The sequence below is a fragment of the Amycolatopsis sp. NPDC024027 genome (assembly GCF_040638975.1).
Classification (GTDB): Bacteria; Actinomycetota; Actinomycetes; order Mycobacteriales; family Pseudonocardiaceae; genus Amycolatopsis.
Map to the genome: position 1 here is coordinate 1 of NZ_JBEZYY010000020.1, position 112961 is coordinate 112961.

Below are 112961 nucleotides of genomic sequence, written 5' to 3' on the forward strand. Positions count from 1 at the left end.
CCGCCCCCGGGGGGGGGGGGGGGCGGGTTTGGGTGGGGTGGCCCGGCCCCCCCCCACCCCCCGGGTGTGTGGGTTCCGGCGCCCCCCACCCCCAATACCCCCCCACGACCGCTTACTGGGTGCGGGAAGCCAGCCCCGCCGGTGCGGACTTGACGGCCGCGTGAATGGCATCCGCCAGAGCCAGCGCGTCCTCTTCCGTCAGTTCCAAGGCGACCCGGGCGGAAGCACCCAGGCCCGGGTTCCGGAAGTCGATGTTCACCGTGTGCGCGTAGGGCGCGTGCACCGGGTGGTCGACGTACACGGTGCCCTCGTTCAGCCGGAACCAGCCGCGAGCCCCTTTGCCGCTGCCTTCGAGCGCGAACTTCTCGGTCAGGTAAGTGCACATCAGCGAGTCCTCTCTCAGGCGGTGAGCGTGCGGGCGTAGAAGCCGAGGATGCGTTCCCAGCCGTCCTTCGCGGCTTCGGGGCGGTAGCTGGGGCGGTCGACGGCGAAGAACGCGTGGCCGGCGTCGGCGTAGGTGTGGAACTCGTGCTCCTTGCCGTGCTTTTCCAGCTCCGCCGCCAGCACGGCCACCTCGTCCGGGCCCGGGAACTGGTCGTCGGCGCCGAAGATGCCCAGCAGCGGGCAGGACAGCTGGGGCGCCAGGCCGAGCAGCGGCTTCATCCGCCTCATGGCCTCCGGCGGGTCGTTGACGACGAACGCGCCGTAGCAGTCCACCGCCGCGTCGAGCTCCAGGGAACACGCCGCGAGGAACGCGTGGCGGCCGCCGGAACAGTGCCCGATGACGCCGACCCGGCCGTTCGCGTTCTCCAGCGCGCGCAGGTAGTCCGCGGCGCCCGAGACGTCGCCGACCAGACGGTCGTCCGGGATGCCGCCCGCCGCGCGGACCGTCGCGGCCGCGTCGTCGGGGTCCGCGCCCGGCGCTTCCCGCGTGTACAGGTTCGGGCAGAGCGCGTTGTAGCCCTCGACGGCGAAGCGGCGGACCATCTCCTTCGTCGCCGCGTCGTAGCCGGGCAGGTGGTGGATCACCACGACGCCGCCGCGCGGGGTCTCGTCGGTCGGTTTGGCCAGGTAGGCCTCGAGTTCGTCCCCGCCGTGGCCGGTGATGGTGACGGTTCCGGCGATGATCTCGTCGGTCATCGGTTCTCCTTCGCTTCCTCGAGAGGGTGGACGTACCGTGCGCCGCGCGAAGCGGACGCGATCGCGGCGACGACGGCCATCGCCGCGGCCGCGGTGAACACGACCACCAGGCCGTGGTGGAACGGGCCGGAGACCAGCCGCGGGAAGAACTCGCCGCCGGTCAGCGTCGCCCGGTCGGCCGGCGCCAGTCCGGAAAGGACGTCCGGACCGAGCAGGTGCCCGACCGGGTTGCTGCCGAGGAACGCGGCGAACAGCGTGCTGACCGGCGGGAGCTGCGCGACGCCGTCGGCGATCGGTGCCGGGACGCCGTGGGCCTGCAGGCCGCCCGTCAGCGTCTGCGGCAGCGACGTGGCCAGCCCGGCGATCATCAGCGAGAAGAACACGCCGATCGACAGCGACGTCCCCGAGTTCTGGAACGTCGCCCGCATGCCGGAGGCGACGCCTCGCTGCTCGGTGGGGACGCTGCTCATGATCGCCGAGGTGTTGGGCGCGGCGAACATGCCCTGGCCGACGCCGCTCAGCACGAGCAGGGCGGCGAACGCCGGGTAGGAGAAGTCCACCGGCAGGGCCAGGAGGCCGAGGAACGCCGCGGCGACCAGGAGCAGCCCGCCGGTGGCCAGCGGCCGGGCGCCGAACCGGTCGGACAGGTACCCCGACACCGGCCCGGCGATGAGGAACCCGACGGTCAGCGGCAGCAGGTGGATGCCCGCCCACAGGGGCGTCCGCTCGTAGTCGTAGCCGTGCAGGGGCAGCCAGATCCCCTGCAGCCAGATGATGAGCATGAACTGCATGCCACCACGCGCGACCGAAGTCAGCAACGCGGCGACGTTGCCGGCGGCGAACGCGCGGATCCTGAACAGGCTCAGCTGGAACATCGGCGCGGCGATGCGCGTCTCGATCACACCGAACAGCAGGAGCAGCAGCACCCCGGCGCCGATCCCGCCGAGGACCCGGGGATTGCCCCAGCCGGTGGCCGCACCGCCGTAGGGCTGGATGCCGTAGGTGATCGCGGCCAGGACCAGCGCCGTCCCGGCCGCGAAGGTGACGTTGCCACCCCAGTCGATCTTCGCGCGCTGCGGCGTGCCGACCTCGCGGAGGCTGCGGATCGACCAGATCGTGCCGAGCAGGCCGAACGGCACGCTCACCCAGAACACCGCGCGCCAGTCGATCTCGGCCAGCAGCCCGCCGACGACCAGGCCGAGGAACTGCCCGGCCAGCGCGGTGATCTGGTTGACGCCCAGCGCCATCCCGCGCTGCCGCGCCGGGAAGGCGTCGGTGAGGATGGCCGCCGAGTTCGCCGTCAGCATCGACCCGCCGACGGCCTGCACGATCCGCCAGCCGATCAGCCACAGCGCGCCGGCGCCGGCGTGGAACGGGTCGAACGACAGGGCGACCGACGCGGCGCTGAACACGACGAACCCGAGGTTGTACATCTTGACGCGGCCGAACATGTCGCCGAGCCGCCCGAGCGTCACCACCAGCACGGCCTGCACCAGCAGGTAGCCGAGGATCATCCAGAGCAGGTAGCCGATGTTGCCCGGGGCGAGCGGGTCGAGCCCGATGCCGCGGAAGATCGCCGGCAGCGAGATGATCACGATCGAGCCGTCGAGTGCGGACATCAGCACGCCGAGCGTGGTGTTCGACAGCGCGACCCACTTGTAGCTCACAGCTCGTCCGCCAGCCGCTCGATCAGCGGGATCGCCGCGATCAGGGCGCGCTGCTCGGCCGCGGTGAACTTCCCGGCCAGCGCGGCCGCCATCTGCCGGGTCGTCTGCGAGCGCCGGTCGGTGAGCAGCTTGACGCCGGTTTCGGTGACCGACATCAGCACCTTGCGCCCGTCGGAGTCGTCCTTGCGCCGCTCGACCAGCCCGCGTTCGACCAGCCCGGCGAGGGTGACGCCCATGGCCTGCGGCTTGACGCGTTCGAGGCCGGCGAGGCAGCCCGGGGTGGCCGGGCCCTCGCGGTCGAGCCGGGACAGGACCGAGCGTTCGGGCAGGGTCGGTTCGCCGGCGACGTAGCCCTGGCGCAGCCGCCGGACCAGCCGGCCGAGCGCGACGCGCAGGTCGGCGCTCGCCTGGAGGAGCTCCTCGTCCGTCACAATCGTCAACCTAGACTGATAAACCTGGGTTGATCAACTCGGACACGGGCGGCGCTATCGGGTGAGCCGGGAGCTTTCGCCCGGCCGTTCGCGGGCGCGCGGGTTAGCGTCCGAAGTGGACAAAACCCGGGAGGGGAAGCCGATGACCATCCTGCACGTCGAGCACGCCGGCCACGACCACGTCCACCGGGAAGGCTGCGGCCACGCGGCGGTCCCGCACGGCGACCACATCGACTACGTGCACGAGGGGCACCTGCACCGGGCCCACGACGGTCACTTCGACGAGTGCGAAATCGCCGGGCACGTGCCGCACGCCGGCCACGACCACGCCCACGGCGAAGGGTGCGGCCACGTGGCGGTGCCCCACGGCGACCACGTCGACTACCTGCACGACGGGCATCGTCACGCGACCCACGAGGACCACTACGACGACCACTGACGCTCTCAGCCGAGCGGGATTTCCACGGTGGCCCGCCCGCCGGGGGTCTCGACGGCCACGGTGAGCACCCGGGCCTCCGCCGGCGGCCCGGGTTCGAAGATGTGCCGCTCCAGGAACATCCCGTGCGACCCCGAACCGCCCGCGCGCCCACCGCGGTACTGGGTTCCCGCGTCGTCCCACCCACGCCAGCGGATGTCCGCCCCGAAGCGTTCCCGCAACCTGCGCGGGTCGAAATCACCGTGCGCGAAGTTCCCGTGCGCCAGGTTGAGGACGAGGAGGGTGGACCACACCTCCAGGCTCACCAGGTCCGCCGTCAGTTCGCCGGCCTCGAGGGTGCGGCCCGCCAGCGAAACCACGTGCCGCAACACGGGCGCCGGCGGGTTCTCGATCGCCTGCCGCCACTCGGGCCGCTCGGCGCCGACGGCCCTGGCCACCGCCTGACCGCTGATCGAGGTCGAAGCGGAGGCCTCCACCTTCACGACTTTGAGCCAGCCGGACCGTTGCAGGGTCTCGTCCAGGTCGGCGAGGATCCGGTCGGCGTCCTCCTGCGCGAGCGCCCCCGCGGCCACCAGGCCGATCGCCACCCCGCGGAGCTCGCGCCGGTCGAAGCTCAGCTGCCGCCCGTGAGGCGGCTGCCCGCGACCCGCGCCCAATTGATCGGAAATCAGTTTCTCCAGATACCCCCGCCCGTCCATGCTGCCATTCTTCCGCCGCGGTCAATGCGTTTTGACCGGCTCCCACTCCGGGAACGGGTCCGGTCCGGTGGCGACGTCGCCGAGGCAGTCCCGCAGTGCGGCCAGGAGTGCTTCGCCCGCCAGGTCGGCACCGATGAACACCAGCTCCTGCCGCGGTTCGGCCGCCACGCCCTGGGGTTCGAACCGGGCCACCGTGCCGGCCTGCGACCACAGCCCGGTCACCCCGGGCCGCGACGCCAGCGCGAAGAACCCCTTGGAACGCAGCACCGTCCCGAATTCGCCGGAATCCAGCCGCCGGGTGACGAAATCCCCCAGCCGGGCCGGGTCGAATGGCCGGGAAGCGCGGAACACCACGCTGGAGATGCCGTATTCCTCGGTCTCCGGGACGTGGTCGCCGTTCAGCTCGGCCACCCAGCCCGGCGCCTCCTGAGCCCGGACGGCGTCGTACTTCCCGGTCCCGAAGACCCGCTCGAGGGGCACCTTTCCGAAGCTGCCCGTAACGACGTCGGCGGCCGGGTTGAGCCGTCGCAGCGTCGCCACCAGCCGGTCGACGTCGGTGGCCAGGTCCGCCTTGTTCAGCAGCAGGACGTCGGCGAACTCGACCTGGTCCACCAGCAGGTCGCTGACGGTCCGCTCGTCGGCTTCGTACTGGTCCAGCCGGCGCTCCACCAGGGAGTCGCCGGCCGCCAGCTCCCGGGCGAAGTTCGCCGCGTCCACCACCGTCACCATCGTGTCGAGGTGGGCGACCGCGTCGAGGAAGGTGAACGTCGCGGCCACCGGCATCGGCTCGGAGATCCCGCTCGACTCGATGAGCACGTGGTCGAAGCGGTCGCCGGTGCACAGCGCCGCGACCTCCTCCAGGAGGTCCTCCCGCAGGGTGCAGCAGATGCACCCGTTGGTCAGCTCGACCAGGCGCTCCTGCGACCGGACCAGTGCGGCATCGATGTTCACTTCGCTCATGTCGTTGACGATCACCGCGACCCGCAGTCCCGCCCGGCTGACGAGGATGTGGTTGAGCAGCGTCGTCTTCCCCGCGCCGAGGAAGCCGGACAAGACGGTGACCGGGACGCTCACTGCGCGTGGAAGTGCTTGATCAGCCGGCGCGGGACCAGCTGAACCTTGCCGTCCACCTTGATCGGCACCAGGTCGGGCACCGCGGCCTTCCACCGCGCCCGCCGGGACCGCGTGTTGCTGCGGGACATCTTGCGCTTGGGGACGGCCATCAGCGGGTGCCCCGCTTCCCGTAGCGGCGGTGGAACTTCTCGACCTGGCCGGCGCTGTCCATGATCCGCTGGGTGCCGGTCCAGAACGGGTGCGACCACGAGCTGATGTCGACCACGACGAGCGGGTAGGTGCGGCCGTCGGCCCACTCGATCGTCTTCTCGGAGGTGATGGTGGAGCGGGTCAGGAAGGCGTCGCCGGTCGACGAGTCCTTGAACACCACGGGGTGGTAGTCGGGGTGGATGCCGGATTTCATCGGTCTTCCTTTCGGTTCGCCGCGGTCGCGTCGTGCCGCGCCGGGTCGGTTTCGGTGTCCTCGCACGGTTCTTCGTGCCAGTCGCCGAACGGATCGGGGTAGTGCGCCCACGCTTCGGGACCGGCCGCCAGTTCTTCGTCGGTGAGCAGTGCCCCGCGCAGGGCGGCGTCGACCTCGTCGGGCGTCGCCTGGTCGGTGACGACGACGAGCTCCTGGGCCCGGTCGCCGTGCACCGGGTCCCAGCGCAGGGACGCCAGCGTGCGGCGCTCGGGGGAGACGTCCGTCCACTCCGGACCATCGGGCGACGCGAGCCACGGCCCGGCGTGCCCGAGGCCCAGCCCGCCGCCCGCCGACTCGATCCAGAACGCGACGTCGGGCTGACTGGCCACCCACGCGCGCCCGCGGGTGCGGACGACGCCGTCGAGCAGCACGTCGAGGGCGTCGTGCAGCCGCTCCGGGTGGAACGGCCGCCGCGCGGTGAAGGTGAGGAGACCGATGCCGCAGTCGGTGTGCAGGGGTGGTTCGCCGCGCAGCAACGCGCCGTGCATGTCGGTGACTTCGCCGCGCCGGGCGTCCGCCGGGACCGCGTCGAGCACGCTGCGGCCGTCGATGCGGGCCAGCTCGACCCGCGGGACGGACGGCGCCACCCGGTCGAGCACGGCGGACGCCTTCGCGGCGGTCCACGCGTCGGTGGCCGCGCCGGCCAGCACGAGGACGTCGGCGAACTCGACCTGCGACAGCGCGACCTGGGCGACCGTCCGCTCGTCCTCGGGGCTGCCCTGCAGGTTCCGGTCGGCCAGCTCGTCGTCGCCGGTCGCGTCGGCGAGCCAGGTCGCGCGGTCGACGACGGTGAGGACGGCCCGCAGGTCGACGTCGTCGCGCACCGGGTGGTCGCCGACCAGGACGTTCCGGATCGCCCAGCTCACCGGCTCCGGCTCCATGGCCTCGTCGAGCCGGACGACGATCCGGGTCACCTCCGGGCGCCGGGCCAGCCGCCGCAGCAGCGGGAGGAGGTCCTCCCGCAGGGTGCACGACACGCAGCCGTGGGCCAGTTCGAGCACGGTCAGCTCGTCGCGCTCGCCGAGCTCCAAGCGGCGGCGGACGACGCCGGAGTGGATCTCGCGCAGGTCGTGGTGGACGACGGCGGTACCGGGGTCCGCCGCACGCAGCAGCTCGGCCAGCGCGGCGTTCGGGCCGGCGGCGAGCCCGCTGACGAGGACGAGCGGGACGCGGGGGTGAGGGGTCACTGCGGCTCCAGGAATACGGGCGGGGTACGGTGCGTAGAGTAGATGACAATGAAAATCACTATCAACTCGGGAGGGTCTCTTGTCCGCCGTGTGCCAGGTCACCGGCCGCAAGCCGGGCTACGGCAAGCAGGTCTCGCACTCCCACCGCCGCACGTCCCGGCGGTGGGAGCCGAACCTGCAGAACCGCCGGTACTTCGTGCCCGGTGAAGGCCGCTGGGTGCGGCTGCGCGTGTCCGCCAAGGGCATGAAGACGATCGACAAGCGCGGCATCGAAGCCGTCGTCGCCGAGCTGAAAGCGAAGGGGGTGAAGCTGTAATGGCGAGGAGCACCGACATCCGGCCGATCATCAAGCTGCGGTCCACCGCGGGCACCGGCTACACGTACGTGACGAAGAAGAACCGCCGGAACGACCCGGACCGGATGGTCCTGCGCAAGTACGACCCCGTGGCGCGCAAGCACGTCGAGTTCAAGGAAGAGCGCTGATGGCCAAGAAGTCGAAGATCGCGAAGAACGAGCGGCGGAAGGTGGTCGCCGCCCGGTTCGGCGAACGCCGCCGCGCGCTCAAGGCCGTCGTCGCCTCGCCCGGCTCGTCGGCGGGGGAGAAGGCGAACGCGGTCGTCGCGCTGCAGAAGCTGCCGCGCGACGCGAGCCCGACGCGGATCCGCAACCGGGACGTCGCGGACGGCCGTCCGCGCGGCTACCTGCGGAAGTTCGGCCTGTCGCGGGTGAAGATGCGGCAGGCCGCGCACCGCGGCGAGCTGCCCGGCATCGCGAAGTCGAGCTGGTGAGCCGGATGCCGAAGCCGCACCGCGACCGCCCGGCCAAGCGCAAGGTGAACCTGTTGCGCGCCAACAAGATCGCGCGCGTCGACTGGAAGGACGTCGACCTGCTGCGGAAGTTCGTCTCCGACCGCGGCAAGATCCGCGCCCGCCGGGTCACCGGATTGACGCCGCAGCAACAGAAACAGGTCGCCACGGCGATCAAGAACGCGCGCGAGATGGCGCTGCTGCCGTACCCGTCCGCGGGCCGGGCGAGCTAATTCGGGTGCGCACTCCCGGGCGGTGCGCGACCATGGGCGTCCGAAAGGGGGCGTCGCAAGAAGATGTCCTGAACGCCAGGAGGTCCACGCTTGCACGCCCAGCTCACGGTCACGCCCGCCCGGCTGCCCGAGCTCCTGCTCACCACCGCCGTCGTGCGGCCGGTGTTCCTCTGGGGCGCGCCCGGGATCGGGAAGTCCTCGCTGGTGCGCGAGTTCGCGGCGTCGCTGGGGCTCGACTGCGTTTCGCTGCTGGGCACCCAGCTCGCGCCCGAAGACCTGATCGGCGTCCCGCAGATCGTCGACGGCCGCAGCCGGTTCTGCCCGCCGGAGCAGATCGCCCGTGACGAGCCGTACTGCCTGTTCCTCGACGAGCTGAACGCCGCGGCGCCGGACGTCCAGAAGGCGTTCTACTCGCTCATCCTCGACCGCCGCATCGGCTCGTACGAGCTGCCGCCGGGCTCGGTCGTGATCGGTGCCGGCAACCGCGCCACCGACCAGGCCCTGGCCCGGCCGATGGCCTCGGCCCTGGTCAACCGCCTGGTGCACGTCCACCTGCGCGCCGCGCCGGGCGACTGGCTCGCCTGGGCCGCCGGGAACGGCATCCACCCGTGGGTGATCGAATACCTCACCCAGCGGCCGGACCACCTCTGGAGCCCGCCGCCGAAGACCGAGGAGCCGTTTTCGACGCCGCGGTCCTGGCACATGCTCTCGGACCTGCTGCGCTCGGCCGGCGACCCGGCCGACGACGAGACGATCGCGCTGCTGGCGTACGCGACCCTCACCCCGGCGCACGCCGGCGCCTTCCGCGCGTACCTCAAGGTGGCCCGGCACGCCTTCGACCTGGAGGCGATCCTCAAGGGCGACGCGCGCTGGCCCGCCGAGCCGGGCGACCGCGACCTGCTCTACTTCCTCGCCGAGACCTTCCGCGCGCGGCTGGTCAAGGACCTGCCCGCGGACAAGCGGCACGCGTCGGCGGCCGTGCGCCAGTTCGCCTTCCGCGCGAAGAGCCTGCTCGTGGAGCTGGCCGAACTCTCCCTGGAGATGGCGCAGCTGGTCATCGCCGACGACGAGACGGGCAACCCCCGCCTGCCGGCGTGGTTCCTGGTCGAGGCGGCCCGCGACCTCCCGCGGCTGGTCGCGGCGCGCACATGAGCAACGCCCGCGTCGAAGCGAAGCGCCGGCAGCGGCGGCAGAAGGCGATCGCCGACGGCTGGGGCCGGGCGCGCTCGCACACCGTCCTCGACCACCTCGCCCGCGGCGCGAGCCTGAGCACGGAGAGCCTGACCGGCGTGGACGGCTGGGCCGTCGTCGACGACCGCGGGCTGATCACCCCGAACCGCGCGCGCGACGCCGAGCCGGGCGAATGGGCGTGGGTGTTCGCGCACCTGCTGCTGCACCTCGGCCTCGGACACCTCGACGAAGCGCAGCTGGCCGACGTGGAGTTCGATGCCCCCTACTGGGCCGCGAGCTGCGTGGCCGTCCACCGGTTCGCGGAGGCGGTCCACGTCGGCACGTCCCTGGTGGAGCTGCCGGACCTGCCGGGCACCGACGAGCTCGCCTTGAGCCGGAGCTGGCGCGAAACCGGTGTGCCGGAGCCGTTCCGGGCCCTCGGCACCGGCGGTGCGCGGCCGTGCCTCCGGCTCGCGCCCCCGATGAGCCGCTGGCAGCTGCACTACCACGGGAAGCCACAGCCGTGGACGGAACGCTTCGCCCGCGGGCTGATCGCCTCGGCCACCGAGGCGATGGAACGCGCCGCCGACGCCCGCGGCCACACCCGGCACCGGCGGGCGATGGGGGAGTGGGACCGCGCGCTGGCGTGGTTCGTCTCGTCGTTCCCGCTGCTCGGCGCGGCGGCCGCCGGGTTCACCCTGGTCGTCGACGCCGACGTGGTCCGCGCCTGGAACATCGCCTTCGCGGCGGTCGACGCCGAGCACGGCGAGATCTACCTCAACCCGGCCGCCGACCTGAGCGCGGAGGAGTGGCGGTTCGTGCTGGCCCACGAGATGCTGCACGCCGCGCTGCGGCACGACCGCCGCGCCCTGGGCCGCGACCCCTACCTGTGGAACGTCGCCTGCGACTACGTGATCAACGGCTGGCTGGTCTCGATGGGCGTCGGCGAGCTGCCCCACGGCTGCCTGCACGACCAGCAGCTCACCGGGATGTCCGCCGAGTCGGTCTACGACACGCTGATCACCGACCTCCGGCGGGCGCGCAAGCTGGTGACCCTGGGCTCGCGCGAGGCCGGGGACGTGCTGGGCGACTGGCTGTCCGAACCCGACGCGGTGCAGCGCCGGTCGTCGCGGCGGGCCGCCAAGCCCCTGCCGTGGCGCGACGGCGACCGGGCCGGCGGCGTCGACCTCGACGAGTTCTACCGCCGGGCGCTCACCCAGGGGCTCGAGTACCACCACGCCCAGGGCCGCGGACTGCTGCCGGCCGGGCTGGAACAGGAGATCCGGGCCCTCGACCACCCGCCGCTGCCGTGGGACGCGCAGCTCGCACGCTGGTTCGACGAGCACGTCCGGGTGGAGCTGCCGGTGCGCAGCTACGCGCGGGCGTCCCGCCGCCAGTCGGCGACGCCGGACATCCCGCGCCCGGGCCGCGTCCGCCCGGACCGCCTCGACCGGCGCGTCACCTTCGGCGTGGTGCTGGACACCTCGGGGTCGATGAACGCCGAGCTGCTGGGCAAGGCCCTGGGCGCGATCGCGTCGTACGCGCTGGCCCGGGACGTCCCGGCGGCGCGCGTGGTGTTCTGCGACGCCGTCGCCTACGACGCCGGGTACCTCGCGGTGGAGGACATCGCGGGCCGCGTCAAGGTCCGCGGCCGCGGCGGCACGATCCTGCAGCCCGGCGTCGACCTGCTCCAGCGGGCGGCCGACTTCCCGGCCGACGGCCCGATCCTGATCATCACCGACGCGCAGTGCGACCACGTCCGGCCGCGCCGCGAGCACGCGTACCTGGTGCCGCGGGGCGCACGGCTGCCGTTCGTGGCCCGCGGGCCGGTGTTCCGGGTGGCGTGACCCACGCTGGGCTGGCGTCCGGGTGAACCCCCAATAAACTCCCGGCCATGGACGACCCGCACTACCTCTCCGGCCTCCAGCTCTCCGGCCGCCGCGTCGTGATGATCGGCGGCGGCACGGTCGCGCAACGCCGGCTGCCCCGCCTCATCGGCGCGGGAGCCCGCGTCGAACTGGTGTCGCCGCACACGACGCCGTCCGTGCAGGGGATGGTGGACGCGGGCGAGCTCGTCTGGCACGAACGCCCGTACGCTCCCGGTGACCTCCGCGACGCCTGGTACGCCCTGGCCTGCACGAACGACCCTTCGGTGAACGCCGCCGTCTGCGAGGAGGCCGAGCGGGAGCGGGTGTTCTGCGTCCGCGCCGACGAAGGCGAGTCGGGTTCCGCGGTGACCCCGGCGTCCGGGCGGCACGGCGGCCTGCTGTTCGGCGTGCTCTCCGGCGGCGAGCCGCTGCGTTCGGCGGCGGTGCGCGACTCGATGCTCGACGGCCTGCACAACGGCACGATCGAAGACGGCCGCCGGCCGCACCCCGAGGGCACGCTGCCCGGGGTGGCGCTGGTCGGTGGCGGCCCGGGCGACCCGGAGCTGATCACGGTCCGTGGCCGGCGCCTGCTGTCGCGCGCGGACGTCGTCGTGGTGGACCGGCTGGCCCCCCGCGAGCTGCTCGACGAACTCGCGCCGGAGGTGGAGGTCGTCGACGCGGCGAAGATCCCGTACGGCCGCGCGGCCAGCCAGGACGTCATCAACAGCACGCTGATCGAGCGCGCCAAGGAGGGCAAGTTCGTCGTCCGCCTCAAGGGCGGCGACCCGTACCTGTTCGGCCGCGGCTTCGAGGAGGTGCTGGCCTGCGCCGAGGCGGGCGTCCCGGTGACGATGGTCCCGGGCATCACGAGCGCGTTCGCGGTCCCGGCGGTCGCGGACGTTCCGGTGACCCACCGCGGCGTGGCCCACGAGGTGGTGGTGGTCTCCGGCCACGTCGCCCCGGGCGACGACCGGTCCCTGGTCGACTGGGCGCTGCTGGCCCGGATGACGGGCACGATCGTGCTGATGATGGGCGTGGAAAGGCTCCCGCAGTTCGCGAAGGCCCTCCTGGACGGCGGCCGCCCGGCGCACACCCCGGTGGCGATCATCGAGGACGGCACGATGCGCACCCAGCGCACCCTCCGGTCCACTTTGGACACGGTGGTGACGGACGCGGCGGCGTCCGGAGTCCGCCCGCCCGCGGTGATCGTGATCGGCCCGGTGGCCGGCCTCGCCCCGGTGTCCTGAGGGGAATCTCGCGTGCTCCGGCGGGCATCGCGCGTGATCAGCGGGGCATCACCCGTGATCGGAGGGGCATCGCGATGATGCCCCTCCCATCACGCATGATGCCCCCTTGATCACGCGTGATGCCCGCTCGATCACGCGTGATGCCGGTTCGGACACGGCCGGCGGCGGTGAGGATGGGGTCGGCGACTTCGGCCGGCGGCATGGGCGAAGCCTTTCAGTCCTCGTAGCAGCTCGCGGCGAAATCCCGGATCGCGTCCGAGAGCCGGGTCGGGTCGAGGCGGAGCTCGACCGGGCTGCGGGCCTGGACGAACTCCGCGTCCGGCATGTCGACCGCCAGGGTGTCCGCGTCGCCGAACGGGTGGATCGGGTCGCCCTGGTGGCCGATCACCAGCGCGCGCGTCGTGATCTTGCGGCGGATCGCCTTCGGCGGTGCGATCCGGCCGAAGAGCACCCCGTGCAGCAGGGCCGCCATCGGGGCCGGGCGCTGGGACAGCGTGTCGGTGACGACGTCGACCCACTGGTTGCCGTGCGGGACCACCGACGCCGCCAGTGCCACCGCCTGCACCGTGAACGGCAGGAACCGGGCCGCCATCAGCAGCGGGGCGAACGTGAACAGCCCGGCGACGATCGCGTTGTCCAGCACCGGCATCTCGACGATCAGCCCCCGCGCCCGCGCGGGTGCCCGCACCGCCACTTCCAGCGAGACGTTCGCGCCCAGCGACGTCCCGCCGATCACCGCGGACGACACCTCGAGGTGGTCCAGCAGGGCGAGCGTCTGCTCGGCGAACGAAGGCATCGAGTACAGCCACGACTCGGTCGGCCGGTCGGAGTCGCCGTGGCCGAGCAGGTCGAGGGTGATCACCCGGAAGCCCGCGCGGGCCAGCCGGCGGGCCAGGGGTGCGTGCATCCGGCGGGTCAGCATGATGCCGTGGGTGAGGACGACGACCTTGTCGCCGCTGCCGAACTCGGTGTACCAGAGCCGGTGTCCCTCGTGGTCGAACGAGCCGGTCAGCTCGATCGGGCGGGAGGCCCGCCGGAGGGGTGCGGCAGGGGGTTCGGGGTCGATCGCGGTCGCGCTGGCCGGGCTCATGTCCCACCGTCCTCCCCGGTCGTGTGCGAGTCTCTTTCAGGAAAGCATCCCCCGACCCGGTTGGCACGGTGACCGGCCGGGTCAATTGGCAAGGTGCCAATGGCGGGGCGTCGCGGGCATGGGTCAAGATGACCCCATGACCGCTACTGCTGACAGTCTGCCCGACCTCGTCTCCCTGAAGGTCGACGTCGACGGCCACGTGGCCGAAGTGACGCTTCTCGGCCCGTCGAAGGGCAACGCGATGGGCCCGGACTTCTGGCGCGAGCTGCCGCTGGTCTTCCGCGCGCTGGACGCCGACCCGCAGGTCAGGGCCGTGGTGCTGACCGGCAGCGGGGCGAACTTCTCCTACGGCCTCGACCTGCCGGCGATGATGGGCGACTGGGCGCCGATGCTGGGCGGGGACAACCTGGCCGGCCCGCGGACGGCGTTCCACGACCAGGTCCGGTCGCTGCAGGCGGCGGTCAGCTCGATCGCGGAATGCCGCAAACCGGTCGTCGCGGCCGTGTCCGGCTGGTGCATCGGCGGCGGGGTCGACGTCGTCGCGGCCGCCGACGTCCGGCTGGCCAGCGCCGACGCCAAGTTCAGCGTCCGCGAGGTGCGTGTCGCCATCGTCGCCGACCTGGGCAGCCTGCAGCGGCTCGCCTCGATCATCGGTGAGGGGCACCTGCGGGAGCTCGCGCTCACCGGCAAGGACGTCGACGCCGCCCGCGCCGAGAAGATCGGCCTGGTCAACGACGTCTACGAGAACCAGGACGCGGTGGTGAAGGCCGCCCGCGAACTCGCCGGCGAGATCGCGGCGAACCCGCCGCTGGTGGTGCAGGGTACGAAGCAGGTGCTGGCCGCGAACACCGAGCGCCAGGTCGCCGACGGCCTCCGGTACGTCGCGGCGTGGAACTCGGCGTTCCTGCCCAGCAAGGACCTCGGCGAGGCGGTCCAGGCGTTCATGGAACGCCGCGCGCCGGAGTTCAAGGGCGAATGACGGAGGAGGCAGCGTGAGCGCTTCGGAGGTCCACCACGCGTTCCGCGTCGCGCGGGACTACCTGTTGACCCACCGCGAGGACTACGACACGGCGTACCGCGACTTCGCCTGGCCGGAGTTCGACGAGTTCAACTGGGCGATCGACTGGTTCGACGTCGTCGCGCACGACCCGGACAACGCCGGGCGGTCCGCGCTGTGGATCGTCGAGGAGGACGGCACCGAGAACCGCTGGACCTACCCGGAGCTGTCCGGCCGGTCCAACCAGGTGGCCAACTGGCTGCGGAACCTCGGCGTCCGCCGCGGCGACCGGCTGATCCTCATGCTGGGCAACCAGGGCGAGCTGTGGGAGACGATCCTCGCCGCGATCAAGCTCGGCGCCGTGATCATCCCGGCGTCGACGCTGCTCGGGCCGGCCGACCTGACCGACCGCGTGGAGCGCGGCGCCGCCAGGCACGTCGTCGTCCGCTCGGTGGACGCGCCGAAGTTCGACGGCGTGGACGGCGGCTACACCCGGATCGCGGTGGGGGAGCCGGTCGAGGGCTGGCACTCGTACTCGGCCGCGTTCGCCGAATCGCCCGAATACGCCCCCGACGGCCCGACACGGGCCGGCGACCCGCTGCTGCTGTACTTCACCTCCGGCACGACCGCGAAGCCGAAGCTGGTGCAGCACACGCACGTCTCGTACCCCGTGGGTCACCTGTCCACGATGTACTGGATCGGGCTGGAACCCGGCGACGTCCACTTGAACATCTCCTCGCCGGGCTGGGCGAAGCACGCGTGGAGCAACTTCTTCGCGCCGTTCAACGCCGAGGCGACGGTGTTCCTCTACAACTACAGCCGGTTCGACGCGGGCGCCTTGCTGGCGCAGCTGGACCGCTGCGGCGTGACGAGCTTCTGCGCGCCGCCGACGGTGTGGCGGATGCTCATCCAGGCCGACCTGTCGGCGCTCGAAACGCCACCGCGCAAGGTCGTCGGGGCGGGGGAGCCGCTCAACCCCGAGGTGATCGAGCAGGTCCGGAAGTCGTGGGGCGTCACCATCCGCGACGGCTTCGGCCAGACCGAAAGCAGCGTCCAGATCGCGAACACGCCCGGCCAGGACGTCGTGCCCGGCTCGATGGGCCGTCCGCTGCCCGGCTTCGTGGTGGCGCTGGTGGACCCGGTCAGCGGCGAGCGCGCGGCGGAGGGCGAAATCTGCCTCGACCTCGCGCACCGGCCGGTGGGCCTGATGACCGGCTACGCGGACGACGACGAGCGCACGTCGGCCGCCTTCGGAGGCGGGTTCTACCACACCGGTGACGTCGCTTCGATCGACGAACGCGGCTACCTCACCTACGTCGGGCGCACCGACGACGTGTTCAAGGCGTCGGACTACCGCATCTCCCCGTTCGAGCTGGAGAGCGTCCTCATCGAGCACGAGGCGGTCGCCGAGGCGGCGGTCGTCCCGGCCCCCGACCCGATCCGGCTCGCGGTGCCCAAGGCCTACGTCGTGCTGGCCGCGGGGTTCTCCGCGGACGCCGCGACCGCGCGGTCGATCCTGGCGTACTGCCGCGAGCACTTGGCGCCGTACAAGCGGATCCGGAGGCTGGAGTTCGCGGAGCTGCCGAAGACGATCTCGGGCAAGATCCGGCGCGTCGAGCTGCGGGGCCGCGAGAGCGACCCGAAGCGCGGCCAGGGGACCGAGTACCGCGAGGAGGACTTCCCCGACCTCAAGTCCTGACCCCCGCGTTTTCGAACGCAGTGAATGACTCATTCCTGACGTCAGACGCCAGGAATGAGTCATTCACTGCGTTGGGCGAGCGCCGCTCAGCTGCGGGTGCCCTCGACCTGGCGGCCGTCCTCGGTCGAGCACGCCGTCACCGGGTCGTTCGGGCCGCTGCCGCACGTCCAGTCGTCGAGGACGATCGGGCCCGGGCCGTCGGCGTCGTTCGCCTCGGCCGGGGTCAGCTTCGCGAAGTAGTCCTTCAGCAGCTTCGTCGCCGCGGCGCAGTCGATGCTGCCGTGCGCGACGACCGCCGTCTTCGCGCCGCCCGTACCGGTGACGTCGCCGCACGGCACGCCGGGGGCCGTCGACGCGGCCGCCGCGGCCGCGGCGGGCACCGGAGCGGGCGCGGCGGACGACGGCGCGGCGGGCGCCGGGTCGCCGCCGCAGCCGGCCAGTGCGGCGGCCGCGGCGACGAACAGCAAGGGGTAGGCGAGTGTCTTCATGGGCCCTTCAGGAGCGCGAGAGAACGGAACGGACTCACTCGGACGGCACGACGGCGGCGAAGACCGTCTGCTCGCCCTTGGTGCAGGTGGTGCCGCCCTGGGCGGCGGGCGGCCCGGAGGTGCACAGCCAGCCGTCGACGGTCTCGTTCACCGCGTCGTTCGAGCCGGCGCCCTGGCGCCCGGCGATCTTGCGGTGGAAGTCGCCGACCAGCTTCGTCGCCGAGACGCAGCTGACCCCGGCGGACCCGCTGTCGAAGACGTAGAGGGTGAGCCCGCTGGCGGCGGTGACGGTGCCGCACGACCCGGGCACCGACGGCGGCGGCCCGGACGGCTTGGTCACCGGGGCGGGCGCGGACTCGCTGCCGCCGGGGGACGGGGGTGGCGGCGGGGTCCCGGCCGAGGTCGGCACGGACGGCGGAGCGGTCGAGGACGGCGGGGCCGGGGGAGCCTGCGCGGCCGGATCGCCGGAACAGGCGGCGAGCACGGGCAGGGCGAGGCAGGCCACGAGCCACGTCCTCGTGGTGGTCGGGTGGGGCACCGCGATCCTTCCTCCCCGGTCAGCTCGGTCCCCGTCGAGCCACGCGCCCACGGGTGTGCCGGAGATTACAACAGCGGGCCGGCGGCCGGTCCGGTGGCTGCCGGAAAGATGTCCACAATGGACGATTAACATTCCGTTCACGCTCCGAAACCTCCCGCTGTCATCAAGAATCGATCGGTCTAATTCGCGCCGCCCCGGTTAACAATCCGGCCCCGCGCGCCGAAGATCTTGGTGGAGGCCGAAGGGCTTCCCCGTCCCGAATCCCCGTCCCGAACCCGTGAGAGCGATGAACGCCGACGCTGTGACCAGCACCGAAGACCCGTCCAGTCCGCCGACCGTCCCGAGCACCGTGGTCTGGTGCGGTGGCCGCCCGTACGTCCTCGAAGGCCGAGCCGGCCGCGCCCGCTGGATGGGCACCGACTATCGAGGCCGCCCGGAGTCGCTGACCAGCGCCGAGCTGCAGCGACGCGGGTGGAGCCACCGCCGCCGCGCGAGCTGACCCCGAGCCGGGCCGCGCGAGCTGACCCGAGCCGGGCCACGGGGGGTGGCCCGGCTCCGCGGTCGACCAGCCCCGGACCCGCGCCGGAACGCCTCGGGTCCGGAGCCGGTCAGGCCGCCGTCGCGGCGATCGGGTGGCCCCGGCCGGTCGCCGCTCGTATTTCCGCGAGCCCGGTGGGCGCCCGCGCCCCACGGGCCGGGCCTCGAGTGGTTCGCACCCCGCCGTTGGCTCGGCATCTGCGGGTCGGGCGTCGAGTGGTTCGCGCCTCGCCGTTGGCTCGGTATCCGCGGGTCGGGCCTCGGGTGGTTCGCACCCCGCCGCCGCTCGGCATCCGCGGCCCGCGCTGCGGGTGGTTCGCACCCCGCCGTTGGCTCGGTATCCGCGGGTCGGGCGTCGAGTGGTTCGCACCCCGCCGCCGCTCGGCATCCGCGGCCGGGCGCCTCGCCGCCCGGCCCGACCCCGGGCCCGCCTCGCCAAGCCGCGTGCGGCAGGCCGGGATGCGCCCCGCCAAGCGGCCGGCCGCGAGCCGGGAAGCCCCGTGGGCTGTCACGCTGCGTGCCGCACCACCGGGCGGCCCGGGCCCGTGCCGCTGTTTAATGGCCCGGTGAGCACAGCCGCCCCCGAACCCGCCGCTCCGGCCGGTGCCGAGCCGTCGTTGCTGCGGCAGGCCCTGAACGTCCCCAACATGCTGTCCCTGCTGCGGCTGGCCGGGGTGCCCGTTTTCCTCTGGCTGCTGCTCGGCCCGGAAGAAGACGGCTGGGCGCTCGCCCTGCTCGTCTTCAGCGCCCTCACCGACTGGCTCGACGGCAAGCTCGCCCGCTGGCTCAACCAGATGTCCCGGCTCGGGCAGCTGCTCGACCCGGCCGCCGACCGGCTGTACATCCTCGCCACCCTCGTCGCCTTCCTCGTGCGCGGCATCATCCCGTGGTGGGTCGTCGTCCCGCTGGTCCTGCGGGAGGCCGTGCTCGGCGTCTGCGTCGTCACCCTGCGCCGCCGCGGTTTCGCGCCGCCCGAGGTCACCTACATCGGGAAGGGCGCCACCTTCGTCCTGATGTACGCCTTCCCGTTCCTGCTGCTCGCGCAGGGCGGCTCGGACGTCGCCGCGGTCGCGCGGCCGATCGGCTACGCCTTCACCATCTGGGGCGGCGTCCTCTACGTCTGGTCCGGCGTGCTCTACGTCGTGCAGGCGCGCAACGCCCTGCGCGGCACCGGAGCGGAATGAGCTTTCCCCGGGTCGTGGCGGGCGGCTGCGCCGTGTGGGTGTAAGACTTCGCCCAACACTTTTCGCCAGTGAGGGCATGAAAGGGGACCGGCGTTGTCCGCTCCTGAAGAGCTTCGCTACACCGAGGAACACGAGTGGGTCGCCACCCGCGGCGAGGACACCCTCGTGCGCGTCGGCATCACCGAGTACGCGCAGGACCAGCTCGGCGACGTCGTGTTCGTCGACCTGCCCGACGTCGGCCGGCAGGTGAGCGCGGGCGACGTCTTCGGCGAGGTCGAGTCGACCAAGAGCGTCTCCGAGCTGTTCGCGCCGGTCGACGGGGAGGTCGTCGCGGTCAACGACGCCGTCGCCGACTCGCCCGAGCTGATCAACAGCGACCCCTACGGCGAGGGCTGGCTGATCGAGATCCGGCTCGACGACCCGGCGGGCCTGGAAGCCCTGCTCGAAGCCGAGGCCTACGACGCCCTGACCAAGGGCTGAACCCCACGTCCACCCGGTCGGACCAGCACTGCGCCGGTTCGGGGAGCCGGGGCTCGGAGAATCGATCAGGCACGGTACGTTGGCAGCTACACGTTCTTGAGTACTGGCAACACAGCATGTGTGGAGGAGAGCTCAGGTGAGCACGAACGACGGGCCCGGCGGCGTTCCCCCGGAGCAGTCTCCGGAGCGGACCTCTGTCTTCCGGGCCGATTTCCTGGCCGAAGCCGAAGGCCGCGAGCCCGCCCCGGAAGCCCCGGTCCAGGGTGTCGACGCCCTGCCCCCGGGTTCTGCCCTGCTGGTCGTGAAGCGCGGGCCGAACGCGGGTTCGCGGTTCCTGCTCGACCGCGACACCACCAGCGCCGGGCGGCACCCGGACAGCGACATCTTCCTCGACGACGTCACCGTCTCCCGCCGGCACGCCGAATTCCGGCGTGAAGGCGGCGAGTTCGTCGTCATCGACGTCGGCAGCCTCAACGGCACCTACGTCAACCGCGAGCCGGTCGACCAGGCGGTGCTCGCCGGCGGCGACGAGGTGCAGATCGGGAAGTTCCGCCTGGTCTTCCTGACCGGCCCGGGGCACGGGGGCCAGGGGGCGCAGTGACGGCGGCCGGGCGGCCACAGAACCACGGGTTGAGCATCGGGGCGGTCCTCGCGCAGCTGCGCGGCGACTTCCCCGATGTCACCATCTCCAAGATCCGGTTCCTCGAAGCGGAAGGCCTGGTCCAGCCGGGCCGGACGCCGTCGGGCTACCGGCAGTTCGCCGCGGCGGACGTGGAGCGACTGAGGTTCGTCCTGGCCGCCCAGCGGGATCACTACCTCCCGTTGAAGGTCATCAAGGAACAGCTGGACGCGGCGGACTCGGGGGCCGGGCCCACCACGGCCCTGCCCCGCCCGCCGCGCCGGCTGGTGCCGATCGACGCGCCGGCGGAGAACGTCGGCCTGCCCGTGGCGGACGACTTCACCGCGGGCAAGGAGCTGCGCCTGACCCAGGAGGAGCTCCTGGAGCAGGCCGGCATCGACGCGCCGGCACTGGCCGAGCTGCAGCAGTACGGCCTGGTCCGGCCCGGTCCCGCCGGGTTCTTCGACCCCGACGCGGTGCTGGTCGCGCGGACGGTCAAGGCGATGACCGAATTCGGGATCGAGCCGAGACACCTGCGTGCCTTCCGCGCCGCGGCCGACCGCGAGGTCGGCCTGCTGGAGCAGATCGTGACGCCGGTGTACCGGCACCGCGACCCGGAGGCCAAAGCGCGGGCCGACGAGGTGGTGCGGGAGCTGGCGGCGCTGTCCGTGACCCTGCACACGCTGCTCGTCAAGGCCGGAATCCGCGGCGTCTCCGGGTGTTGATCGATAACGGGGCAGTGAGATCCTCTTTGCGGTCCCATGTCAATGACTGAATGTTCGGCACCGCATGCCGTACCGTGAAGGCACGGGTTTGCGGCAGGCAAACTGAGAGAGTCCGGACAGCGAGCACAGCGCACGGATGACGGGTAGCGTCGGGAGTATGGGCGTGAAGCCGGTTCAGCGCTGCGGCCCGTGTGCACGAGAGGGAGGCGAAGCCCGATGAGCGAAATGCGCGTCGTCGGTGTGCGGGTCGAGCTGCCCGCGAATCAGCCGATCTTGTTGCTGCGGGAAACCGAGGGTGAACGGTACCTGCCGATCTGGATCGGCTCGGTCGAAGCCACCGCCATCGCCTTGGAGCAGCAGGGGGTCCGCCCCGCCCGCCCGCTCACGCATGACCTGCTGAAAGAGGTCATCGGAGCGCTCGGCCGGGAGCTGGAGCAGGTCGTCATCACCGACCTGAAGGAGGGCACGTTCTTCGCGGAGCTCGTGTTCGACGGCGACATCCGGGTGTCCGCCCGGCCGAGCGACTCGGTCGCCCTGGCCCTGCGGATCGGCGTCCCCATCCACGCCGTGGATTCGGTGCTGGAGGAAGCCGGCCTCATCATCCCGGACGAGCAGGAGGACGAGGTCGAGAAGTTCCGCGAGTTCCTCGACTCCGTCTCGCCGGAAGACTTCCGCGGAGCCGATACCTGAGGGGCGCTTCGGAGCTTGGGTGAGGTGTGCTCGCGGAAAGCGCTCGGAGCTTAGGCGAGGTGTGCTCGCGGAGAGCGCTCGCCCGGAGCTCCTCGCCGTGTCTTCTGGGTGTGCAACCCCCAGACCCCGCCCGGGGGCACGCCCCCGGACCCCCGTCTCCTCCCGCGGTAAGGCGTTTCACTCGCCTTGGTGCTCAGGAACTTGCCTTGACGTGGACGTCAACGTCTAGCGTCGAGGGCATGCGGATCGGAGAACTTGCGCAGCGCACGGGTACCACTACTCGTGCGCTGCGGTTTTACGAGGACCAAGGCCTCCTGGCGGCCCGGCGCTCGGCGAACGGCTACCGCGAGTACGACGAGGACGACCTCCAGCTCGTCAAGGAGATCCAGACCCTCCAGACGGTCGGCCTGACCCTCGACGAAACCCGCCCCTTCGTCGAGTGCCTGCGCAGCGGGCACGAAACCGGCGATGCGTGCGCCAGCTCCATCGAGGTCTACCGGCGCAAGCTCGAAGAAGCCGACGCGCTTCTCGCGCGGCTCGGCGGCATCCGCGGCGAACTGGCCGGGAAGCTCGCCGCCGCCCTGGCGCGGCAGGCGCCCGATCCGTGTGTCGTGCCCGATTCCCCGCGCCCGTGAAGGAGCCCCGTCTTGTCCGAAGTTGCTGACGTCACCGACGCGACCTTTGCCGAAGTCCTCGGCAGCGACGTTCCCGTGCTCGTCGAGTTCTGGGCCACCTGGTGCGGCCCGTGCCGGATGGTCGGCCCGGTACTCGCGCAGCTGGCCGCCGAGCGCGCCGGCGAACTCGCCGTCCGCAAGGTCAACGCCGACGAGAACCCGGAGACCACCCGCGCCTACCAGGTCATGTCGCTGCCGACGATGATCCTCTTCCGCGGCGGCGAGCCGGTCGAGACGATCGTCGGCGCGTTCCCGAAGGCCCGCATCGAAGACCGGCTCGACCGGGCCCTCAAGGCGCCGTCGCTTTGACGAACGCGTCCGCCACTTCGCGCCCGTACGTTTCGAGGTCCAGCGAAGGGTCGGCCGCGTAGGCGGCGGCGACACCGTCGATGGCCTGCGCGATCGACATCGCCATCACCTCGGGCGTGAAGGCGCCGAACGTGCCGTCGGCCTGGCCCTGCTTGAGCTGCCGGGCCAGGCCGTGCACCCGCAGGTCGTCGACCAGCACCTTCGTCATCACCCAGCCGTCGGCGTCGGCGGAGTTGGCGGCCAGCTCCGACAGCGCCCGGACGCACTCCGGGTACGCCCGCAGGAACGCGATCGACGTCTCGATGTGCGCCCGCAGGTAGCCGCGCCGGTCAGCCGGGTCGAGGCCGCCGCCGGTGCGTTCGGTGAGGTACGCGCCCTTGGTCTCGACGACCGTGCTGAGCACGGCCTGCATCAGGCCGGCCTTGTTCGTGAAGTGGTACGAGATCAGCCGGGTGCTGCTGAGCCCGGCGCGCTCCTTGATCTTGGCGAAGGTGGTCCGGCGGTAGCCGAGGTCGGCCAGGACGCCGATGGTCGCGCCGATGATCTGCGCCCGGCGCGCGGCCTCGGTGGCGCCGAGGCCCAGTTCGGCCATGAGGTCGGTGTTTACTTGCATGAGTAAAAAGTTACTCGGCTGAGTAAAAGATGTCCACCGGGTTTGACGAGCCACGAGTGGGGGTACGGCGAACGGCTCAAAGGCTCAGCCGACCGTTGAGCGTTGCCGCGCGTCGCGTTGACCGGTGTTCTCCTGGCGCTTACCGTCGAAGGAGGTAAATCGCCACGGTGTGATTCACGGTCTGGGGCCGGACCGTGGCGGTTGATCTCCGGCGGGTCCCACTCCTGGGACCGTCCGGCTGTCATTCGCCGGCCACCAGGTCGGGCGAGGGGAGGCTTGCGTGGTCGAGGCTGGTTCCGAGAAGCAGCCTGTCGGGGTCGCGGCTGGTGAGCAGGGGGAGCTGTTCCCCGACGACTCGCTGCCCGACGAGCTGGTGGGCTACCGGGGTCCGGCGGCGTGCCAGATCGCCGGGATCACCTACCGCCAGCTCGACTACTGGGCCCGGACCAAACTGGTCGCGCCCAGCATCCGCACCGCGCACGGCTCCGGCTCGCAGCGGCTGTACTCCTTCAAGGACATCCTGGTCCTCAAGGTCGTCAAGCGGCTCCTGGACACCGGCGTCTCGCTCCAGAACATCCGGGTCGCCGTCGACCACCTGCGCGTCCGCGGCGTCCGCGACCTGGCCCGGGTGACACTGTTCTCCGACGGCACCACGGTGTACGAGTGCACGTCCCCGGAGGAGATCGTCGACCTGCTCCAGGGCGGCCAGGGCGTTTTCGGGATCGCCGTCAGCGGCGCGATGCAGGAGATCAGCGGCACCATCCACGAGTTCCCGGCCGAACGCGCCGACGGCGGCATCGTCGAGACGCACCAACCGGACGAACTCACCCAGCGCCGCAACGCCCGCAAGACCGGTTGATCACCACTGCGGCAGACAGAGTAAGGTTCCCCGTGCGGTCGACGAATCCGCGCGGGAGAGTCCGAGCCACACCTTGAGCTCGGCGCCGAAGGAGCAAGTCCTCCCCGGAACCTCTCAGGCACCCTGGACCGCGCGGACGAGACGCCTCTGGAAAGCGGGTCGTCAGGACACAGCCTGATGGCCCCGCCGACGGTGCAAGCCCGGTTCAACCACGCGGGCGAAACTCTCAGGCGCCTCCTCCGGGAGGTACGGACAGAGTGGGGAGGACCAGGACATCGCCGTCCCGGTCCACCCCCGCTGTCCCCAGGAGGTCTCGTGGATCCGTCACTCGCCTCCCTGGAGCAGGGCCTTCCCTTCGCCGAGCGGCACATCGGGCCCGGACCGGACGAACTCCGCCACATCCTCGACGTCATCGGCGTTGCCTCCCTCGACGAACTCGCGGAACGGGCCGTGCCGTCGTCGCTGCGGGAGTCCGCGCAACCCCTCGAGCTGCCTCCGCCCGCCTCCGAAGCCCAGGCTCTGGCCGAACTCCGGGAGCTGGCCGGGCGCAACCGGCTGACCGCCTCGATGATCGGGCTCGGCTACCACGACACCGTCACCCCGCCCGTCATCCGGCGCAACGTGCTCGAGAACCCGGCCTGGTACACCGCCTACACGCCCTACCAGCCCGAGATTTCCCAGGGCCGGCTCGAAGCGCTGCTCAACTTCCAGACCATGGTCGCGGACCTGACCGGGCTCCCCGTCGCCAACGCGTCCTTGCTCGACGAGGCCACCGCGGCCGCCGAGGCCATGACGCTGGTGCGCCGAGCCGGGCGCGCGACGTCCCAGCGGTTTCTCGTCGACGAAGACACCCTGCCGCAGACCCTCGCCGTGCTCCGGACCCGGGCCGAGCCGCTCGGCATCGAACTGGTCGTCGAGGACCTCTCCCAGGGGCTGACCGGGCTCGGGCTCGGCGGTGACTTCTTCGGCGTGCTCCTGTCCTGCCCCGGCGCGTCCGGGGCGGTCCGGGAGCTCGACCTGACCATCGGCGAGGCCAAGAAGCACGGCGCGGCCGTGATCGTCGCCGCCGACCCCCTCGCCCTCACCCTGCTGCGGCCGCCCGGCGAGCTCGGTGCCGACGTCGCCGTCGGCTCGACGCAGCGGTTCGGCGTCCCGCTCGGCTTCGGCGGCCCGCACGCCGCCTACCTCGCCGTGCGGAAAGGCCTGGAGCGGCAGCTGCCCGGCCGGCTGGTCGGCGTCTCGAAGGACGCCGACGGCGCACCCGCGTACCGGCTCGCCCTGCAGACGCGCGAGCAGCACATCCGCCGCGAGAAGGCGACCTCGAACATCTGCACCGCGCAGGTCCTCCTCGCCGTGATGGCGTCGATGTACGCGGTGTACCACGGGCCCGAAGGACTGCGTTCGATCGCGCTGCGGGCGCACCGGATGGCCACCGTGCTCGCCGCCGGCCTCGCCGAGGGCGGTGTCGAGGTCGTGCACGGCGAGTTCTTCGACACGGTCGTCGCGGCGGTGCCCGGCCGGGCGGACACAGTCGTCGCCGCGGCCCGCGACCTCGGCGTCTCGCTGCGCCGGATCGACGACGACCACGTCGGCATCGCCTGCGACGAAACCACGACCCGCGAGCGGCTTTCCCGCGTCTGGAAGGCGTTCGGCGTCTCCGTGTCCGATGTGGACGGCCTGGACGCGGACACCGCGGACGCGCTCCCGGCGCCGCTGCGGCGCACGAGCGAGTTCCTCACGCACCCGGTGTTCCACGCGCACCGCTCGGAAACCGCGATGCTGCGCTACCTCCGGCGGCTGGCGGATTCCGACGTCGCACTCGACCGCAGCATGATCCCGCTGGGCTCGTGCACCATGAAACTCAACGCCACGGCGGAGATGGAGCCGGTCAGCTGGCCGGAGTTCGCCGGCCTGCACCCGTTCGCGCCCGCCGAAGACGCCGCCGGGCTCCTGACCGTGGCCGCCGACCTGAGCGCCTGGCTCGCCCGGATCACCGGCTACGACACGGTTTCCCTGCAACCCAACGCCGGCAGCCAGGGCGAGTTCGCCGGCCTGCTCGCCATCCGCGCCTACCACCGCGCCCGCGGCGAGCACGCGCGGGACGTCTGCCTGATCCCGGCCAGCGCGCACGGCACGAACGCGGCCAGCGCGGTGATGGCGGGCATGCGGGTGGCCGTCGTCCGCTGCGACGAAGCGGGCAATATCGACCTCGCCCACCTGCGGTCCACAGTGGACGAGCACCGGGCCGATCTCGCCGCGATCATGCTCACCTACCCGTCGACGCACGGCGTCTACGAAGACACCGTGGGCGAGGTGTGCGCGGCGGTGCACGACGCGGGCGGGCAGGTGTACGTCGACGGCGCCAACCTGAACGCACTGATCGGCGTCGCCCAGTACGGCCGCTTCGGCGCCGACGTCTCGCACCTCAACCTGCACAAGACGTTCTGCATCCCGCACGGCGGTGGCGGGCCGGGCGTCGGCCCGATCGGGGTCCGGGCGCACTTGGCGCCGTTCCTGCCGAACCACCCGCTGCAGCCGGCGGCGGGGCCGGCCACCGGCGTCGGCCCGGTCAGCGCGGCGCCGTGGGGCAGCGCGTCGATCCTGCCGATCTCCTGGGCGTACATCCGGATGATGGGCGCCGAAGGCCTCCGCCGGGCGACGCTCGTCGCGGTGGCCTCCGCCAACTACGTCGCCCGCCGCCTCGCCGATCACTACCCGGTGCTGTACGCCGGCCGCGAAGGCCTGGTGGCGCACGAATGCGTCCTCGACCTCCGGCCGCTGACGAAGGCCACCGGCGTCACGGTCGACGACGTCGCGAAACGGCTGGCGGACTACGGGCTGCACGCGCCGACGATGTCCTTCCCGGTCGCGGGCACGCTGATGGTGGAGCCGACGGAGAGCGAAGACCTCGCCGAACTCGACCGCTTCTGCACCGCGATGATCGCGATCCGCGCCGAAATCGACCGCGTCGCGGCGGGGGAGTGGCCCCTCGAGGCCTCACCGCTGCGGCAGGCACCGCACACCGCCCGCTGCGTCGCGGGCGACTGGGACCGGCCGTACAGCCGCGAAACCGCGGTGTTCCCGGCGGGGACGGCCGCACCGAAGATCTGGCCCCCGGTCCGCCGCATCGACGGCGCGGCGGGCGACCGCAACCTGGTCTGCTCGTGCCCGCCGCCGGAGGCCTTCGCCTGAAGCCCGGTTCCGCCGGTGCGGGCACACTGCGGGCGCACAGGAACGCCGGGTAGGTTGACGCCCATGGTGAGTGGGACCGGTCCTGATCGGACGTCCGTGGTCGTGACCGGCGGCAGCGGCTTCATCGGCCGGGCCGTCGTGCGCGCCCTCCGCGACCGGGGTTTCCCGGTCACCGTCGTGGACCGGGTGCCGTTCCCCGAAGACCGCGACGGCGTGCGCGTGGTGGCCGGCGACCTCCGCGACGCCGCCGTCCGCGAGCAGGCCGTGACCGGCGAGACCGCGGCGATCGTGCACCTCGCCGCGCTGACGTCGGTGCTGAAGTCGGTCGAGCTGCCCGAGGACACCTTCGCCGACAACGTCCTGGTCACCCAGGAGCTGCTGGAGCTCGCGCGCCGCCGCGAGGTGCCGAAGTTCCTGCTCGCCTCGACCAACGCGGTGATCGGCGACGTCGGCACCGCGACCATCACCCCGGACCTGCCGCTGCGCCCGCTCACGCCGTACGGCGCCACCAAGGCGGCGTGCGAAATGCTGCTGTCGGGCTACGCCGGGGCGTACGGCATGACGACATGTGCGTTGCGGTTCACCAACGTCTACGGCCCGGGAATGTCCCACAAGGACAGTTTCGTGCCGCGGATGATGCGGGCCGCGCTGACCGGCACCGGGGTCCGGGTCTACGGCGACGGCCGCCAGCGCCGCGACCTCGTGCACGTCGACGACGTCGTCCGCGCGGTCCTGCTGGCCCTCGGCAGCGGCTACTCGGGCCGCGCGATCGTCGGCGCCGGGCGCTCGGTGTCCGTGCTGGAGATGGTCGAAGCCGTGCGCGAGGTGACCGGCGCCGAGCTGCCGGTCGAGCACGTCGAGGCGCCGGCCGGGGAGATGCCCGCGGTCGTCGTCGACGTCTCGGCGAGCGCGGAGACCATCGGCTACTCCCCGGAGGTCTCGCTCACCGACGGTCTCACGACAGCGTGGAAGTACTTCTCCGGCCTCGCGAACCAGTGAGGGTCTTTCTCAAGCGGCACTGGCTGCTCCTGCTGTTGCTCGTCCCGGCGATCACGCTCCGGGTGCTGACCTGGCTGGCCTACCGGCCCGCGCTGCTGTTCATCGATTCGTTCCGCTACATCGACAACCTGCACGCGCTGCGGGCCGACCAGCTCGACCCGATCGGCTACGACCTGGTGCTGCGGCCGCTCCTGGCCGTCGGCGGGCTCGCCTGGGTCACCGCGGTGCAGCACGTCGGCGGGGTGCTGATCGCGATCGGCGTCTACGGGCTGGTCCGGCGTCTCGGCGGCCGCCCGTGGGTCGCCGCGCTCGCCGCGGCTCCGGTGCTGCTCGACGCCTACCAGCTGCAGATCGAGCAGAACATCATGTCCGAGGTGACGTTCGAGGCCGTCCTCCTCGGGCTCCTCTGGCTGCTGCTCGGCTGGGGCACACCGGGCTGGAAGCGCGCCGGCGCGGCGGGCCTGCTGCTCGGCTTCGGCGTGCTGACGCGGCTGATCGGGATCTCCCTGGCCCTCCCGCTGCTGGTCTTCCTGGTGGCCGCCGGGGGAGCGTGGCGGCAGTGGGCGGGCTGGCGCCGGGCCGGCGTGGGTCTTTTGGGCCTGCTCGCCGTGCTCGTGCCGTACTCGGCGCGAGTGCACGCGGAGACCGGCAAGTGGGGGCTGAGCGGGCCGTCCGGGAACATGCTCTACGGCCGGACCGCCGCCGTCGCCGACTGCGCGAACCTCCACCTCGACCCGGTGCTGCGGGTGTTCTGCCCGGCCGAACCCCGCGAAAAGCGGCTCGTCGACAACTACACCCACGCCGACCTCGACCCGAACTGGCCGGGCCCGCTGCCGCCCGGCGCGGACAAGGCCGCGCTGGCCCACGAGTTCGCCGTCGACGTCCTGAAGGAGCAGCCCGGCGACGTCGCCGAAGCGATCCTGGACGACTTCGCCAAGAGCTTCGCCTGGACGCGCGAGCAGGGCTTGACCGACGTCCCCCTGGACCGGTGGCAGTTCCAGCTCAGCTACCCGCAGTGGGCCGACCAGTCCCTGATCGACCTGGTCACGCTGCAGAACGACGGCGTCGTCGCGAGCGTCGATCAGCCACTGGCCAAGGTCCTCCGCGACTACCAGCTCGACGGCGGGTACGTGTCGGGCGGGGTGCTCGGCCTCGGTGCGCTGCTGGGCCTGCTGACGGTGGTCCGGCGCAAGAAGCCCCTGGACCGGGCCCAGGCGGGGGCGCTGTTCGCGGCGTCGAGCGGGCTCCTCCTGCTGTTCGCCTCGGCGGTGTTCCAGTTCTCCTGGCGCTACCAGCTCCCGGCGCTCGTGCTGCTGCCCGTCGCCGGGGCGCTCGGCTTCACCACGCTGACCTCGGCGAGCCGGAAGCGGCTCGCCGCCTTCCCCGACGACGTCGACTCCGGCGCCCTCGACGACTTCCGCGGCCGGCACCCCGAGCTGAAGCTGGCGCCGCTGACCGTCGTGATCGCCGCCTACAACGAGGCCGGCGGCATCGGCGAAGTCCTGGAGAAGATGCCCGACGAGTGCCTCGGCAGGCCGGTGGACGTCCTCGTCGTGGTCGACGGCGGGACCGACGACACGGCCGCGATCGCCGAGGCGCACGGCGCGTACGTGTGCGTCGCGCCCCGCAACCGTGGCCAGGGCGCCGCGCTGCGGCTGGGCTACCACCTCGCGGCCGAAGCCGGCGCCGAGTACATCGTGACGACCGACGCCGACGGCCAGTACGACAACAGCGAGCTGGAAACGCTGGTGCGTCCGGTCGTCGAGGGCACCGCGGACTTCGTCACCGGGTCCCGGCGGCTCGGGCACGAGGAAGCCGACAGCCGCGTCCGGTGGCTCGGCGTACGCGTCTTCGCGATCCTGGCGTCGGTGCTCACGGCCCGGCGGATCACCGACACGTCGTTCGGGTTCCGCGCGATGCGGGCGGACCTGGCCTGCTCGGTCCCGCTGCGCGAGCCGCAGTACCAGTCGTCGGAGCTGCTGCTCGGCGTCACCGCCCGCGGCGCCCGTGTCGTCGAGCTGCCGATGAGCATGCGGCTGCGCAAGGCGGGCAAGAGCAAGAAGGGCGGCAGCCTGGTCTACGGCGCCAACTACGCCCGGGTCATGACGGGGACGTGGTGGCGGGGGTACGTGCTGCGCCGCGGCCGAACACGAACCGGTCGAGCAGCGTGAACTTGACGACGAACACCAGCGCGTAGCTCGCGACGTACGCGCCGTCGACGAGCACGACCCACCAGAAGTGCGGCAGGCCCAGCGGGGACAGCAGCGAGCCGGCGAGGGTGGTCAGGCCGATCGACGCCAGCCCGCCGAGCCCGATCACCGCGAGGTAGGGCAGCAGCTCGCGCCGGACGCGCGGCCGCCCGGTGCGGCCCCACACCCAGCGCCGCGTGACCAGGAAGTTCAGCACCGCCCCGGCCGCCCAGGCCAACGTGCTCGCCAGGGCCGCGGCGCCACCGGTGGCGAGGACGGCGAGCAGCACGACCTGGCTGAGGACCGTGGCGGCGACCGACGTCGTCGCGGCGCGCGCCAGCCGGGCCCAGCCGCGACGGCGGGTCTTCTCCGCCGTGCGGGCCCGCACGCCGTTGGTTACGGTCGTCATGCTCCCATCCTCCCCGCGGGCCGGTCGCGCCGCCGTCCGACCCCCTTACGCATAGGAGATTCACAGCTCATTGCCAGGTCTTCATCAGCACGTGATCTATAGCGTTCGGGTGGCGTAAACGAGCAGGAAGGGCGGCACAATGCGTGTGCTGGTTCTCGGCGGTGACGGATATCTGGGCTGGCCGACCGCGTTGCACTTATCGGACAAAGGCCACGAGGTGGCCGTTCTCGACAATTTCGCGCGGCGCGGGTACGACGCCGAACTCGGTGTCGAAAGCCTGGTCCCGATCGAATCCCTCGCCGACCGGATCGCGACTTGGCGCGAGGTGTCGGGCCGGACGATCACCAGCTACGAAGGCGACCTCCTCGACGCGGAGTTCCTGTTCGGGGCGGTGCGTGACTTCGCGCCGGACGCCGTCGTCCACTACGCCGAGCAGCGGTCGGCGCCGTATTCCATGATCGACCGCGAACACGCGGTGTACACGCAGCACAACAATGTGGTCGGGACGCTGAACCTGCTCTATGCGATCGCGGAGATCGACCCCGCGATCCACCTGGTCAAACTCGGCACGATGGGCGAATACGGTACGCCGAACATCGACATCGAAGAAGGCTGGCTGGAGCTGGAGCACAACGGCCGCTCCGACCGCGTGCTGTTCCCGAAACGGCCGGGTTCGTTCTACCACCTGACCAAGGTCCACGATTCCCACAACATCGAATTCACCTGCCGCGCGTGGGGCCTGCGCGCCACGGACCTCAACCAGGGCATCGTGTACGGCCAGCAGACGCCGCAGACGGCGCTGGACCCGCGCCTGGCGACCCGCTTCGACTACGACGCGGTGTTCGGCACGGTGCTCAACCGGTTCGTCATCCAGGCCGTGCTCGGCCAGCCGCTGACGGTCTACGGCAAGGGCACGCAGACCCGCGGCCTGATCGACATCCGCGACACCGTGGAGTGCATCCGCCTGGCCGTCGAGCACCCGGCCGCGCCGGGGGAGTTCCGCGTGTTCAACCAGATGACCGAAAGCATGCCGGTGGCGGGCATCGCCGAGCTGGTGGCCGACCGGTTCCCCGGCCCGGTGCAGATCGAGCAGCTGGAGAACCCGCGCACCGAGGCGCCCGAGCACTACTACAACGTGAAGCACACCGGGCTGGTCGGGCTGGGCCTGGAGCCGCACCTGCTTTCGGACACGCTCATCGAGTCGATGTTCGACATCGTGGGCGCCAACAAGCACCGGGTGAACCCGGAGAAGCTCCGCCCGACCGTCCGCTGGCGGGGCGCGCTGAAGGCCTGACGGCCGTGGGGGCTCCCGCCGGGGGCGCCCCCACGGGTTCAGCCGGGCAGCTTGTCCAGGAACCCGTGCACCTTGGCGATCTTCCCGGCTTCCAGTTCGACGACGTCGAACCCGATGGCGACCGGCTCGGCGCCGGGGGTGCCGAGGTACCACTGGAAGCGGGCGAGCTCGTGGTGGGCGTCGGGCTCGGCGGGCAGGCTGAAGGTGAGCCCGCCGAACTGCTGCTGCGCCCCGGCGACGAACTGGTCGATCCCGTCGTGCCCGGTGACGGCGCCGAGCGGGTCGGTGTAGCCGGCGTCGGCGGTGAAGACGTCGGCCACCAGGGCGCGCCGCTTGTCGGCGTCGGTCTCGTTCCAGACGGCGATGTACTGCTCGACGATGCTGCGGACGTCGGTCATCGGTGGTTCCTTTCGTTGGGGGACAACGGATTCGCCGTCGTCTTGCGCTGAGACCGACTTTGGCCGACGATCGGCGGCCCGTCGATTACCCGGGAGGTAATGCAACGCCATTACGTCCGGGGTAATGGCGGCGGCTCCGTGATCGCCGTAGCGTCGCCCGCGTGACGACCATGGTGCAGACGCGGCAGCGGCCCGTCGGGGAACTGCTGCGGGAATGGCGCGACCGGCGCCGGATCAGCCAGCTCGACCTGGCTATCTCGGCCGACATCTCCACCCGCCACCTGAGCTTCGTGGAAACCGGGCGGTCCAAGCCGAGCCGGGACATGGTGCTGCGGCTCGGCGAGCACCTCGACGTCCCGCTGCGGGAGCGCAACCGGCTGCTGCTCGCCGCCGGCTACGCGCCCGCGTACACCGAGAGCGCGCTGGGGGACCCCGGGATGGACGCCGTCCGCCGGGCCGTGCGGCAGCTGCTCGCCGGCCACGAGCCGTACCCGGCCGCCGTCGTCGACCGGAACTGGGACCTCGTCGAGGCCAACGCCGCCACCGGCCTCTTCGTCGCCGGGATCCCGGCCGGGCTGACCACCAACGTCCTGCGCGCGACCCTGCACCCCGACGGCATGGCGCCGCACGTCCGCAACCTGGGGGAGTGGCGCGCCCACCTGCTCGGCCGGCTGCGGCGGCAGGTGGCCCAGACCGCGGACGCGGGTCTCGCCGAGCTCCTGGACGAGCTGCGCGGGTACCCCTGCGACCAGCCCGTGCCCGAGGTGGAAGTGCCCGGACCGGGTGACATCTTCGTACCGCTCGAGTTCCGCCACGAGGGCACCGACCTCACCTTCTTCAGCACGGTGGCCACGTTCGGCACCCCGCTGGACGTCACCGTGGCGGAACTGGTGATCGAGTCGTTCTTCCCGGCCGACCCGGCGACGGCGGCGTATCTGCGCGAGCGGGCCGCCCGGGTGGGATGATGGAGGTCCGCGCAGCATCCGAAGTGAGGATCACCGGTTGATGGCCGTCCCGCCTTCGCTCGCCCTGTCCGTCGGAGTCCGCATCCCCCAGCTGCTGTTCGGCGTCGCCGGCCTGTCCCCGGCCGAAACCGGCCGGGCCGTCCGCATCGCCCTCGACACCGGGTACGCGGCATCGACACGACCCCGGGCACGGAGCCGGCGGTGGGCGCGGAACTCGCCGCGGCCGACGTGCCCCGCGAAGACCTGTTCGTCAGCTTCCACGTACCCGCTCAGGGTTACGACACCGCCCGCCGGGCCGCCGACCAGGCGCTGGAAGCACTCCAGCTCGAGCGGGCCGACCTGTGCCTGCTGGACGGCACGCAGGGCGCGTTCACCGACACCTGGCGCGCGCTGAGCCGGCTGCGCGCGGACGGGCGGGTCCGCGCGGTCGGCGTCGCCGGCTTCGGCGTCTCCGAGCTGCGCCGGCTGATCGACGCGACCGGCTCGGTGCCGGCGGTGCACCAGATCGAGCTGCACCCGTGGCTGCAGCAGCTCCCGCTGCGCGAGTTCCACGGCGAGCGCGGCATCGTCACGGCCGCCGCCAGCCCGGCCGCGAACGCCGCGCTGCTGTCGGACGAGACGGTCACCGCGCTCGCCGCCAAGTACGGCAAGACCCCGGCCCAGATCGTGCTCCGGTGGCACCTGCAGAACGGCACGGTCGCGGTGGCGGCGTCGGCCACCACCACGCGGATCCGGGAGAACTTCGGGATCTTCGACTTCGAGCTGGCCGACGACGACGTCGCCGTGGTGGCCGAGCTCGACAACGGCACGCGCGTCTAGCGGCTAGGTGGACTTGATCCCCGCCGCGGCGAAGTCGGCCTGCTGGGCGGGCTGCTCCAGGTACTCGCGGAAGGTCTGGGCGGCGCGCAGCGCGGTGTCGTCGATGCCCGGCCCGGCCAGCCCGATGAACGGGTAGTCCGCCGAGCGCGCGTTCGCCACCGACTGGCCGGGCGAGCCGATCATCTCCGGCTTCTTGGTGGTGAGCTCGCTGACCCAGTACGACGATTCCGGCAGCCACGCGGCCGGGAGCCCGCCGATGGAGTCCACCTTCGCCCGGCCGACCAGCGCGTCGAGCACCTGCGCCGACGGCTTGCCTTCGATCGTGATGTGCACGCACTGCCCGTGGACGACGGTGGCGGCCTGGTTCCACCGGTCGGCCGCGGCGGTGACCGGCTTCTGCACGCTCGGGGTGACGACGATCCGCATCTGCGCGGTCCCGCCGTCACAGCTGGCGGCCTGCGCCTCGGCGCGGCTGTTGAGCTCGTTGTCGGCCCAGTTCCAGCCGACGACGCCGAGCCCGATGAGGACGGCGAGCACGAGACAGGCGATCGGCCAGCCCGCGATCCGCCGGCGCGGAGCTTTCTTCCCGACGATGCGGTGCGACCCGGTGGCGTCGGCGGTCTTGCCGACGATCCGGTGCGACCCGGTGCCTTCGCTGCGGCCGGCCCGGTGGGGGCCGGTGCTGTCGCTGCGCCCGGCGCGGTCGGGGCCGGTGGGGTCGCTGCGGTCGGGACTGGTGCTGTCGCCGCGGTCGGCGGTCCGGGCGCCGCTGTCGTCGTTCCGGTCGAGGATGCGGGGAGAGCCGGGCGCTTCGCTGCGGGCGGCGCGGTCACCGGTCCGGGCGCCGGTGTCGTCGCCCCGGTCGACGAGGGGGGAAGCCCCGGGCGCTTCGCTGCGGGCCGCGAGGTCGTCGTCCGGCCGGGCGATGACCTCGGTCCGCTCGGCGGCCGATTCAGGGTGGCGGCCGGCGGGTTTGCCGCCCCTGCGGCGCGAGCGGGGAGCGGGGGAATCGGCGGGGAAGCCGCCGGGCGCGCCGGCGGGGCCGGCGATCGGGTGGGCACCGGAGGCTCCGGCTCGCCGGGCAGCCCGGGTGGATCTGCCGGAGCCGGGGGTTTCGGTGCGGTCCGGGGCCGAGCGGTCGCCGCCCTTGCGGCGCGAGCGGGCAGGGGTGCCGGTGCTCCCGGCGGTGGCGTAAGCGGCGGTGGTTTCGCTGTCGGCGGCGGGGTGGGCGCCGGAGGTGTCGCCACGGCGGCCGGTGGTGGTTTCGCCGTTGGCAACCGGGTAGGTGCCCGATGCCTCGCCACGGCGGCCGGTGGTCGTCTCGCCGTTGGTGGCCGGGCGGGCGGCGGAGCTGTCGCCGCGGCGGGCGACGGTGATCTCGCTGTTGGCGGCGGGGTAGGCGCCCGAGGCTTCCCCCCGGCGGCCGGCGCGAGGCGCGGTCGCTTCGCCATGGGCGGCGGGGTGGCCACCCGGCACGTCCCCTCGGCGGGCGGCGGTCGTTTCGCCGCCGGCGACCGGGTAAGCGCCGGAAGCTTCCCCACGGCGCGAGAGGGTCGTGGTGATTTCGCTGCTCGTGACCGGGTAGGCGCCGGAGGCCTCACCGCGGCGAGGCGCGCGGGTGACGGTCGAATCACCGCCGACCGGGTATGAACCCGAAGCTTCCCCGCGGCGCGGCGCGCGGGTCACGGTCGATTCGCTCCGGCCCGCGACCGGGTACGAACCCGAAGCCTCGCCTCGCCGGGCGGCGGGGTCGCTCTCGGACGGGTAGCCGGGCGCCTCCGCCCCTTCCGTGAAGAAAGCCGAACCGGATGACTCGCCCTGGGTGCGGGCGGCGGAACCGCGGCCCGCGATGCCGAAGGCGGCCGAGATGGAGCTGCGTCCCGGGGTGCGGAAAGCGCCGGAAGCCTCGCTGCGCCCCTCGGGGGGCACGCTGGGCGTGCGGTCCTGAGGGTGCGGCACCGGCTCCTCGTCCCGGTAGTGTCGCCCCATCCGTCATCCTTTCGGGGTGAGCGCATGCCAAGCACGCGCTGCTATGCAATCAAACCGTTATCACCCTAACAGGTGAGTATCGGAGAGAGAATAATCTGACTCACAGTGGGTCGTGCTCAGGGTGCTGCGCTGACCAGGCGATGGCAGTGCGCAATCAGGCGATGACGCAGCGGCGCCGCCCGGCGGGCGAACTCACCTTGGGCCCTCGCGTACTCGGCCCGGCCCGCCGCCGTCTCGATCCGCACCGGCGGGTAGCCCAGCTCCGCCAGGTCGTACGGGCTGGCCCGCATGTCCACGGTCCGGATCTCGACCGCCAGCTCGAAACAGTCCGCCACGAGCTCCGCGGGCACGAACGGGTCGAGCTTGTACGCCCATTTGAACAGGTCCATGTTCGCGTGCAGGCACCCCGGCTGCTCGAGTGCGATCTGCGTCTCCCTCGACGGCGTCAGCTCGTTGAGCGGCCGCGCGGGCGCGGTGAAGAAGCGGAACGCGTCGAAGTGCCCGCAGCGGATGTCCAGGGCCTCCACGACCGCGTCGGTGCCCGCCGAACCCAGCCGCAGCGGCACCTGGTCGTGCCGGATCGAATCGGCCGGCTCGCGGTACACCATCGCCCACTCGTGCAGCCCGAAGCAGCTCAGCCGAGGCGCGCGCGACGCCGTCGCCGTCAGCAGGCCGAGGACGAACTCGGCGGTCCGCACCTTGCCTTCGCCGAAACCGGCGGGATCCAGCACCACGCCGTCGCGCGTTTCGACGTACCCCTTGCGGTCCAGGAAGCGCCGCGCGGCGGGCCCGGCGAGCGCGACGCCGGGCCCGGGCTGCCACCGCTCGAGGTGCGACGGCCGGTACGAGTAGTAGGTGAACAGGAAGTCCAGCACCGGGTGCTTCTCGCCGCGCGCCCGCCGCTGCTGGTGCGGGCCGGTCCAGCGCCGCATCCGCGAGACGTGCGCCGCCTCCCGGGCCAGCCAGTCCGGCTCGGCGAGCACCTCGGCGCCGGTCATGCGCCCACGTGGGTGCCGTCGCGCACCGTGCCGACGTACTCCTCGACGAGGTCCTCCAGCGCGACGACGCCGACCGCGTTGCCGTCGGCGTCGAGCGCCCGCGCGAGGTGGCTGCGTTCCTTGCGCATGGCCGAAAGCGCGACGTCGAGCCGCGCGTCGGCCCGCAGTTCGGTGAGCGCGCGCGTCTTCGAGTCGGGCACGGTGGTGCCCGGGTCCTGCCCGGCCAGGTCGAGGATGTCCTTGACGTGGATGTAGCCGGTCAGGCGCCCGTCGTCGGTGCACACCGGGAACCGCGAGAACCCGGTGGACGACACGGCCTTTTCGACCTCGCCGACGGTCGGCCCGCAGGGGAGCGTGGTCAGCTCGGCGGTGGGCACCAGCACGTCGGCGACCGTCTTCTGCACCGACGAGAGCGTCTGGGCGAGCCGCTGGTGCTCGGACTGGTCGAGCAGGCCCTCGCGGCGGGACTCGCTGAGCAGCTCGGCGAGCTCGTCGGACGTGTAGGCCGTCTCCAGCTCGTCCTTCGGCTCGACGCGGAACGCGCGCAGCAGCGAGTTCGCCACGAAGTTCAGCAGCCAGATGAACGGCCGGGCCAGCTTGACCCAGCCCACGTGCGCGGGCACCAGCCACAGCGCGAGCCGCTCGGGCTCGGCGATGGCGAGGTTCTTCGGCACCATCTCGCCGATCAGCACGTGCGCCACGGTGATGAACGCCAGCGCGATGGCGAACGAAATGGGGTGCAGCAGCGCCTGGGGCAGGCCCAGCAGGTCGAAGGCCGCCGACAGCCGGTGGGCGATGGCGGGCTCGCCGAGGCGGCCGAGCAGCAGCGAGCAGATGGTGATGCCCAGCTGGGCGCCGGCGAGCATCAGCGAGACGTGCTTGCTCGCGTTGATGACGATCTGCGCGCGCGTCTTGCCCTGCTCCAGGAGCGCCTCGAGCCTGTCGCGCCGCGAGGAGATCAGCGTGAACTCCGCGCCGACGAAGAAGGCGTTGGCCAGCAGCAGGACCACGACCAGGGCGATGTTCAGCCAGTCGGTCACGAGGCCACCTCCGGTTCCGGGGCCGCGCGGACCGGGGCGACCTCGACCTCGGCGATCCGGCGCTTGTCCATCACGGTGACGGTGAGCAGCCAGCCGTCGACCTCGGTGGCGTCGCCCTCGGCGGGGATCTTGCCCAGCCGCTCGAGGATCAGCCCGGCGATGGTCTCGTAGTCGCCGTCCGGCATCCGGAACCCGGTGACGCCGGTGACCTCGTCGGCGCGCAGCTGCCCGGACACCAGCCAGCTGTCCGCGCCGACCTGCTGAGACGCGGGCGCCTCGCGCTCGTCGTGCTCGTCGCGGACGTCGCCGATGATCTCCTCGACGACGTCCTCCAGGGTCACCAGCCCGGCCGTGCCGCCGTACTCGTCGACGACGATGGCGAGCTGGAAGCGCGAGTCGCGCAGGCGCAACAGCAGGTCGTCCCCGGGGAGGGACTCGGGCACGGTCGGCACCGGCCGCATGACCGACCCGATCGGCACAGCGGCCCGGTCGGCCGCGGGCACGGCGAAGGCCTGTTTGACGTGCACGGCGCCGCGAACGTCGTCGAGGTCCTCGGCGTGCACCGGGAACCGCGAGAAGCCGGTGCGGCGGGAGATCTCGATGAGGTCTTCGACGGTGTCGTCGACGGCGAGGGATTCGAGCTGCACGCGCGGGGTCATCAGTTCTTCGGCGGTGCGCTCGCCGAACCGCAGCGAGCGGTCCAGCAGCTCGGCGGTGGACGTGTCGAGCGTGCCGCTTTCGGCGCTGGACCGCACGATCGAGCCCAGTTCCTGCGGCGAGCGCGCGGACCGCAGCTCTTCCTGCGGCTCGACGCCGAACTTGCGCACCAGGAAGTTCGCGCTGTTGTTCATCAGCGTGATCAGCCAGCGGAACAGCGAGGAGAACCGCGAGTGGTAGCCGGTGACGGCGCGCGCGGTCGGCAGCGGCCGGGCGATCGCCAGGTTCTTCGGCACCATCTCGCCGAGGATCATCGACAGCGACGTCGCGAGGACCAGGGCGAGCACGATCGACGCGCCGCCGGCGAACGCGGCCGGGAGGCCGATGCCGGTCAGGAGCGGCCGGACGAGCTCGCCGATCAGCGGCTCGGCCAGGTAACCGGTGATCAGCGTGGTCAGCGTGATCGCGACCTGGGCGCCGGAGAGCTGGAACGACAGCGTCCGGTGCGCCTTCTGGACGGTCAGCGCGCGGCGGTCGCCGACCTGGCGGACGTTGGCTTCGACGGTGCTGCGTTCGAGCGCGGTCAGCGAGAACTCGGCCGCGACGGCGAGCCCGGTGCCGATCGTCAGCAGCACGAAGAGGAGGACGCCGGCGACGGCGAGCAGGATCTGGGTCATTCCGCACCCGCCTCGGTGGCGGGGGATGAACCTATCGGACAGCCGGGTCGGTCACCCGGCCCGGTACTGTCACCGGGTGACTGCGCTGCGCGCACGAAACGGTCACTCCTAGCGGGAAATCGGCGTGTACTGCGGATATGGGCACAATCCTAACGTGTCCCCGGCTTCCTTCGCTGGCGCGGCCGGTGTGTCGGAGCGCTCATCCGCGGATCAGGCGGCGCCGGGCCGGTGTCGCCGTACGGTTTCCTCGACGAGGTCGAGCACCGGCCCGAGCCCGGCGGCGGGCAGCCCCATGGCCAGGTGCGAGACGAGTCCTTCGAGGACCAGTTCGAGGAAGGCGGTCAGGACGTCGACGTCGACGTCGTCCCGCAGGTTCCCGGCCTCCCGCTGCCGCAGCAGGCGCAGCCGGGTGGCGGTGGTGAGCTGCTCGGACCGTTCGGCCCACCGGGCCCGGAACTCGGGATCGGTGCGCAGCCTGCGGGAGACTTCGAGGCGCGTCCCGAGCCAGTCGGCGGGGTGGTCGCCGCCGGCGAGAAGGTCCCGCATGACCTGCACGAGGCCCTGTTCGGCGACGACGTCGGCCATCCGGAGGGCATCGTCCTCGGCGAGGGCGAGGAAGAGCGACTCCTTGTCGCGGAAGTGGTGGAAGATGGCCCCCCGCGAGAGGCCGGTGGCTTCCTCCAGGCGCCGGACTGTGGCACCTTCATAGCCGTAGCGCGCGAAGCAGACGCGCGAGCCGTCGAGGATCTGGCGCCGGCGTGCGTCGAGGTGATCCTGGCTTACGCGTGGCATCCTGAAATCCTGGCACCGCGGACCGGGATCTCGCAATCCGTACGTACGTACTGTGACCCGGAGTGCCCGGGAACCGAGCCGGGGCCACCACCGTCTGAACGTTGCGGCGATTCGCTGACACGAAGTGAGACGGTTGGCTAAGGTTTGCCCCATCACGGTGGGTGAGCTGAGGGGAAGGTGCGGTCGTGATCATCGGTGAGGCCGGAGCGGCGGCGCAGGCGCTGTGGGGCGACGTCTTCGACACGCCGGGCCGCGTTTACGGCGGCGGCAAGGGTGGCCAGTTCAAGATGGACCCCGAGGAGCTGTCGACGGTGATCGGCCAGTGGGAAGACCTGGTCGACAAGATCTTCGACGACGGGCAGAAGATCCGCGAACTCGCCGCACTGAGCACCGTGGCGCCCGGCAAGGACCCGGTCAGCGGGGGTTTCGCCTCGACCAGCTCCGATTCGATCACCGCCCTGCTCACCCAGAACGACTCCATGCGCAAGTACGCGCAGGACTACATCAAGAAGCTCAAAGAAGCGCAGTCGAAGACCGTGGTCACCGACCAGGACCTGTCCGACACCTTCAAGGCATAGGCGAGCCGAACTTGTTCCGAAGCAAACTGGGTGTCCTGGCGATCCTCGTGACCGTGTCCGCGGGGCTCGCGGCCGCGTGCACCACAACCACCGGAGGCACGGCGTCGCCCTCGACAGGGTTGTCGGCGGCGACCGGCTCGCCGTCGGCGGATCCCGAGGTCCCAAAAGTTCCCGTCCCTCTGGACGCGAGCAAGTACGTCGCCGACACGTGCGCAATCGTGCCGAAGGACGTGCTGGCGTCGCTGGGGCTCCCGGAGACCGGCACGTTCCAGGCCAAGGGCGACACGCTGTTCACCAAGGCGGGGCCGACCTGTGCCTGGAAGATCCGCGGCCAGGGCACCGGTGTGCTGGTGTCACTGGGCACCGGAAGCCGGGACGCGGGATCCGGCGGCCTGGCGGGTCTCTACGCCGCCTACCGGGCGAAGACCCTGGTCCGCTTCCTTGAACACGCCCCTGACGTCGACGGCTATCCGGCCGTCTACTGGGGACCGCTGGACGAACGGCCGATGGGATCCTGCGGGATCGGGGTGGGCATCGCCGACGACCTCACCTTCGACGTGTACGCGCAGGGCTACCAGGGAGCCGACGACTCCTGCGGGGCGGCGAACCAGGTGGCGTCGAGCGTCATCAAGACACTCAAGGGGGCATGACGAGTGGACGGCAAGCAGATTTACGACAACTTCAGGCAGGGCGACACCTCCGGGCTGCAGCAGATGGCGCAGACCGTGCAGGAGCTGTCCGACGCCTACATGGAGCGAGGCGCGAGCATCAAGGCGCTCCAGGCGCGCATGGTGGAGTCGTGGAGCGGTGACGCCGCGGGCGCCGCGAACGCGGGCGCGGGACCGATGGAACGAGCCTTCCACGACAGTTCGGCACCGCTGGACGCGACCTCCGCGACCGTCAAGACCCAGGCCGCGGTCTTCGAAGACTCCAGCAACACCGTCGTCGAGGTTCCGCCGAAGCCGGAAAAGCCCAATCCCTGGACCACCGGCCTCAAGGCAGCCATCCCGATCGCCGGGCCGTTCATGGCCAAGGACGACATCGACAACTACCAAGAGGGCGTTGCGCGCTACAACGCGGCGAACGAGACGAACGTCCGCGTGATGGACCAGTACAGCAACGCCACCGACAGCACCCGGGCTGCGCTGCCCACCGACTACGGCATCCTCGAGTCCGACGGTGCCGCCATCTCCGTGAACACCCCGGACGGGCCCGGCAAGATCGTCGAGCCGACCGACCGCGGCAAGTGGCTGCCGGAGCACCCCGGCGGCGATCCCGGCAGCGATGACCACACCTCGACCACCAGCGTCGACACGACGCACACCGGCGGCGGGGACAAGCCCGGCGGCACCGGAGGAACGGGCGGCACCGGGGGAACCGGTGGCACGGGAGGCACCGGCGGCACAGGGGGCACCGGGGGAACAGGCGGCACCGGCGGGACCGGCGGCGACGACACCCACACGACCGGCTCCGGCCGTCCCACGGTTCCCACCGTGCCCACCAGGCCAGGACAGACCACCGACCAGCCCGGCAAGACGCCGCCGAACATCGGCGGGGTCGACTTCTATCCCACCAACACCGGCGGCGGCCAGAACTACGGCCAGAACTACGGCCAGAACTCCCTGAACCCCAACGACCCCTACTCCAGCACCGGCGGACGCGGCCCGAACAGCGGCAACGCCGGCGGCCGGCTCCTCGACCCGACGGGCCGAGGCGGAACAGGGACCGGCACCGGCAGCGGCAGTGGCGCCGGAGCGGGCAGTGGCAGTGGAGCCGCAGGTGAACGCGGGATCGGCGGTGGCCGCGGCTCCGGCATGGGCAGTCTCGGCAACGCCGCCGCCGCGGAGGCGGCCGCCGCGCGGGCTGCGGGAAGTTCGCGGGGCGGGCAGATGGGGCCGATGGGTCCCGGGGGCCGTCGCGGCGAAGGCGATGAAGACGATGAGCACCAGCGGCCGGACTACCTGATCGAAGCGGACCCGGACGCGATCTTCGGCACCGACCAGCGGACCAGTCCGCCGGTCATCGGCGAGTAGGCGGGTGGACGTGGCAACAGGCCGGGTGGACGTTCCGGTCGAGGCGCTGGCCGCGCTGGCCGAACGCGAGCAGGTCGGCCAGCTCCACCTCACCCTGCGTCCCGAGCCGCTGTGGCTCTCGGACGAGGAGCGGGAGGAGGCCGGCAAGCGGGTCGACGCCGCGCTCGCCGAAGCCGGGCTGGTCGATGCCCGCGGCCGGGTCACCGTCGACTTCCTCGACTGGCTCCCGCTGCTGGTCAGCCCGGCGCGGGAGTGCTACGGCTGGGTCGGCACCGGTGGTCAGACCTACGGTGTGCTCGCCGCCGCCAAGGGGCTGCAGGCCGTCCTCGCCGTCTCCGACGGGACGCACGTCGGTGTGCAGGAAATCGACCGGAACCGGCTCGCCGAGTCCCTCGTCGAGCAGCTGCCGCCGGTCGGGGCCGGTGGCGGGCGGCCGCGCACCGTCCGGGTGGCCGACCTGACCGAGGCGGCCCGCCGCGGACAGGCCGCCTACCCGCTGGACCCGGCCGTCGCCGACGTCGTCAGCCTCGTGCAGCGGCCCGTCTCGGGCAGCGGTGAGCTCTACGTCGGCCGTCGTGACGACGTCGGCCGGCACACCTGCCTGCAGCAGCCGCTGCACTACGCCGACACCGACTGGGGCCGCTACCTCAGCTACACCGCCGGCTCGGGCGACGATGCCGTCATCCACATCGGGCCGGCGGGCCCGCAGGAACTGGCCGACACGCTCACCGAGCTGGCCGGCACGCTGAGCTGAACGAAAAGATCGTGCGCGCGGACGGTCTTCGGGACTAATGTGACAGCGCTGTTGTATCTCCCGGTGGAAGGACGCGCTGATGCTGTACCCCGAGATCGAACCCCACGAGCACGGCATGCTCGACGTCGGCGACGGGCACGAGATCTACTGGGAGACCTGCGGAAACCCGGACGGGAAGCCCGCGCTCGTGGTGCACGGCGGACCCGGCTCCGGCTGCTCGGAGAACGTCCGCCGCTTCTTCGACCCGGCGCGCTACCGGATCGTCCTGGCCGACCAGCGCGGCTGCGGGCGCAGCAGCCCGCACGCCGGCGCCCCGGCCGCCGACCTGTCGGCCAACACCACCGACCACCTGGTGGCCGACTTCGAGCGGCTCCGCGGCCACCTCGGCATCGAAAAATGGCTGCTGTTCGGCGGTTCCTGGGGTTCGGTGCTCAGCCTGACCTACGCGCTGCGCCACACCGAGCGGGTCAGCGAAATGGTCCTGACGGGCCTGGCGACCGATCGCTTCATCGAGATCGAGATGCTCATCCGCGGCCTCGGCGCGTACTTCCCGGACGGCTTCGCGAAGTTCCGCGAAGGCGTGCCGGAAAGCGAGCGGGACGGCGACCTTTCGGCGGCCTACCACCGGCTGCTGATGGACTCGGACCCCGCCGTCCACCACCGGGCCGCGAAGGACTGGTGCGCCTGGGAGGACGCGATGCTGCCGGGTGTGCCGCCGCACGGCGTCTTCGAGGACCCGGCCTACCGGCTCTGCTTCGCGCGGCTCGTCACGCACTACTTCAGCCACCGTGCGTTCCTCGAGGACGGCGAAATCCTGCGTCAGGCCGGCAAGCTCGCGGGCATCCCCGCGGTGCTGGCCCAGGGCGTGCTCGACACGAACAACCTCGTCGGCACGCCCTGGCTGCTCCACCACGCCTGGCCGGGCAGCGAACTGGTGCTGCTGGACGACGTCGGGCACACGGTGTCGGCCGCGTCGATGCAGGAGGTCCTCATCGGCGCGACCGACCGCTTCGCCCTCAGGGGATGAGCAGCGCCGGCTCGCTTTCCGGGGCGAGCGCGGGTGCGCGGTTGGCCTCGGCGAGCCGGAGCCCGGTCAGGCGCAGCGGCAACCGGTCCATGTTCCACTCCGCCAGCAGGAGGGCGATCTTCGCCTGCATTTCCGTGCGCAGCCGCAGGAACGAGTCGGCCGGGTCCGCGCCCACCTCGCCCAGCAGCAGCCACCACGCCCAGGCCGCCGCGCCCGCGTTGGCGACGAAGTCCGGCACGACCGCGACCCCGCGGGCCGACAGTGCGGCCTCCGCTTCCGGCGTCGTCGCCGCGTTGGCCGCTTCGACGACCACCTTGGCCTTCACGACGCTCTCGTTGTCCGGCCGCAGCGCGTAGGAGATCGCGGCCGGCACGAAGATGTCGGCGTCGATGCCGACGATCGTCTCGCGCGGCAGCGAACGGACTCCGGCGGGCAGCCGGGAGCGGTCCACCTCGCCGAAGCGGTCGCGCAGTTCGAGCAGCGCCGGGACGTCGAGGCCGGTGGGGTCGTACAGGGTGCCGGCGGCGTCGGCCACCGCGACCACCTTCGCCCCCGCTTCGTGCAGGTACCAGGCCGCGCCGCCGCCCATGGTGCCGATGCCCTGGATGGCGACCGTCGTTTCGCGCACGTTCCAGTCCCACGCCGCCGCGACGCCCAGGCACGCCTGCGCCACGCCGTAGCCGCCGACGACGTCGCCGAGCAGCAACCCGCCGGGCACCGGTGCGTTCAGGCCCGCCTGCACCCGGCGCAGGGTCCTCGCCGGATCGGCCGAACGGCGGATCGCCGCGTGGTACGACTGCTCCAGTCCCAGCTCGGCGAACACCGAGTCGATCAGGTGCTGCGGCACGCCCAGGTCCTCGGCCGTCACCCAGTGCGCGTCCAGCCACGGCCGCAGGAACGCGCAGAAGCGCTTCAGCACGTCGAACGCGCGCGGGTCCTTCGGGTCGAAATCGATGCCGCCCTTGGCCCCGCCGACGGGCAGGTTGAAGGTCGCGGTCTTGTTGGCCATGCCCCGGGCGAGGTCCTCGACCTCGGTCATCGTGCAGCCGGCCCGCATCCGGGTGCCGCCGGTGGCGACGCCGGAGACCAGGCTGTGCACGACCAGGTAGCCGGGCGCACCGGTCACGGGATCGGTCCACGTGAGCCGCATCAGCGGCTGGACGGGGGTCATCGGGCCACTCACCTCCAGGGATGTCCGGGGCGGCCTCGTGACCGCCACCACGAGCGTGCGCCCCGGGTGGCCCGCCCGTCCATTTAACGCTGCTGCACGATCTCGTTTAAGTTTTGTGTATGGAGCTTTCGTTGCACCGCTTGCGGATGCTGCGCGAGCTGCACCGCCGGGGCACCGTGACCGCGGCGGCCGCCGCGCTGCACTACACCGCTTCGGCGGTGTCGCAGCAGCTCGCGCAGCTCGAGCGGGACGTGGGCGCGAAGCTGTTCGAACGGCTCGGCCGGCGCGTCCAGCTGACCGAGCTGGGCACCTTGCTGACCGAGCACGCCGAAGAGATCCTCGGTTCGGTGGAGCGCGCGACCCTCGCGCTGGAGGAGGCCCAGGAAGCCCGCAAGGTCCGGCTGACCGCCGGGGTGTGGGCGTCGGTGGCCTCCGGGCTGCTGCCGACGGCGCTGACCGCACTGGCCGGCACGCATCCCGGCATCGAGGTGCGCACCCGCGAGCTGGCCCCCGAGGACACCGCCGACGCGGTCCGCGACGGCACGCTCGACCTGTCGTTCGTGATCGAATACTCCGACGCGCCGACGACGTGGGACGCCGGGCTGGAACGCGCGGTCGTCGCCGTGGAGCGGCTGCACGCGGCCGTGCCGCGGGGCGCCGTGCCGTCGGGGGCGGCGGCACTGGACGACCTCGCCGAGCACCCGTGGATCCTGGCCGGCGCCAAGTCGCACTTCGGCCGGGCGATGCGCACCGCCTGCCGGCGGCACGGCTTCGCGCCGAAGATCAACCACGAGGTCGAAGAGCAGTCGACGGCGATGGCGATGGTGGGCGCCGGGCTGGGCGTCACCCTCGTGTCCGACCTCGGTCTGCGCCTGCTGCGGCCGCCCGGGATCGACGTCGTCACGCTCACCACGCCGCTGCTGCGGACGGTGTCGATCGCCTACCGGCGCACCGCGTTCCGGCGCCCCGCGCTGCACCTCGTGATCGATGCCGTGCGGGCTTCCGCGGCCGAACTCGGTCTCGGCACCGAACCCGCTTTGCCCTGATCAGGGACTTCTTACGGAGTGGTGACCGGCTCCCGGTGCGCAGGATCCACCCTGAATTTGTCGTACCCCGCGTGTAGCGTCCGAAGGCGAGAAGTTCCCCACACGGAACAGGAATGGACATGCAAGCGGTGCACGATTTTCCCGAGAAGTCGGGTAGTGCGTCGAACCGCACCGCGCGGGTCCTGGCGGACCGCGCGGCCGGCGAGGCGTACGTCGCATCGGTGTGTTTCAAGCACGGGCCACCCCGCCTGACCGGCGTGGAGCTGGAGTTCACCGTGCACCATGCCGACGACCCGGCCAGACCCCTTGATCCCGACGCCCTCGCCACGGCGCTGGGTCCGCACACCCCGCGGACGCTGCGCCCCGACAGTCCCGCCGCCCCGCTCCCGGCCGGCTCACCCGTGAGCCTCGAACCCGGGTGCCAGGTCGAGATCTCCGCCCTTCCCCAGGCCTCGCTGCGTGAGCTCGACGCAGCCGTCACGGCCGACCTCCACCACCTGCGTGACCGCCTCGCCCGGCACAGCCTCGTGCTGGGCGAATCGGGCATCGACGCGCACCGCGCGCCGCGGCGGCACCTGCACACACCGCGGTACGCGGCCATGGAGCGCCGGTTCGCGCCGATCGGTCCCGGCGGTCTCACGATGATGTGCAGCACCGCCGGCCTGCAGGTCTGTCTCGACGCGGGGGAGCAGGAGCACTACGCCGCGCGGTGGGCGGCCGCGCACGCGATGGGCCCGCCGCTGCTCGCCCTCTTCGCCAACTCCCGCGTCCACGCCGGACGCGACACCGGGCACGCCTCCGCCCGCTGGCTGGCGGTGCACGACACGGAAGCGGTGCGCACGCGCACGGCCGCCGTGGCGGGCGACGACCCCGCCGGGGCGTGGGCCGGGCGGCTGATGGACGTCCCCCTGATGGTGCTGCCCCGCGGCGACCGGCCGTGGGACGCGCCGGAGGGGCTGACGTTCGCCGACTGGATCGACGGCCGGGGCGCGGGTGCCCTGCTGCCGAGGCCGACGGTGGCGGACCTGGACTACCACCTCACGACCATGTTCACGCCGGTCCGCCCGCAGGGGTACCTGGAGATCCGGTACCTCGACGCGCAACCGCCGGACGAGTGGCTGGCTCCGGTCGCGCTGGTGTCCGCGCTGCTCGCCCGGCCGGCCACCGTCGACAAGGTGCGCGAGGTCTGCGCGCCGGTCGCGGACCGGTGGACCACGGCGGCGCGGCGCGGCCTGGCCGACCCGGCGCTGGCGGCCGTCGCGGCGGCCCTGGCCGACCTCGGCTGCGCCGAGCTGGGGGAGACCGGGCTGGCGGAGGAGTCGATCACCGAGATCAGCGAGAGCGTGCAGGGGCGCGCGTACCGATCGAGGAGCGAAGCATGAGCACAGAGGCACTGGGTGAACTGAGCGAGCAGGACCTGCGCGCCCGTGCGGCGGAGGCGCTGACGCGGGCCCGGGCGCGCAGCGTCGCGCTGACCGACGCGGTCGACGACGAAGACCTCGTCCGCCAGCACTCGAAGCTGATGTCGCCGCTGGTCTGGGACCTGGCGCACATCGGCGTCCAGGAGGAGCTGTGGCTGGTCCGCGACGTCGGCGGCCGGGAACCGCTGCGGCCGGACATCGACGACATCTACGACGCGTTCCAGCACGCCCGCGCCGACCGGCCGGAGCTGCCGCTGCTCGGGCCGGCCGAGGCGCGCGCGTACGTCAAGCAGGTCCGCGAGAAGGCCTTCGACGTGCTGGAGCGGGCGCCGATGACGGGCCGGCGGCTGACCGAGCAGGCGTTCGCGTTCGGCATGATCACCCAGCACGAGCAGCAGCACGACGAGACCATGCTGGCCACCCACCAGCTGCGCCGGGGCGATCCGGTGCTGCACGCGCCCGAGCCGCCGCCCGCGCGGTCGGACACCCTGCCGGCCGAGGTGCTGGTGCCGGGCGGCGTGTTCACCATGGGCACGTCGGCCGAGCCGTGGGCGCTGGACAACGAACGCCCGGCGCACGAGATCGCCGTCGACGCGTTCTGGATGGACACCGTCCCCGTGACGGGCGGCGCTTACGCCGAGTTCCTCGACGGCGGCGGCTACGCCGACGAGCGCTGGTGGAGCCCGGCCGGCTGGGCCTACCGGACGGAGAACGCGATCACCGCGCCGCGGTTCTGGAAGCGGGAGCAGGACGGCTGGTGGCGGACCCGGTTCGGCGTCTACGAGCGGGTGCCCGCGGACGAACCGGTCGTGCACGTCTCCTACTTCGAGGCCGAGGCGTACGCGGCCTGGGCCGGGCGGCGGCTGCCGACCGAGGCGGAGTGGGAGAAGGCGGCCCGGTTCGACCCGGCGACCGGCCGGTCGCGCCGGTTCCCCTGGGGCGACGAAGAACCGTCCGCCGAGCACGCCAACCTCGGCCAGCGGCACCTGCGCCCGGCGCCGGCGGGGGCGTACCCGGCCGGCGCGTCACCGACCGGCGTGCACCAGCTGATCGGCGACGTCTGGGAGTGGACGAGCACCGACTTCCACGGCTACCCGGGCTTCGCGCCCTTCCCGTACCGGGCGTACTCGGAGGTGTTCTTCGGCCCCGAGCACAAGGTGCTGCGCGGCGGGTCGTTCGGCACGGACTCCGCGGCGATCCGGGGGACGTTCCGCAACTGGGACTACCCGATCCGGCGGCAGATCTTCGCCGGCTTCCGCACGGCCCGTGACGCGGCACCCGGCGAGGTGGGGTAGGCGCATGTGCCGCCACATCGGCTACCTCGGCGAGCCGCTTTCGCCCGCCGAGGTGCTTTTCCGTGCCCCGCATTCCCTGCTGGTGCAGTCGTACGCGCCGGCGGACATGCGCGGCGGCGGCTCGGTGAACGCCGACGGGTTCGGGCTGGGCTGGTACCCCGGCCCGGGCTCGCCGCCGCTGCGCCACCGGCGTTCGACTCCACTGTGGACGGACGAGACGCTGCCGCCGCTGGCCGCGGCGGTGACTTCGGGCGCGTTCGTCGCCGCAGTCCGCAACGGCACCACCGGCCTGCCGGTGACCGAGGCCGCCGCGGCGCCGTTCACCGCCGAGCGCTGGCTGTTCAGCCACAACGGCGTCGTCCGCGGTTACCCGGGGTCGCTGGCCGAACTGGCCAAGACCCTCCCGGTCACCGAACTGCTGACGCTGGAGGCGCCGACGGACTCGGTGGTGCTCTGGGCCCTGCTGCGGGCCCGGCTGGCCACGGGGGAGGACCCGCTGGCGGCGGTGGCGGCGCTGACCGCCGCCGTCGAGGCGGCCGCGCCCGGTTCCCGGCTCAACTTCCTGCTCACCGACGGCGAAACCCTGATCGGCACGACCTGGACGCACGCGCTGTCCGTGCTGGAGACCCCGGCCGGCGTGCTGCTGGCGTCCGAGCCCCTCGACGGCGACCCGCGCTGGCGGCCCGTCCCCGACCACCACGCCGTGCGCGCCACCGCGGCCGGCGTCGACCTGCTTCCCCTGACCCCGGAAGGCATTGACCCATGACCGAAGTCGATCTCGACCACCACCGCTCCGGCGACACCGTCACCGCGGAACTGCGCGCCGACGTCGTCGCCGGGCTCACCGCGGCGCAGAAGTGGCTGCCACCCAAGTGGTTCTACGACGCCGACGGCAGCGAGCTGTTCGAGAAGATCACCCAGCTGCCGGAGTACTACCCGACCCGCAGCGAGCGCGAGGTGCTGGCCGCGCACGCCGGCGACGTCGCCGAGCTGACCGGCGCGCACACGCTCGTCGAACTCGGCTCGGGGTCGAGCGAGAAGACCCGGCTGCTGCTCGACGCGCTCACCGCGCACGGCACACTGGAGGCGTTCGTCCCGCTCGACGTGTCGGAATCCGCGCTGGCCGAGGCCGCCGCAGCGATCTCGAAGGACTACCCGGGACTGACCGTCCGCGGGGTCGTCGGCGACTTCACCCAGCACCTGGCCCTGCTGCCCGACGGCCAGCCGCGGGTGGTGGCCTTCCTCGGCGGCACGATCGGCAACTTCCTGCCGGCCGAGCGCGCGGCCTTCCTCCGCTCGGTCCGGGAGGTCCTGGACGAGGGGGAGTGGCTGCTGCTCGGCACCGACCTGGTCAAGGACGCCGGGATCCTCGAGCGCGCCTACGACGACGCGGCCGGGGTGACGGCGGAGTTCGACAAGAACGTGCTGCGGGTGATCAACGCCCGCCTCGGCGCGAACTTCGACCCCGACGAGTTCGACCACGTCGCGCACTGGGACGCGGAGAACGAGTGGATCGAAATGCGCCTGCGGGCCCGCCGGGAGCTGACCGTCGAGATCCCCGGCGCGGACCGCACGGTGACCTTCGCCGCCGGCGAGCACATCCGGACGGAGATCTCGGCCAAGTTCCGCCCGAGCGGCGTCGAGGCCGAGCTGGCCGCGGCCGGGTTCGCCCTCGAACACTGGTGGACCGACTCCCAGCAGCGGTTCGGGGTGAGCCTGGCAAGATCCGTGCGTGGCTAATCCTCTCCGGGCCCTCGCCCGGGCCGCCGGCACGAGACCGTGGCTGATGCGCACGGCTCGCTTCGTCGTGTGGGCGGACAAGAAACTGCACAAGGCGTTCGGCGGCCGGGTGAGCCTCGTGGCGCTCGCCGGGCTGCCGTCGCTGCGCCTCACCACCACCGGCCGCAAGAGCGGGCTGCCCCGCAGCACCAACCTGCTCTACTACCCCCGCGGCGCCGACTTCGTGCTGACGGCGTCCAACTGGGGCCGTCCGCACGATCCGGCGTGGGCGCTCAACCTGCGGGCGCACCCTCGGTGCGAGGTCGCGCTGGCGGGAAGGCCGGTCGACGTCCTCGCCCGGGAGCTGCACGCCGAGGAGTACGAGCGGATGTGGGGTGAGCTGCTCGCGTTCTGGCCGGGGTATGCGATGGAGCGGCGCGAGGCCGCCCGGCCGTTGCCGGTGTTCGTCCTCACGCGGGTGGCCGGTTAGGTCCTGACCATCCGTTCGGCCGGTGCCGGGATTCACCGGTTTGTGCCAGTCTCACCCGGGTAACGCGCCGTGACGTCGTGATCTCGCGGCGCTGCGTGCAAGCGTCACCTAGGGAGGAACCGTCTTGCCGAGATCCACACAGAGCCGGGTGCGGGCATTCGCACTGGTGGGGGCGCTCGTGGCCGGCGTGGGACTGGCCGGGCCGGCCGGGACCGCCGCCGCGGCCGAAGACGCGGCGGTCAAGCCCGCCGTCGTCGGCGCGACCCCCGCGGTCGCCTGGGGCACCTGCTCGAGCGACACCCTCGCCGGCGTGCCCGCGGACCAGGTCCAGTTCTACAGCTGCGCGCGCTACCGCGTCCCTGTTGACCACGACAACGCCTCGCTGGGCACCATCGACATCGCCTTGCTCAAGCGAGCCGCCCGCACGCCCGGCAAGCGTGTCGGTTCGCTGTTCCTCAACCCCGGCGGCCCCGGCGGCTCGGGCCTGACGATGCCGATCGGCGGCCAGTACTACTTCCAGCCGCAGGTGCTCGACCGCTTCGACCTGGTCGGTTTCGACCCGCGCGGCGTCGGCGAGAGCAACCCGTTGCGCTGCTTCACCACGCAGGAGGACGCGGACGAGGTCTTCGGTGCCCTTGTCGGTGTGCCGCTGTCGCGCGCCGAAATTTCGGGAACCCTGGCCGGCTACCGCGATTACGGCCGGTTCTGCAAGAACAACGCGGGCTCGCTGCTCAACCACATGTCCACCAAGGACGTCGTGCGCGACCTCGACACGCTGCGCGCGGCGGTCGGCGACCAGAAGCTTTCCTACGTCGGCTTCTCGTACGGGACGCTGATCGGCTCGACTTACACGTCGATGTTCCCGAAGCAGTCACGAGCGATCGTGATCGACGGCAACGTGGATCCGGCGCTGCGCACCAGCGACGGAGTGCAGTACGACCGGGAACGCGCGCAGGGCTTCGAAATCGCGCTGGACGGGTTCCTCAAGCGCTGTGACCAGGTGGGCGCGAAGTGCGCGTTCAGCGACGGCAACCCGCGGGCGAAGTTCGACGAGCTGCGGGAGTACCTGCGCAAGCAGCCCATCACGCTCCCGGGCGCCGACCCGATCGACATCAGCCGGTTCACCGGCGGGGTTTCGAGCGCCCTGTACTCGCCGGCGCGGTTCGCCGGCCTGGCCGAGGACCTGCAGGCGCTCTACACCGTCGTCCACCCGGCGGGGGCCCAGGCCCAGACCCTGCAGGCCAAGCCGATGCAGGCGCTCACGCCCGGCAAGCAGGGCCGGGCCGACCAGAACCCGGACAGCCCGTACACCAGCGACGACTCGTACTTCGCCGTCAACTGCTCCGACAAGCCGTTCCGGATCAGGCAGGAGCAGGTGCCGGACATCGCCGCGAAGTGGGAGCGCGAGTCGCGCACCTTCGGCCGGTACCAGGCCTTCTCCGACACGGCGGCCTGCCCGGTGTGGCCGGCGAAGAAGCCGGACGTGTACCGCGGCCCGTGGCGGGCCAAGACCGACGTGCCGGTGGTCGTGGTCGGCAACTACTACGACCCGGCGACGCAGTACAAGTTCGCCCAGCGGATGGCGGCCGAGCTCGGCAACACCCGCCTGCTGTCGGTCGACGCGTTCGGCCACTGCATCCTGGGTGACGCCCTCGGCGTCGACCAAGCCGTGGCCGACTACTTGACCGACCTGAAGGTGCCGGCGAGCGGGCAGGTGTTCCAGCCGAACGTCCAGCCCTTCTGAATCGCTTGGCCGGAAGGAAAGCGGGCCGGGGTGACACTGTCGCCCCGGCCCGTTCTACGTCCCCAGCAGCCGGTCCAGCACGTCTCCGGCCGCGGCCTCGGCTTCGGTGACCGCGCTCTCGTGGTCGTCCGCCCGGGCGACCAGCAACGCGATCTCGTTCATGCCGGCGAGCAGGACGTGCGCGAAGAGGTCGACGCGCCCGGCGGGGATCCGGCCGTCGCGCCGCAGCGCCGCCTTGATCCGGCCGAGTGTGCGCACCTCGTCGAGCTCCCGCCAGCGCTGCCAGCCCAGTACCGCCGGCGCGTCGATGAGCATCACCTGCCGCACCGCGGGGTCCCGGGTGCTCCGGATCCACGCGAGACACGCGGCGCGCAGCGCTTCGACCGGGTCGGTCATGCCCTCGACGGCCCGCGCCCCCTCGGCGCCGACCCGGTCGTAGACGGTGTCCAGGACGGCCGCGAACAGCGCGTCCTTGCCGGGGAAGTGGTGGTAGAGCGCGCCGCGGCTCACGTCGGCGGCCCGCAGGACGGCCTCGATCGACGTGCCGTCGTAGCCGTGCTCGGTGAACAGGCCGGTCGCGATGGCGACGAGGTGCTCGCGGGTCGCCTGACCCCGGTCGATCTTCTTGTTCATGCGCGTCGGCAGCCTCCGTCGTTGACAAACCGACTGTCGGTCTGTTGATACTAGACCGTCAGTCGGTTTACTTCTGGAGGGACCTTAGACCATGAACTTGCGAACCTGGGAGGACCAGCGCGGACGCGTGTCGACGGCGTCCGGCAACGTGAGCTACGTCGATGTCGGCGAAGGCCCGGTCGCGCTCTTCGTGCACGGCGTGGGAACGAACAACCTGTTGTGGCGCAAGGTGATGGCCGAGCTGGCGGGGGAGTGGCGGTGCGTCGCGCCCGACCTGCCGGGGCACGGCGCCTCACCGGTGACGCCCGGGCAGGACCTCAGCCTGAACGGGCTGGCCCGGCTGCTCGAAGACTTCTGCGAGTCGTTGGAACTCGACGCGGTCGACCTGGTCGCCAACGACACCGGCGGCGCGGTCGCGCAGGTCTTCGCCGCGCTCCACCCCGACCGGGTCCGGACGCTCACCCTGACCAACTGCGACACGCAGGGAAACCTGCCGCCGGAGTCGTTCCGCCCGGTCGTCGAACTGGCCGAACGCGGGAAGCTCGCGCCGCTGCTGGTCCGGCTCGCCACGGACCCGGCGCAGGCGCGGACCGGCGCGCTGGGCGCGGGCTACGAACACCCCGAACAGGTGTCCGATGAGGTCCTGACCGCGTTCGCCCGGCCGGTTGGCGCCACGCTCGACGCGGCGCGGCAGTTCGAGCGCCTGCTGACGTCGGTCCGCGGCGAGGAACTGGACGCGATCGAGCCGCTGCTCGAGGAGTTCCGCGTGCCGACGCTGCTGGTCTGGGGGACCGGCGATCCGAACTTCGGTGTCGAGTGGGCGTACCGGTTCCGGGACGCGGTCCCCGGCGTCACCGAGGTCGTCGAGGTGCCCGGCGCGAAACTCTTCTTCCCCGACGAACGACCCGAAGACCTCGTGCCGCACCTGCGCCGGCACTGGGCGTAGCGCTCATCACAGGCGCCGAGGCCGGGAACTGGCGCTACAGTGGGAGAGTTGATCAACCCCGAGCAACGGAAGCGAGGTGAGCGGCACATGCCAGCGGACAGTCCTCGGACGGCCGGGCGCGCGCTCACCGGAGGTTTCCGGCGGGGCTGAGTTCCGGTCGCCCCCTGTCCGGCAGTGCGCGCACGCCGGAAAAGAGCCGGAAATGACCATCTTCGAAATGCTGCTGCGCGTGGGTGCCGGCGTCGGCCTGGGTGCCGTCATCGGGATCGAGCGCCAGTTCCGCGCCCGGATGGCCGGGCTGCGCACCAACGCCCTCGTCGCCGTCGGCGCGACGCTGTTCGTGCTGCTGTCCGCCCACGGTTTCGGCGGGCTGGCTTCGAGCGGCGACGCCGACCCGACCCGGGTGGCCGCGCAGATCGTCTCGGGCATCGGGTTCCTCGGCGCCGGGGTCATCATGCGGGACGGCCTCAACGTCCGGGGCCTCAACACCGCGGCGACGCTCTGGTGCTCGGCCGCGGTCGGCGCCCTCGCCGGAGCCGGGCTGTACGCGGTCGCGGCGGCCGGGACCGCCGTCGTGGTCGGGGTCAACGTGGTGCTGCGCCCGCTCGGCCGCGTGGTGGACCGCCGTCCCGACGCGGGCGAGGAGACCCCGGCGCGGTACGAGTTCCAGGCGGTGACCCGCGACGAGGCCGAGGCCCACGTGCGGGCGCTGCTGGTGCAGGCGTTGACGCGCACGGACTTCCGGCTGCTGTCGGTGCTGAGCACGGACCGCCCGGAAGACCGCACGGTCGAGGTCCGCGCCGAGCTGATCGGTGACCAGCGCGACGACGCCCAGATGGAAGCGGCGGTGTCACGGTTGTCACTGGAGCCGTCGGTGTCGAGCGTCCGCTGGCTGGCCGTGCCCGCTTAGCGGTGTGGATGCCGGTCGTGTTGATGGCGCCGGTGACCACCAGGATCCGCGCCCGCAGTTCGGCGGCCCGGGTCGACAGGGCTCCGGTGCGGGCCGTCGACCAGCATCCGGATCACGCACTCCAGGGCCCGCCCGGGTGCCGGAACACCGCCGGTCGGCCCCGGTACCCAAAAAGGCCTCCCCGCTCGAGCGAGCGGGGAGGCCCTCCGAAAGCGAAACCCCTTACGCCTGCGTCATCTTCCGCAGCACGTACTGCAGGATGCCGCCGTTGCGGTAGTAGTCCGCCTCGCCCGGGGTGTCGATGCGGACGTCCGCGTCGAACTCCACGGTGGCTCCATCATTTTTGGTGGCGGTGACGTGCACCGTGCGGGGCGTGTCGCCGTCGTTCAGCGCCGTGATGCCCGCGATGTCGAACGTCTCGGTGCCGTCGAGGCCGAGCGACGAGGCCGACTCGCCCGCCGGGAACTGCAGCGGGATGACGCCCATGCCGATCAGGTTGGAGCGGTGGATGCGCTCGAACGACTCGGTGATCACCGCGCGGACGCCCAGCAGCGAGGTGCCCTTGGCCGCCCAGTCACGCGACGAGCCCGAGCCGTACTCCTTGCCGCCCAGCACGACCAGCGGGGTGCCCGCCGCCGCGTAGTTCTGCGCCGCGTCGTAGATGAACGCCTGCGGGGCGCCCTCGACGGTGAAGTCGCGGGTGTAGCCGCCCTGCACGTCGTCCAGGAGCTGGTTGCGCAGCCGGATGTTCGCGAACGTGCCGCGGATCATCACCTCGTGGTTGCCGCGCCGCGAACCGTAGGAGTTGAAGTCCTTCTTTTCCACGCCGTGCTCGGTCAGGTACTGCGCGGCCGGGGTGCCCGGCTTGATCGCGCCGGCGGGGGAGATGTGGTCGGTGGTGACCGAGTCTCCCAGCTTCGCCAGCACGCGCGCGCCGGTGATGTCGGTGACCGGGGCCGGCTCCGGCGTCATGCCCTCGAAGTACGGGGGCTTCCGCACGTAGGTGGACTCGAGGTCCCACTCGAAGGTCTTGCCCTCCGGGGTGGGCAGCGACTTCCAGCGCTCGCCGCCGTCGAAGACGTCCGCGTAGTCCTTGGTGAACATCTCCTGCGTGATCGCGTAGTCGATGGTCTCCTGGATCTCCTGCGCGGTCGGCCAGATGTCCTTGAGGAAGACGTCGTTGCCTTGCGCGTCCTGGCCCAGCGGCTGGTTCGCGAAGTCGAAGTCCATCGTGCCGGCCAGCGCGTACGCGATGACCAGCGGCGGCGACGCGAGGTAGTTCATCTTCACGTCGGGGTTGATCCGGCCTTCGAAGTTCCGGTTGCCCGAGAGCACCGAGACCGCGGTGAGGTCGTTCTCCTGGATCGCCGCGGAGATCTCGTCCGAGAGCGGGCCGGAGTTGCCGATGCAGGTGGTGCAGCCGTAGCCGACCAGGTGGTAGCCCAGCTTCTCCAGGTACGGCCACAGGTTGGCCTTGGTGTAGTAGTCGGTGACGACCTGCGAGCCCGGCGCCATCGACGTCTTCACCCACGGCTTGACCGCGAGGCCCTTGTCCACGGCGTTGCGCGCGAGCAGCGCGGCGCCGAGCATGACCGACGGGTTCGAGGTGTTGGTGCACGAGGTGATCGAGGCGATCACGACCGCGCCGTGGTCGAGGACGAACTCGCCGCGGTCGGACGTGCTGACCTTGACCGGCTTGCTCGGGCGGCCCGACGCGCCGTTGGCGGCGGAGCTGGTGACCGGGGCGGCGTCGTCCTCGGCGAAGGACAGCGACGGGGCGTCACTGGCCGGGAAGGACTCCTCCGAAGCCTCGTCCATCTTGGTGTGCGGGGTGGAGTCTTCGCCGTCCACGTAGTCGTGGATCGACTTGCGGAACGACGACTTCGCGTCGGTCAGCTCGATGCGGTCCTGCGGGCGCTTCGGGCCGGCGATCGACGGGACGACCGTCGAGAGGTCCAGCTCGAGGTACTCGGAGTAGGCGGCCTCGCGCGACGGGTCGTGCCAGAGGCCCTGCTCCTTGGCGTAGGCCTCGACCAGCGCGACCTGCTCGGCCGAGCGGCCGGTCAGCTTGAGGTAGCGGACGGTCTCGTCGTCGATCGGGAAGATCGCCGCGGTGGAGCCGAACTCCGGGCTCATGTTGCCGATGGTGGCGCGGTTGGCCAGCGGTACCGCGCCCACGCTCTCGCCGTAGAACTCGACGAACTTGCCGACCACGCCGTGGCGGCGCAGCATCTCGGTGATGGTGAGCACGACGTCGGTGGCGGTGACGCCGGCCGGGATCTCGCCGGTCAGCTTGAAGCCGACGACGCGCGGGATGAGCATCGACACCGGCTGGCCCAGCATGGCCGCCTCGGCCTCGATGCCGCCGACGCCCCAGCCCAGCACGCCCAGGCCGTTGACCATGGTGGTGTGCGAGTCGGTGCCGACGCAGGAGTCGGGGTAGGCCTGGCCGCCCCGGGACATCACCGTGCGGGCGAGGTGCTCGATGTTGACCTGGTGCACGATGCCGGTGCCCGGCGGGACGACCTTGAACTCGTCGAAGGCGCCCTGGCCCCAGCGCAGGAACTGGTAGCGCTCGCGGTTGCGCTCGTACTCGATCTCGACGTTGCGCTCGAAGGCGTCCGGGCGGCCGAAGACGTCGATGATCACCGAGTGGTCGATGACCAGCTCGGCCGGGGCCAGCGGGTTGACCTTGTCGGGGTCGCCGCCCAGGTCGGTGACCGCTTCGCGCATGGTGGCGAGGTCGACGACGCACGGGACGCCGGTGAAGTCCTGCATGATCACGCGGGCCGGCGTGAACTGGATCTCGATCGACGGGTCGGCGTTCGGGTCCCACGAGCCGAGCGCGCGGATGTGGTCGGCGGTGATGTTCGCGCCGTCCTCGGTGCGCAGCAGGTTCTCGAGCAGGATCTTCAGGCTGTAGGGCAGCCGCTCGGCGCCCTCGACCTTGTTCAGGCGGAACACCTCGTACGAGGCGTCGCCGACCTTCAGCGTGTCTTTGGCGCCGAAGCTGTCCTTGCTGGCGGGTGAGGTCACGTCTAACTCCAGTGGCGGGGACGCCGCTCCGTCGCGGCAGAGGAGTCCCGGGTCAGTTCGGTCGGTTCGGTGGGGCGAGTCTTGCGCACCCCCACCGTAGGACCGGATGCGGGATGGCACACCTCGCGGTGGTTCAAACAGTACGCCTGTCCTGTTTGGCGGACAAGACGACACGCGGTGTGGGCTGCGCCATCCGATGCCGGGGTCCCTCAATGAGGGGAATTGGTGCCTACGTTGTGTAAGTTTCGGCTGAGGCTTGTGATAGTGGTGTGACTGCAGTGACACGGGGTGTGCGCTGGTGAGCGGAGGTGGCGGTCTTGTTAGGACGGTGCGGGGGTCCGAGGGTGCCGCGCGTCCGCCGGGGACTCAGCGTGAGCACGCTCACGCTGGTGATCTTGTTCGGCGCCGGGGGCACGGGGCTCGCGGCACCCCCGCCGCCGCCGAATCCCAGCGATTCCGAGATCCAGGCCGGCAAGGCCGACGCCAACGCGAAGGCCGGCGAGGTCGGCCGGCTGACCAACCAGCTGGCCCAGGCCGAGCAGAAGCTCACGCAGCTGCAGGACGACGTCGAGCTCAAGCAGGAACAGGCCAACAAGGCGCTGGTCGACCTGCAGATCGCGCAGGACGACGCGGCGCAGGCCGAGAACGACGCGAAGGCCGCTCGCACCGAAGCGGACGCGGCCGCGGCGGCCATCGAGCAGGCCCGGGCGGACCTGAAGACCTTCGCCGCCGCCAGCTTCCAGCAGGGCAGCACGGTCGGCTCCCTCTCGGCGTACCTGAGCGCGGACAGCCCCAAGGACATGCTCGCCCGCGCGCAGCTGCTCGACGCCGTGGGCGGCGACCGGCTCAACGCCCTCGACCGGCTCCAGCAGGCGCAGACCGAGAAGTCCAACAAGGACGCCGCCGCCCGCAAGGCCGCCGAGATCGCCCAGCAGAAGCAGGACGCGGCCCGCCGGGCGAAGACCAGCGCCGACGCCGCGCAGACCACCGCCGAGCGCGCCCAGGACGGCCAGGCCGCCCAGAACTCCCAGCTCGAGAAGAACAAGACCGACGTCGAGCAGCAGCTCTACGCCGCCCAGGCCAAGGTCAGCGGCCTGCAGGGACAGCGGCAGCGCTACCAGGACTGGCTCGCCCAGAAGCAGCGCGAGGACGAGGAACGCGCGCGTCAGGCCGCGCTCGCCGCCGCGGCGGCCGCGGCCGGGGGCGGGGGCCGTCCGTCGGGCGGACCGGCGCCGTCGGCCCCGGCCGGCTCGTCGATCGAGGCGGTGATCGCGCGGGCGATGTCCAAGCTCGGGATGCCCTACGCCTGGGGCGGCGGCAACGCCAGCGGCGCGACCCGCGGCATCCGCGACGGCGGCATCGCCGACCGCTACGGCGACTACAACAAGATCGGCTTCGACTGCTCCGGCCTGATGATCTACGCCTTCGCCGGAGTCCGCTCGCTGCCGCACTACAGCGGCTACCAGTACTCGGCGGGACGACAGGTGCCGCTGTCCCAGATGCGCCGCGGCGACCTGCTGTTCTGGGGTGGCCCGGGCGGCATCCACCACGTCGCGCTCTACCTCGGCGGCGGGCAGATGGTCGAGGCGCCGCAGTCCGGCCTGCGGGTCCGGGTCGCCCCGGTGCGCTACGGCGGGATCATGCCGTACGCGACGCGGCTGGTCGGCTGAAACTCGCTCGACGGCGGCCCGGGACCTCGCGAAGATCGGCCGCGTGGACGACGAACTGAACGCGCTGCGGCGCACCCGGATGCGCTGGAACACGCCGTTGTCCGAGCCGCACGCGGAACTGCTCCTCGACCGGATGGCCCTGGGTGAGGGCCGGCTCGTCGACCTCGGCTGCGGCTGGGGTGAACTGCTGCTCCGCGCGGCCGCCCGGGCCCCCGGCCTGCGCGCGACCGGTGTCGACACCGACGTGACCGGCCTCGACCGCGGCCGGGCGGCGGCCACGGCCCGTGGCCTGGCGGTGGAGTTCGCCGAGTCGGACGCCGCGACCTGGGACGATCCGGCCGAGCGGGTGTTCTGCGTCGGGGCCGCCCACGTCTTCGGCTCGACCACGGCCGCGCTGGAAGCGCTCGCCCGGCTGGTGCGGCCGTCCGGCCGGCTGCTCTACGGCGACGGCTTCTGGGCGGCGGCGCCCGGCCCGGCGGCGCAGGAGATCTTCGGCCCGGACCTGCTGACCCTGCCGGACCTGCTCGACGCCGCGGCCGGCGCCGGCTGGCGCGTGCTGCACTTCAGCACCGCCGACCAGCTGGAGTGGGACGACTTCGAGTCGACCTCGCGGGCCGCCTGGGCGGAGTGGCTGGTGGCGCACCCGGCCGACCCGCGGGCGGAGCGGGTGCGGGAGTGGCTCGACGGGCGGCTGCGTCAATACGTCCGGGACTACCGGGGGGTGCTGGGCTTCACCTACCTCGTGCTGGGCCGCTAGGGTGCCTCGGTGCGCTACGCGGGGATCGTGGTGGCCGGTGGCTCGGCCCGCCGGCTGTCCGGTGTGGACAAGCCGGCGCTGTCGGTGGGCGGGAAACCGTTGCTGGCCCGCGCGATCCACGCCCTCGACGGCGCCGAGCGGGTGATCGCGGTCGGCCCCCGCCGGCCGGGCTTCGACGTCGTGTGGACGCGCGAACCGGTGCCGGGCACCGGCCCGGTGGCGGCGCTGGCGGCGGGCCTGGTGTTCGTGCCCGACGACGTCGAGGCGGTCGTGGTGCTGGCCGCCGACCTCCCGGGCGTCCGCCGCTCCACAGTGGACAGGCTGGTGGCGGCGGTCGGCGACGGCGACGGCGCGGTCCTGGTGGACGCGGCGGGGGAGCGCCAGTGGCTCCTGGGTGCCTGGCGGTTGCCGGCGCTGCGGGCGGCGCTGCCGGAGCAGGCGGAGAACGCGGCCCTGCGCCGGGTCCTGGGCGGGCTGGCGGTGGCCGAGGTCCCGGCGGAACGGGGCGAAGCCGACGACATCGACACACCCGAGGACCTCGAGCGGCACCGGTGAGCTGAGCGACGCGGCCATCGTGGAGGCCGCGGTCGCGCTGCCGGGGAGCTGTGCCTGCGCCGGGAGCGATGGTCAGGTGGGGGTGGGCGGCAGCGGCCCCCCGAGGCGCTCGGGCCGCGCTGGTGGGGCGGCGGGGTGCCGGTGACGCCGGCGGCGGCTCGGCGGAGCACCTCGGGCGAGGCCGCTGGGCCGGGCTGGTCAGTCCGCAGTGCGCGGCGTTGTGCGGCCGAGCCGAGCTGGGCCGGTCAGCCGCAGCGCGCCGCGCTGTGCTGCCGAGCCGCTCCGAGCACCGCTGAGCGGGTCAGGCGGGCTCGCCGGTGGCCGGGGCGATGACCGCCGCCACCTCCCGGATCGTGGTCACCTGAAAGCCTCCGCAGTCCGCGTGCTCCTGTACCGCTTCGGCCACCGGCGACAGGGTGGCGACCAGCTCGGCGAGCCTGACACGGGTGACCTTCGCATCCTCGCCCGGCCGAGGCCCCCTGTCAGTTCGAGTTGCACTGTCCTGTCGAAGAGGTGCTTCACAGGTGTCACACCGCTGACCGTGTTGGCTGATCGTGGGCCGGGTGCGTTCGTCCGCGTGCCGGATGAGACGGCCGACCGGGGGCGCAGTACGGTCGCACCGCGTGATCACCGTCGCGGGGGCGGCGCACGAGATTTCGAGGAGGCAGAGTGACCGAGCCCGGCTACGCCGAGGGCGGGAACGGGCAGCAGCCCGCGACGCCGGCGCGGGACGCCCAGTTGCTGGAGCGGACCGTGTTCGAGGTCAAGCGGATCATCGTCGGCCAGGACCGCCTGGTCGAGCGGATGCTGGTCGGCCTGCTGGCCAAGGGCCACCTGCTGCTCGAAGGCGTGCCCGGCGTGGCGAAGACCCTCGCGGTGGAGACGTTCGCCCGGGTCGTCGGCGGTTCGTTCTCCCGCGTGCAGTTCACCCCCGACCTGGTGCCCGCCGACATCCTCGGCACCCGCATCTACCGCCAGGGCGCCGAGCGCTTCGACGTCGAGCTCGGCCCGGTCGTGGCGAACTTCGTGCTCGCCGATGAGATCAACCGCGCGCCGGCCAAGGTCCAGTCGGCGATGCTCGAGGTGATGGCCGAGCGGCACGTGTCGATCGGCGGCCAGACGTTCCCGATGCCGGACCCGTTCCTCGTGCTCGCCACGCAGAACCCGATCGAGAACGAAGGCGTGTACCCGCTGCCGGAGGCGCAGCGCGACCGGTTCCTGTTCAAGATCCTCGTCGAGTACCCCTCGGCCGAGGAGGAGCGCGAGATCATCTACCGGATGGGCGTCACCCCGCCCACCCCGCACGAGGTGCTCAGCCCGGGCGAGCTGGTCCGGCTGCAGGGCGTCGCGGCGCAGGTGTTCGTGCACCACGCCCTCGTCGACTACGTGGTGCGGCTGGTGCTGACCACGCGGACGCCGAACGAGCACGGCCTCGCCGACGTCGCCGGCTGGGTGTCCTACGGCGCTTCGCCGCGCGCGAGCCTCGGCATCATCGCCGCCGCGCGGGCGTTGGCCCTGGTCCGCGGCCGCGACTACGTGCTGCCGCAGGACGTCGTCGACGTCGTGCCGGACGTGCTGCGCCACCGGCTCGTGCTGTCCTACGACGCCTTGGCCGACGGCGTGCCGATCGACCACATCATCACGCGCGTGCTGCAGACCGTGCCGTTGCCGCAGGTCTCGGCCCGGCCGCAGGGCGGGGCCGGCCAGGGTGGCCCGGTCCCGGCGGGCGCGCCGGTCAGGTAACCCGGCGATGGCGAAGAACGAGAAGGGCCAGCGCCCTTCGTGGGCGCCGCCGGTCCTGCGCGGCGACCGCCTGGAGGCCGGGCTCCGCACGCTGGAGCTCGACGTCCGCCGCCGGCTCGACGGGCTGCTGCAGGGCAACCACCTCGGCCTGGTGCCGGGGCCGGGGTCCGAACCCGGCGAGGCGCGCCCGTACCAGCCCGGCGACGACGTGCGCCGGATGGACTGGGCGGTCACCGCCCGCACCACGACCCCGCACATCCGGGAGACCGTGGCCGACCGCGAGCTGGAGACGTGGGTCGTCGCCGACCTTTCGGCGAGCCTCGACTTCGGCACCGCGCTGTGCGAGAAGCGCGATCTGGTGGTCTGCGCCGTCGCGGCGGTCGCCCACCTCACCGGAGGCGGCGGCAACCGGATCGGCGGGCTGATCTCCACCGGCGCCGCCACGACCCGCATCCCGGCGCGCGGCGGCCTGGCGCACGCCCGCGGGCTGGTGCGCAAGCTCGCCGAGACACCGCGCGCGTCCGAGGGCACCCGGGGCGACTTCGCCGAGGCCCTCGAAGCGCTGCGCCGCCCGCCGCGCCGGCGGGGCCTGGCCGTGGTGATCTCCGACTTCCTGGGCGACACGTCCTGGGAGCGGCCGCTGCGGGCACTGGGCGGGCGCCACGAACTGATCGCGATCGAAGTCCTCGACCCGCGCGACATCGACCTGCCCGAGGTGGGCACCGTCGTGCTGGCCGACCCGGAGACAGGGAAACAGCGCGAAGTGCACGCTTCGGCCTTGCTGCGCAAGGAGTTCGGGGCCGCGGCCCACGCCCACCGGCAACGGGTGGCGGCGGCCCTGCGGCGCGCGGGTGCGGCCCACCTGACGCTGCGCACGGACGCCGACTGGATCGCCGACATGGTGCGGTTCGTCGTCGCCCGCAAGCGCCGCTGGTCGGGGGGTGTCGCGTGAGCGAGTCGCCGGACACCACCCGGTCCGGTGTCGCGAATGACTCATTCGGGACCTCGCAGGTCCCGAATGAGTCATTCGCGACCTCGCGGCCGAGCGCCGGGGAGGTGGGCGCATGAGTCTGACCGGATTCGCCTCACCCTGGTGGTTCCTGCTGCTGATTGCCGTGGCCGCGGTCGCCATCGGGTACGTGCTCGCGCAACGGGCGCGCCGGAAGCGCACCATGCGGTTCGCGAACCTGGACCTCCTCGAAAAGGTCGCGCCGAAGAGCCAGGGCTGGGTGCGGCACCTGCCGGCGGTGCTGATCGTGCTGTCGCTGCTGCTGCTCACGGTGGCGCTGGCCGGGCCGACCGCCGAGCAGAAGGTGCCGCGCAACCGGGCGACCGTGATGCTGGTGATCGACGTGTCGCTGTCGATGGAAGCCACCGACGTCCTTCCGACGCGGCTGCAGGCCGCCCAGGAAGCGGCGACGAGCTTCGCGCGGAACATGACGCCGGGGATCAACCTGGGGCTGATCTCGTTCGCGGGCACGGCGACGGTGCTGGTCAACCCGACCACCGACCGCAACGGCGTGATCAAGGCGATCGAAAACCTGAAGCTGGCCCAGTCGACGGCGACCGGCGAAGGCATCTTCGCGGCGTTGCAGTCGGTGGAGAGCTTCTCGAGCGTCGTCGGCGGGGCGGACGGGCCGCCGCCGGCGCGGATCGTGCTGATGTCCGACGGGAAGCAGACCGTGCCCGAGGACCTGTACGCGGCGCGCGGCGGCTACACCGCGGCGCAGGCGGCGAAGCAGGCCGGGGTGCCGATCTCGTCGATCTCCTTCGGCACCACCCACGGTTCGGTCACCATCGACGACAAACCCCAGCCGGTCAGCGTGGACGACGAGTCGCTGCGCGAGATCGCGCGGCTCTCGGGCGGCGACTTCTACAAGGCGGCCAGCGCCGAGGAACTGAAGAAGGTCTACGCCGACCTCGGCGAGCAGATCGGCTACGAGCTCAAGGACGCCGACGCCAGCAAGCCGTGGCTGGTGGCGGGGACGTTGATCCTCATGCTGGGCGCGGCGGCCAGCCTGTTCTTCGGGCAACGCCTGCCCTGACTCAGGCTCGGCGGACGCCGTACAGGCTTCCGCCGAGCAGGGTCACCCCGGACAGGACGCCGCTGACGAACGGCACCCACTCCGCGGCGCTCCCGAGCAGGACGAGGCCGGCGACGCCGAGCACGGTCAGGACGGCACCGACGACGAGGATCGAGCGGGTCTTCCACGCCGAGGCGAGCGCGACGAAGTGCAGGCCGACGATCGTGGCGATCCACGCGACGTTCGCCTGGACCGGCGCGTCCAGCAGGCTCAGCACGAAGAACCCGGCGACGAGCAGCACCACTTCGCCGACGACGATCACCCGGTAGCTCGGCCCGAACATCGGCCGGTCGTCGAGCGTCGGCCGCCCGCCCGCGCGGACGCCGAGGACCACGACCGCCACCAGGGCGAGTACGGCGAGGGCGCGCAGCACCCAGCCGAGTGCGGCGGGGACGGGCGCACCGGAGTTGACCAGGACGAAGACGGTGCCGAACGCGGCGCCGATGAGCGCCCCCAGAAACTGCTGTCGCATCCGGCGAACCTACCGGAAGCCGTTTTGGCGCCAGGCCTCGTAGACCGTGATCGCCGCGGTGTTCGCGAGGTTGAGCGAGCGGCTCGTCGGCAGCATCGGCAGCCGCACGCGGTCGGTCACCTCCGGCGCTTCCTGCACCACCTCGGGCAATCCCACCGACTCCGGCCCGAACATCAGGACGTCGCCCGGTGTGTAGGCGACCTCGGTGTACAGCCGCGTCGCCGAGGCGCTGAAGGCGTAGACCTTCGCCGGCAGCAGCACTTCCCAGGCCGCGGCCAGTGAAGCGTGGACGTGGACGCGGGCCAGGTCGTGGTAGTCGAGCCCGGCCCGGCGCAGCTGCTTGTCCTCCAAGGTGAAGCCGAGTGGCTCGACCAGGTGCAGTTCGCAGCCGGTGTTGGCGGCCAGCCGGATCGCGTTGCCGGTGTTGGGCGGGATTTCCGGCTGGTAGAAGAGAACGCGGAACACGGGCTCAGTCCCCGAGCAGGGCGGCGTAGACCTTGCGGACCGCGTCCGGCGGCGGGGTGGGCCGCAGGCTCGCCGGGTCGATGAAGACGTACCGGAGCGTGGCCGCCGCCACGAGGGTCTCGCCGCGGCGGATCTCGAAGTCGAAGATCAGCGACGTCGTGCCGAGGTGGTTCGGGTACTGCGAAACGACCAGTTCGTCGTCGTGGCGGGCCGGCGCGCGGAACTTCAGGTTCGCCTCCGCGACCACGACGTCGGTGCCGTGCGCCAGGAACTCGTCGTGGGAGCCGAACAGGGCCTTCTCCGCCTCGAAGGAGCACATGTCCACATAGGCCAGGTAGTGGGCGTTGAAGACGATGCCCTGGCCGTCACACTCGTGGTAGCGCACGCGCAGCGGCATCTCGGCGATCGGGCGGCGAGGAGCGGTCACGTGCCCAATCTAGTTCCCGATCCGGCTCGAGGCAGGCCGGCCCCCGCGCGGCACGCAACCCGTTCCCGCCAAGCCATCCGGCCGTGGCCGAGGTCGGATCGGGAACGATCGGCACGGTCAGCCGTGTAAGGCCCGGTACGCGGCCGCCGCGCCCGGCTGCAGCGGGACCGGCTGGGTCCCGATCAGCGTCCGCACGTCGAGGAACTGCGTCCCCACGGCTTCGGCGGGCACCAGCGCGGTGGCGCGCTCGACGAGCAGCCGGACCACCGCCGCGGCGACGTCGTCGGGCAGCGAAGGCGCGCACACCAGCAGGTTCGCCACCCCGATCGTGCTCAGCGCCCCGACGCCGCGGTACGCGCCGTCCGGGACCTGGACCTGGTCGTACACCGGGCCGTACGCCGTGCGCAGCGCGGGCACCACCGAGTCCAGGGGCAGCAGCGCGATCGGTGTCGTCCGGGTCAGCTCGGCGAGCTTCGGCGTCGGGATCCCGCCCGACCACAGCATGGCGTCGATGCGGCGGCCGGCCAGCGCGCGGACCGCGTCGTCGAACAGCAGGTGCCGGGCGTCCACCGCGACGCCCGCCTTGGCGAACAGGCGCTCGCCGAGCTGTGCCGCCCCGGAGCCGCCCGCGCCCAGGGACACCGCGCGCCCGGCGAGGTCGGGCAGGCGGCGCACCGGGCCGTCCGCGCGCACGACGAGCTGCAGGTAGTTCTCGTAGACGCGGCCGAGCGCGAGCAGCGGGACCGTCCCGGCGAACGGCGGGCCACCGCCGAGCGCGGTCTGGGCGACGTCGGCGAGCACCAGCCCGAGGTCGGCCTGCCCCCGCTGCACGAGCCCGACGTTGGCGACGCTCGCCTCGGTGGGCACGGCGGTGGCGTGCAGCAGCGGTTCCGCCCGGTTCAGTTCGGCCGAGAGGAGCTCGGCGAAGGCCAGGTAGAACCCGCCGCGCTCGCCGGCGGCGATGGTGAGCGGGCGTTCCGGGCCGCGGTAGCCGGACGTCGAACACCCGGCCAGCGCGAGGCCGAGGCCGCCGAGCAGGGCCGTGCGACGGGTGAACGTCATCCCGGCACCTCCCGCAGCGGCAGCGTGACGCGGACTTCGAGGCCGTGCGGGCGGGCCTGCCGCAGCTCCAGGACCCCGCCGCGGGTGCGCACCTGCTGGTGGGCGATGGCGAGGCCGAGACCGGTGCCGCGCGGGCGCCTTCGCCGCCGGCGCGCCAGAACCGTTCGGTCGCCCGCGCTCTGTCCTGTTCGGACAGTCCCGGTCCGTCGTCGGCCACGACGAGTGTCGCGGTCTCGCCGCCGCTTTCCCACTCTGTCGTGATCTTCGCGCCCCGGCCGGCGTAGTGGACGGCGTTGTCCAGCAGCACATCGAGGATCTGCGCGAGCTCGCCTTCCGGGCAGCGCACCGTCACCGGCTCGTCGTGGCCCGGCGGCGGCACGAGCGTCGAACCGGCGTCCTCGGCGGCCGGGCGCCAGGCGTCGACGCGTTCGGCCAGCACGGACGCGAGGTCGCAGGACTCGTCCGCACCCCCGGCCGCGACCCTGGTGGCCGTGCTCTCGGCCAGCGCGAGCGCCAGCAAACCGTCCAGGAGCTTCTCCAGGCGTTCGACTTCGGCGACAGTCGCCCGGTAGGTGGTGTCGTCGCCGTCGATCCGCCCGGCCAGCGAGTCGACCCGCAGCCGCAGCGCCGCCATCGGGTTCCGCAGCTGGTGCGAGGCGTCGGCGACCAGCCGGTGCTGCTGCTCGGCGGCTTCGAGCACGGCCTCGGACATCCGGTTGACCTCGGCGGCCAGCGACCGCAGCTCGCGTGGCCCGGTGCGTTCGGGGACGTGCGCGCGGTGCCCGCCCGCCACGGCCAGCACCCCGGTCTCGAGCTCGTGCAGCGGCCGCACCATCCACCGGGCCAGCACCACGGCGAGCAGCACGAACACCATCGCGACCAGCACCGCGCCGGCGCCGATGGTGCCCCACCGGGTGGCGACGTCCGCGGCCGCCGCCGTCACCGACGCGCGCAGCACGACCACGCCCGACACGCGGGTCCCGGTGCCGACCGGGCGGGCGAAGTAGGCCGGTTCGGCCGACCACGGGTCCAGCCGGTCGACCCGCGGCGCCGGTTCGTTGCGCATGGTCGCCTCCACCAGCGCGCGCACCGCCGGCTCACCCGCGGTCAGGCCGCCCGCCTGCACCAGCGGCAGGCGCCGGCCGTCGACGATGACGACGCCTTCGCCGTACAGCCCGGCGTAGCGCTCCGCGTCGGCCGCGAGGGCCGCCGGGTCGTGGGTGTCGACGGCCTGCTGGGCGAGCACGACGAACCGGTCGACGTCGGCGGTGCGGGAGATGACCAGCTGCTGCGTGCGCTGCTCGGCGGTGGCGGTCAGCAGCGGCCCGGCGAACGCGGCGACCACCGCGAGGGCGAGGGCGACCAGGACCACCAGCAGCCGGGTGCGCACGGGTCAGCCCCGGCCGAGCCGGTAGCCGAAGCCGCGGATGGTGGTGAGCAGGCCCGGCCGGTCCAGCTTGGCGCGCAGCCCGGTCAGGTGGACGTCGAGCGAGCGCGACACCGCGAGGTAGGCGTCGCCCCAGACCTCGTCCATGAGCTGCTGGCGGCTGACCGCGGTGCCGGGGCGGACGGCGAGCACGGCCAGGATCTCGAACTCCTTGGTGGTGAGCCCGACGTCGTGCCCGGCGACGAGCACCCGGCGGGCGCCGAGGTCGATCTCGACGTCTTCGACGCGCATGACGTCACCAGCACTGCCGGCCGGAGCGGCGCGGGCCACCGCCCGCCGCACGACGGCGTCCATCCGCGCCAGCAGCTCGGCCAGCCGGACCGGCTTGGTGAGGTAGTCGTCGGCGCCGAGCCGCAGCCCGCGGACGATCGAGCGCTCGTCACCGCGGGCGGTCAGCACGATCACCGGGACCGGCGAGACGGCCCGGATCTTGCGGAGGACGTCGAGGCCGTCCAGGTCGGGCAGGCCCAGGTCGAGCAGGACGAGGTCGGCCGTGCGGTGGTGGTGCAGCGCGTCGGCCCCGCGGCCGACGCTGGTGACGGGATGACCGCGCGCGTGCAGCGACTCGGCGAGCGCGCCGGCGACACCCGCGTCGTCTTCGACGAGGAGCACGCGCACGGCCATCCCCCTGTCAGTGGTCGTCTTCCCTGCGCTCTTCCAGTTCGGAGGTCTTCGAGGTTTCCCGCATTGTGCCGTAGACGATCAGGGAGACCAGGACACAGCCCGCGACGTACCAGAAGAACACCGGTTCGTGCCCGGCGCTCTTCAGCGCCTGCGCGATCAGCTCGGCGGTGCCGCCGAAGATCGCCACGGTCAGCGCGTAGGGCAGCCCGACACCCAGGGCGCGGATCTTCGTCGGGAACAGCTCGGCCTTCACGATGGCGTTGATCGAGGTGTACCCGGCGACGACCACCAGCCCGGCGAGCACGAGGAAGAACGCGCCGACGGGGTTGCGGGTCGAGCCCATGATCGTCATCAGCGGGACGGTGAGCAGCGTGCCGCCGATGCCGAAGAACAGCAGCAGCGGCCGGCGCCCGATCCGGTCGGACAGGCGCCCGAACACCGGCTGCAGGACCGCGGCGACCAGGATCGCGCAGAACAGCACGATGGTGACCTGCCGCCGGGGGAGGTGTGCGGTGTTCTCCAGGAACTTCTGGCTGTAGGTGGCGAAGGTGTAGAAGCCGACCGTGCCGCCGAGGGTCAGGCCGACGACGAGCGCGATCTCCTTGGGGTACTTCGCCAGCGCGCGCAGCGTGCCGCGTTCGCCTTGGCCTTCGCCCGCCTCGCGCCGGTAGCTCTCGGACTCGTCCATGCCGCGCCGCAGCCACATCACGGTGAGCGCGGCGACCGTGCCGACGCCGAACGCGATCCGCCAGCCCCAGGACGTCAGCTGCTGCTCGGTGAGCAGCGCCTGCAGGATCAGCTGGAGACCCAGCGCCAGCAGCTGGCCGCCGTAGAGGGTCACGTACTGGAAGCTCGAGTAGAAGCCGCGCTTGCCGGGAGTGGCCACTTCGGACAGGTAGGTCGCCGAGGTGGAGTACTCGCCGCCGACCGAGAGGCCCTGGATCAGCCGGGCGGTGAGCAGCAGGATCGGCGCGGCGATCCCGATGGTGTGGTAGCTCGGCGTGACGGCGATGAGCAGCGAGCCGCCCGCCATCAGCGTCACCGAGAGCACCAGCGCGCGGCGGCGGCCGAACCGGTCGGCGAACCGCCCGAGCATCCACCCGCCCAGCGGCCGCATGAGGAACCCGACGGCGAACACGGCCGCGGTCCCCAGGAACGCGGCCGTGGTGTCGGACGTCGGGAAGAAGGACTTGGCGAAGTAGGTGGTGAACGCCGCGTAGGCGTACCAGTCGTACCACTCGATCAAGTTGCCGATCGAGCCGCGCAGCACGTTGCCGATCACGCGCTTTTCGCTGCCATGCTGGTACGTGGCGGCACCGCTGAGCCGGGTTGTCATCGTCGACCTCCTGTGTTGCGACTCACGGTGACCACCCGGCGGGGGCCCGGCAAGGCCGGGAGGCAGTTCCTAACACGGGCTTAGGACGGTGACATTCTTCGCGGACAGCCGCGACCGGGCGATCCGCCGGATGCCGCCGCCGACCTGCTGTGTTGCGACTCACGGTGACCAACCAGCGGGTAACCAGCAAGGTCGGGAGGCAAGTCCGGACAGCCGTTCAGGACGGCCCCGGCGAGCCCGGGCGCGGGTGCGCGACCCGGCGGCGCTGCCGATAGCCTCGTGCGCGGCAGCAGCGCACAGCGAAGAAGAGGGAGAACACAGTGGGACGGTCGGTTCTGGTCACCGGGGGCAACCGGGGCATCGGTCTGGCGATCGCCCGGGACCTCGCCGAGCAGGGGCACCGGGTCGCCGTCACGCACCGTGGTTCGGGTGCGCCCGAAGGCCTCTTCGGCGTCCAGGCGGACGTCACCGACTCCGAGCAGGTCGACGCCGCCTTCAAGCTCGTCGAGGAGCACCAGGGGCCGGTCGAGGTGCTGGTGTCCAACGCCGGGCTGACCGATGACACGCTGCTGATGCGGATGAGCGAGGAGCAGTTCGAGCGCGTCGTCAACGCCAACCTGACCGGCGCTTTCCGCGTCGCCAAGCGGGCCTCGCGCGGCATGCTGCGCGGCAAGTGGGGCCGGTTCGTCTTCATCTCCTCGGTCGTCGGCCTCTCCGGCTCGGCCGGCCAGGCCAACTACGCCGCGTCGAAGGCCGGGCTGGTCGGCTTCGCGCGGTCGCTGGCCCGTGAGCTCGGCTCGCGCAACATCACCTCGAACGTCGTCGCGCCCGGGTTCGTCCACACGGACATGACCGACGAACTGCCCGAGGACCGCAAGAAGGAGATCCTCGCGCAGGTGCCCTCCGGCCGGTACGCCGAGCCGTCGGAGATCGCCGCCGCCGTCCGCTACCTGGCCTCCGACGAGGCCGGCTACGTCAACGGCGCGGTACTGCCCGTCGACGGCGGCCTCGGCCTCGGCCACTGACCCCCCCGCCACCCCGAACCAAGACCTGGAGGACCCGTGCCCGGACTGCTCGAAGGCAAGCGCCTGCTGATCACCGGCATCATCACCGACGCCTCGCTCGCCTTCCACGCGGCCAAGATCGCGCAGCAGGAGGGGGCGAAGGTGGTGCTGACCGGCTTCGGCCGCATGTCGCTGGTCGAGCGCATCGCGAAGCGGCTGCCCGAAGAGGCGCCGGTGATCGAACTCGACGTCACCAACCAAGAGCACCTCGACGGCCTGGCCGACAAGGTCCGCGAGCACGTCGACGGCCTCGACGGTGTGCTGCACTCGATCGGCTTCGCCCCGCAGACCTGCCTCGGCGCGCCGTTCCTCGACGCGCCCGCCGAAGACGTCAAGACCGCGATCGAGATCTCGACGTACTCGTACATGTCGCTGGCGAAGGCGTGCCTGCCGCTGATGGGGCGCGGCGCGTCGTACGTCGGCATGGACTTCGACGCGCGTGTCGCGTGGCCGGTCTACAACTGGATGGGCGTCGCGAAGGCCGGGCTCGAGTCGGTCAACCGGTACCTGGCCAAGGAGCTGGGGCCGCAGGGTATCCGCGTCAACCTGGTCAGCGCGGGCCCGATGAAGACGATGGCGGCGAAGTCCATCCCGGGCTTCGTCGACCTGGAGGACGGCTGGGGCGAGCGCGCGCCGCTCGGCTGGGACAGCACGGACCCGGACCCGGTGGCGAAGAGCGTCTGCGCGGTGCTTTCGGACTGGCTCCCCGCCACCACCGGCTCGATGATCATGGTCGACGGCGGGGTCCACTTCCTCGGGATCTGAGCCTCACACGAGGGCCGGCTCGCGGTCGTCGCCGCGCTGGACGGCGGCGGCGACCGTGAGCGCGGCCAGCGTGGCCACGCCGAGGGCGATGCCGGTCCAGGCGACGCTCGGGAAGCCGAGCCCGGCGCCGATCGCGACGCCGCCCAGCCACGGGCCGGCGGTGTTGCCGACGTTGAACGCCGCGGTCGTGCTGGCGCCCACGAGCGTGGGCGCGTCGCCGGCGACCTGGTAGGCGCGGAGGTTCAACGCCGGGTTCACGCCGAACCCGGCCACGCCGAAGACGAGCACGGCCCCGACGGCGACGACCGCGTCGGTGGTGAGGGCGAGTACGAGCAACGCGGCCAGCGCGAGCGCGAGAAAGCCGTAGAGCGTTGCGAACGGCCGCCGGTCGGCGAGCCGGCCACCCACGCTGATCCCGATGAGCGCGCCGACGCCGAACAGCGCCAGGACACCGGGCACCCAGCCCTCGGAGAGGCCGTCGGTCTCGGTCAGCAGGGGCGCGAGGTAGCTGAACGCGGCGAAGATCATGGCCTGTGCCAGCGCGATCACGCCGAGGGCGAGCCAGACCCGGCCGCGCCGGTACAGCCGCAGTTCGCCGCGGACGCTCACCGCGCCACCGGTCGTCTCCGGCACCAGCAGCGCCACGCCCGCCACCGCGACCACGGTCACCACCGCCACGGCCCAGAACGCCGTGCGCCAGCCGGCGTGCTGGCCGAGGAACGTCCCCGCGGGCACCCCGGCGATGTTCGCCACGGTGAGGCCGCCGACCAGGACCGCCATCGCGCGGCCGCGCCGGGCGGCGGGCACGAGCGCGATGGTCGTCGCCAGGGCGACGGCCCAGAACCCGGCGCACGCGAAAGCCGCGACCACCCGGGTGGCGAAGAGGACGGCGTAGCTCCCGGCGAGGGCGCCGACGACGTGCGCCGCGACGAAGACCACGAGCAGGGCCAGCAGCGTCCGGCGGCGGGGGAGCCGGAGGGTGCCGATCGCCAGCAGCGGCGCGCCGACCACCATGCCGATGGCGAACGCCGAGATCAGCAGCCCGGCGTCGGGGATGCTCACGTGCAGGTCGGCGGCCATGCCGGGAAGCAGGCCGGTGATCATGAACTCGGACGTGCCCAGCGCGAACACGCTGAGCCCGAGGACGAAGACGGCCAGGGGCATGAGTTCTCCTCCGGATTGTGTATCGATCAGTTCAAAACTGTGGCAGCGTGAACGCCCGCTTCGGACGTGCTCGTCAGCGGGCGACGATCGCCGAAAGCGCGATGTCGGCGACGGCGTGCATGCTGGCGGGGCTGGTGCCGCGGCGAGCCATCACGCGCAGCCCCGAGGTGGTGCTGAGCATGAACTCCGCCACCTCGGCGGGGTCCAGGCCGTCCCGGAGACTGCCGTCGAGCGCGCCTTCCCGGACGCACTCGGCGAACATGGTCAGGTTCCGGTCGGTGTCGTTGCGCAGCGCGACGCCCACTTCGTCCTCCGGTAGGCCGAGTTCGGCCAGGGTGTTGACCACGAAGCAGCCGCGGCGGCGGTCCTCGAGGTCGGCCTCGATGGCGCTGTCGAGCACCGCGGCGAGCCGCTCGGCCGCGGTGCCCGGGCCGTCGAGGATCGCTTGGCGCTTGTCCAGCTGGGTGCTGGTGTAGTGCGCCAGCGAACGCCGGAAGAGGGCCCGCTTGCTGGTGAACGTGTTGTAGACGCTGCTGCGGCCGAGCCCGGTCGCTTCGCACAGATCCTGCGTCGTCGTCGCTTCGTAGCCGTGTTCCCAGAACGCGTGCATCGCCTTCTCGACGGCGGCGGCTTCGTCGAATTCCCGTGGCCTGGCCATGAAGGCACCATACCAGAGTTTTGTACTGATCAATTCATAACTGGCCCGGCTCAGCGTGCGGGCCGCCACATCGGCAAGATGACGGGGGTGGGATACGACGCGTTGCTGTGGCTTTCGTTCGGCGGCCCGGAAGGGCCCGACGAGGTGATGCCGTTCCTCGAGAACGTCACCCGGGGCCGGGGGGTGCCGCGCGAGCGGCTCCTGGAGGTCGCCGAGCACTACCAGCACTTCGGTGGCGTCTCGCCGATCAACGAGCTGAACCGCGACGCGATGGCCGCGGTCGAGAAGCAGCTCGCGGCGGCCGGGGTGGACCTGCCGGTGCACTTCGGCAACCGCAACTGGCACCCGATGGTCGAGGAAACCTTGGCCACGCTGACGTCGGACGGCGCGAAACGCGTCCTGGTGTTCCCCACGAGCGCGTACGGCGGTTACTCGGCGTGCCGCCAGTACGACGAGGACATCGAGCGTGCCCGCGCGGCGGTCGGCGAGGGCGCCCCGGAACTGGTGAAGATCCGCCAGTTCTTCGACCACCCGCTGTTCGTCGTGGCGGTCGCCGACGGCGTGCGCGCCGCCCACGCGGCACTGGGGAACGAGCCCGGGATCCGCACGGTGTTCACGGCCCACTCGGTGCCGGAGAGCGCGGATCGCGCTTCGGGACCGCCGTCGGAGGGCGGCCGCCGGTACTCGCGGCAGATCGCGGAGGCGGCGCGCCTGGTGGCGGCCGAGGCGGGCATCGCGGAGTACGACGTCGTGTGGCAGTCGCGGTCCGGGCCGCCGCAGGTGCCGTGGCTGGAGCCGGACATCGTCGACCACCTCGACGCGCTGCACGCGGCCGGGGTGCGCGGCGTGGTCGTGTCGCCGATCGGGTTCGTGTCGGACCACCTCGAGGTGATCTGGGACCTGGACAACGAGGCCGCGGAACGCGCGGCGGAGCACGGGATGGCCTTCGCCCGCGCGGCGACCGCCGGTGCGGACCCGAGGTTCGCGGAGCTGGTCGTGGAGCTGGTCCGCGAGCACACGCACGGGGTGCCGGCGCGCAAGCTGTCGTCGTTCCCGGCGGCGGGCTGCACCGTCAACGGCGCGCCCTGCGCGATCGGCTGCTGCGAACCGGCGAAGCGCCCCGCCCGTTAGGTCCGGCGCCCCACGAGGTGGAAAACGCGGCTGAGCCGGCGGTAGGGATCCCGCCGGCCGGCTTCGAACTCGACGGCCGCCACGCGCTCGGCTTCGGCCTGGTCCGGTCCGGCGCCGCTGAGGTCGAGCCAGTCGACGAACAGCCAGACTCCGTACCACTCGAGGGGTTCCACGCCGCGGCCGCGGAGGGCTTCGCTCAGTTCCGCCACCGTGTCGGCGCGCGTCGGCAGGCCCAGCACCCCGATTTCGGTCCGGGCGCCGAACGCTTCCAAGGCGTCCTCCCAGCGTCCCTCCATCGCCGGGCGCACCGCCGCCGCGTCGGCGTTGCCCGTCATGATCGAGACGAGGCCGCCGGGCGCGGCGCACCGGCACAGCTGGTCGAGGACGGGCTCCGGCCGCTCCAGGTAGCCGAGCACGCCGTGGCACAGGACGGCGTCGAAGCGACGGCCGCCGACCGCGTCTTCGGCGCTCGCGCCGTCGGCCTCCACGAAGGTCACCCGATCCCGCAAGGCCGCCGGCAGCCGCTGGCGGGCTTTGGTCAGCATCGCCGCCGACGAGTCGAGCAGGGTGACGTCGTAGCCGGCGTGGGCCAGCGGGAACGACTGGTGGCCGGCGCCGCCGCCGACGTCGAGCACCGAGGCCGGCGGGGCGGGCAGGTGTTCCAGCAGCTGCCGGTGCATCACGTAGGTGCGCACGCGCCCCTTCACTGTCGCGTAAGCGCCGTCGGCGAAATCGCCGGCCACCGCGGCCCAGGTGTCGTCGCTCATCGCGCGGGACCTCAGCCTTCGCGGGCCGTCTGCTCCGCGAACGCGCGCACCGCCTCGTCGACCGCCGCGCAGCGGGCCGTCCGGACCGCGTCGGACAGCGGCCGCAACGCCTGGGCCCGCAACGTCGAAGCCGAAGCCGACAACGCCCCGCCCGGCTCGTCCGAAGACGCGATCGCCAGGATCGCCGCGATCTCCTCGGCCCGCTGCAGCACCCGCAACGCGCGCCCGGGTGTCCCGGCCGGCCAGTCGACGTCCGGGCGCGACCGCAGGTGAGCCGACAGCTCCGCGCGCACGCCCGGCCGGTCGGAGGCCACGTCCAGGGTCTGCAACGCCCCCGCGCTGGCCCGGATCGCGTCGGTCAGCCCGTGCTCGGCCTCGCCGAGCGGGACGTACTCCGGAGCCGTCGGTGACGTCAGCGAACAAACGGTCCAGCGCACCAGGCCTTCGGCGATCGGCTCCGGCACCAGGCCGAACCCGAGGTCGGGGAGCACCAGCGCGTCGCCCGCGCGCAACGCCGCTTCGGTGAACGGGCCGCCGCCGCCGAGACCGCGCACGTCGCCGGGGACGGGCAGCACCAGGTGCAGCGATTTCGCTCCTTGCGAACGCAGCGCCATCAGCAGCTGCACCGGCGTGGCCGCCCGGTTGAAGGCCAGCGGGAGCGCGAAGGCGTCGGCCGCGGCCGCGTCGGCGGCCACGACGTCGTGGGCCTCACCCCACGCGAGCAGGGCATCGAGGACATCGTCGGACGCGGCGGCTCCGTTGAGCCACGCGCTCGACCAGACGGCGAAAGTCGCACTGGGACGGCACACGACACCCTATTTTACCGGCTCGCCCGCGATGCCGGGTGCGCGCCCACGCTGGAGCCGCTCCACGTCGACGGGCCGCCGATCCGGCAGTAGCGTCGAACGGGTGAACGCTGTTCCAGACGCTCTTCCCCGCACCGCCGGGGCCCTGCGCGCGGCCGGGTACGAGCCGCGCCCCATCGCGCAAGAGATCCACGACAACCTGCTGAGCGCCCTCAAGAACGGCGAGGACGCCTGGCCCGGCATCGTCGGGTTCTCCCGCACCGTGCTGCCGCAGCTCGAACGCGCGCTGCTGGCCGGCCACGACGTCGTCCTGCTCGGCGAACGCGGCCAGGGCAAGACCCGCCTGCTGCGCACCCTCGCCGGCCTGCTCGACGAGTGGACGCCCGTCATCGAGGGCTCCGAGCTGGGCGAACACCCGCTGCAGCCGATCACGCCCGCGTCGATCCGGCGGGCCGCCGAGCTCGGCGACGACCTGCCGGTGGCCTGGCGCCACCGCTCCGAGCGCTACACCGAAAAGCTCGCCACGCCGGACACCTCCGTCGGCGACCTGATCGGCGACGTCGACCCGGTGAAGGTCGCCGAAGGCCGCAGCCTCGGCGACCCGGAGACGATCCACTTCGGGCTCGTCCCGCGGGCCCACCGCGGGATCGTCGCCATCAACGAGCTGCCCGACCTGGCCGAACGTATCCAGGTCGCGCTGCTCAACGTGATGGAGGAGCGCGACATCCAGGTCCGCGGCTACACGCTGCGGCTGCCCCTGGACGTCCTGCTCGTCGCCACCGCGAACCCCGAGGACTACACCAACCGCGGCCGGATCATCACGCCGCTGAAGGACCGCTTCGGCGCCGAGATCCGCACCCACTACCCGCTCGACGTCGAATCGGAGATCGCCGTCGTCCGGCAGGAGGCGAACCTCGTCGCCGAAGTCGGCGAGCCGCTGCTGGAGGTGCTCGCCCGGTTCGTCCGGAACCTCCGCGAGTCGACGGTGATCGACCAGCGCTCCGGCGTGTCGGCCCGGTTCGCCGTCGCCGCGGCGGAGACCGTGGCGGCCGCGGCCCTGCGGCGCTCGGCGCTGACGGGGGAGGAGCCCGCGGTGGCCCGCCCGGTCGACCTCGACGCCGTGCCGTCGGTGCTGCGCGGCAAGATCGAGTTCGAGCCCGGCGAAGAGGGCCGCGAGATCGAGCACCTGGTGCACCTGCTGCGCCTGGCGATCGCCGAGACCGCGCGCGACCGGTTCGCCGGTCTCGACCTGCGGCCGCTGGCCGACGCGGTCGCCGACGGCCACCTGGTGTCCACCGGCGAGCGGGTGCCGGGCAAGGACGTCCTGGAAGCCCTGCCGGAGCTGCCGGTGCTGCACGAGGTCGCCCGGCGCGCCGGGGTCTCCGCCGACGAGCCCGCCGGCCGGATCGCGGCCGCCGTCGAACTGGCCCTCGAATCGCTGTTCCTGTCGCGAAGGCTCGCCAAGGACTCCGACGACACGACGACCGTCTACGGCCGATGACCGCGGTCCCGCTTCCCGACGGCTACTCCTACGGCCCGTGGCACGACGGGCCGGACCCCCTGGCGCCGCCGGCCGACCTGCGCGACGCGCTCGACGAGATCGGCCGCGACGTCATGGCCGGGGCCTCGCCGCGGGCCGCGCTGGAGGAGATGCTCCGGCGCGGCACCGAGCGCACCGCGGGCCTCGACGAGCTGACCCGGCGGCTCTGGCAGCGCCGCTCGCAGATCCAGCGGCGCAACAACCTCGACGGCACCCTCCAGGAGGTCCAGCGCCTGCTGCAGGAGGCCCTCGACGCCGAGCGGCGCGAGCTGTTCCCGGACCCGGACGACGACGCCCGGTTCCGGGAGGCCCAGCTCGACGCGCTGCCGCCGGGCACGGCCGCGGCCGTCAACGAGCTGGCGAACTACGACTGGCGCTCCGAACAGGGCCGGGAAAGCTACCAGCAGATCCGGGACCTGCTCGGCCAGGAGCTGATGGAGTCCCGGTTCCAGGGCATGAAGCAGGCGCTGCAGAACGCCGGGCCCGAGGACGTCGAGCGGATCAACGAGATGCTCTCCGACCTCAACGACCTCCTCGCGGCACACGCCCGGGGCGCCGAGGACATCCAGCAGCGCTTCGAAGACTTCATGGGCAAGCACGGCGAGTTCTTCCCCGAGAACCCGCGGAACGTCGAGGAGCTGATCGACGCGCTGGCCGAGCGGTCGGCGGCCGCGCAGCGCATGCTCAACTCGATGTCGGCCGAGCAGCGCGCGGAACTCGCCGAGCTGACCCAGCAGGCGTTCGGCGACCCGCGGCTGGCGCAGCAGCTGTCCCAATTGGACAGTCAGCTCCGGGCGGCGCGCCCGGGCGAGGACTGGACCGGCTCGGCGCGCTTTCGCGGCAACAACCCGCTGGGCATGGGCGAAGGCGCCCAGGCCATGCAGGATCTCGCGGAACTGGACGCGCTGGCCGAGCAGCTGGGCCAGTCCTACCCCGGCGCGCGGCTGGAGGACATCGACCTGGAGGCCCTGGAGGCCCAGCTCGGCAAGGACGCGGGCGTCGACGCCCGGCGGCTGGCCGAGCTGGAGCGCGAACTGCGTCGCCAGGGCCTGTTCGAGCGCGCCGCCGACGGCTCGCTCCGGTTGTCGCCCAAGGCGTTGCGGCGCCTCGGCGAGACAGCGCTGTCCGACATCGTGAACGCGCTGCGCGGCAAGACCGGTGAGCGCGAGACCGAGTCGGCGGGCGCGGCCGGCGAGCCCACCGGCGCGTCGCGGCCGTGGCGGTTCGGGGACATGCAGCCCTGGGACGTGCCGCGGACCATCCGCAACGCCGTGCTGCGTTCGGTGTCGGTGGGGGAGCGGCAGGTGCGCCTCGACGTCGAGGACGTCGAAGTGGTCGAGACCGAGCACCGGTCCCGCGCGGCGGTGGCGCTGCTGGTCGACACGTCGTGGTCGATGGTGCAGGAAGACCGCTGGCTGCCGATGAAGCGCACCGCGCTCGCGCTGCACCAGCTGATCAGCACCCGCTTCCGCAACGACGCCCTGCAGCTGATCACGTTCGGCCGCTACGCGCAGTCGGTGGAGCTGCCGGAGCTGGTCGGCCTGGAGGGGGCGTGGGAGCAGGGCACCAACGCCCACCACGGGCTGCTGCTCGCCGGGCAGCACCTGCGGCGGCACCCGGACGCCCAGCCGGTGGTCCTGATGGTCACCGACGGCGAGCCGACGGCCCACCTGGAACCCGACGGCGAGGCGGTCTTCGACTACCCGCCCCAGCCCCGGACCCTCCTCAAGACACTGTCCGAAGTGGACCGCCTGGCGAAGCTGGGTGCGTCGATTTCGGTGTTCCGCCTCGGCGACGACCCGCGGCTGACGTCGTTCGTGGACCTGATCGCCCGCCGCTCGGGCGGCCGGGTGATCGCCCCGGACCTCGACGGGCTCGGCGCGGCGGTGGTGGGCGACTACCTGCGCACGCGGCGGTGACGTGAGCGGGTGCTCCCGCGGGAGCACCCGCTCACGGACGTCCGGGGTGGTACCGCCGGAGGCGCACCGCCCGCGGGTCGATCCACCGGCCGGGCACGGGCTGCTCGGCCAGCGGGTCGGCCCACCGCACCCGCAGCCGGTCCGGGTGCGCTTCCTGGATGCGGACCTCGGTCCACCGGCCCGGCGCCTCCTCGGCCCACCACGGTTCGGCCAGGCTCGACAGGCCGTCGCGGCGGACCACCTCCTCGGCCTCGTCACGCCCGGACGGCGCGGCCAGCACTCCGTGGAACACCGTGACCGGCTCCCAGCCAGCTGCGGCGAGCCGGAGGTGGCCGAGGAGCTCGCCGTCCTCCTCGCGCCGGACCTCGACCGGGCTCACAGCTCCACGCCCAGCCGGTCGCGGACGGCGGCGATGACCTGTTCGGTCTGGGTTCGCAAGGCGGCCAGACCGGCCTGCTCGTCCGCTGAGCCGACGTAGCCCGTCAAGTCCGCCCGGACTCCCCGCTTCCAGACGGCCGTGACCTGCTGCGTCGCCGCGACGTCCTCGTCCGGGCGCCCGTCGACGAGGACGAGGTCGGCGCGCAGCCCCGTCCGGATCCGGCCGCGATCGGCCAGCCGGAACACGTCGGCGGGGCGCGCGGTCGCGGCGGTGAGCGCCGCCGACGGCGAGAACCCCGCCGTCACCAGGTGCCCCAGCTCGCGATGCAGGCTCGCGCCGTGGACGGTGCCCGGGTTGGGCGCGTCCGTCCCGGCCAGCACCGGTACGCCGGCCTCGAGCAGCAGCCGGGCGTTGGCCCGCGCGGCCGCGAAGTCCGGCAGCTGCGGCGGCAGCCACCGCTGCGCTTGCCGCGAGAGGACCGTGCACCACGCCGGACCCAGGCGGGGCACGAGGGCGGGTTCCCCGAGCAGCCCGCCGTCGCCGGGGAAGCCGTCGGCCACCGACAGCGTCGAGATCACCGCGACGCCCGCCGCGGCGATCGCCTCGGCCTGCCGGCCGGTGAGCGCGTCGAACGGGACGTGCGCGAGCACGTCGACCCCGGTGGGCAGCAAATCCATCGCTCCGCGGGCGGTGGACACGTGCGCGGCGACGACCAGGCCGGCCGCGTGCGCGGCTTCGGTCAGCGCGGCGACCGTCGGCACGTCCAGCGACGGCATCGGCATCGGGCCGCCGCCGGTGCCGTCGTCGTAGAGCACCTTCAGGTGCGCCGCGCCTTCGGCGACGCGGTCGGCGACGAACCGCGCGGCGTCCCGCGGTCCGGTCACGGTCGGGAACGGCGCGTACATCATGCTCGGGTGCCCGCCCGGTGCCGTGGCCCCGACGCTCGAGGACCGCACGCCGGCGCAGTCCGGCCCGGCGGCGCGGGCCAGGGCTTCCCGGACCGTGTCCGGCTTGCTGAACATGTCGAGCACGGTCGTGACGCCGAAGGTGAGGGCCTGCCGGGGCGCGCCGGGCAGCAGGTGCACGTGGGCGTCGATCAGCCCGGGCAGCAGGGTGCCGCCGCGGGCGTCGACGTGCTCGTCGCCGGGGCGGAGCAGGGTGTCGTCGCCGATCGCGGCGATGCGGCCGCCGGTGAGCCGGACGGCGGTGTGGTCGGTGCGGCGCTCGCCGTCGAAGACGCGGGCGCCGGTGATGGTCGTGGTCACGAGCGTCACGGTAGAAGTTGACACCGTGTGAAGGTCAACTTCTAAGCTGGTGGCATGCGGTACTCGATCAGCCAGGTCGCGAAGGCGTCCGGCGTCTCGGCGCGGATGCTCCGCCACTACGACGCGATCGGCCTGCTCACGCCGTCGTCGGTGGCCGCGAACGGCTACCGCTGGTACGGGCGACCCGAACTGCTGCGCCTGCAGCGCATCCTGCTGCTGCGGCGGCTCGGCCTCGGCCTGGCCGAGATCGGGGCCGTGCTGGGCGACCAGGCCGACGAGACGGCCGCGCTGCGCGGGCACCTGGCCCAGCTCGAGCAGGAGCGGCGCCGCCTCGACCGCGTCATCGCCACCGTCGAGGAGACGATCGCCGATCTCGCCCACGCCCGGATCGACGACCCGGACCGGTTCTTCGCCGGGCTGCGGAAGGACGGCGCCGCCATGCGGCAGAGCTACCGCGAGACGTTCGGCGAAGGTGCCGCGGTGGCCTTCGACACCGCCCAGGCCGCCCAGGCCGGGCTCACCGCCGCGGACTACGAGCACGCCGCCGCCCGCAGCGCCGCGCTGTTCCGGCGGCTGGCCGCCGTCATGCGCTCCGGCGCCGCGCCGGAAGACCCCGCCGCGCTCGACGCCGTCGCCGAGCACCACGAGTCCGTGAGCCACTTCTGGCAGCCGACCGCCCCCGCCTACGCCGCGATGGGCGGGCTGTACCTGAACGATCCCCGGCAACGGGAGCTGGCCGAGCGGGCCGATCCGGAGCTGCCGGCGTGGCTCGCGCGCGCCATCGAAGCCTACGCGCGAGTACGGCTCGTCCCACCGCTCGGGAAGGCCTGACGGCCCGGCAATTACAGTCGGGGTATGCAGACTTGGTCATCGGTCGACGTGCCCCGCATCCCCGGCACCCCCCGCCCGCTGCGGCTCCACGACACGGCCACCGGGCAGATCCGCCCGACCGCGCCCGGCGCCACCGCCCGGATGTACGTCTGCGGCATCACGCCCTACGACGCGACGCACCTGGGGCACGCCGCGACCTACCTCGCCTTCGACCTGGTGAACCGCGTCTGGCGGGACAACGGGCACGACGTCCACTACGTGCAGAACGTCACGGACATCGACGAGCCGCTGCTGGAGCGCGCGCAGCGCGACCAGGACGACTGGGTCGTGCTGGGCATGCGGGAGACGGCGCTGTTCCGCGAGGACATGACCGCGCTGCGGGTGGTCCCCCCGCGGCAGTTCGTCGGCGCCGTCGAGAGCATCCCGGAGATCGTCGAGGTCATCGCCAAGCTGCTGGCCAACGGCAGCGCCTACCGCGCGGACGACCCGGAGTTCCCCGACGTCTACTTCGACCACACGGCGACCGGGAAGTTCGGCTACGAGTCGAACTACGACGCCGAAACGATGGCGAAGTTCTTCGCCGAGCGCGGCGGCGACCCCGACCGGGCCGGCAAGCGCCACCCGCTGGACGCCCTGCTGTGGCGCGTGGCCCGCGAGGGCGAGCCGTCGTGGGAGTCCGAGCTGGGCGCGGGCCGCCCGGGCTGGCACATCGAGTGCAGCGCGATCGCGGTCAACCGGCTGGGCCTCGGGTTCGACCTCCAGGGCGGCGGCTCGGACCTGATCTTCCCGCACCACGAGTACAGCGCGGCGCACGCCGAAGCCGTCGCCAAGGACGGTCAGTTCGCCCGCCACTACGTGCACGCCGGGATGATCGGCCTCGACGGCGAGAAGATGTCGAAGTCGCGCGGGAACCTCGTGTTCGTCTCCCGGCTGCGCGCCGACAAGGTCGACCCGGGTGCGATCCGGCTGGCGCTGTTCGCCGGTCACTACCGCGACGACCGCCCTTGGACGGACCGGCTGCTGGCCGACGCCGAAACCCGGCTCGCGCGCTGGCGGGAGGCCGTTTCGCTGGCAACGGGCCCGGCCGCGGAGGACACCGTCACGCGGCTGCGCGACCACCTGTCCGACGACCTCGACACGCCGAAGGCCCTCGCGGCGATCGACGCGTGGGCGAACGAGGCCCTGCGCCGCGACGGCCCCGACCCGGCGGCCCCCGGCCTGATCCGCGACGCCGTCGACGCCCTTCTCGGCATCGCGCTCTGAGCACGGCGAAGGGCCCGGTAGTGCGCCGGGCCCTTCGCGTGGATAACGACCTACCCGGCCGCGGGACGGCCGGCGGCAAGCTCCAGCCGGTCACCCGCCCAATCCCGGCGCAGCCACCGGTCGTGGGACGCGATGACGACGGCGCCCGGGGCCGTCTCCAGTGCCGCGAACAGTTCTTCCGCCAGGGTCAGCGAAATGTGGTTCGTCGGCTCGTCCAGCAGGAGCACGTCCGGCGGTTCGGCGAGCAGGATCGCCAGCGCCAGCCGCCGCCGCTGACCGACCGACAGCGCCCCCACCGGCTGGCGCAGATCCCGCGACGCCAGCAGGCCCAGCCGGCTCAGCGGGGGAGCGTCCTCGCCGAGCGCGTCCCGGTACACCCGGGCCGCGTTCCGTTCCGGCTCGGCGAACACGACGTCCTGCTCCAGCAACCCGATCCGCACGCCATGTCCGAAGTGGACGGTCCCGGCCGCGGGTGCGAGCCGGCCGGCCAGTACCGACAGCAGCGTCGACTTCCCGGCGCCGTGCCCGCCGGTGACGAGCAGCCGGGCCGAACCACCGACGTCCAGCCGTGGCAGCGACAACCGGCCCGGCACTTCGAGCGAGCGCACCGAGATCGCCGGGCCGTCGCCGGCCGCGCGCCCGGTGAGTTCCGCCTTGAACCGCAACGGCGCCGGCGGTTTGCGCACCTGGTCGCGTTCCAGGTTCTCCAGGCGCTGCTCGGCGTCGCGCACCCGCCGCGAGATGGTCTTCTGGACGCGGGCGCCCTTGAAGGCGTGGATGAACTTGTCGTTGTCGCGCGGGGCGCGGCCGTAGGCGACGTTGCGCGCCGTGACCGCGACGGTTTCCCGCAGCTCCTTCAGTTCCTCCTGTTCCTCGGCGTAACGCTGCTCCCACCGCGCCCGCTCGGCCTTCTTGTGGCCGAGGTAGTCGCGATAGCTGCCGCCGTAGCGGACCGCGCCGCCGGCCTGCCGGTCGGCCGCGGCCGGGTCGAGGTCGACGATGTCGGTGCAGACGGCGTCGAGGAACACCCGATCGTGCGAGGACAGCACCACGATCCCGGTGAGCTCGGTGAGGTGCCGTTCCAGGAACGCCATCGCGGAGTCGTCGAGGTGGTTGGTCGGCTCGTCGAGCAGGAGCGTCTCCGGTTGCCGGATCAGCAGCGCGGCCAGGCCGAGCCGCGAGCGCTGCCCGCCCGACAGCGTGCCGAGCCGCCGGTCCGGGGCGACGCCGCCGAGGCCGAGCCCGTCGCAGACGAGCTTGGCGCGGCGGTCGGCGTCCCAGAGGTCGTGGGCCTGGGCCCACTCCAGCACCCGGCCGTACTCCTCGAGCACATCCCGGTCGTCGGGCCGGTCGGTCATGGCCGCGGTCAGCTCGTCGAGGCGGGCCGCGGCGGCCCGGATCTCGGCGAGCGCGCCGTCGAGCACGTCGGCGAAGGTGGCGTCCATCGGATACGGCAGTTCCTGCAGCAGGAACCCGACGTCCGGGCCGCGGAGCACTTCGCCGGAGCGTGGTTCCTCGAGCCCGGCGAGCAGGCGCAGCAGGGTGGACTTGCCGGTGCCGTTCTCGCCGACCAGGCCGAGCCGCTGCCCGGCCGACGCGGTGAGGGAAACGCCGTCGAGGACGAGGCGGGTGCCGTAGCCGAAGACGACGTCCTTGGCCTGCACCGGAAAAAGGGTGGACATGTGCGCTCACCGAGCCCTGGGGAGAAAGCGGATATCCCAGCCGGGCGTCGTGGCACGCGGGAGCGTCGGCTCGACCGGTGCCGCCTCAGGCGGGATGGGCGCGGTTCAGTTCCTCATAGTGGCACCAGGTTAACGCAACAGCAGTAGAGTTAGTCAACCGGTTATGGCCTGGGTCACATCCGGCAGGCCCGCCGTCGACCGTTCGGCCGCCGCGGTGCCGTCGGTGAGGAACGCCAGCAACGCGGTCAGCTGGCGGCGGTCGAAGCGGGCGAGGCGTTCGCCGACGAACCGGGCCATCGGCGCGTACAGCTCGGCGAGCTCGGCCATCCGGTCGGGGAGTGGTCGCACCACGAGCCGGCGCCGGTCGGCGGGATCGGGGGCGCGCTCGGCGAGCCGGTGCCGTTCCATCCGGTCGAGCAGCCGGGTGAACGCGCCCGTGCTCATCCCCAGCAGCCGGGCGAGCTCGGTCGGGGAGTCGCTGACCCGGCCGTGGAGCAGGTGCAGGCAGTGCAGCTCGGTCGGGGTGACGGCCATCCGCTCGGCGACCGCCGCGTGGAAGAGCGCGGTCGAGCCCACGAAGCGGGGGAGGGCGAGAGCGGCGGCGGTGGCGAGTTCGCGCTGGTCGGGCAACGTCCATCCAAGGTCGGGTCACAGCTCAATCACTGCTTCGTGCAGTCACTGCCCCGCGAACGATAGCGGAGCCGGTTGACAAACCCGCAAGCGGGACCAACTATGAAAGAAGACTTTCGAAATGATTCTTTCAGATGGGACGACCGATGGCCGAGCTGCCGCCGCGCAAGCGGATCGAAGACGTCGAGCTGCTGCGCGCGCTGGCCCACCCGCTCCGCTCGGCGCTGCTGAACCACCTCACCGCCGTCGGCCCGCGCACCGCGAGCGAGTGCGCGGAGGCGGTCGGCTCCACGGCGTCCAACTGCAGCTGGCACCTGCGGCAGCTCGCCCAGTACGGCCTGGTCGAGCGGGCCGATGCCGAGGACGGCCGGGAACGCCCGTGGCGTGCCCGGCAGGTCGGGCTGGACATCGGCCAGTTCGCCGACGACCCGGCCCGCCGGGCCGCCCAGCTGGGCGTCGTGGGCGCGAGCCTCGGCCACGAGCAGGAACTGACCCAGCGCTACCTGGATTCCCTCGATGACCTCGACCCGGCCTGGGTCGCGGCGTCCGGGCTCTCGACGTACACGCTGCGCGTCACGCCGGAAGAGCTGACCCGGCTCGGCGACGCGATCGACGCGCTGGTCCGGCCCTACGTCGGCGCGATCCGGCCGGACGCCCCGGCGAACGCGCGCCCGGTGCACGTCAGCCTCCGGGCGTTCCCGCGCATCGAACACTCGGGGAAGGCGGAGGAATGAAGCAGCTGCTGGGGGTACCGGCGTTCGCCCGGCTGTGGGTGGCCGCGTTCTTCGGGGAGACGGCCGAGTGGATGCTGCAGGTGGCGTTGCCGATCTACGTCTTCCAGCGCACCGGCTCCGCCGCGACGACGGCGCTGAGCATCGTGCTCGGCCTGCTGCCCACGGTGCTGCTGAGCCCGGTGGCCGGCGTCGTCGCGGACCGGTGGAACCGCCGCGCGGTGCTGTTCGGCGTCTGCTGCGGGCTCGCCGTCGTGGCCCTTCCGCTCCTGGCCGAGCCCGGCGTCACCGTGGTGTACGCGGTGATGGCCGCCCAGGCGGCGTGCGCGTCGGTGTTCGAACCCGCGCGCAACGCACTCGTGCCGGAACTCGTCGGTGTCGCGGAGGTGACCGCGGCGAACGGGCTGATGAGCGTGAACGGCAGCGTCGCCCGGCTGGCCGGCGGCTGGGCCGGCGGTGCCCTGCTGGGCTTCGGCGGGCTCACCGACGTCATCACCGGCTACCTGGCCGTCCTCGTGGTCGCCGCGGCCCTGCTGGCCAGGCCGTTCCGCCGGGTCGCCGCGCCCGCGCCGGCGGCCGTGCGGGAACCGGTGGTGCGGGCCTGGCTGGACGGCCTGCGCGAACTGACGCACAACCGGCGGCTCGCGCGGCCCGGCCTCGCGCTCGTGCTCACCTCCTTGGCCCAGGGCATGTTCCTGGTGCTGTTCGTGGTCTACGTGCTGGACGTCCTGGGCGGCAGCGAAGCCGACGCGGGCCTGCTGCGCGGGGTGCAGGCGATCGGCGGGCTGGCCGCCGGGTTCGCCGTCGCCACCGTGGCCCGGCGGGTCGCGCCGGTCGCCCTGCTCGGCTGGGGTGCACTCGGGCTGGGCCTGCTGTCCGCGGTGATCTGGAACCTGGCCCCGGTGACGACGGCGCTGGGGGTGTACGCCGGGCTGTTCGCCCTGGCGGGTGCCCCGGGCGTGGCCGTCGGCGCCGGAACGCTCTCGGAGATCCAGCGCGCGGTCACCCCCGAGCGGGCCGGGCGCGTGCTGAGCACGACGTTCGCCGCGATGGCGACTTTCACGACGGTCGGTGCGCTGCTCGCCGGGGCGCTGGTGGCGACGACCGGGGCGGCGGTGCTGCTGAACGTCCAGGCCGGCGTCTACGTCGTCGCCGGGCTGCTGATGCTGCTCCCGCGCCGGGGGTGGACCCGGCAGTTGGTGTGGAGGAACCGGGCCGTCCCCTCGGTGAAGTCGTAGATCGCCACCGTCTGGGTGTCCTCCAGCGGATCAGCCGAGGGCATGAGGAAGTGCGTCCGGCTCACCGGAAGCAGCTCGTACCTCAGGCGGGCGGGCTTGCCCAGGAATTCCGCCTGCATCGGGTCGAGGTCCAGCGTCACGTGCAGGGCGCCACCTTCGGCGGACACCTCGTACCGGGCGCCGGGCCGCTCGTAGACCCCCTCGTACCTCGGCAGATCGAGCCGCAGGGCCGGGTCCGGCTCCGGCAGCTCCGGCGGGACGACCGTGCCGAGGTCGCCCACGATCTCGGTGAACACCTTGCGCGCGAAGCTTTCCCGCGGGCCACCGTTGGTCAGCACGGCGACGGCGGTGTTCGAGTCCGGCAGGATCCGCAGCCGGGCGTTCTGGCCGATCGTGCTGCCGTCGGTGGCGTAGACGGTTTCGCCGTGCCAGTCGCCGACGATCAGGCCGAGGGCCCACTCCGGCCCGAACAGGTACGGATCCGGGACCGGCACCCGCGACCGCAGCATCTCCCGGACGCTCGCGGCCGACACGATCCGCCTGCCGTCCGGCGCGAGACCGGCGTGGAGCAGGACGTGCGCCATCGTGAGCACGTCGCGGACCGTCGAGGTGATGCCGCCGCCGGGGCCGAACTCCCGGGGGAGGTAGGGCATCGGCGTGACGATGGGACCCTCGGCCCGGGAACGGAGCAGGTGCCCGGTCGCGGCCCGCGTTTCGTCCACCTGTTCGCGGCGGCTGTTCGTGCCGGTCAGGCCCAGGGGCGTGAAGAGCCGGTCCCGCAGGACGTCGTCCCAGCGCTTGCCGTCGAGGACCTCCACGATCCGCGCGAGGACCGCGTAACCGAGCGCCGCGCTGTAGCCGTGGGTGTGGCCCAGCGGGAAGACCTGCGGTGCGTCGGCGATGTTCCCGACCATGCGCTCGTAGATGTCGTCGTCTTCGCCGGGGTCGCCGAAGGCTTCTTCGATGCCGTTGGTGTGGTTGAGCAGGTGCCGCGCGGTCACCTTCGCGGTCGTTTCCGGATCGGCCACCGCGAACCCGGGCAGGTAGGTCCGGATCGGCTCGTCCAGATCCGCCGTGCCCTCGTCGACCAGCTGCAGGAAGGCCAGGGCGGTCCACGTCTTCGTCATCGAACCGCACTGGTAGACCGTGTCCGTCGTCGCCGGTTCGGCGGTTTCGACGTCCTTGACGCCGACGGCGAACTCGGAGATCCCGCCGTCGCGGAGCACGCCGACCGCGGCGCTCGGGATGCCGTACTCGGCCAGCAGCGCCGAGACCCGATCCCGGATCGTCATCGGCGGAGCCCCACGGCGTTCGCGGCGTCCGCTTCGAAGTACTCCGTCGTGGCGTGGGCGCCGGCGTGGGTCTCGAAGAACTCCCGGACGGCGTCGGCGGAGTCGTGGGCGATGACGTTCACCGCCCGGGTGCCGTCCGTGCTCGCGACCGCCAGCTGCCACACCGCGCCCGGCGGAAGCCGGCCGTGGGCCTTCTTCAAGCCGTTCCAGAACTTGCTTCCGTCCGACACGGCCGAGATGGCCAGTACGTGCGTCTTGGCTTTCGTCATGCGGAAAAGCTACGTTGCGTTTCACTATGACTCAAAGAAGATCCCGACTCGACCAGCGAATCATTGCAACAGGACTGTGGATGAACGCAACTGTCGTTGCACTGTATTGTCCGTGAACGCACCGCGAGGAGGAGTCCGTGCCCGGAGGCAGGCTGACCCTCGACGACCGCCGCCACATCGCGGGCTGGCTCGCCGACGGGCTCGGGTACGCCGAAATCGGACGGCGGCTCGGCCGCCCGACCTCCACCGTCAGCCGGGAGGTGGCCCGCAACAGCACGTCGGGCGAGTACCGGCCCGCCCGCGCGCAGGAGGCCGCCGGCCAGCGCGCCCGGCGACGCCGGCGCCGGCCGGGCGGCGAGCAGGCCGGGGTCGTGCGCGGCTTCGTGGACGAGTTCGCGGCCCTGCTGGCCGCCACCGGCCTGCCGCGGATGACCGCCCGGGTGTTCACCTGCCTGCTCACCGCCGAGGCCGGCGGCCTGACCTCGGCCGAGCTGGTGCGGCTGTTGCAGGTCAGCCCGGCGTCGGTGTCCAAATCCATCGGTGCCCTCGAAGCGATGGATCTGGTCGCGCGCCGGCCGGACCCCGGCGGTCGGCGCGAGCGCTACCGCGTCGACGACGACGTGTGGCTCCGGGCATGGCAGGCCGACACCGGCGCCCACGGCCGGCTGGCCGCCGCCGCGCGCCAGGGCAGCGAGCTCTTCGGCCCGGACACGACCGCCGGCGCCCGGCTCGCCCGGATGGGGCGGTTCTTCGGACGGCTCAGCGAGCAGATGGGCGGCAGCACCGTCGCGGAGGCCGCCGGCTACGACGCCTTGACCGTGGTCGCCGCACTGGTGCACGCCCGCCGTCCGCTGGCCGTGGCCGAGCTCGCCACCGCGCTGGGCTGGCCCGAGGACCGCGCGGCGGCCGGGCTGGACGCGCTCCGGCGCCGTCCGGCGATCGCCGATCCCCTGGCCCTGCACGACGCCGGCGCCGGGACGGTCACCGTCACGGCGAGGCCGGATCGCCTGAGCCCGGCCCAGCGCGAAGGGATCCGCCGGTTTCGCGCGGATTTCCCGGCCGCGGTGGCTACGGTGGAGGGGTGCCGCACCTCTTCGCCACCAGCGACCTCCACGTGACCCACGAGGGCAATGGCCCGATCCTCGACTCGGTCGTGCCGGAAACCCCCGAAGACTGGCTGCTCGTCGCCGGCGACGTCGCCGAGCTGGCCGAAGCCACCATCGGGACGCTGAAGACGCTGCGCAGCCGGTTCGCGAAGGTCGTGTGGGTGCCGGGCAACCACGAGCTGTGGACGACGAAGAACGACGCCTGCCAGCTGCGGGGCCAGGCCCGGTACGAGCACCTGGTCGAACGGTGCCGCGAGATCGGCGTGCTGACGCCGGAGGACGAGTTCCCGGTCTGGCGGCACGGCCCGCGGCCGCTGACGATCGCGCCGCTGTTCCTGCTCTACGACTACAGCTGGCGGACCCCGGACGCGCAGGGCAAGCCCCTGGAGGAGGCCCTGCGCCAGGCGCGCGAGGCCGGGGTGGTCTGCACGGACGAGTACTTCCTGCACCCGGACCCGTACCCCAGCCGCCAGGCGTGGTGCGCCGACCGGCTGAAGATCAGCACCGAGCGCCTCGACGCGATCCCCGGCGACCACGGCACGATCCTGATGTCGCACTGGCCGCTGCACCGCCACCCGACGGCGCCGCTGTACTGGCCGGAGTTCGCGATGTGGTGCGGCACGACGAAGACCGAGGACTGGCACGTCCGCTACCGCGCGGAGATCGCCGTCTACGGCCACCTGCACATCCCGCGCAGCACCGAGGCCGACGGCGTCCGGTTCGAAGAGGTCTCGCTGGGCTACCCGCGCGAGTGGCGGAAGCGGGCGCGGGGTGCGGTGCCGATGCGCCGGATCCTCTGGCCGTCCTGATCGGGCGGGGTGCGGCGGGGGCGGCTCCGGTGGTGATCGGGGTCGGCTTGTGCCGCCGACGTGGCCCGGCTCGCCGCTTCGACGGCTGCTGTGGGCTCGGGCGCTCCGGCCATCCTGATCGGGCGGGGTGCGGCCGGCCGACGGTGATCCGCCCGGGCGGCTTGCCGGTCAGCCGGCCGCGGCCGGCCGACGGTGATCGCCCGGCCGTCATGATTCCGCGCGCCGCCGCTCCCTGAGCGCGCGCACCCGGCCCCGGCTGGCGCAGGCCGGCGACGGGCACCAGCGCCGCCGTCCGCCCGGGTCGGCGAACACGCCGCGGCAGTCCTGCTCGGGGCAGGCCCGCAGGTCGTGCCGCAAGGGACCGGTGAGCCAGTCCGCGGCCTGGTGCGCCAACCGTGCGAAGGCGGCCTCCGCCGTCGGCGGGGCGCTGCGGTGCAGCCGGTCGAGTGCGGCCAGGTGCACCGGCTCGGTCTTGAGGAACGCCGTCAGCGGGCTGACCTGGCCGGCTTTCGGCGGAATTCCGCCGACCGCGCCCAAGGCGAGTTCGCGGAGGACCTCGCGCAGCCGGTGGGCCTCGCGCAGGTCGGCGTGCGTGACCGGCGCGAGCGGGGTCAGCTCGGAGCGGGCCAGCCAGTCGCGCAGCCGGTCGACGGTCGGCAGGCGCTCGACCGGCTGGGACCCGAAGTGGCGGCCGCGGGTGGCGAGCAGGTTCAGCCAAGGTGCGCCCATGTCGAGGCGGAAGTCTTCGGACACCTCGCCATCGTAACGGTTGAGGCGTTACACTCGCCGGTGTGACTGGGGAACTCAAGGTCCGTACGGTGCTGGGCGACATCGATCCGGCCGAACTCGGCGTGACCGACGCGCACGACCACCTCTTCTTCGCCTCGAAGCTGCTGCCGGGCCAGGAACTGGACGACCCGACCGCCGCCGCCCACGCGCTCCTCGAGTTCAAGATGCGGGGCGGGGCGGCGCTCGTCCAGTGGACGCCGTACGGCCTGACCCGGCGCACCCGCGAGCTCGCCTGGATGTCGGAGGAGGTCGGCGTGCACGTGGTCGCGGCCACCGGCCTGCACCGCGTGGAGCACTACGCCCCGGTGATCCTCGGCCGCGTCATCGACGGCCTGGTCAAGGAGTTCGTCGCCGACCTCACCGAGGGGACCCAGCCCGCCGACCTGCCCGACGAGCCGCGGACCGGCCCGCGGGCCGGGCTGGTCAAGGTGGCCGGCGCGTTCCACACGATCGACTCCCACGCCCGGCTGACGATGACCGCCGCCGCGGTCGCCCACCAGGAGACCGGCGCGCCGATCGCCGTGCACCTCGAACTCGGCACGGCGGGCCTGGAGACGGTCGAACTGCTCTGCGGCAAGCTGGACGTTCCCCCGGAGAAGGTGATCCTCGGGCACCTCAACCGCAACCCGGACCCGCGGCTGCAGCGGGAGATCGCCGAGACCGGCGTGTTCCTCGGGTTCGACGGCCCGTCGCGGGCCAACCACGCCACCGACTGGCGGCTCTTCGACGGCCTCGAAGCGCTCGTCGAGGCCGGGCACGGCGGGCAGCTCCTGCTCGGCGGCGACACGACCACCGCCGCCGCCCGCGACCAGCCGGGCGCGTCCTACCTGCTCACGACGCTGGCACCGCGGCTGACCGAGCGGCTCGGCGGCGACGTCGTCACGGCCGTGCTGGTGGCGAACCCCGCGCGGGCGTTCGCCACCAGCTGGCGGTGACGTTCAAGCGTGGTGACTCAGCGCAGGCCGAAGCCTTCCTGCCCGCCGCCACGGCCGCGGCGGCGCAGGTAGCGCTCGAACTCGGCGGCGATCTTGTCGCCGCTGACGTCCTGCTCGGCGACCTCGCTCTGCGCGTCGCCGCGCTCTTCGAGGCTGCGGACGTACTCGCTGATCTCTTCGTCCTCGTCGGCCATCTCGCTGACCGTGCGCTGCCACTCCTCGGCCTGCTCCGGCAGGGCGCCCAGCGGGATCTCGACGTCGAGGATGTCCTCCAGCTTGTGCAGCAGCGCCAGCGTCGCCTTCGGGGACGGCGGGTGCGACACGTAGTGCGGCACCGCGGCCCAGATCGAGACGGCCGGGATGCCCGCCTGCACGCAGTAGTCCTGCAGGATGCCGACGATGCCGCTCGGGCCCTGGTAGTTGTTCAGGTCGAGGCCGTACAGGGACGCGGTGTCCTTGTCGTAGGCCGTCCCGGTCACCGGGACCGGCCGGGTGTGCGCGGTGTCGGCCAGCAGCGCCCCCAGCGTCACCACGGTCGCGACGTCCAGCTGCTTGATGTGGTCCAGCAGCTCGGCGCAGAAGGCGCGCCAGCGCATGTTCGGCTCGGGACCCTGCACGAGGACGACGTCGCGGTCGAACCCGTCGGGGCGGCACACCGACAGCGTTGTCGTCGGCCAGTCCACCCGTCGAGTGACGCCGTCCACCATCCGGACGGTCGGGCGGCTGACCTGGAAGTCGTAGTAGTCGTCGGGCTCCAGTTCGGCCAGCGGCGTGGCGTCCCAGTTCAGCTGCAGGTGCTCGACCGCCCGGCTGGCCGCGTCACCTGCGTCGTTCCAGCCTTCGAAGGCGACCACCATCAAAGGCCGGGTGGGTTCGGTGCGGTCGCCGGGCGGCCGCGGGGTCTCGTCGACGGGCTCACTCACCGGACCAGCCTACGACCACCGGCCTTACCCTGTTCAGCATGTCCGACCGCCTGTCGCCGCCCTTCCTCGACGCCCTTCGCTCGCGCGTTCTGGTGGCCGACGGCGCGATGGGCACCGCCCTGCAGGCCCACGAGCTCAGCCTGGCCGACTTCGACGGCCTCGAAGGCTGCAACGAGATCCTCAACGTCACCCGGCCGGACGTGGTCCACTCGGTGCACCGGGGCTACCTGGAGGCGGGCGCGGACGCCGTCGAAACGAACACTTTCGGGGCCAATTTCGCCAACTTCGCCGAGTACGGCATCACCGGCCGGATCTTCGAACTCGCCGAGGCCGGCGCCCGCTTGGCCCGCGAGACCGCCGACGAGTTCGCGACGCCGGACCGCCCGCGGTTCGTGCTCGGCTCGATCGGACCGGGCACGAAGCTCCCGACGCTCGGCCACGCGCCGTTCACCACGCTGCGTGACGCCTACCGCGAGGAAGTCCGGGGCCTGCTGGCCGGGGGCGCCGACGCGGTGATCGTCGAGACCACCCAGGACATCCTCCAGACGAAGGCGTCGGTCATCGGCGCGAAGCGGGCGATGGCCGCCGAGGGCCGAGCCGTGCCGATCCTCGTTTCGATCACCGTCGAAACGACCGGCACGATGCTGCTCGGCACCGAGGTCGGCGCCGCGCTGGCCGCGCTGGAGCCGCTCGGCATCGACGTCATCGGGCTCAACTGCGCCACCGGGCCCGCCGAGATGAGCGAGCACCTGCGGCAGCTGGCCAAGCACGCCCGGGTGCCGCTGTCGGTGATGCCCAACGCCGGCCTGCCGGAACTGGGCCCGGACGGCGCGGTCTACCCGCTCGGCCCGGAAGCGCTGGTGGAGGCCCTGACCGGGTTCGTGCGCGAGTTCGGCGTCGGCCTGGTGGGCGGCTGCTGCGGCACGACCGGCGAGCACATCCGGCAGCTCGCCGCGGCGGTCGCCGGCACCGCGCCGGTCCCGCGGCGGCCGCGGCCCGAGCCGGGCGTGTCGTCGCTGTACCAGGCGGTGCCGTTCAAGCAGGACGCCAGCGTGCTGATGATCGGCGAGCGGACCAACGCCAACGGCTCGAAGGCCTTCCGCACCGCGATGCTGGAGGGCCGCTGGGACGACTGCGTCGAGATCGCCCGCGAGCAGACCCGCGACGGCGCCCACCTGCTCGACCTGTGCGTCGACTACGTCGGCCGCGACGGCACCGCGGACATGGCCGAGCTCGCCGGGCGCCTGGCCACCGCCTCGACGTTGCCGATCATGCTCGACTCCACCGAGGTACCCGTGCTTCGCGCGGGCCTGCAGCGGCTCGGCGGCCGGTGCGCGGTCAACTCCGTCAACTACGAGGACGGCGACGGCCCGGAATCCCGCTTCACCCAGGTCATGGAGCTGGTCAGCGAGTACGGCGCCGCGGTCGTCGCCCTGACCATCGACGAAGAAGGCCAGGCGCGGACCGCGGCCAAAAAGGCCGGCATCGCGTCGCGGCTGATCGCGGACATCACCGGCAAGTGGGGCCTGCGAACGTCCGACGTCATCATCGACGCGCTGACCTTCACCATCGCCACCGGCCAGGAGGAGTCGCGCCGCGACGGCATCGAAACGATCGAGGCCATCCGCGAGATCAAGCGCCGCCACCCCGAGGTGCAGACCACGCTCGGCCTGTCCAACATCTCCTTCGGCCTCAACCCGGCCGCGCGGCAGGTGCTCAACTCGGTGTTCCTGCACGAGTGCGTCCGAGCCGGGCTCGACACCGCCATCGTGCACGCGTCGAAGATCCTCCCGATGGCGCGGATCCCGGACGACCAGCGCGCGGTCGCCCTGGACCTCGTCTACGACCGCCGCCGCGAAGGCTACGACCCGTTGCAGGAGCTGATGGCCCTGTTCGAGGGCGTCAGCGCGGCGTCGTCCAAGGCATCGCGCGCGGAAGAACTTGCCGCGTTGCCGCTGTTCGAACGTCTCGAACGCCGGATCGTCGACGGCGAGCGCACCGGCCTCACCGACGACCTCGACGCGGCCCTGGAGCAGCGGCCCGCCCTCCAGATCATCAACGACACGCTGCTGTCCGGCATGAAGACCGTCGGCGAGCTGTTCGGCTCCGGGCAGATGCAGCTGCCGTTCGTGCTGCAGTCCGCCGAGGTGATGAAGGCCGCCGTCGCCCACCTCGAACCGCACATGGAGAGCGGCGACGACTCCGGCAAGGGCCGGATCGTGCTGGCCACCGTGCGCGGCGACGTGCACGACATCGGCAAGAACCTCGTCGACATCATCCTCTCCAACAACGGCTACGAGGTCGTCAACCTCGGCATCAAGCAGCCGATCACGGCCATCCTCGACGCGGCCGACGAACACGGCGCCGACGCCATCGGGATGTCCGGGCTGCTGGTGAAGTCCACGGTGATCATGAAGGAGAACCTCCAGGAGATGAACTCCCGGGGCGTCGGGGCGCGCCGGCCGGTGCTGCTCGGCGGGGCGGCGCTGACCCGGCCCTACGTGGAGAACGACCTGAGCGAGCTCTACCTCGGCGAGGTCCGCTACGCGCGGGACGCCTTCGAAGGCTTGCGGCTGATGGACGCGATCATGGCCGCCAAGCGCGGGGAATCGCCGCTGGTGGACGCCGACGCGGAGAAGAAGCGTCAGGAGCGCAAGGAGCGCCGCGAACGCTCGCTGCGGATCGCCGAGGCGCGCAAAGCCCGCAAGGCCGACGAGGAAGCCCTCGAAGGGCCGCTGCCCGCGCGTTCGGACGTCGCCACCGACGTGCCGCTGCCGGCCCCGCCGTTCTGGGGTTCGCGGGTGGTCAAGGGCGTCGCCCTCGCCGACTACGCCGCCCTGCTCGACGAGCGTGCGACGTCCATGGGGCAGTGGGGGCTCAAGGGCGCCCGCGGTGGCGCCGGGCCGACGTACGACGAACTCGTCGAGTCCGAAGGCCGGCCGCGGCTGCGGTACTGGCTCGACCGGCTGACCGCCGACGGCGTCCTGGCCCACGCGGCCGTCGTCTACGGCTACTTCCCGTGCGTCGCCGAGGGCGACGACCTCGTCGTGCTCACCGAGCCCGCACCCGACCCGCCGGAGCGAGTGCGCTTCACCTTCCCCAGGCAGCGCCGCGACCGGCGGCTCTGCCTCGCCGACTTCTACCGGCCGCGTGAAGCCGGTGAAGTGGACGTCGTGCCGTTCACCGTCGTCACCATGGGCCAGCCGATCGCCGACTACGCGAACGAGCTCTTCGCGGCCGACGCCTACCGCGACTACCTCGAGGTCCACGGCCTCGGCGTCCAGCTGACCGAGGCGCTGGCCGAGTACTGGCACTGCCGCATCCGGCAGGAGCTCACCTTCCCCGGCGGTGTGGCGGTCGCCTCAGAGGACCCGGACGACGTCGAGGAGTTCTTCAAGCTCGGCTACCGTGGAGCGAGGGTTCTCCCTGGGCTATGGCGCCTGTCCCGATCTCGAAGACCGGGCGAAGATCGTCGCCCTCCTCGAGCCGGGCCGGATCGGCGTCAAGCTGTCCGAGGAGTACCAGCTGCACCCCGAGCAGTCGACCGACGCGATCGTCTGCCACCACCCGGAAGCCGAGTACTTCAACACCTGAGGAGCCTCCACTGTGGACCGTATCGACGCCGTGTTGTGGGACATGGACGGCACGCTCGTCGATTCCGAGAAGCTGTGGGACATCGCGCTGTACGAGACGGCGGAATGGCTCGGCGGCAAGCTTTCCGAGGAACAGCGCATGACGCTCGTCGGGTCCAACATGGACGACACGTCGGCGTACCTCCTCGAAGTGGTCGGCCTTCCGGTGACGCCCGAGGCGATCGCGTCGACCGGCGCCGAGATCCGCCGTCGCACGGCGGGGTTGTTCGACGACGAGCTGCCGTGGCGCCCCGGCGCCCGCGAAGCGCTGACGGCGGTGCGCGAAGCCGGGTTGCGGTCGGCACTGGTCACTTCCACCGAACGCGACCTGACCGAACTCGCGCTGAACACGATCGGGCGGGACTTCTTCGACGTGACCGTCTGCGGCGACGAGGTCGAAGGTCTGAACAAGCCGCTCCCGCGCCCGTACCTCAAGGCGGCCGAGCTGCTCGGTGTCGACCCGGCACGCTGTGTCGCGGTGGAGGACTCGCCGCCGGGCACCGCCTCCGCCGTCGCGGCGGGCTGCACGGTCCTGGTCATTCCCAACGACGTCCCGGTCGAGGCGGGGGAGCGGCGCGTGTTCCGCGACTCCCTGGTGGGCATCGACGTGCCGGCCCTGGCGGCCCTGCTCGGCTGACCACGACCATGTCGCTTTTCCGCTAGCCCGGGGTGGCCCGGGTCCGCGATGCTGACGTGGTGCATGAGGACTTCGAGCAGTGCGTGCGGATCGTGCAGGCGAAGGACGCCCGGTTCGACGGGTGGTTCTACTGCGCGGTGCTGACGACCCGGATCTACTGCCGGCCCAGCTGCCCGGTCGTGCCGCCCAAGCGGCAGAACATGAGCTTCTACCCGAGCGCCGCGGCCGCCCAGCAGGCCGGGTTCCGGGCGTGCAAGCGCTGCCGTCCGGACGCCAGTCCCGGCTCGCCGCTGTGGAACGAGCGCGCCGACCTGGTGGCGCGCGCGATGCGGCTGATCGCGGACGGCGTCGTCGACACCGAAGGGGTCAGCGGCCTCGCCGCCCGGCTCGGCTACAGCGTCCGGCAGGTCGAACGGCAGGTGTTCGCCGAACTCGGCGCCGGACCGCTGGCGCTGGCCCGGGCCCAGCGCGCACAGACCGCGCGCACCCTGATCGAGACGACCGCGCTGCCGATGACCGAGCTGGCCCTGGCCGCCGGGTTCGGCAGCATCCGGACGTTCAACGACACCGTCCGCGAGGTGTTCGCCCTCTCGCCGACCGAACTGCGGCAGCGCGCGAAGGGCAGGCCCTCGGCGGCCGGGGCGCTGGTCCTGCGGCTGCCCTACCGGAAGCCGCTGTGCCCGGACAACCTCTTCGGGCACCTCGTCGCGACCGGCGTGCCGGGCGTGGAGGAGTGGCGGGACGGCACCTACCGCCGGACGCTGCGGCTGCCGCACGGCCACGGCGTCGTCGCGCTGCGGCCCGAAGACGGCCACATCGCCTGCCGGCTCACCCTGGCCGACCTGCGGGACCTCCCGGCCGCGACCAGCCGGTGCCGCCGCCTGCTCGACCTCGACGCCGACCCGGTCGCCGTCGACGACCAGCTCGCCACCGACCCGGTCCTCGCCCCGCTGGTCGCGGCCGCCCCCGGCCGCCGGGTCCCGCGCACGGCCGACGGCGCCGAGTTCGCCGTGCGGGCCGTGCTGGGCCAGCAGGTCTCGACGGCGGCGGCGCGGACCCACGCGGCGCGGCTCGTGGTCGCGCACGGCGAACCGGTCGACGACCCCGAAGGCGGCCTGACCCACCTGTTCCCTTCGCCCGAGGCGCTCGCCTCGCTGGACCCCGAGACCCTGGCCATGCCGCGCAGCCGCCGTCGCACCCTGCTCGGGCTGGTGTCGGCGCTGACCGACGGCCTGGACCTCAGCGCGGGCAGCGACTGGGAAGCGGCGCGGGCCGCGCTGGGCGCATTGCCCGGCTTCGGGCCGTGGACGGTCGAAAGCATCGCGATGCGCGCTCTCGGCGACCCGGACGCGTTCCTCCCCACCGATCTCGGCATCAAGTACGCGGCGGAGACCCTCGGCCTCGGCGGCCAGGCCGCCGTCGTCGCCCGGTCCGCCGCGTGGCGCCCCTGGCGCGCCTACGCCACCCAGCACCTGTGGGCCACCGGAGACCACGCGATCAACCGGATGCCCGCGGCATGAAACCGACAGGAGAAACCATGCGCACCCACGCCGTCGTCGACAGCCCGTGCGGCCCGTTGACGCTGGTCGCCGAGGGCGCCGCGCTCTGCGGCCTCTACATGGTCGACCAGCGCCACCGCCCGGACGAGCTGACCTTCGGCTCGCACGACGCGAGCGCGGAAGTCTTCGACCGCGCCGAAACCGAGCTGAAGGAGTACTTCGCCGGGCAGCGCCACGAGTTCGAGGTGCCGCTGGCCTTCGTGGGCACGCCGTTCCAGCGGCTGGTCTGGGCGGAGCTGCGCAAGATCCCCTACGGCACGACGATTTCCTACGGGCAGCTGGCGGACCGGCTGGGCAACCCGGCGGCGTCGCGTGCCGTGGGCCTGGCCAACGGCAAGAACCCGATCGGCATCATCGTCCCCTGCCACCGGGTGGTCGGCTCGACCGGCTCGCTCACCGGCTACGGCGGCGGTCTCGAGCGCAAGCGGTACCTGCTGGACTTCGAGCAGGGCGTGCTGTTCTGAGTCCCGGCCCGATCTGAGTCCCGGCGCGGCGAGTCCCAGCCCGTGGGAGCCGGCGTCCACGGCAGTGTGAGATGGGCGGCACCCGCGGCGGGGCGGGGCGGCGCCACGGGGTCCGGGATGGAAGGATTCCGGACCGTGAAGACCTTCGATGAGCTGTTCGCGGAGCTTGCCGAGCGCGCGCGTACCCGTCCCGACGGGTCCGGCACCGTCGTCGCCCTCGACGCCGGGGTGCACGCCCAGGGCAAGAAGGTGCTCGAGGAAGCCGGCGAGGTGTGGATCGCCGCCGAGCACGAGTCCGACGCCCGCCTCGCCGAGGAGATCTCCCAGCTGCTGTACCGGGTGCAGGTGCTGATGCTCGGCCGCGGGCTGTCGACCGAGGACGTCTACCGCTACCTGTGACGGGACGCCCGGTGCTGGACCGGGCGAGGAACGAGGAGAGAAGCGAAATGCTGCGTGTTGCCGTGCCGAACAAGGGAGCCCTCGCCGCCGCGGCGACGGAGATGCTCGGCGAAGCGGGCTACCGCAAGCGGCATGAGCAGCGCGACCTGACGGTGCTCGACCCGGTGAACGAGGTCGAGTTCTTCTTCCTGCGGCCCAAGGACATCGCCATCTACGTCGGCTCCGGCGAGCTCGACCTCGGCATCACCGGCCGCGACCTCGCGCTCGACTCCGGCGCCCCGGTCGAAGAGGTCCAGGCGCTCGGCTTCGGCGGCTCGACGTTCCGCTACGCCGCCCCGGCCGGCCGGGACTGGAAGCCGGCGGACCTGCACGGCAAGCGGCTGGCGACGTCGTACCCGCGGCTGGTCCGCGACGACCTCGCCCGCCACGGGGTCGAGGCCGAGGTGATCCGCCTCGACGGCGCGGTGGAGATCTCGATCCAGCTCGGCGTGGCGGACGCGATCGCGGATGTCGTCGAGTCGGGCCGGTCGCTGCGGCAGAACAACCTGGTGGCGTTCGGCGACCCGATCTGCGTGTCGGAAGCCGTGCTGCTGCAGCGCCGGGGCACCGAGGAGAGCAAGCCGAAGTCGCAGCTGGCCGCGCGCCTGCGCGGGGTCGTGTTCGCCCAGCAGTACCTGATGCTCGACTACGACTGCCCGCGGACGCTGGTGGAGCGCGCGATCGCCATCACGCCGGGCCTGGAGTCGCCGACGGTGGCGCCGCTGGCCGACGAAGACTGGGTGGCCGTGCGCGCGATGGTTTCGCGCAAGAAGGTCAACCTCGTCATGGACGAGCTGGCCGAAGTGGGCGCCAAGGCGATCCTGGCGTCGGACATCCGGTCCTGCCGGCTCTGACCTCCCGGCAACAGCCCTCACCCGTATGCAGTGAATGACTCATTCCTGGCGTCCGAAGTCAGGAATGAGTCATTCACTGCGGCTCAGCGTGGGCGGTTCGGCTTCTTCGGCAGCAGGTCGTAGAGGCCCTTGCGGGCGCCGTTGTCGTTGACGTTGCGGGCCACCGCGACCTCCGAGATGAAGTCCTCGAAGACGAACTCCTCGTCGGCCGGGACCACCGCCGGCGCGGCGTTGTGCTCCAGGTGGCTGTCCAGCGTTTCCGCGATCTCGCGGAAGGACAGCGCCTGCAGCGTCTCCGGCGCGTACGTCGTCACCGGGACGCCGTGCGCCGCCGCCTCGTTCATCACCACGCCCAGCGGCAGGTGCGACAGCATCGGGATGCCGAAGTCGTACATTTCCTGCAGGGCCGCGGCCGCGTAGTGCGAGATCGGCCGCCGGTACAGGCTCGGCACCAGGCCGAACCAGGACAGCGGCTGCCGCCCGACGGTCTGCTCGACGTACCGGACCTGGTCGGCCAGCAGCCGCAGGGCGCGGATGCTGGTCTTGTCCGGCTGGACCGGGACCAGGATGCCGTGCGACGCCGCCAGCGCGTTGTTCGTCAGCACGTCCAGCGCGGGCGGGCAGTCGATGACGCAGTGGTCGTAGTTGGCGAACTGGATGACCCGCGCGAGCTGCCAGCCGGGCACGCGGAACGAGTCGAGCCGCCGGATCAGGTCGAACATCCCCGGGGACGTCGGCACGACGTCGAGCGCGCCGCCGCGGCCGAGGTTGCTGCGCGGGTGCGGGACGACGAGGTCCTCGATCGGGCCCTTCCACGTCTTGGCCAGCGCCTTCGCCAGGCTCGGCCGGTCCGTGGGGACTTCGGACAGCCCGAGCATCTCGGTCGTCGCGTGGCCCTGAGGGTCGAGGTCGACCAGGAGCACCCGGCGGCCCTTCTCGGCCAGTGCGGCCGCGGTGCCGACGCTCAGTGAGGTCTTGCCGACCCCGCCTTTCTGGTTGACCACCGAGGTGATCTGCATGCCGGAGCGCTCCTCAAGTCGGTCGTTCCGCGAAGGCTATTGGATGCGGGCCCGTTGTGGGTGGCTATCCGCCCCCGGCCTGTCGCGGCCGGACCATCAGCGCCTGCGCGCCGGTGGCCACCGGGCCGTCGGCGTCGTGCAGGATGCTGGTCGCCGTGCCGATGCCGTGCCGGCCGACGAGCGTGACCGCGTCGAGGCCGATCCACTCGCCGGCCGGCGTCCGCCGCAGGTGCACGGTGAGTTCCGAGTTGATGAACCACCACTGCCGCGGGTCGAGGTAGTTGGACACGCCGTTGCCGGAGTCGGCGACGGCGAACAGCCGCTGCAGGCCGCTCGGTTCCTCGCCGTCGACCAGCGGGACGCGCTGGCGGGCCCACACGGCGGCCGGACCGGGCACGTCCATGCCGCCGCGCACCGCGCGCCACTCGACCGCGTCGAGGTAGCCGGCCTGCCAGCCCTCCGGCCACGGTGACTCTTCGACACTGCCGGCTCCGGGCAGCAGCGGGCCGGCGTCGGTGCCGATCTCCGCCGTGTCGGACGTCGCGATGCGCCACGCCGATGCCCGCGCGACGACCCGCCCGGCGCTCGCCAGCTCGGCCTGCAGCAGTTCGACCGACCGGCCGGGCCGCTCGATCCGGGCCCGCACGGTGAGCTCGGCGACCGGGGCCGGGCCGAGGATCTCGACGGTCACGCGGGCGAGCTCGGCCGGGTGGGCGGTTTCGACGGTTTCGAGGGCTCGGACGAGCAACGCCGACGGCGGGCCGAAGTGCTGGGCGTCCGGCGTCCACGGCCCGGCCGTGTGCCCGGTCGCGGCGAACCGGCCGTCGCCGAGCGGGACGTAGAAGGCGTCGGCCATCAGTCGGCCCGGTCCAGCGGCGTCTCGTCGCCCGCGTCGGGCTCCGGCCAGCCGGGGTACTCGGGCGGGGTGCCGCCGTACTCGGGGCAGTGCGCCTGGTGGTCGCACCAGTTGCACAGCTTGCTCTTGTTCGCCCGGAAGTCGCCGGTCTTGCCCGCCTTGAGGATGGCCTGCCAGATGGCTTCCAGCGTGCGTTCGAAGCGCAGCAGCTCGGCTTCGTCCGGGGTGTAGGCGAGCGATTGGCCGTCGGTGAGGTACATGAGCTTGAGCTGGCGCGGCACGATCCCGCGCAGCCGCCACAGCACCACGGCGTAGAACTTCATCTGGAACATCGCCTTGGCCTCGCCGATCTCGCGCGGCGCGGCACCGGTCTTGTAGTCGACGACCCGGATCTCGCCGGTCGGCGCGACGTCGAGCCGGTCGATGTAGCCGCGCAGCAGGACACCGGAGCCGAGCTCGATCTCGACGTGCAGCTCGCAGGCCTCGGGTTCCAGCCGCCGCGGGTCTTCCAGCTCGAAGTAGGCGTCCAGCAGCTTTTCCGCCGACCGGAGCCAGTCCGCGTGGTCGTCGGGCTTTCCGCCGTCGAACAGTTCGGTCCACTCCGGACGGTCCGCGGACAGCTCGCTCCACGCCGGGCCGAGCAGTTCCCGCGCCTGGGCGGGGACCCGTTCGGCGGCCGGGAGGGCGAAGAGCCGCTCCAGGACGGAGTGGACGAGGGTGCCGCGCAGCTGGGCCTTGGTCGGGACCTCCGGCAGCCGGTCGACCGCGCGGAACCGGTAGAGCAGCGGGCACTGCTTGAAGTCGCTGGCCCGTGACGGCGACAACGCGGGCCGCCGCCGCACCTCGGTGGCGACGGCGGTGGCTGGGGTGTCGGTGGTCACGGTGTCGGCGTCGGGCATGGGCAGAGCGTAACGCCGGGGTCCGACAGTTCCGGCGACCGCAACGCCCGCCACCGCATACCGGCCTGGACGACACGCGTACCCCGGCGGACGACACGCGTACGGGAACGGACGACACGGCCACCGTCGCCGTGTCGTCCGTCCAGGTACGCGTGTCGTCCCGCTGAGTACGCGTGTCGTCCGTCCGGGTACGCGAGCCGACCGCTGAGTACGCGTGGTCCGTCCGGGTCGGGTGTCGTCCGGTTGCGACACCGGTGGGGGCCGGATCACCCGTTACCCACACCCGGGGCTCTAGGCTCTCCGCATGGCCGCGACCAGTGAGCAGGGCACCGGGGGGACCCGGCAGGCCGTCCGCTCGGACGGCGGCCTCGTGCTGTTCCGGGTCGCCGGGGTGCCGGTGCTGCTCGCGCCGTCCTGGTGGGTCGGCTCGCTGGTCGTCGTCGTGCTCTACGCGCCGCTGGTCGGGCGGCTGCTCCCGGACGCTTCGGCCACGACGTCCTGGCTGCTGGCCGGCGCGTTCGCGCTGCTGCTGGGCCTGTCCGTGCTCGCGCACGAGCTCGGGCACTGCCTGGTCGCGCTGCGGCTGGGGATCCCCGTGCGGCGGCTGCGGCTGTTCCTCCTCGGCGGTCTGTCCGAAGTGGCCCGCACCCCGAAACGCCCGGGTGACGAAGGCCTGGTCGCCGCCGCCGGTCCCGCCGTGTCGCTGCTGCTCGGCGGCTTCTGCGGGCTGCTGATGTTCGCCGTGCCGCCGGACGGCGCGGTGTGGATGCTCGTGGCCGAGTGCGCGGTGGCGAACCTCGCCGTCGGCGTGTTCAACCTGCTGCCCGGCCTGCCCCTCGACGGCGGCCGGCTGGTCCGCGCGGGCGTCTGGGCGGCCACCGGCATCCGCGCCAAGGGCACGCGCGCGGCGGTCGCCGGCGGTGCGGTCGTCGCCGCGGGGCTGGTGGTCTGGGCCCTGTGGGGCCTGGCGACCGCGAGCCCGGACCGCTGGCTGCGGCTGGGCGTCTGCGTCGTGACGGCGTGGTTCGTGATCCTCGGCGCGCGTTCGGAGCTGGCCGCCGAAGCCCGCCGCACGTGGCCGGAAGGCCTGGTCCTGGGCGAGCTGGTCCGGCCGGTGCTGCAGCTGCCCGCCGAAAGCCCGGTGTCGGACGCGCTGGCCGCGTCGGCGGGCCGGGGTGTGGTCCTGGTCCGCGCCGACGGCGTGGCGGCCGGGCTCCTGGACGTGGGCGCGGCGGAGCGGCTCGCGAGCTCCTCGCCGCACGCCCCGGCCGAGTTCGCGGCCGAACCGATCCGGGCCGAGACCGTGCTGCTGGCGTCGGAGCCGGGGGAGGACGTCGTCGAGCGGGTCCGCGAAACCGCGGCGTGGCAGTTCCTCGTGGTCGACGACGAGGGCCGCCCGGCGGGCGTGCTGCGCCGGGACGACCTGCGGGCCGCGCTGAACCGCCGCACCCGCTGAGCCCGGCGCCCGCGCGGCCTGCGAAGATCTGGCGTCGGCCAAACGGGTTACAGCAGGAGGAAGTGTTGTCGGTCAGCGGACCGTTTAGCGCGGGTGATCGGGTGCAGTTGACCGACTCGAAGGGGCGGCACTACACCCTGACGCTGGCCGCCGGTGGTGAGTACCACACCCACCGCGGTGCCTTGGCCCACGACGACCTGATCGGCCGGCCCGAGGGGTCGGTGGTCACGTCCGCGGGCGGGTCGACCTACCTCGCGCTGCGCCCCCTGCTGCCGGACTACGTCCTCTCGATGCCCCGCGGCGCGCAGGTGATCTACCCGAAGGACGCGGCCCAGATCGTGATGTGGGGCGACATCTTCCCCGGCGCGCGCGTGCTCGAGGCGGGCGCCGGTTCCGGCGCGCTGACTTGCTCGCTGCTGCGCGCGGTCGGCCCGGCCGGGCAGGTGCACTCCTACGAGATCCGCGACGACCACGCCGAGCACGCCGAGCGCAACGTGGTGAAGTTCTTCGGCGAGAAGCCGGCCAACTGGTCGCTCACCGTGGCCGACCTGGCCACGCACGAGGGCGAGGTCGACCGGGTCGTGCTGGACATGCTGGCGCCGTGGGACCAGCTGCCGAACGTGGCCGCCCACCTCGTGCCGGGCGGCGTGCTGACGGTCTACGTCGCGACCGTGACGCAGCTTTCGCGCGTCACGGAGTCGCTTCGCGAGCAGCAGTGCTGGACCGAGCCGGAGTCGTGGGAGACGCTGATGCGCCCGTGGCACGTGGTGGGCCTGGCGGTCCGCCCGGACCACCGGATGGTGGCGCACACGGCGTTCCTCCTCACGGCGCGCCGGCTGGCGGACGGCACCGTGTCCCCGCGGGTCTCGCGCCGTCCCAGCAAGGGCAAGGGCTGAGGCAGTGCCGCCGCGCCGGAAGGCCGGATTCGCGGCGGCCGCGGTCGTGGTCGCCGTCCTGGTGGTGCTGTGCGTGGGCTTCGCGCCGTCCTGGCTCGTCGGCCACGCACCCGGGCTGGGGGCGGCGGACCGGCTGAAGGCCGTGAACGACGTCCGCGCCACCCTGCTGCAGGCACTCGGCGGCCTGCTGGCGCTGGCCGGGGTCGGGCTGGGCGCCGTCCTCACGTCCCGGCAGCTGCTGCTCAACCGCGAAAGCCGGTCGATCGACCTGTTCACCAAGGCGATCGACCAGCTCGGTGCCGAGCGGGAGCCGACCCGGCAGGGTGCCGTCTACGCGCTGGAGCAGCTGGCGGAGCTCGACTCCCGGTACCGCGGGCACGTCCACGCGCTGCTCACGTCGTTCATCTGCTCCCGGGCGCCGTGGGTGCCCGGGACGACGCGCCGCGAGGGCGGGCCGGCCGGCGACGTCGCGGCCGCGATCGCCGCGCTGGGCCGCGGCGGGATGATCGAGCCGGGCGCGGCGTCCGAGCTGGAACGGGTCGACCTGCGGGACGCCGATCTGACCGGCCTCGTGATCCCGCGGGTCTGTTTCGCGGGGGCGAACCTGGAGGGCGCGGTGCTGCGGAACGCGAGCCTCGCCGGCGCGACCTTGACCGGCGCTCTCCTGCGGGACGCGGATCTGCGCGGGGCCGACCTCAGCGCGGCCGATCTGGCGGACGCGGACCTGACCGGAGTCCTCGCCGACGCGACCACCCGCTGGCCAGACGGGTTCACGCCACCCGGCGCGCAGCAGCTGCCGCGGACCTGAGCGGACCCGGGTCCCGGGGCTCAGCCCGGCACGCACCAGCGGCCGTTCTCCTTGTGCAGCGGGAAGGGCGTGTCCTTGGTGCCGCCCGCCGCTTCGACGTGCACCTTCGCCGTCGCGGACTCGCCGCGCAGCTCGGGCGGGGCGGCCAGCTTCGCCGTGACCGGGCCCGCCGCGTCCCAGGTTCGCTGGAGGCCGGCGAGCGCCTCGGCGGTCTGCGGGCGGCAGGTGAGCTTCCCGAACGCCGCCGAGTCGTGGCGGGCGATCGCGTCGACGATCGCGCGGGCCAGTACCGCCACCGCCGCGGTGTCGGCCTCGTCGGGGGCCGGTGGCGGAGCCGACGGACGGGGCGGTGGCGTCGGCGTGTCCGACGCCGCGGGCGGGGAGCCGGCCGGGGCGACCAGCAGCAGCCCGAGCACGGCGCCCGCCCCGGCCACGCCGAGCAGCACCAGCCCGGCGGTCAACGCGCGGTTCACCGCCGCCGGGTGCTCACGAGCCGTCCGCGTGGACGTTGGACAGGCACCAGAGCCCGGATTCCTTCTGCGCCGACATCGTGCCGACCTTGGTCTTGCTGCCGTCGGTGGCCGAGTAGCGGACGGTGGCCTTGTCGCCGGTCTCCTCCGGGGTGCCGGTCAGCTTCACCGTGACCTTCGGGATCTCGCCCGTGGTGCCTTCGAAGACGCTGCGGCAGATGGTGTCGCCGAGCGCCTTCTCGTCGCCCGCGTTATAGGCCGAGAGGGTCGTGTCGAACAGCTCCTGGGAGCTGGGCTTGCCGCTCGGCGCCGGGCCCCCCGCCGGCTTGCTGCTCTTCGACGTCGGGCTGGTCGGCGCGGTGCTCTTGGGCTTCGGGGTGGACGCCTTCGGCACCGTCGAGGGCGGGATCGGCGCGGACGAACTGCTGGCCGCGGGCGGTGCGGCGGTCTGCTGGTCGTCGCCGTTCATGAGCACGAACGCGGTCACGCCGCCGCCGACGAGCACCACCGCGGCCGCCGCGATGGCGACGATCAGGCCGGTTTTCTTCTTGGGCGGGGGCGCTTCGCCGAAGCTGCCGCCGTACGGGTCGTGGCCGCCGAACGACTGGGGCGGCTGGCCCCACTGGTCCTGCTGACCGTATTGCGGGTAGCCCTGCTGGTCCTGCTGGCCGTACTGCGGGTAGCCCTGCTGGGGCTGAGGGCCCGTCTGCGGCTGGTAACCGCCCTGGCCGGGCTGCTCGTACGGCCCGGGCTGCCCGTACTGCTGCGTGCCGTCGTACGGGCCGGGCTGGCCGAACTGCTGGGTGCCGCCGTAGCCGGGCTGGGCCTGGGGGCCGCTCTGGGGGTAACCGCCCTGCTGCGGCCGGCCGTACGGCCCGGGCTGCTGCCCGTAGCCGTCGGGCTGCTGGCCGTAGCCGCCCGGTTGCTGCGGCGGGTAGGTCATGACAGGTGCCCCCTAGCGTTCCTTCGATGGCGCCCGGCCATCGGGCCGGCACGGCGTCGCCCGATGCTAGCCACCGGGCCGTCCCGCCGCGCGGTTAGGGCGGAACTGGCCGGAATTGCCCGGATCCCGGGCGAGGTTGGGGGTGCCGCGGGCGGGGTACTCCCGACGTGCTTGCTTCATCCCGGCCCGGACGAACTCGTCACACACCGGCGTCACGGCACCGAAATGGCCGCTTGCGCTGCGGGAATGTCCGTGCTGGGGGTGGCCGGCAAACCGCGACGCGCCGATCTTGTGATGCGGAAAGGCCTTTTCTTGTCGGTGATCGCCGGTACCGTGGAATGAAAAGCACTCCGAGGAGGTGCCCGATGCATCATGACCTTCCCGGAGGTCGGCGCGAGGAGGCCGACCCTTCAGCAACATCCGGAGCTGGGACGACGGCGGACGAGCAGGCTCGGCAGATCCGTTTTCTCGAGGAAGAAGTGGCGCTGCTGCGCCGCAAACTGACGGACTCGCCACGGCAGAACCGCGTTCTCGAACAGCGGCTCGCCGAGGCCTCGGAAAGGGTGAGCCAGCTCACCGAGCGCAACACCAAACTGGTCGAAACCCTGCGCGAAGCGCGAGGACAGCTCCTCGCCCTCCGCGAAGAGGTCGACAGGCTGGCCCAGCCACCGTCCGGGTACGGCGTCTTCGTCGAGGCGTACGAGGACAACACGGTGGACGTCTTCACGGCCGGCCGGAAGATGCGGGTGTCGGTCTCACCTGCGGTCGAGCTCTCATCGCTGCGTCGCGGCCAGGCGCTGCGGCTCAACGAGGCGCTCACCGTGGTCGAGGCCGGCGGCTTCGAACGCGTCGGTGAGGTGTGCGCCCTGCGCGAGGTGCTCGCATCGGACGTCGAGGGCGGCAGCCTTCGCGCGCTGGTGGTCGGGCACGCGGACGAAGAGCGGGTGGTCCTGCTCTCCGACCTGCTGGCCGAGCAGCCGCTCAAGCCGGGCGACTCGCTGCTGGTCGACTCCAAGGCCGGCTACGCGTACGAGCGCGTGCCGAAGGCGGAGGTCGAGGACCTGGTGCTGGAGGAGGTGCCCGACGTCCGCTACGAGGACATCGGTGGCCTCACCCGGCAGATCGAGCAGATCAGGGACGCGGTCGAGCTGCCCTTCCTGCACGCCGATCTCTACCAGGAGTACCAGCTGCGCCCGCCCAAGGGTGTCCTGCTCTACGGCCCGCCGGGCTGCGGCAAGACGCTCATCGCCAAGGCGGTGGCGAACTCGCTGGCCAAGAAGGTGGCGGCGGCGCGGGGCGACAACGAGGACGGGAAGTCCTACTTCCTGAACATCAAGGGTCCCGAGCTGCTCAACAAGTTCGTCGGGGAGACCGAGCGGCACATCCGCCTGATCTTCCAGCGGGCGCGGGAGAAGGCCTCCGAGGGCACCCCGGTGATCGTGTTCTTCGACGAGATGGACTCGATCTTCCGGACCCGTGGGTCGGGCGTTTCGTCCGACGTGGAGACCACGATCGTGCCGCAGCTGCTGTCGGAGATCGACGGTGTCGAAGGCCTGGAGAACGTCATCGTCATCGGCGCCTCCAACCGCGAAGACATGATCGACCCGGCGATCCTGCGGCCGGGCCGGCTCGACGTCAAGATCAAGATCGAGCGTCCGGACGCCGAAGGCGCGAAGGACATCTTCTCCAAGTACCTGGCCGAAGGCCTGCCGATCCACGCCGACGACCTCGCCGAGTTCGGCGGGGACCCGAAGGCGACGTTCGACGCGATGATCCAGCACACCGTCGAGCGGATGTACGAGGAGAGCGACGAGAACCGGTTCCTCGAGGTGACCTACGCCAACGGGGACAAGGAAGTCCTGTACTTCCGCGACTTCAACTCGGGCGCGATGATCCAGAACATCGTGGACCGGGCGAAGAAGTCGGCGATCAAGTCGGTGCTGGAGACCAAGCAGCCCGGTCTCCGCGTGCAGCACCTGCTCGACGCGATCGTCGACGAGTTCGCGGAGAACGAGGACCTGCCCAACACCACCAACCCGGACGACTGGGCCCGGATCTCCGGCAAGAAGGGCGAGCGGATCGTCTACATCCGCACGCTCGTCACCGGCAAGAACCAGGACTCGGGGCGGGCGATCGACACCGCCACGAACACCGGTCAGTACCTGTAGTTCGAACGCGCGATGGGGCGGCCGCTTCGGCGACCGCCCCATCGGCTGAGGCGGGTGAGGTGCGGCGGCGGGAAGAGCACACCCGCCAACCCCCCGCCGAGGGGGTGGGGGGGGGGCACCC

The 112961-nt window shown here is 72.4% G+C and carries 112 protein-coding genes, 2 pseudogenes and 1 riboswitch; of the genes and pseudogenes, 67 read left to right on the forward strand and 47 right to left on the reverse strand.

The window, feature by feature from the left end; translation table 11 throughout:
- Nucleotides 1-112 precede the first annotated feature (112 nt).
- The 4 genes from AB0F52_RS37295 to AB0F52_RS37310 are packed head-to-tail and all read right to left on the reverse strand — an operon-like array spanning nt 113 to nt 3238.
- Complete coding sequence (locus tag AB0F52_RS37295; RefSeq protein ID WP_360181144.1) at nt 113-385, reverse strand: DUF6295 family protein; 273 nt, start codon at nt 383-385, stop codon at nt 113-115.
- A 14-nt stretch (nt 386-399) separates the two neighbouring features.
- The gene (locus AB0F52_RS37300) at nt 400-1140 is read right to left on the reverse strand and encodes a dienelactone hydrolase family protein (protein WP_360181147.1); all 741 of its coding nucleotides are present in this window, start codon (nt 1138-1140) and stop codon (nt 400-402) included.
- Nucleotides 1137-2807 carry an MFS transporter gene (locus AB0F52_RS37305; protein WP_360181150.1) on the reverse strand — a complete coding sequence of 557 codons (1671 nt, stop codon included), beginning with the start codon at nt 2805-2807 and terminating at the stop codon, nt 1137-1139. Before AB0F52_RS37305 ends, AB0F52_RS37300 begins: the two co-directional genes overlap by 4 nt.
- On the reverse strand, nt 2804-3238 hold the full coding sequence (locus tag AB0F52_RS37310; protein WP_360181153.1) for a MarR family transcriptional regulator: 435 nt from the start codon (nt 3236-3238) through the stop codon (nt 2804-2806). Before AB0F52_RS37310 ends, AB0F52_RS37305 begins: the two co-directional genes overlap by 4 nt.
- Nucleotides 3239-3380: 142 nt before the next feature.
- Here AB0F52_RS37310 and AB0F52_RS37315 point away from each other — a divergent pair, with 142 nt between their 5' ends.
- Nucleotides 3381-3677: a hypothetical protein gene (locus tag AB0F52_RS37315; RefSeq protein ID WP_360181156.1), complete on the forward strand. Its 297-nt coding sequence runs from the start codon at nt 3381-3383 to the stop codon at nt 3675-3677.
- 5 nt (nt 3678-3682) lie between these two features.
- Here the strand turns inward: AB0F52_RS37315 and AB0F52_RS37320 are convergent, their stop codons facing one another.
- Genes AB0F52_RS37320 through AB0F52_RS37340 form a run of 5 tightly spaced genes read right to left on the reverse strand, consistent with a single transcriptional unit; the run spans nt 3683 to nt 7096 of the window.
- Nucleotides 3683-4372 carry a hypothetical protein gene (locus AB0F52_RS37320; protein ID WP_360181159.1) on the reverse strand — a complete coding sequence of 230 codons (690 nt, stop codon included), beginning with the start codon at nt 4370-4372 and terminating at the stop codon, nt 3683-3685.
- 21 nt (nt 4373-4393) lie between these two features.
- A complete protein-coding gene (locus AB0F52_RS37325) occupies nt 4394-5446 on the reverse strand; it encodes a GTP-binding protein (protein ID WP_360181162.1) in 1053 nt (350 codons plus the stop codon).
- The gene (rpmF, locus tag AB0F52_RS37330; protein ID WP_360181165.1) at nt 5443-5595 is read right to left on the reverse strand and encodes a 50S ribosomal protein L32; all 153 of its coding nucleotides are present in this window, start codon (nt 5593-5595) and stop codon (nt 5443-5445) included. The genes AB0F52_RS37325 and rpmF overlap by 4 nt, the downstream gene beginning before the upstream one ends.
- Entirely contained in the window at nt 5595-5849 is a 255-nt protein-coding gene (locus tag AB0F52_RS37335) for a type B 50S ribosomal protein L31 (RefSeq protein ID WP_360181168.1), read from the reverse strand. Before AB0F52_RS37335 ends, rpmF begins: the two co-directional genes overlap by 1 nt.
- Nucleotides 5846-7096, reverse strand: a complete 1251-nt coding sequence (locus AB0F52_RS37340) for a GTP-binding protein (RefSeq protein ID WP_360181171.1) — start codon at nt 7094-7096, stop codon at nt 5846-5848. The genes AB0F52_RS37335 and AB0F52_RS37340 overlap by 4 nt, the downstream gene beginning before the upstream one ends.
- Nucleotides 7097-7175: 79 nt before the next feature.
- Between AB0F52_RS37340 and rpmB the strand changes: the two genes are divergently transcribed.
- The 7 genes from rpmB (at nt 7176) to cobA (ending at nt 12420) form a co-directional block, all read left to right on the forward strand.
- Nucleotides 7176-7412, forward strand: coding sequence for a 50S ribosomal protein L28 (gene rpmB / locus AB0F52_RS37345; protein WP_360181174.1), 237 nt, complete (start codon nt 7176-7178; stop codon nt 7410-7412).
- Nucleotides 7412-7579, forward strand: a complete 168-nt coding sequence (rpmG, locus tag AB0F52_RS37350; RefSeq protein WP_360181177.1) for a 50S ribosomal protein L33 — start codon at nt 7412-7414, stop codon at nt 7577-7579. The genes rpmB and rpmG overlap by 1 nt, the downstream gene beginning before the upstream one ends.
- A complete protein-coding gene (gene rpsN / locus AB0F52_RS37355) occupies nt 7579-7884 on the forward strand; it encodes a 30S ribosomal protein S14 (protein WP_360181180.1) in 306 nt (101 codons plus the stop codon). The genes rpmG and rpsN overlap by 1 nt, the downstream gene beginning before the upstream one ends.
- Nucleotides 7881-8135 carry a 30S ribosomal protein S18 gene (gene rpsR / locus AB0F52_RS37360; RefSeq protein ID WP_360181183.1) on the forward strand — a complete coding sequence of 85 codons (255 nt, stop codon included), beginning with the start codon at nt 7881-7883 and terminating at the stop codon, nt 8133-8135. Before rpsN ends, rpsR begins: the two co-directional genes overlap by 4 nt.
- A 90-nt stretch (nt 8136-8225) precedes the next feature.
- On the forward strand, nt 8226-9287 hold the full coding sequence (locus AB0F52_RS37365; protein WP_360181185.1) for a MoxR family ATPase: 1062 nt from the start codon (nt 8226-8228) through the stop codon (nt 9285-9287).
- Nucleotides 9284-11152, forward strand: coding sequence for a hypothetical protein (locus AB0F52_RS37370; RefSeq protein ID WP_360181188.1), 1869 nt, complete (start codon nt 9284-9286; stop codon nt 11150-11152). Before AB0F52_RS37365 ends, AB0F52_RS37370 begins: the two co-directional genes overlap by 4 nt.
- Nucleotides 11153-11199: 47 nt before the next feature.
- Nucleotides 11200-12420, forward strand: coding sequence for a uroporphyrinogen-III C-methyltransferase (gene cobA, locus AB0F52_RS37375; RefSeq protein WP_360181191.1), 1221 nt, complete (start codon nt 11200-11202; stop codon nt 12418-12420).
- Nucleotides 12421-12634: 214 nt separating this feature from the next.
- On the opposite strand, the gene AB0F52_RS37380 is transcribed toward cobA, so the two are convergent.
- Nucleotides 12635-13510, reverse strand: a complete 876-nt coding sequence (locus AB0F52_RS37380) for an alpha/beta fold hydrolase (RefSeq protein WP_360181194.1) — start codon at nt 13508-13510, stop codon at nt 12635-12637.
- A gap of 136 nt (nt 13511-13646) precedes the next feature.
- Between AB0F52_RS37380 and AB0F52_RS37385 the strand changes: the two genes are divergently transcribed.
- Nucleotides 13647-14489 (forward strand): crotonase/enoyl-CoA hydratase family protein, encoded by an 843-nt coding sequence (locus AB0F52_RS37385; RefSeq protein WP_360181197.1) that lies wholly within the window; start codon nt 13647-13649, stop codon nt 14487-14489.
- Between the two features lie 13 nt (nt 14490-14502).
- A complete protein-coding gene (locus tag AB0F52_RS37390; RefSeq protein ID WP_360181200.1) occupies nt 14503-16206 on the forward strand; it encodes an AMP-binding protein in 1704 nt (567 codons plus the stop codon).
- Between the two features lie 86 nt (nt 16207-16292).
- Here the strand turns inward: AB0F52_RS37390 and AB0F52_RS37395 are convergent, their stop codons facing one another.
- Both AB0F52_RS37395 and AB0F52_RS37400 read right to left on the reverse strand, forming a co-directional pair.
- A complete protein-coding gene (locus AB0F52_RS37395) occupies nt 16293-16694 on the reverse strand; it encodes a hypothetical protein (protein WP_360181203.1) in 402 nt (133 codons plus the stop codon).
- A gap of 34 nt (nt 16695-16728) precedes the next feature.
- The gene (locus AB0F52_RS37400) at nt 16729-17232 is read right to left on the reverse strand and encodes a hypothetical protein (RefSeq protein ID WP_360181206.1); all 504 of its coding nucleotides are present in this window, start codon (nt 17230-17232) and stop codon (nt 16729-16731) included.
- 286 nt (nt 17233-17518) lie between these two features.
- On the opposite strand from AB0F52_RS37400, the gene AB0F52_RS37405 reads away from it, so the two are divergent.
- The 8 genes from AB0F52_RS37405 to trxA all read left to right on the forward strand — a co-directional run bounded on the left by AB0F52_RS37405 (nt 17519) and on the right by trxA (nt 22450).
- Complete coding sequence (locus AB0F52_RS37405; RefSeq protein WP_103342581.1) at nt 17519-17731, forward strand: hypothetical protein; 213 nt, start codon at nt 17519-17521, stop codon at nt 17729-17731.
- Between the two features lie 604 nt (nt 17732-18335).
- The gene (locus tag AB0F52_RS37410) at nt 18336-18953 is read left to right on the forward strand and encodes a CDP-alcohol phosphatidyltransferase family protein (protein WP_360181209.1); all 618 of its coding nucleotides are present in this window, start codon (nt 18336-18338) and stop codon (nt 18951-18953) included.
- Between the two features lie 93 nt (nt 18954-19046).
- On the forward strand, nt 19047-19433 hold the full coding sequence (gene gcvH / locus AB0F52_RS37415; protein ID WP_013226819.1) for a glycine cleavage system protein GcvH: 387 nt from the start codon (nt 19047-19049) through the stop codon (nt 19431-19433).
- Between the two features lie 136 nt (nt 19434-19569).
- Complete coding sequence (gene garA / locus AB0F52_RS37420) at nt 19570-20034, forward strand: glycogen accumulation regulator GarA (RefSeq protein ID WP_004559567.1); 465 nt, start codon at nt 19570-19572, stop codon at nt 20032-20034.
- Nucleotides 20031-20777: a MerR family transcriptional regulator gene (locus tag AB0F52_RS37425; RefSeq protein ID WP_360181213.1), complete on the forward strand. Its 747-nt coding sequence runs from the start codon at nt 20031-20033 to the stop codon at nt 20775-20777. Before garA ends, AB0F52_RS37425 begins: the two co-directional genes overlap by 4 nt.
- 216 nt (nt 20778-20993) lie before the next feature.
- Nucleotides 20994-21467: a bifunctional nuclease family protein gene (locus tag AB0F52_RS37430; RefSeq protein ID WP_004559569.1), complete on the forward strand. Its 474-nt coding sequence runs from the start codon at nt 20994-20996 to the stop codon at nt 21465-21467.
- A gap of 239 nt (nt 21468-21706) precedes the next feature.
- A complete protein-coding gene (locus AB0F52_RS37435) occupies nt 21707-22102 on the forward strand; it encodes a MerR family transcriptional regulator (protein WP_360181216.1) in 396 nt (131 codons plus the stop codon).
- Nucleotides 22103-22114: 12 nt separating this feature from the next.
- Nucleotides 22115-22450 carry a thioredoxin gene (gene trxA, locus AB0F52_RS37440; protein WP_360181219.1) on the forward strand — a complete coding sequence of 112 codons (336 nt, stop codon included), beginning with the start codon at nt 22115-22117 and terminating at the stop codon, nt 22448-22450.
- On the opposite strand, the gene AB0F52_RS37445 is transcribed toward trxA, so the two are convergent.
- Nucleotides 22431-23063 (reverse strand): TetR/AcrR family transcriptional regulator, encoded by a 633-nt coding sequence (locus AB0F52_RS37445; RefSeq protein ID WP_360181222.1) that lies wholly within the window; start codon nt 23061-23063, stop codon nt 22431-22433. The two genes, trxA and AB0F52_RS37445, sit on opposite strands and share 20 nt — an antisense overlap.
- Before the next feature lie 280 nt (nt 23064-23343).
- Here AB0F52_RS37445 and AB0F52_RS37450 point away from each other — a divergent pair, with 280 nt between their 5' ends.
- The 4 genes from AB0F52_RS37450 to AB0F52_RS37465 all read left to right on the forward strand — a co-directional run bounded on the left by AB0F52_RS37450 (nt 23344) and on the right by AB0F52_RS37465 (nt 30284).
- On the forward strand, nt 23344-23922 hold the full coding sequence (locus AB0F52_RS37450; RefSeq protein ID WP_360181225.1) for a MerR family transcriptional regulator: 579 nt from the start codon (nt 23344-23346) through the stop codon (nt 23920-23922).
- Nucleotides 23923-23964: 42 nt separating this feature from the next.
- Nucleotides 23965-24063, forward strand: a riboswitch (glycine riboswitch).
- 174 nt (nt 24064-24237) lie between these two features.
- A complete protein-coding gene (gene gcvP, locus AB0F52_RS37455) occupies nt 24238-27114 on the forward strand; it encodes an aminomethyl-transferring glycine dehydrogenase (RefSeq protein ID WP_360181228.1) in 2877 nt (958 codons plus the stop codon).
- A 63-nt stretch (nt 27115-27177) separates the two neighbouring features.
- Nucleotides 27178-28113 (forward strand): NAD-dependent epimerase/dehydratase family protein, encoded by a 936-nt coding sequence (locus AB0F52_RS37460; protein WP_360181231.1) that lies wholly within the window; start codon nt 27178-27180, stop codon nt 28111-28113.
- Complete coding sequence (locus AB0F52_RS37465; protein ID WP_360181234.1) at nt 28110-30284, forward strand: glycosyltransferase family 2 protein; 2175 nt, start codon at nt 28110-28112, stop codon at nt 30282-30284. Before AB0F52_RS37460 ends, AB0F52_RS37465 begins: the two co-directional genes overlap by 4 nt.
- Here AB0F52_RS37465 and AB0F52_RS37470 read toward each other — a convergent pair.
- Nucleotides 30214-30711 (reverse strand): GtrA family protein, encoded by a 498-nt coding sequence (locus tag AB0F52_RS37470; RefSeq protein WP_103342591.1) that lies wholly within the window; start codon nt 30709-30711, stop codon nt 30214-30216. The two genes, AB0F52_RS37465 and AB0F52_RS37470, sit on opposite strands and share 71 nt — an antisense overlap.
- Before the next feature lie 139 nt (nt 30712-30850).
- On the opposite strand from AB0F52_RS37470, the gene AB0F52_RS37475 reads away from it, so the two are divergent.
- The gene (locus tag AB0F52_RS37475) at nt 30851-32005 is read left to right on the forward strand and encodes an NAD-dependent epimerase/dehydratase family protein (RefSeq protein ID WP_360181237.1); all 1155 of its coding nucleotides are present in this window, start codon (nt 30851-30853) and stop codon (nt 32003-32005) included.
- A gap of 38 nt (nt 32006-32043) precedes the next feature.
- Here the strand turns inward: AB0F52_RS37475 and AB0F52_RS37480 are convergent, their stop codons facing one another.
- Nucleotides 32044-32403, reverse strand: a complete 360-nt coding sequence (locus tag AB0F52_RS37480; RefSeq protein ID WP_360181240.1) for a nuclear transport factor 2 family protein — start codon at nt 32401-32403, stop codon at nt 32044-32046.
- 170 nt (nt 32404-32573) lie between these two features.
- On the opposite strand from AB0F52_RS37480, the gene AB0F52_RS37485 reads away from it, so the two are divergent.
- Complete coding sequence (locus AB0F52_RS37485; protein WP_360181689.1) at nt 32574-33368, forward strand: helix-turn-helix transcriptional regulator; 795 nt, start codon at nt 32574-32576, stop codon at nt 33366-33368.
- Between the two features lie 201 nt (nt 33369-33569).
- A complete protein-coding gene (locus AB0F52_RS37490; protein ID WP_360181242.1) occupies nt 33570-34187 on the forward strand; it encodes an aldo/keto reductase in 618 nt (205 codons plus the stop codon).
- Nucleotides 34188-34190: 3 nt separating this feature from the next.
- Here AB0F52_RS37490 and AB0F52_RS37495 read toward each other — a convergent pair whose 3' ends face one another.
- From AB0F52_RS37495 to AB0F52_RS37515, 5 genes are all read right to left on the reverse strand, one after another.
- A complete protein-coding gene (locus AB0F52_RS37495) occupies nt 34191-36176 on the reverse strand; it encodes a hypothetical protein (protein WP_360181245.1) in 1986 nt (661 codons plus the stop codon).
- Nucleotides 36177-36292: 116 nt separating this feature from the next.
- Nucleotides 36293-37174, reverse strand: a complete 882-nt coding sequence (locus AB0F52_RS37500; protein ID WP_360181248.1) for a 3-methyladenine DNA glycosylase — start codon at nt 37172-37174, stop codon at nt 36293-36295.
- Complete coding sequence (locus AB0F52_RS37505; RefSeq protein ID WP_360181251.1) at nt 37171-38214, reverse strand: hemolysin family protein; 1044 nt, start codon at nt 38212-38214, stop codon at nt 37171-37173. The genes AB0F52_RS37500 and AB0F52_RS37505 overlap by 4 nt, the downstream gene beginning before the upstream one ends.
- The gene (locus AB0F52_RS37510; protein ID WP_360181254.1) at nt 38211-39548 is read right to left on the reverse strand and encodes a hemolysin family protein; all 1338 of its coding nucleotides are present in this window, start codon (nt 39546-39548) and stop codon (nt 38211-38213) included. Before AB0F52_RS37510 ends, AB0F52_RS37505 begins: the two co-directional genes overlap by 4 nt.
- A gap of 210 nt (nt 39549-39758) precedes the next feature.
- Complete coding sequence (locus AB0F52_RS37515) at nt 39759-40340, reverse strand: TetR/AcrR family transcriptional regulator (protein WP_013226802.1); 582 nt, start codon at nt 40338-40340, stop codon at nt 39759-39761.
- A gap of 185 nt (nt 40341-40525) precedes the next feature.
- Here AB0F52_RS37515 and AB0F52_RS37520 point away from each other — a divergent pair, with 185 nt between their 5' ends.
- The 5 genes from AB0F52_RS37520 to pip all read left to right on the forward strand — a co-directional run bounded on the left by AB0F52_RS37520 (nt 40526) and on the right by pip (nt 44732).
- Complete coding sequence (locus tag AB0F52_RS37520) at nt 40526-40918, forward strand: hypothetical protein (protein ID WP_360181257.1); 393 nt, start codon at nt 40526-40528, stop codon at nt 40916-40918.
- Between the two features lie 11 nt (nt 40919-40929).
- Nucleotides 40930-41568 carry a DUF3558 domain-containing protein gene (locus AB0F52_RS37525; protein WP_360181260.1) on the forward strand — a complete coding sequence of 213 codons (639 nt, stop codon included), beginning with the start codon at nt 40930-40932 and terminating at the stop codon, nt 41566-41568.
- A gap of 3 nt (nt 41569-41571) precedes the next feature.
- Nucleotides 41572-42951 carry a WXG100 family type VII secretion target gene (locus tag AB0F52_RS37530; RefSeq protein ID WP_360181263.1) on the forward strand — a complete coding sequence of 460 codons (1380 nt, stop codon included), beginning with the start codon at nt 41572-41574 and terminating at the stop codon, nt 42949-42951.
- Nucleotides 42952-42976: 25 nt separating this feature from the next.
- The gene (locus AB0F52_RS37535) at nt 42977-43705 is read left to right on the forward strand and encodes an ESX secretion-associated protein EspG (RefSeq protein WP_360181692.1); all 729 of its coding nucleotides are present in this window, start codon (nt 42977-42979) and stop codon (nt 43703-43705) included.
- Nucleotides 43706-43784: 79 nt separating this feature from the next.
- The gene (gene pip / locus AB0F52_RS37540) at nt 43785-44732 is read left to right on the forward strand and encodes a prolyl aminopeptidase (RefSeq protein WP_360181266.1); all 948 of its coding nucleotides are present in this window, start codon (nt 43785-43787) and stop codon (nt 44730-44732) included.
- Here pip and AB0F52_RS37545 read toward each other — a convergent pair.
- A complete protein-coding gene (locus AB0F52_RS37545) occupies nt 44722-45903 on the reverse strand; it encodes a Glu/Leu/Phe/Val dehydrogenase dimerization domain-containing protein (RefSeq protein ID WP_360181269.1) in 1182 nt (393 codons plus the stop codon). The genes pip and AB0F52_RS37545 overlap by 11 nt on opposite strands.
- A gap of 119 nt (nt 45904-46022) precedes the next feature.
- Here AB0F52_RS37545 and AB0F52_RS37550 point away from each other — a divergent pair, with 119 nt between their 5' ends.
- From AB0F52_RS37550 to AB0F52_RS37580, 7 genes are all read left to right on the forward strand, one after another.
- Nucleotides 46023-46949, forward strand: a complete 927-nt coding sequence (locus AB0F52_RS37550) for a LysR family transcriptional regulator (protein ID WP_103342620.1) — start codon at nt 46023-46025, stop codon at nt 46947-46949.
- A 119-nt stretch (nt 46950-47068) separates the two neighbouring features.
- Nucleotides 47069-48331: a glutamate-cysteine ligase family protein gene (locus tag AB0F52_RS37555; protein ID WP_360181695.1), complete on the forward strand. Its 1263-nt coding sequence runs from the start codon at nt 47069-47071 to the stop codon at nt 48329-48331.
- A complete protein-coding gene (egtB, locus tag AB0F52_RS37560; RefSeq protein WP_360181272.1) occupies nt 48328-49665 on the forward strand; it encodes an ergothioneine biosynthesis protein EgtB in 1338 nt (445 codons plus the stop codon). The genes AB0F52_RS37555 and egtB overlap by 4 nt, the downstream gene beginning before the upstream one ends.
- 4 nt (nt 49666-49669) lie before the next feature.
- Nucleotides 49670-50431, forward strand: coding sequence for an ergothioneine biosynthesis protein EgtC (gene egtC / locus AB0F52_RS37565; protein WP_360181274.1), 762 nt, complete (start codon nt 49670-49672; stop codon nt 50429-50431).
- Nucleotides 50428-51405, forward strand: coding sequence for an L-histidine N(alpha)-methyltransferase (gene egtD / locus AB0F52_RS37570; protein WP_360181277.1), 978 nt, complete (start codon nt 50428-50430; stop codon nt 51403-51405). The genes egtC and egtD overlap by 4 nt, the downstream gene beginning before the upstream one ends.
- A 46-nt stretch (nt 51406-51451) precedes the next feature.
- Nucleotides 51452-51874, forward strand: coding sequence for a nitroreductase family deazaflavin-dependent oxidoreductase (locus AB0F52_RS37575; protein WP_360181698.1), 423 nt, complete (start codon nt 51452-51454; stop codon nt 51872-51874).
- Nucleotides 51875-52022: 148 nt separating this feature from the next.
- A complete protein-coding gene (locus AB0F52_RS37580; protein ID WP_360181280.1) occupies nt 52023-53618 on the forward strand; it encodes an alpha/beta hydrolase in 1596 nt (531 codons plus the stop codon).
- Nucleotides 53619-53672: 54 nt separating this feature from the next.
- Here AB0F52_RS37580 and AB0F52_RS37585 read toward each other — a convergent pair whose 3' ends face one another.
- A complete protein-coding gene (locus AB0F52_RS37585; RefSeq protein WP_360181283.1) occupies nt 53673-54251 on the reverse strand; it encodes a TetR/AcrR family transcriptional regulator in 579 nt (192 codons plus the stop codon).
- Nucleotides 54252-54342: 91 nt separating this feature from the next.
- Here AB0F52_RS37585 and AB0F52_RS37590 point away from each other — a divergent pair, with 91 nt between their 5' ends.
- Nucleotides 54343-55197 (forward strand): alpha/beta hydrolase, encoded by an 855-nt coding sequence (locus tag AB0F52_RS37590; RefSeq protein ID WP_360181286.1) that lies wholly within the window; start codon nt 54343-54345, stop codon nt 55195-55197.
- Nucleotides 55198-55399: 202 nt separating this feature from the next.
- Nucleotides 55400-56107, forward strand: a complete 708-nt coding sequence (locus AB0F52_RS37595) for an MgtC/SapB family protein (protein ID WP_360181289.1) — start codon at nt 55400-55402, stop codon at nt 56105-56107.
- A gap of 222 nt (nt 56108-56329) precedes the next feature.
- Here the strand turns inward: AB0F52_RS37595 and AB0F52_RS37600 are convergent, their stop codons facing one another.
- A complete protein-coding gene (locus tag AB0F52_RS37600) occupies nt 56330-59143 on the reverse strand; it encodes an aconitate hydratase (protein ID WP_360181292.1) in 2814 nt (937 codons plus the stop codon).
- Nucleotides 59144-59487: 344 nt separating this feature from the next.
- Here AB0F52_RS37600 and AB0F52_RS37605 point away from each other — a divergent pair, with 344 nt between their 5' ends.
- The 6 genes from AB0F52_RS37605 to AB0F52_RS37630 all read left to right on the forward strand — a co-directional run bounded on the left by AB0F52_RS37605 (nt 59488) and on the right by AB0F52_RS37630 (nt 65913).
- Nucleotides 59488-60813: an NlpC/P60 family protein gene (locus AB0F52_RS37605; protein WP_360181295.1), complete on the forward strand. Its 1326-nt coding sequence runs from the start codon at nt 59488-59490 to the stop codon at nt 60811-60813.
- Between the two features lie 43 nt (nt 60814-60856).
- Nucleotides 60857-61570 carry a class I SAM-dependent methyltransferase gene (locus AB0F52_RS37610; protein WP_360181298.1) on the forward strand — a complete coding sequence of 238 codons (714 nt, stop codon included), beginning with the start codon at nt 60857-60859 and terminating at the stop codon, nt 61568-61570.
- Between the two features lie 9 nt (nt 61571-61579).
- Entirely contained in the window at nt 61580-62125 is a 546-nt protein-coding gene (locus tag AB0F52_RS37615) for a molybdenum cofactor guanylyltransferase (RefSeq protein ID WP_360181301.1), read from the forward strand.
- A 669-nt stretch (nt 62126-62794) separates the two neighbouring features.
- Complete coding sequence (locus tag AB0F52_RS37620; protein WP_360181304.1) at nt 62795-63868, forward strand: AAA family ATPase; 1074 nt, start codon at nt 62795-62797, stop codon at nt 63866-63868.
- A gap of 7 nt (nt 63869-63875) precedes the next feature.
- Entirely contained in the window at nt 63876-64820 is a 945-nt protein-coding gene (locus AB0F52_RS37625; protein WP_360181307.1) for a DUF58 domain-containing protein, read from the forward strand.
- A 112-nt stretch (nt 64821-64932) separates the two neighbouring features.
- On the forward strand, nt 64933-65913 hold the full coding sequence (locus AB0F52_RS37630; protein ID WP_360181310.1) for a VWA domain-containing protein: 981 nt from the start codon (nt 64933-64935) through the stop codon (nt 65911-65913).
- A gap of 1 nt (nt 65914) precedes the next feature.
- On the opposite strand, the gene AB0F52_RS37635 is transcribed toward AB0F52_RS37630, so the two are convergent.
- The 7 genes and pseudogenes from AB0F52_RS37635 to AB0F52_RS37665 form a co-directional block, all read right to left on the reverse strand.
- The gene (locus AB0F52_RS37635; RefSeq protein WP_360181312.1) at nt 65915-66424 is read right to left on the reverse strand and encodes a hypothetical protein; all 510 of its coding nucleotides are present in this window, start codon (nt 66422-66424) and stop codon (nt 65915-65917) included.
- A 9-nt stretch (nt 66425-66433) separates the two neighbouring features.
- Nucleotides 66434-66889, reverse strand: coding sequence for a tRNA (cytidine(34)-2'-O)-methyltransferase (locus tag AB0F52_RS37640; protein ID WP_360181315.1), 456 nt, complete (start codon nt 66887-66889; stop codon nt 66434-66436).
- 4 nt (nt 66890-66893) lie between these two features.
- Nucleotides 66894-67316 carry a thioesterase family protein gene (locus tag AB0F52_RS37645; protein WP_360181318.1) on the reverse strand — a complete coding sequence of 141 codons (423 nt, stop codon included), beginning with the start codon at nt 67314-67316 and terminating at the stop codon, nt 66894-66896.
- Nucleotides 67317-67433: 117 nt separating this feature from the next.
- Complete coding sequence (locus AB0F52_RS37650; protein ID WP_360181321.1) at nt 67434-68378, reverse strand: TAXI family TRAP transporter solute-binding subunit; 945 nt, start codon at nt 68376-68378, stop codon at nt 67434-67436.
- A pseudogene (locus AB0F52_RS37655) lies at nt 68375-69768 on the reverse strand (HAMP domain-containing sensor histidine kinase). The gene AB0F52_RS37650 and the pseudogene AB0F52_RS37655 overlap by 4 nt, the downstream one beginning before the upstream one ends.
- A gap of 3 nt (nt 69769-69771) precedes the next feature.
- Complete coding sequence (locus tag AB0F52_RS37660; protein ID WP_360181324.1) at nt 69772-70449, reverse strand: response regulator transcription factor; 678 nt, start codon at nt 70447-70449, stop codon at nt 69772-69774.
- A 7-nt stretch (nt 70450-70456) separates the two neighbouring features.
- Nucleotides 70457-71785: an MFS transporter gene (locus AB0F52_RS37665; protein WP_360181327.1), complete on the reverse strand. Its 1329-nt coding sequence runs from the start codon at nt 71783-71785 to the stop codon at nt 70457-70459.
- A gap of 320 nt (nt 71786-72105) precedes the next feature.
- On the opposite strand from AB0F52_RS37665, the gene AB0F52_RS37670 reads away from it, so the two are divergent.
- Nucleotides 72106-72810 (forward strand): beta-ketoacyl-ACP reductase, encoded by a 705-nt coding sequence (locus tag AB0F52_RS37670; protein WP_360181330.1) that lies wholly within the window; start codon nt 72106-72108, stop codon nt 72808-72810.
- Between the two features lie 36 nt (nt 72811-72846).
- On the forward strand, nt 72847-73614 hold the full coding sequence (fabI, locus tag AB0F52_RS37675) for an enoyl-ACP reductase FabI (protein ID WP_013226770.1): 768 nt from the start codon (nt 72847-72849) through the stop codon (nt 73612-73614).
- Between the two features lie 3 nt (nt 73615-73617).
- Here fabI and AB0F52_RS37680 read toward each other — a convergent pair whose 3' ends face one another.
- Both AB0F52_RS37680 and AB0F52_RS37685 read right to left on the reverse strand, forming a co-directional pair.
- Complete coding sequence (locus tag AB0F52_RS37680) at nt 73618-74778, reverse strand: Cmx/CmrA family chloramphenicol efflux MFS transporter (protein ID WP_360181333.1); 1161 nt, start codon at nt 74776-74778, stop codon at nt 73618-73620.
- A 73-nt stretch (nt 74779-74851) separates the two neighbouring features.
- A complete protein-coding gene (locus AB0F52_RS37685; protein WP_360181336.1) occupies nt 74852-75436 on the reverse strand; it encodes a TetR/AcrR family transcriptional regulator in 585 nt (194 codons plus the stop codon).
- Nucleotides 75437-75523: 87 nt separating this feature from the next.
- Here AB0F52_RS37685 and AB0F52_RS37690 point away from each other — a divergent pair, with 87 nt between their 5' ends.
- Nucleotides 75524-76567, forward strand: a complete 1044-nt coding sequence (locus AB0F52_RS37690) for a ferrochelatase (RefSeq protein WP_360181701.1) — start codon at nt 75524-75526, stop codon at nt 76565-76567.
- Here AB0F52_RS37690 and AB0F52_RS37695 read toward each other — a convergent pair.
- Both AB0F52_RS37695 and AB0F52_RS37700 read right to left on the reverse strand, forming a co-directional pair.
- The gene (locus tag AB0F52_RS37695; protein WP_360181339.1) at nt 76564-77334 is read right to left on the reverse strand and encodes a methyltransferase; all 771 of its coding nucleotides are present in this window, start codon (nt 77332-77334) and stop codon (nt 76564-76566) included. The genes AB0F52_RS37690 and AB0F52_RS37695 overlap by 4 nt on opposite strands.
- An 11-nt stretch (nt 77335-77345) precedes the next feature.
- Nucleotides 77346-78143, reverse strand: coding sequence for a hypothetical protein (locus AB0F52_RS37700; RefSeq protein ID WP_360181342.1), 798 nt, complete (start codon nt 78141-78143; stop codon nt 77346-77348).
- A gap of 100 nt (nt 78144-78243) precedes the next feature.
- Between AB0F52_RS37700 and AB0F52_RS37705 the strand changes: the two genes are divergently transcribed.
- Both AB0F52_RS37705 and AB0F52_RS37710 read left to right on the forward strand, forming a co-directional pair.
- Entirely contained in the window at nt 78244-79641 is a 1398-nt protein-coding gene (locus AB0F52_RS37705; RefSeq protein WP_360181345.1) for an ATP-binding protein, read from the forward strand.
- The gene (locus AB0F52_RS37710) at nt 79638-81599 is read left to right on the forward strand and encodes a VWA domain-containing protein (RefSeq protein WP_360181348.1); all 1962 of its coding nucleotides are present in this window, start codon (nt 79638-79640) and stop codon (nt 81597-81599) included. The genes AB0F52_RS37705 and AB0F52_RS37710 overlap by 4 nt, the downstream gene beginning before the upstream one ends.
- Nucleotides 81600-81630: 31 nt before the next feature.
- On the opposite strand, the gene AB0F52_RS37715 is transcribed toward AB0F52_RS37710, so the two are convergent.
- Entirely contained in the window at nt 81631-81978 is a 348-nt protein-coding gene (locus tag AB0F52_RS37715) for a hypothetical protein (RefSeq protein ID WP_360181351.1), read from the reverse strand.
- On the reverse strand, nt 81975-83243 hold the full coding sequence (locus AB0F52_RS37720) for an amidohydrolase family protein (RefSeq protein ID WP_360181354.1): 1269 nt from the start codon (nt 83241-83243) through the stop codon (nt 81975-81977). The genes AB0F52_RS37715 and AB0F52_RS37720 overlap by 4 nt, the downstream gene beginning before the upstream one ends.
- A 54-nt stretch (nt 83244-83297) precedes the next feature.
- Here AB0F52_RS37720 and AB0F52_RS37725 point away from each other — a divergent pair, with 54 nt between their 5' ends.
- Both AB0F52_RS37725 and mshC read left to right on the forward strand, forming a co-directional pair.
- A complete protein-coding gene (locus AB0F52_RS37725; protein ID WP_360181357.1) occupies nt 83298-84074 on the forward strand; it encodes a MerR family transcriptional regulator in 777 nt (258 codons plus the stop codon).
- Nucleotides 84075-84098: 24 nt separating this feature from the next.
- Nucleotides 84099-85337, forward strand: coding sequence for a cysteine--1-D-myo-inosityl 2-amino-2-deoxy-alpha-D-glucopyranoside ligase (gene mshC / locus AB0F52_RS37730; RefSeq protein WP_360181360.1), 1239 nt, complete (start codon nt 84099-84101; stop codon nt 85335-85337).
- Nucleotides 85338-85387: 50 nt separating this feature from the next.
- Here the strand turns inward: mshC and AB0F52_RS37735 are convergent, their stop codons facing one another.
- Nucleotides 85388-87019, reverse strand: a complete 1632-nt coding sequence (locus AB0F52_RS37735; protein WP_360181363.1) for an ABC-F family ATP-binding cassette domain-containing protein — start codon at nt 87017-87019, stop codon at nt 85388-85390.
- Between the two features lie 153 nt (nt 87020-87172).
- Complete coding sequence (locus tag AB0F52_RS37740) at nt 87173-87649, reverse strand: MarR family transcriptional regulator (RefSeq protein WP_360181366.1); 477 nt, start codon at nt 87647-87649, stop codon at nt 87173-87175.
- A gap of 146 nt (nt 87650-87795) precedes the next feature.
- Between AB0F52_RS37740 and AB0F52_RS37745 the strand changes: the two genes are divergently transcribed.
- On the forward strand, nt 87796-88383 hold the full coding sequence (locus AB0F52_RS37745) for a helix-turn-helix domain-containing protein (RefSeq protein WP_103342659.1): 588 nt from the start codon (nt 87796-87798) through the stop codon (nt 88381-88383).
- A complete protein-coding gene (locus AB0F52_RS37750) occupies nt 88380-89618 on the forward strand; it encodes an MFS transporter (protein WP_360181369.1) in 1239 nt (412 codons plus the stop codon). Before AB0F52_RS37745 ends, AB0F52_RS37750 begins: the two co-directional genes overlap by 4 nt.
- Here AB0F52_RS37750 and AB0F52_RS37755 read toward each other — a convergent pair.
- Nucleotides 89522-90910 (reverse strand): serine hydrolase, encoded by a 1389-nt coding sequence (locus tag AB0F52_RS37755; RefSeq protein WP_360181372.1) that lies wholly within the window; start codon nt 90908-90910, stop codon nt 89522-89524. The genes AB0F52_RS37750 and AB0F52_RS37755 overlap by 97 nt on opposite strands.
- A complete protein-coding gene (locus AB0F52_RS37760) occupies nt 90907-91179 on the reverse strand; it encodes a hypothetical protein (protein WP_360181375.1) in 273 nt (90 codons plus the stop codon). Before AB0F52_RS37760 ends, AB0F52_RS37755 begins: the two co-directional genes overlap by 4 nt.
- 137 nt (nt 91180-91316) lie before the next feature.
- Here AB0F52_RS37760 and AB0F52_RS37765 point away from each other — a divergent pair, with 137 nt between their 5' ends.
- Together AB0F52_RS37765 and AB0F52_RS37770 are read left to right on the forward strand one after the other, a co-directional pair.
- The gene (locus AB0F52_RS37765) at nt 91317-92297 is read left to right on the forward strand and encodes a helix-turn-helix domain-containing protein (RefSeq protein WP_360181378.1); all 981 of its coding nucleotides are present in this window, start codon (nt 91317-91319) and stop codon (nt 92295-92297) included.
- On the forward strand, nt 92261-93094 hold the full coding sequence (locus AB0F52_RS37770; protein ID WP_360181381.1) for a metallophosphoesterase: 834 nt from the start codon (nt 92261-92263) through the stop codon (nt 93092-93094). The genes AB0F52_RS37765 and AB0F52_RS37770 overlap by 37 nt, the downstream gene beginning before the upstream one ends.
- Nucleotides 93095-93301: 207 nt before the next feature.
- Here the strand turns inward: AB0F52_RS37770 and AB0F52_RS37775 are convergent, their stop codons facing one another.
- The gene (locus AB0F52_RS37775) at nt 93302-93847 is read right to left on the reverse strand and encodes a CGNR zinc finger domain-containing protein (RefSeq protein WP_360181384.1); all 546 of its coding nucleotides are present in this window, start codon (nt 93845-93847) and stop codon (nt 93302-93304) included.
- A 38-nt stretch (nt 93848-93885) separates the two neighbouring features.
- On the opposite strand from AB0F52_RS37775, the gene AB0F52_RS37780 reads away from it, so the two are divergent.
- Nucleotides 93886-94818, forward strand: a complete 933-nt coding sequence (locus AB0F52_RS37780) for a phosphotriesterase (RefSeq protein ID WP_360181387.1) — start codon at nt 93886-93888, stop codon at nt 94816-94818.
- A gap of 17 nt (nt 94819-94835) precedes the next feature.
- On the opposite strand, the gene AB0F52_RS37785 is transcribed toward AB0F52_RS37780, so the two are convergent.
- The gene (locus tag AB0F52_RS37785) at nt 94836-95741 is read right to left on the reverse strand and encodes a PAC2 family protein (RefSeq protein WP_013226750.1); all 906 of its coding nucleotides are present in this window, start codon (nt 95739-95741) and stop codon (nt 94836-94838) included.
- Nucleotides 95742-95779: 38 nt separating this feature from the next.
- Between AB0F52_RS37785 and metH the strand changes: the two are divergent.
- The 6 genes and pseudogenes from metH (at nt 95780) to hisG (ending at nt 103325) form a co-directional block, all read left to right on the forward strand.
- A pseudogene (gene metH, locus AB0F52_RS37790) lies at nt 95780-99335 on the forward strand (methionine synthase).
- A 42-nt stretch (nt 99336-99377) separates the two neighbouring features.
- The gene (locus AB0F52_RS37795) at nt 99378-100010 is read left to right on the forward strand and encodes an HAD family phosphatase (RefSeq protein ID WP_360181704.1); all 633 of its coding nucleotides are present in this window, start codon (nt 99378-99380) and stop codon (nt 100008-100010) included.
- 59 nt (nt 100011-100069) lie between these two features.
- On the forward strand, nt 100070-101530 hold the full coding sequence (locus tag AB0F52_RS37800) for an AlkA N-terminal domain-containing protein (RefSeq protein ID WP_360181390.1): 1461 nt from the start codon (nt 100070-100072) through the stop codon (nt 101528-101530).
- Between the two features lie 17 nt (nt 101531-101547).
- On the forward strand, nt 101548-102033 hold the full coding sequence (locus tag AB0F52_RS37805) for a methylated-DNA--[protein]-cysteine S-methyltransferase (RefSeq protein WP_360181393.1): 486 nt from the start codon (nt 101548-101550) through the stop codon (nt 102031-102033).
- A 135-nt stretch (nt 102034-102168) separates the two neighbouring features.
- On the forward strand, nt 102169-102432 hold the full coding sequence (locus AB0F52_RS37810) for a phosphoribosyl-ATP diphosphatase (protein ID WP_360181396.1): 264 nt from the start codon (nt 102169-102171) through the stop codon (nt 102430-102432).
- A gap of 47 nt (nt 102433-102479) precedes the next feature.
- Nucleotides 102480-103325 carry an ATP phosphoribosyltransferase gene (gene hisG, locus AB0F52_RS37815; protein WP_360181399.1) on the forward strand — a complete coding sequence of 282 codons (846 nt, stop codon included), beginning with the start codon at nt 102480-102482 and terminating at the stop codon, nt 103323-103325.
- 83 nt (nt 103326-103408) lie between these two features.
- On the opposite strand, the gene AB0F52_RS37820 is transcribed toward hisG, so the two are convergent.
- The 3 genes from AB0F52_RS37820 to AB0F52_RS37830 form a co-directional block, all read right to left on the reverse strand.
- Nucleotides 103409-104344, reverse strand: coding sequence for a ParA family protein (locus AB0F52_RS37820; RefSeq protein ID WP_360181403.1), 936 nt, complete (start codon nt 104342-104344; stop codon nt 103409-103411).
- A gap of 64 nt (nt 104345-104408) precedes the next feature.
- A complete protein-coding gene (locus tag AB0F52_RS37825; RefSeq protein WP_360181406.1) occupies nt 104409-105200 on the reverse strand; it encodes a thioesterase family protein in 792 nt (263 codons plus the stop codon).
- Nucleotides 105200-106099, reverse strand: coding sequence for a RecB family exonuclease (locus AB0F52_RS37830; protein ID WP_360181409.1), 900 nt, complete (start codon nt 106097-106099; stop codon nt 105200-105202). Before AB0F52_RS37830 ends, AB0F52_RS37825 begins: the two co-directional genes overlap by 1 nt.
- A 304-nt stretch (nt 106100-106403) precedes the next feature.
- Between AB0F52_RS37830 and AB0F52_RS37835 the strand changes: the two genes are divergently transcribed.
- The 3 genes from AB0F52_RS37835 (at nt 106404) to AB0F52_RS37845 (ending at nt 109259) form a co-directional block, all read left to right on the forward strand.
- Nucleotides 106404-107555 carry a site-2 protease family protein gene (locus AB0F52_RS37835; RefSeq protein ID WP_360181411.1) on the forward strand — a complete coding sequence of 384 codons (1152 nt, stop codon included), beginning with the start codon at nt 106404-106406 and terminating at the stop codon, nt 107553-107555.
- A gap of 65 nt (nt 107556-107620) precedes the next feature.
- Nucleotides 107621-108451 carry a tRNA (adenine-N1)-methyltransferase gene (locus tag AB0F52_RS37840; protein WP_103342775.1) on the forward strand — a complete coding sequence of 277 codons (831 nt, stop codon included), beginning with the start codon at nt 107621-107623 and terminating at the stop codon, nt 108449-108451.
- A 4-nt stretch (nt 108452-108455) separates the two neighbouring features.
- Nucleotides 108456-109259, forward strand: a complete 804-nt coding sequence (locus tag AB0F52_RS37845; protein WP_360181414.1) for a pentapeptide repeat-containing protein — start codon at nt 108456-108458, stop codon at nt 109257-109259.
- Nucleotides 109260-109279: 20 nt separating this feature from the next.
- Here AB0F52_RS37845 and AB0F52_RS37850 read toward each other — a convergent pair whose 3' ends face one another.
- Both AB0F52_RS37850 and AB0F52_RS37855 read right to left on the reverse strand, forming a co-directional pair.
- Nucleotides 109280-109732: a hypothetical protein gene (locus AB0F52_RS37850; protein WP_360181417.1), complete on the reverse strand. Its 453-nt coding sequence runs from the start codon at nt 109730-109732 to the stop codon at nt 109280-109282.
- Nucleotides 109733-109745: 13 nt separating this feature from the next.
- A complete protein-coding gene (locus AB0F52_RS37855) occupies nt 109746-110672 on the reverse strand; it encodes a hypothetical protein (protein ID WP_360181420.1) in 927 nt (308 codons plus the stop codon).
- Between the two features lie 365 nt (nt 110673-111037).
- On the opposite strand from AB0F52_RS37855, the gene arc reads away from it, so the two are divergent.
- Complete coding sequence (gene arc / locus AB0F52_RS37860; RefSeq protein WP_285992063.1) at nt 111038-112840, forward strand: proteasome ATPase; 1803 nt, start codon at nt 111038-111040, stop codon at nt 112838-112840.
- Nucleotides 112841-112961: the final 121 nt, after the last annotated feature.

Coding starts and splice junctions, on each gene's coding strand:
- AB0F52_RS37295 (WP_360181144.1), bottom strand. CDS start 385: ATGTGCACTTACCTGACCGAGAAGTTCGCGCTCGAAGGCAGCGGCAAA.
- AB0F52_RS37300 (WP_360181147.1), bottom strand. CDS start 1,140: ATGACCGACGAGATCATCGCCGGAACCGTCACCATCACCGGCCACGGC.
- AB0F52_RS37315 (WP_360181156.1), top strand. CDS start 3,381: ATGACCATCCTGCACGTCGAGCACGCCGGCCACGACCACGTCCACCGG.
- AB0F52_RS37320 (WP_360181159.1), bottom strand. CDS start 4,372: ATGGACGGGCGGGGGTATCTGGAGAAACTGATTTCCGATCAATTGGGC.
- rpmF (WP_360181165.1), bottom strand. CDS start 5,595: ATGGCCGTCCCCAAGCGCAAGATGTCCCGCAGCAACACGCGGTCCCGG.
- AB0F52_RS37335 (WP_360181168.1), bottom strand. CDS start 5,849: ATGAAATCCGGCATCCACCCCGACTACCACCCCGTGGTGTTCAAGGAC.
- rpmG (WP_360181177.1), top strand. CDS start 7,412: ATGGCGAGGAGCACCGACATCCGGCCGATCATCAAGCTGCGGTCCACC.
- rpsN (WP_360181180.1), top strand. CDS start 7,579: ATGGCCAAGAAGTCGAAGATCGCGAAGAACGAGCGGCGGAAGGTGGTC.
- AB0F52_RS37370 (WP_360181188.1), top strand. CDS start 9,284: ATGAGCAACGCCCGCGTCGAAGCGAAGCGCCGGCAGCGGCGGCAGAAG.
- cobA (WP_360181191.1), top strand. CDS start 11,200: ATGGACGACCCGCACTACCTCTCCGGCCTCCAGCTCTCCGGCCGCCGC.
- AB0F52_RS37380 (WP_360181194.1), bottom strand. CDS start 13,510: ATGAGCCCGGCCAGCGCGACCGCGATCGACCCCGAACCCCCTGCCGCA.
- AB0F52_RS37385 (WP_360181197.1), top strand. CDS start 13,647: ATGACCGCTACTGCTGACAGTCTGCCCGACCTCGTCTCCCTGAAGGTC.
- AB0F52_RS37395 (WP_360181203.1), bottom strand. CDS start 16,694: ATGAAGACACTCGCCTACCCCTTGCTGTTCGTCGCCGCGGCCGCCGCA.
- AB0F52_RS37405 (WP_103342581.1), top strand. CDS start 17,519: ATGAACGCCGACGCTGTGACCAGCACCGAAGACCCGTCCAGTCCGCCG.
- AB0F52_RS37430 (WP_004559569.1), top strand. CDS start 20,994: ATGAGCGAAATGCGCGTCGTCGGTGTGCGGGTCGAGCTGCCCGCGAAT.
- AB0F52_RS37435 (WP_360181216.1), top strand. CDS start 21,707: ATGCGGATCGGAGAACTTGCGCAGCGCACGGGTACCACTACTCGTGCG.
- AB0F52_RS37445 (WP_360181222.1), bottom strand. CDS start 23,063: ATGCAAGTAAACACCGACCTCATGGCCGAACTGGGCCTCGGCGCCACC.
- AB0F52_RS37460 (WP_360181231.1), top strand. CDS start 27,178: ATGGTGAGTGGGACCGGTCCTGATCGGACGTCCGTGGTCGTGACCGGC.
- AB0F52_RS37470 (WP_103342591.1), bottom strand. CDS start 30,711: ATGACGACCGTAACCAACGGCGTGCGGGCCCGCACGGCGGAGAAGACC.
- AB0F52_RS37475 (WP_360181237.1), top strand. CDS start 30,851: ATGCGTGTGCTGGTTCTCGGCGGTGACGGATATCTGGGCTGGCCGACC.
- AB0F52_RS37480 (WP_360181240.1), bottom strand. CDS start 32,403: ATGACCGACGTCCGCAGCATCGTCGAGCAGTACATCGCCGTCTGGAAC.
- AB0F52_RS37485 (WP_360181689.1), top strand. CDS start 32,574: ATGGTGCAGACGCGGCAGCGGCCCGTCGGGGAACTGCTGCGGGAATGG.
- AB0F52_RS37495 (WP_360181245.1), bottom strand. CDS start 36,176: ATGGGGCGACACTACCGGGACGAGGAGCCGGTGCCGCACCCTCAGGAC.
- AB0F52_RS37500 (WP_360181248.1), bottom strand. CDS start 37,174: ATGACCGGCGCCGAGGTGCTCGCCGAGCCGGACTGGCTGGCCCGGGAG.
- AB0F52_RS37510 (WP_360181254.1), bottom strand. CDS start 39,548: ATGACCCAGATCCTGCTCGCCGTCGCCGGCGTCCTCCTCTTCGTGCTG.
- AB0F52_RS37515 (WP_013226802.1), bottom strand. CDS start 40,340: ATGCCACGCGTAAGCCAGGATCACCTCGACGCACGCCGGCGCCAGATC.
- pip (WP_360181266.1), top strand. CDS start 43,785: ATGCTGTACCCCGAGATCGAACCCCACGAGCACGGCATGCTCGACGTC.
- AB0F52_RS37545 (WP_360181269.1), bottom strand. CDS start 45,903: ATGACCCCCGTCCAGCCGCTGATGCGGCTCACGTGGACCGATCCCGTG.
- AB0F52_RS37550 (WP_103342620.1), top strand. CDS start 46,023: ATGGAGCTTTCGTTGCACCGCTTGCGGATGCTGCGCGAGCTGCACCGC.
- AB0F52_RS37555 (WP_360181695.1), top strand. CDS start 47,069: ATGCAAGCGGTGCACGATTTTCCCGAGAAGTCGGGTAGTGCGTCGAAC.
- egtB (WP_360181272.1), top strand. CDS start 48,328: ATGAGCACAGAGGCACTGGGTGAACTGAGCGAGCAGGACCTGCGCGCC.
- egtC (WP_360181274.1), top strand. CDS start 49,670: ATGTGCCGCCACATCGGCTACCTCGGCGAGCCGCTTTCGCCCGCCGAG.
- egtD (WP_360181277.1), top strand. CDS start 50,428: ATGACCGAAGTCGATCTCGACCACCACCGCTCCGGCGACACCGTCACC.
- AB0F52_RS37575 (WP_360181698.1), top strand. CDS start 51,452: ATGCGCACGGCTCGCTTCGTCGTGTGGGCGGACAAGAAACTGCACAAG.
- AB0F52_RS37585 (WP_360181283.1), bottom strand. CDS start 54,251: ATGAACAAGAAGATCGACCGGGGTCAGGCGACCCGCGAGCACCTCGTC.
- AB0F52_RS37590 (WP_360181286.1), top strand. CDS start 54,343: ATGAACTTGCGAACCTGGGAGGACCAGCGCGGACGCGTGTCGACGGCG.
- AB0F52_RS37595 (WP_360181289.1), top strand. CDS start 55,400: ATGACCATCTTCGAAATGCTGCTGCGCGTGGGTGCCGGCGTCGGCCTG.
- AB0F52_RS37625 (WP_360181307.1), top strand. CDS start 63,876: ATGGCGAAGAACGAGAAGGGCCAGCGCCCTTCGTGGGCGCCGCCGGTC.
- AB0F52_RS37630 (WP_360181310.1), top strand. CDS start 64,933: ATGAGTCTGACCGGATTCGCCTCACCCTGGTGGTTCCTGCTGCTGATT.
- AB0F52_RS37635 (WP_360181312.1), bottom strand. CDS start 66,424: ATGCGACAGCAGTTTCTGGGGGCGCTCATCGGCGCCGCGTTCGGCACC.
- AB0F52_RS37650 (WP_360181321.1), bottom strand. CDS start 68,378: ATGACGTTCACCCGTCGCACGGCCCTGCTCGGCGGCCTCGGCCTCGCG.
- AB0F52_RS37660 (WP_360181324.1), bottom strand. CDS start 70,449: ATGGCCGTGCGCGTGCTCCTCGTCGAAGACGACGCGGGTGTCGCCGGC.
- AB0F52_RS37665 (WP_360181327.1), bottom strand. CDS start 71,785: ATGACAACCCGGCTCAGCGGTGCCGCCACGTACCAGCATGGCAGCGAA.
- AB0F52_RS37680 (WP_360181333.1), bottom strand. CDS start 74,778: ATGCCCCTGGCCGTCTTCGTCCTCGGGCTCAGCGTGTTCGCGCTGGGC.
- AB0F52_RS37685 (WP_360181336.1), bottom strand. CDS start 75,436: ATGGCCAGGCCACGGGAATTCGACGAAGCCGCCGCCGTCGAGAAGGCG.
- AB0F52_RS37695 (WP_360181339.1), bottom strand. CDS start 77,334: ATGAGCGACGACACCTGGGCCGCGGTGGCCGGCGATTTCGCCGACGGC.
- AB0F52_RS37710 (WP_360181348.1), top strand. CDS start 79,638: ATGACCGCGGTCCCGCTTCCCGACGGCTACTCCTACGGCCCGTGGCAC.
- AB0F52_RS37725 (WP_360181357.1), top strand. CDS start 83,298: ATGCGGTACTCGATCAGCCAGGTCGCGAAGGCGTCCGGCGTCTCGGCG.
- mshC (WP_360181360.1), top strand. CDS start 84,099: ATGCAGACTTGGTCATCGGTCGACGTGCCCCGCATCCCCGGCACCCCC.
- AB0F52_RS37735 (WP_360181363.1), bottom strand. CDS start 87,019: ATGTCCACCCTTTTTCCGGTGCAGGCCAAGGACGTCGTCTTCGGCTAC.
- AB0F52_RS37745 (WP_103342659.1), top strand. CDS start 87,796: ATGGCCGAGCTGCCGCCGCGCAAGCGGATCGAAGACGTCGAGCTGCTG.
- AB0F52_RS37750 (WP_360181369.1), top strand. CDS start 88,380: ATGAAGCAGCTGCTGGGGGTACCGGCGTTCGCCCGGCTGTGGGTGGCC.
- AB0F52_RS37755 (WP_360181372.1), bottom strand. CDS start 90,910: ATGACGATCCGGGATCGGGTCTCGGCGCTGCTGGCCGAGTACGGCATC.
- AB0F52_RS37760 (WP_360181375.1), bottom strand. CDS start 91,179: ATGACGAAAGCCAAGACGCACGTACTGGCCATCTCGGCCGTGTCGGAC.
- AB0F52_RS37795 (WP_360181704.1), top strand. CDS start 99,378: ATGGACGGCACGCTCGTCGATTCCGAGAAGCTGTGGGACATCGCGCTG.
- AB0F52_RS37805 (WP_360181393.1), top strand. CDS start 101,548: ATGCGCACCCACGCCGTCGTCGACAGCCCGTGCGGCCCGTTGACGCTG.
- hisG (WP_360181399.1), top strand. CDS start 102,480: ATGCTGCGTGTTGCCGTGCCGAACAAGGGAGCCCTCGCCGCCGCGGCG.
- AB0F52_RS37820 (WP_360181403.1), bottom strand. CDS start 104,344: ATGCAGATCACCTCGGTGGTCAACCAGAAAGGCGGGGTCGGCAAGACC.
- AB0F52_RS37825 (WP_360181406.1), bottom strand. CDS start 105,200: ATGGCCGACGCCTTCTACGTCCCGCTCGGCGACGGCCGGTTCGCCGCG.
- AB0F52_RS37830 (WP_360181409.1), bottom strand. CDS start 106,099: ATGCCCGACGCCGACACCGTGACCACCGACACCCCAGCCACCGCCGTC.
- AB0F52_RS37835 (WP_360181411.1), top strand. CDS start 106,404: ATGGCCGCGACCAGTGAGCAGGGCACCGGGGGGACCCGGCAGGCCGTC.
- AB0F52_RS37855 (WP_360181420.1), bottom strand. CDS start 110,672: ATGACCTACCCGCCGCAGCAACCGGGCGGCTACGGCCAGCAGCCCGAC.
- arc (WP_285992063.1), top strand. CDS start 111,038: ATGCATCATGACCTTCCCGGAGGTCGGCGCGAGGAGGCCGACCCTTCA.